The 114938-nt window shown below is 62.9% G+C and carries 98 protein-coding genes and 3 pseudogenes (2 of these 101 only partly in view); 65 read left to right on the forward strand and 36 right to left on the reverse strand.

What is annotated here, in order from left to right:
* The 3 genes from ACVWZM_RS27565 to ACVWZM_RS27575 form a co-directional block, all read left to right on the forward strand.
* A protein-coding gene (locus ACVWZM_RS27565; RefSeq protein WP_456856784.1) for an ABC transporter permease/substrate-binding protein crosses the window boundary here: on the forward strand, positions 1-792 show its 3' portion. The gene continues 753 nt to the left of window position 1, outside the view; 792 of the gene's 1545 nt are visible here — the last part of the coding sequence; its start codon lies beyond the left edge, outside the window; it ends in the stop codon at positions 790-792.
* Between the two features lie 124 nt (positions 793-916).
* Positions 917-1231 carry a hypothetical protein gene (locus ACVWZM_RS27570; protein WP_141340814.1) on the forward strand — a complete coding sequence of 105 codons (315 nt, stop codon included), beginning with the start codon at positions 917-919 and terminating at the stop codon, positions 1229-1231.
* A 1255-nt stretch (positions 1232-2486) separates the two neighbouring features.
* Entirely contained in the window at positions 2487-2702 is a 216-nt protein-coding gene (locus tag ACVWZM_RS27575) for a hypothetical protein (protein ID WP_057017370.1), read from the forward strand.
* Positions 2703-3018: 316 nt separating this feature from the next.
* On the opposite strand, the gene ACVWZM_RS27580 is transcribed toward ACVWZM_RS27575, so the two are convergent.
* The 5 genes from ACVWZM_RS27580 to dctP form a co-directional block, all read right to left on the reverse strand.
* A complete protein-coding gene (locus ACVWZM_RS27580; protein ID WP_057017476.1) occupies positions 3019-3687 on the reverse strand; it encodes an outer membrane protein in 669 nt (222 codons plus the stop codon).
* 748 nt (positions 3688-4435) lie between these two features.
* The gene (locus tag ACVWZM_RS27585) at positions 4436-5965 is read right to left on the reverse strand and encodes a class I adenylate-forming enzyme family protein (protein WP_456855345.1); all 1530 of its coding nucleotides are present in this window, start codon (positions 5963-5965) and stop codon (positions 4436-4438) included.
* A 32-nt stretch (positions 5966-5997) separates the two neighbouring features.
* Positions 5998-7281, reverse strand: coding sequence for a TRAP transporter large permease (locus tag ACVWZM_RS27590; protein ID WP_456855346.1), 1284 nt, complete (start codon positions 7279-7281; stop codon positions 5998-6000).
* A gap of 107 nt (positions 7282-7388) precedes the next feature.
* On the reverse strand, positions 7389-7892 hold the full coding sequence (locus ACVWZM_RS27595) for a TRAP transporter small permease (RefSeq protein WP_253589163.1): 504 nt from the start codon (positions 7890-7892) through the stop codon (positions 7389-7391).
* A 9-nt stretch (positions 7893-7901) separates the two neighbouring features.
* Positions 7902-8924, reverse strand: a complete 1023-nt coding sequence (dctP, locus tag ACVWZM_RS27600; protein ID WP_168855309.1) for a TRAP transporter substrate-binding protein DctP — start codon at positions 8922-8924, stop codon at positions 7902-7904.
* Between the two features lie 403 nt (positions 8925-9327).
* On the opposite strand from dctP, the gene ACVWZM_RS27605 reads away from it, so the two are divergent.
* The 18 genes and pseudogenes from ACVWZM_RS27605 to ACVWZM_RS27690 all read left to right on the forward strand — a co-directional run bounded on the left by ACVWZM_RS27605 (position 9328) and on the right by ACVWZM_RS27690 (position 26727).
* Positions 9328-10488, forward strand: coding sequence for an ABC transporter substrate-binding protein (locus ACVWZM_RS27605; protein ID WP_253625491.1), 1161 nt, complete (start codon positions 9328-9330; stop codon positions 10486-10488).
* Between the two features lie 10 nt (positions 10489-10498).
* Positions 10499-11365 (forward strand): branched-chain amino acid ABC transporter permease, encoded by an 867-nt coding sequence (locus ACVWZM_RS27610; protein WP_456855347.1) that lies wholly within the window; start codon positions 10499-10501, stop codon positions 11363-11365.
* A 4-nt stretch (positions 11366-11369) separates the two neighbouring features.
* A complete protein-coding gene (locus ACVWZM_RS27615) occupies positions 11370-12407 on the forward strand; it encodes a branched-chain amino acid ABC transporter permease (RefSeq protein WP_456855348.1) in 1038 nt (345 codons plus the stop codon).
* Entirely contained in the window at positions 12404-13162 is a 759-nt protein-coding gene (locus tag ACVWZM_RS27620; protein WP_456855349.1) for an ABC transporter ATP-binding protein, read from the forward strand. Before ACVWZM_RS27615 ends, ACVWZM_RS27620 begins: the two co-directional genes overlap by 4 nt.
* Positions 13162-13854, forward strand: coding sequence for an ABC transporter ATP-binding protein (locus ACVWZM_RS27625; protein ID WP_050387518.1), 693 nt, complete (start codon positions 13162-13164; stop codon positions 13852-13854). Before ACVWZM_RS27620 ends, ACVWZM_RS27625 begins: the two co-directional genes overlap by 1 nt.
* Positions 13854-15248, forward strand: coding sequence for an MmgE/PrpD family protein (locus ACVWZM_RS27630; protein WP_456855350.1), 1395 nt, complete (start codon positions 13854-13856; stop codon positions 15246-15248). Before ACVWZM_RS27625 ends, ACVWZM_RS27630 begins: the two co-directional genes overlap by 1 nt.
* The gene (locus tag ACVWZM_RS27635; protein ID WP_057017379.1) at positions 15245-16054 is read left to right on the forward strand and encodes an SDR family NAD(P)-dependent oxidoreductase; all 810 of its coding nucleotides are present in this window, start codon (positions 15245-15247) and stop codon (positions 16052-16054) included. Before ACVWZM_RS27630 ends, ACVWZM_RS27635 begins: the two co-directional genes overlap by 4 nt.
* Before the next feature lie 79 nt (positions 16055-16133).
* A complete protein-coding gene (locus ACVWZM_RS27640; protein ID WP_057017380.1) occupies positions 16134-17297 on the forward strand; it encodes a CaiB/BaiF CoA transferase family protein in 1164 nt (387 codons plus the stop codon).
* Positions 17287-18081, forward strand: a complete 795-nt coding sequence (locus tag ACVWZM_RS27645; protein WP_057017381.1) for an enoyl-CoA hydratase/isomerase family protein — start codon at positions 17287-17289, stop codon at positions 18079-18081. The genes ACVWZM_RS27640 and ACVWZM_RS27645 overlap by 11 nt, the downstream gene beginning before the upstream one ends.
* Before the next feature lie 13 nt (positions 18082-18094).
* Entirely contained in the window at positions 18095-19030 is a 936-nt protein-coding gene (locus ACVWZM_RS27650; RefSeq protein ID WP_057017382.1) for a hydroxymethylglutaryl-CoA lyase, read from the forward strand.
* An 11-nt stretch (positions 19031-19041) separates the two neighbouring features.
* Positions 19042-20244 (forward strand): acyl-CoA dehydrogenase family protein, encoded by a 1203-nt coding sequence (locus tag ACVWZM_RS27655; protein WP_057017383.1) that lies wholly within the window; start codon positions 19042-19044, stop codon positions 20242-20244.
* 11 nt (positions 20245-20255) lie between these two features.
* Positions 20256-21629, forward strand: coding sequence for an MmgE/PrpD family protein (locus tag ACVWZM_RS27660; protein WP_229188879.1), 1374 nt, complete (start codon positions 20256-20258; stop codon positions 21627-21629).
* An 8-nt stretch (positions 21630-21637) separates the two neighbouring features.
* Positions 21638-22450: an aspartate/glutamate racemase family protein gene (locus ACVWZM_RS27665; protein WP_253638761.1), complete on the forward strand. Its 813-nt coding sequence runs from the start codon at positions 21638-21640 to the stop codon at positions 22448-22450.
* On the forward strand, positions 22447-23334 hold the full coding sequence (locus tag ACVWZM_RS27670) for an MBL fold metallo-hydrolase (RefSeq protein WP_057017385.1): 888 nt from the start codon (positions 22447-22449) through the stop codon (positions 23332-23334). The genes ACVWZM_RS27665 and ACVWZM_RS27670 overlap by 4 nt, the downstream gene beginning before the upstream one ends.
* A gap of 184 nt (positions 23335-23518) precedes the next feature.
* Positions 23519-24563 (forward strand): annotated as a pseudogene (locus ACVWZM_RS27675) (LacI family DNA-binding transcriptional regulator).
* 55 nt (positions 24564-24618) lie between these two features.
* Positions 24619-25815, forward strand: coding sequence for an NADH:flavin oxidoreductase/NADH oxidase (locus ACVWZM_RS27680; RefSeq protein ID WP_229160849.1), 1197 nt, complete (start codon positions 24619-24621; stop codon positions 25813-25815).
* Between the two features lie 418 nt (positions 25816-26233).
* The gene (locus ACVWZM_RS27685) at positions 26234-26446 is read left to right on the forward strand and encodes a hypothetical protein (protein ID WP_028333410.1); all 213 of its coding nucleotides are present in this window, start codon (positions 26234-26236) and stop codon (positions 26444-26446) included.
* Positions 26447-26448: 2 nt separating this feature from the next.
* Positions 26449-26727, forward strand: a complete 279-nt coding sequence (locus ACVWZM_RS27690; RefSeq protein WP_057017387.1) for a hypothetical protein — start codon at positions 26449-26451, stop codon at positions 26725-26727.
* A gap of 13 nt (positions 26728-26740) precedes the next feature.
* Here ACVWZM_RS27690 and asnB read toward each other — a convergent pair whose 3' ends face one another.
* Positions 26741-28681, reverse strand: coding sequence for an asparagine synthase (glutamine-hydrolyzing) (gene asnB, locus ACVWZM_RS27695; protein ID WP_057017388.1), 1941 nt, complete (start codon positions 28679-28681; stop codon positions 26741-26743).
* Between the two features lie 270 nt (positions 28682-28951).
* Between asnB and ACVWZM_RS27700 the strand changes: the two genes are divergently transcribed.
* A complete protein-coding gene (locus ACVWZM_RS27700) occupies positions 28952-30247 on the forward strand; it encodes a glycosyltransferase family 4 protein (RefSeq protein WP_057017389.1) in 1296 nt (431 codons plus the stop codon).
* On the opposite strand, the gene ACVWZM_RS27705 is transcribed toward ACVWZM_RS27700, so the two are convergent.
* Together ACVWZM_RS27705 and ACVWZM_RS27710 are read right to left on the reverse strand one after the other, a co-directional pair.
* Entirely contained in the window at positions 30183-31460 is a 1278-nt protein-coding gene (locus ACVWZM_RS27705) for an acyltransferase family protein (RefSeq protein ID WP_456855351.1), read from the reverse strand. The genes ACVWZM_RS27700 and ACVWZM_RS27705 overlap by 65 nt on opposite strands.
* Positions 31457-32656 carry a polysaccharide biosynthesis/export family protein gene (locus ACVWZM_RS27710; protein ID WP_057017391.1) on the reverse strand — a complete coding sequence of 400 codons (1200 nt, stop codon included), beginning with the start codon at positions 32654-32656 and terminating at the stop codon, positions 31457-31459. The genes ACVWZM_RS27705 and ACVWZM_RS27710 overlap by 4 nt, the downstream gene beginning before the upstream one ends.
* Before the next feature lie 549 nt (positions 32657-33205).
* On the opposite strand from ACVWZM_RS27710, the gene ACVWZM_RS27715 reads away from it, so the two are divergent.
* The 5 genes from ACVWZM_RS27715 (at position 33206) to ACVWZM_RS27735 (ending at position 40353) form a co-directional block, all read left to right on the forward strand.
* Positions 33206-34582 carry an O-antigen ligase family protein gene (locus tag ACVWZM_RS27715; protein ID WP_456855352.1) on the forward strand — a complete coding sequence of 459 codons (1377 nt, stop codon included), beginning with the start codon at positions 33206-33208 and terminating at the stop codon, positions 34580-34582.
* Positions 34583-34626: 44 nt separating this feature from the next.
* Positions 34627-36591 carry a hypothetical protein gene (locus ACVWZM_RS27720; RefSeq protein ID WP_245311476.1) on the forward strand — a complete coding sequence of 655 codons (1965 nt, stop codon included), beginning with the start codon at positions 34627-34629 and terminating at the stop codon, positions 36589-36591.
* Between the two features lie 250 nt (positions 36592-36841).
* Complete coding sequence (locus tag ACVWZM_RS27725; RefSeq protein ID WP_245311477.1) at positions 36842-37825, forward strand: GNAT family N-acetyltransferase; 984 nt, start codon at positions 36842-36844, stop codon at positions 37823-37825.
* Between the two features lie 120 nt (positions 37826-37945).
* Positions 37946-39016 carry an NAD-dependent epimerase/dehydratase family protein gene (locus tag ACVWZM_RS27730; RefSeq protein ID WP_057017394.1) on the forward strand — a complete coding sequence of 357 codons (1071 nt, stop codon included), beginning with the start codon at positions 37946-37948 and terminating at the stop codon, positions 39014-39016.
* 17 nt (positions 39017-39033) lie between these two features.
* Positions 39034-40353: a DUF4910 domain-containing protein gene (locus tag ACVWZM_RS27735; RefSeq protein WP_057017395.1), complete on the forward strand. Its 1320-nt coding sequence runs from the start codon at positions 39034-39036 to the stop codon at positions 40351-40353.
* 4 nt (positions 40354-40357) lie between these two features.
* Here ACVWZM_RS27735 and rfbC read toward each other — a convergent pair whose 3' ends face one another.
* The gene (rfbC, locus tag ACVWZM_RS27740) at positions 40358-40888 is read right to left on the reverse strand and encodes a dTDP-4-dehydrorhamnose 3,5-epimerase (RefSeq protein ID WP_057017396.1); all 531 of its coding nucleotides are present in this window, start codon (positions 40886-40888) and stop codon (positions 40358-40360) included.
* Positions 40889-41096: 208 nt separating this feature from the next.
* Here rfbC and ACVWZM_RS27745 point away from each other — a divergent pair, with 208 nt between their 5' ends.
* From ACVWZM_RS27745 to ACVWZM_RS27770, 6 genes are all read left to right on the forward strand, one after another.
* Positions 41097-42386, forward strand: a complete 1290-nt coding sequence (locus tag ACVWZM_RS27745; protein WP_057017397.1) for a class I SAM-dependent methyltransferase — start codon at positions 41097-41099, stop codon at positions 42384-42386.
* On the forward strand, positions 42383-43177 hold the full coding sequence (locus tag ACVWZM_RS27750; RefSeq protein WP_057017398.1) for a glucose-1-phosphate cytidylyltransferase: 795 nt from the start codon (positions 42383-42385) through the stop codon (positions 43175-43177). The genes ACVWZM_RS27745 and ACVWZM_RS27750 overlap by 4 nt, the downstream gene beginning before the upstream one ends.
* 5 nt (positions 43178-43182) lie before the next feature.
* On the forward strand, positions 43183-43836 hold the full coding sequence (locus ACVWZM_RS27755; RefSeq protein ID WP_057017399.1) for a PIG-L deacetylase family protein: 654 nt from the start codon (positions 43183-43185) through the stop codon (positions 43834-43836).
* Positions 43837-43904: 68 nt separating this feature from the next.
* Entirely contained in the window at positions 43905-44960 is a 1056-nt protein-coding gene (locus tag ACVWZM_RS27760; RefSeq protein ID WP_063790096.1) for a hypothetical protein, read from the forward strand.
* A complete protein-coding gene (locus tag ACVWZM_RS27765) occupies positions 44923-46494 on the forward strand; it encodes a lipopolysaccharide biosynthesis protein (protein WP_244558775.1) in 1572 nt (523 codons plus the stop codon). Before ACVWZM_RS27760 ends, ACVWZM_RS27765 begins: the two co-directional genes overlap by 38 nt.
* Positions 46495-46509: 15 nt before the next feature.
* Positions 46510-46998: a hypothetical protein gene (locus ACVWZM_RS27770; RefSeq protein WP_057017402.1), complete on the forward strand. Its 489-nt coding sequence runs from the start codon at positions 46510-46512 to the stop codon at positions 46996-46998.
* A gap of 17 nt (positions 46999-47015) precedes the next feature.
* Here the strand turns inward: ACVWZM_RS27770 and ACVWZM_RS27775 are convergent, their stop codons facing one another.
* Both ACVWZM_RS27775 and ACVWZM_RS27780 read right to left on the reverse strand, forming a co-directional pair.
* Positions 47016-48530 carry a hypothetical protein gene (locus ACVWZM_RS27775; protein WP_156436225.1) on the reverse strand — a complete coding sequence of 505 codons (1515 nt, stop codon included), beginning with the start codon at positions 48528-48530 and terminating at the stop codon, positions 47016-47018.
* 140 nt (positions 48531-48670) lie between these two features.
* Positions 48671-49804, reverse strand: coding sequence for a glycosyltransferase family protein (locus ACVWZM_RS27780; protein WP_057017404.1), 1134 nt, complete (start codon positions 49802-49804; stop codon positions 48671-48673).
* Between the two features lie 594 nt (positions 49805-50398).
* Here ACVWZM_RS27780 and wecB point away from each other — a divergent pair.
* The 5 genes from wecB to ACVWZM_RS27805 all read left to right on the forward strand — a co-directional run bounded on the left by wecB (position 50399) and on the right by ACVWZM_RS27805 (position 56343).
* A complete protein-coding gene (gene wecB / locus ACVWZM_RS27785; protein ID WP_082653799.1) occupies positions 50399-51616 on the forward strand; it encodes a non-hydrolyzing UDP-N-acetylglucosamine 2-epimerase in 1218 nt (405 codons plus the stop codon).
* A 12-nt stretch (positions 51617-51628) separates the two neighbouring features.
* Positions 51629-53836 (forward strand): GumC family protein, encoded by a 2208-nt coding sequence (locus ACVWZM_RS27790; RefSeq protein ID WP_456855353.1) that lies wholly within the window; start codon positions 51629-51631, stop codon positions 53834-53836.
* 4 nt (positions 53837-53840) lie between these two features.
* Positions 53841-54830 carry a glycosyltransferase gene (locus ACVWZM_RS27795; protein WP_063790092.1) on the forward strand — a complete coding sequence of 330 codons (990 nt, stop codon included), beginning with the start codon at positions 53841-53843 and terminating at the stop codon, positions 54828-54830.
* A 4-nt stretch (positions 54831-54834) separates the two neighbouring features.
* Entirely contained in the window at positions 54835-55815 is a 981-nt protein-coding gene (locus ACVWZM_RS27800; protein ID WP_057017407.1) for a WecB/TagA/CpsF family glycosyltransferase, read from the forward strand.
* 84 nt (positions 55816-55899) lie between these two features.
* Positions 55900-56343 carry a hypothetical protein gene (locus ACVWZM_RS27805; protein ID WP_057017408.1) on the forward strand — a complete coding sequence of 148 codons (444 nt, stop codon included), beginning with the start codon at positions 55900-55902 and terminating at the stop codon, positions 56341-56343.
* Between the two features lie 230 nt (positions 56344-56573).
* On the opposite strand, the gene ACVWZM_RS27810 is transcribed toward ACVWZM_RS27805, so the two are convergent.
* Complete coding sequence (locus ACVWZM_RS27810) at positions 56574-58139, reverse strand: winged helix-turn-helix domain-containing tetratricopeptide repeat protein (RefSeq protein WP_057017409.1); 1566 nt, start codon at positions 58137-58139, stop codon at positions 56574-56576.
* A 237-nt stretch (positions 58140-58376) separates the two neighbouring features.
* Here ACVWZM_RS27810 and ACVWZM_RS27815 point away from each other — a divergent pair, with 237 nt between their 5' ends.
* Entirely contained in the window at positions 58377-59969 is a 1593-nt protein-coding gene (locus ACVWZM_RS27815; protein WP_057017410.1) for a gamma-glutamyltransferase family protein, read from the forward strand.
* 54 nt (positions 59970-60023) lie between these two features.
* Here the strand turns inward: ACVWZM_RS27815 and ACVWZM_RS27820 are convergent, their stop codons facing one another.
* From ACVWZM_RS27820 to ACVWZM_RS27830, 3 genes are all read right to left on the reverse strand, one after another.
* Positions 60024-60800 (reverse strand): TetR family transcriptional regulator, encoded by a 777-nt coding sequence (locus ACVWZM_RS27820; protein ID WP_233475250.1) that lies wholly within the window; start codon positions 60798-60800, stop codon positions 60024-60026.
* Positions 60801-60926: 126 nt separating this feature from the next.
* Complete coding sequence (locus ACVWZM_RS27825) at positions 60927-62132, reverse strand: amidohydrolase family protein (protein ID WP_456855354.1); 1206 nt, start codon at positions 62130-62132, stop codon at positions 60927-60929.
* A 55-nt stretch (positions 62133-62187) separates the two neighbouring features.
* Positions 62188-63186, reverse strand: a complete 999-nt coding sequence (locus tag ACVWZM_RS27830) for a polysaccharide deacetylase family protein (RefSeq protein ID WP_456855355.1) — start codon at positions 63184-63186, stop codon at positions 62188-62190.
* 148 nt (positions 63187-63334) lie between these two features.
* On the opposite strand from ACVWZM_RS27830, the gene ACVWZM_RS27835 reads away from it, so the two are divergent.
* From ACVWZM_RS27835 to ACVWZM_RS27870, 8 genes are all read left to right on the forward strand, one after another.
* A complete protein-coding gene (locus ACVWZM_RS27835; RefSeq protein ID WP_371852122.1) occupies positions 63335-64543 on the forward strand; it encodes an ABC transporter substrate-binding protein in 1209 nt (402 codons plus the stop codon).
* A gap of 40 nt (positions 64544-64583) precedes the next feature.
* Entirely contained in the window at positions 64584-65459 is an 876-nt protein-coding gene (locus tag ACVWZM_RS27840) for a branched-chain amino acid ABC transporter permease (protein WP_456855356.1), read from the forward strand.
* Complete coding sequence (locus ACVWZM_RS27845; protein ID WP_456855357.1) at positions 65456-67990, forward strand: branched-chain amino acid ABC transporter ATP-binding protein/permease; 2535 nt, start codon at positions 65456-65458, stop codon at positions 67988-67990. The genes ACVWZM_RS27840 and ACVWZM_RS27845 overlap by 4 nt, the downstream gene beginning before the upstream one ends.
* A 31-nt stretch (positions 67991-68021) precedes the next feature.
* Positions 68022-69023, forward strand: coding sequence for a DUF2877 domain-containing protein (locus tag ACVWZM_RS27850; protein WP_456855358.1), 1002 nt, complete (start codon positions 68022-68024; stop codon positions 69021-69023).
* Positions 69024-69126: 103 nt separating this feature from the next.
* Positions 69127-69318 (forward strand): hypothetical protein, encoded by a 192-nt coding sequence (locus tag ACVWZM_RS27855; protein ID WP_168855260.1) that lies wholly within the window; start codon positions 69127-69129, stop codon positions 69316-69318.
* 10 nt (positions 69319-69328) lie between these two features.
* The gene (locus ACVWZM_RS27860) at positions 69329-70579 is read left to right on the forward strand and encodes a DUF1116 domain-containing protein (RefSeq protein WP_456855359.1); all 1251 of its coding nucleotides are present in this window, start codon (positions 69329-69331) and stop codon (positions 70577-70579) included.
* Positions 70576-72117, forward strand: coding sequence for an acyl-CoA synthetase FdrA (gene fdrA, locus ACVWZM_RS27865; protein ID WP_456855360.1), 1542 nt, complete (start codon positions 70576-70578; stop codon positions 72115-72117). The genes ACVWZM_RS27860 and fdrA overlap by 4 nt, the downstream gene beginning before the upstream one ends.
* On the forward strand, positions 72101-73060 hold the full coding sequence (locus tag ACVWZM_RS27870) for a carbamate kinase (protein ID WP_456855361.1): 960 nt from the start codon (positions 72101-72103) through the stop codon (positions 73058-73060). The genes fdrA and ACVWZM_RS27870 overlap by 17 nt, the downstream gene beginning before the upstream one ends.
* Positions 73061-73187: 127 nt before the next feature.
* Here the strand turns inward: ACVWZM_RS27870 and ACVWZM_RS27875 are convergent, their stop codons facing one another.
* The 7 genes from ACVWZM_RS27875 to ACVWZM_RS27905 form a co-directional block, all read right to left on the reverse strand.
* The gene (locus ACVWZM_RS27875; RefSeq protein ID WP_225642735.1) at positions 73188-74120 is read right to left on the reverse strand and encodes a sugar-binding protein; all 933 of its coding nucleotides are present in this window, start codon (positions 74118-74120) and stop codon (positions 73188-73190) included.
* Between the two features lie 96 nt (positions 74121-74216).
* Positions 74217-75299 (reverse strand): ABC transporter permease, encoded by a 1083-nt coding sequence (locus tag ACVWZM_RS27880; protein WP_456855362.1) that lies wholly within the window; start codon positions 75297-75299, stop codon positions 74217-74219.
* Positions 75299-76063, reverse strand: a complete 765-nt coding sequence (locus ACVWZM_RS27885; protein ID WP_092081449.1) for an ATP-binding cassette domain-containing protein — start codon at positions 76061-76063, stop codon at positions 75299-75301. The genes ACVWZM_RS27880 and ACVWZM_RS27885 overlap by 1 nt, the downstream gene beginning before the upstream one ends.
* A 35-nt stretch (positions 76064-76098) precedes the next feature.
* Positions 76099-77457 (reverse strand): carbohydrate porin, encoded by a 1359-nt coding sequence (locus ACVWZM_RS27890; RefSeq protein WP_076826941.1) that lies wholly within the window; start codon positions 77455-77457, stop codon positions 76099-76101.
* A 305-nt stretch (positions 77458-77762) separates the two neighbouring features.
* Positions 77763-78824 (reverse strand): ABC transporter permease, encoded by a 1062-nt coding sequence (locus ACVWZM_RS27895; RefSeq protein ID WP_057017424.1) that lies wholly within the window; start codon positions 78822-78824, stop codon positions 77763-77765.
* Positions 78821-80347 carry a sugar ABC transporter ATP-binding protein gene (locus tag ACVWZM_RS27900; RefSeq protein ID WP_456855363.1) on the reverse strand — a complete coding sequence of 509 codons (1527 nt, stop codon included), beginning with the start codon at positions 80345-80347 and terminating at the stop codon, positions 78821-78823. The genes ACVWZM_RS27895 and ACVWZM_RS27900 overlap by 4 nt, the downstream gene beginning before the upstream one ends.
* Before the next feature lie 64 nt (positions 80348-80411).
* Positions 80412-81377 carry a sugar-binding protein gene (locus ACVWZM_RS27905; protein WP_057017426.1) on the reverse strand — a complete coding sequence of 322 codons (966 nt, stop codon included), beginning with the start codon at positions 81375-81377 and terminating at the stop codon, positions 80412-80414.
* 241 nt (positions 81378-81618) lie between these two features.
* Between ACVWZM_RS27905 and ACVWZM_RS27910 the strand changes: the two genes are divergently transcribed.
* Positions 81619-82884, forward strand: coding sequence for an ROK family protein (locus tag ACVWZM_RS27910; protein WP_057017427.1), 1266 nt, complete (start codon positions 81619-81621; stop codon positions 82882-82884).
* A gap of 80 nt (positions 82885-82964) precedes the next feature.
* Positions 82965-83723 carry an SDR family NAD(P)-dependent oxidoreductase gene (locus ACVWZM_RS27915; RefSeq protein WP_057017428.1) on the forward strand — a complete coding sequence of 253 codons (759 nt, stop codon included), beginning with the start codon at positions 82965-82967 and terminating at the stop codon, positions 83721-83723.
* Here the strand turns inward: ACVWZM_RS27915 and ACVWZM_RS27920 are convergent.
* The 3 genes from ACVWZM_RS27920 to ACVWZM_RS27930 all read right to left on the reverse strand — a co-directional run bounded on the left by ACVWZM_RS27920 (position 83720) and on the right by ACVWZM_RS27930 (position 86805).
* The gene (locus tag ACVWZM_RS27920; RefSeq protein WP_057017429.1) at positions 83720-84541 is read right to left on the reverse strand and encodes a MetQ/NlpA family ABC transporter substrate-binding protein; all 822 of its coding nucleotides are present in this window, start codon (positions 84539-84541) and stop codon (positions 83720-83722) included. The two genes, ACVWZM_RS27915 and ACVWZM_RS27920, sit on opposite strands and share 4 nt — an antisense overlap.
* A 71-nt stretch (positions 84542-84612) precedes the next feature.
* A complete protein-coding gene (locus ACVWZM_RS27925; protein ID WP_057017430.1) occupies positions 84613-85953 on the reverse strand; it encodes an LLM class flavin-dependent oxidoreductase in 1341 nt (446 codons plus the stop codon).
* Between the two features lie 27 nt (positions 85954-85980).
* The gene (locus ACVWZM_RS27930) at positions 85981-86805 is read right to left on the reverse strand and encodes a class I SAM-dependent methyltransferase (RefSeq protein WP_057017431.1); all 825 of its coding nucleotides are present in this window, start codon (positions 86803-86805) and stop codon (positions 85981-85983) included.
* A 388-nt stretch (positions 86806-87193) separates the two neighbouring features.
* Between ACVWZM_RS27930 and ACVWZM_RS27935 the strand changes: the two genes are divergently transcribed.
* The 5 genes from ACVWZM_RS27935 to ACVWZM_RS27955 all read left to right on the forward strand — a co-directional run bounded on the left by ACVWZM_RS27935 (position 87194) and on the right by ACVWZM_RS27955 (position 92463).
* Positions 87194-88630, forward strand: coding sequence for an FAD-dependent oxidoreductase (locus tag ACVWZM_RS27935; protein ID WP_456855364.1), 1437 nt, complete (start codon positions 87194-87196; stop codon positions 88628-88630).
* 97 nt (positions 88631-88727) lie between these two features.
* Complete coding sequence (locus ACVWZM_RS27940; protein WP_057017482.1) at positions 88728-89657, forward strand: TauD/TfdA dioxygenase family protein; 930 nt, start codon at positions 88728-88730, stop codon at positions 89655-89657.
* A 25-nt stretch (positions 89658-89682) separates the two neighbouring features.
* A complete protein-coding gene (locus ACVWZM_RS27945) occupies positions 89683-90738 on the forward strand; it encodes an ABC transporter substrate-binding protein (RefSeq protein WP_076826947.1) in 1056 nt (351 codons plus the stop codon).
* Positions 90735-91601 carry an ABC transporter ATP-binding protein gene (locus ACVWZM_RS27950; RefSeq protein ID WP_456855365.1) on the forward strand — a complete coding sequence of 289 codons (867 nt, stop codon included), beginning with the start codon at positions 90735-90737 and terminating at the stop codon, positions 91599-91601. The genes ACVWZM_RS27945 and ACVWZM_RS27950 overlap by 4 nt, the downstream gene beginning before the upstream one ends.
* A complete protein-coding gene (locus ACVWZM_RS27955) occupies positions 91594-92463 on the forward strand; it encodes an ABC transporter permease (RefSeq protein WP_200844439.1) in 870 nt (289 codons plus the stop codon). The genes ACVWZM_RS27950 and ACVWZM_RS27955 overlap by 8 nt, the downstream gene beginning before the upstream one ends.
* Before the next feature lie 12 nt (positions 92464-92475).
* Here the strand turns inward: ACVWZM_RS27955 and epsC are convergent, their stop codons facing one another.
* From epsC to ACVWZM_RS27985, 6 genes and pseudogenes are all read right to left on the reverse strand, one after another.
* Positions 92476-93429, reverse strand: coding sequence for a serine O-acetyltransferase EpsC (gene epsC / locus ACVWZM_RS27960; RefSeq protein WP_057017436.1), 954 nt, complete (start codon positions 93427-93429; stop codon positions 92476-92478).
* Between the two features lie 19 nt (positions 93430-93448).
* Positions 93449-94021 carry a flavin reductase family protein gene (locus ACVWZM_RS27965; protein WP_057017437.1) on the reverse strand — a complete coding sequence of 191 codons (573 nt, stop codon included), beginning with the start codon at positions 94019-94021 and terminating at the stop codon, positions 93449-93451.
* Positions 94022-94159: 138 nt separating this feature from the next.
* Positions 94160-95390, reverse strand: a pseudogene (locus ACVWZM_RS27970) (acyl-CoA dehydrogenase family protein).
* A gap of 42 nt (positions 95391-95432) precedes the next feature.
* Positions 95433-96437 carry an NrtA/SsuA/CpmA family ABC transporter substrate-binding protein gene (locus ACVWZM_RS27975; RefSeq protein ID WP_456855366.1) on the reverse strand — a complete coding sequence of 335 codons (1005 nt, stop codon included), beginning with the start codon at positions 96435-96437 and terminating at the stop codon, positions 95433-95435.
* Between the two features lie 10 nt (positions 96438-96447).
* Positions 96448-97173 carry an ABC transporter ATP-binding protein gene (locus tag ACVWZM_RS27980; protein ID WP_076826951.1) on the reverse strand — a complete coding sequence of 242 codons (726 nt, stop codon included), beginning with the start codon at positions 97171-97173 and terminating at the stop codon, positions 96448-96450.
* Entirely contained in the window at positions 97170-97925 is a 756-nt protein-coding gene (locus ACVWZM_RS27985; RefSeq protein ID WP_168855414.1) for an ABC transporter permease subunit, read from the reverse strand. Before ACVWZM_RS27985 ends, ACVWZM_RS27980 begins: the two co-directional genes overlap by 4 nt.
* Positions 97926-98344: 419 nt before the next feature.
* Here ACVWZM_RS27985 and ACVWZM_RS27990 point away from each other — a divergent pair, with 419 nt between their 5' ends.
* Positions 98345-99436, forward strand: a complete 1092-nt coding sequence (locus tag ACVWZM_RS27990) for an LLM class flavin-dependent oxidoreductase (protein ID WP_253638788.1) — start codon at positions 98345-98347, stop codon at positions 99434-99436.
* Between the two features lie 5 nt (positions 99437-99441).
* Here ACVWZM_RS27990 and ACVWZM_RS27995 read toward each other — a convergent pair whose 3' ends face one another.
* A complete protein-coding gene (locus ACVWZM_RS27995) occupies positions 99442-100782 on the reverse strand; it encodes an LLM class flavin-dependent oxidoreductase (RefSeq protein WP_168855352.1) in 1341 nt (446 codons plus the stop codon).
* A gap of 313 nt (positions 100783-101095) precedes the next feature.
* Here ACVWZM_RS27995 and ACVWZM_RS28000 point away from each other — a divergent pair, with 313 nt between their 5' ends.
* From ACVWZM_RS28000 to ACVWZM_RS28015, 4 genes are read left to right on the forward strand one after another with little or no spacing between them, the layout of a single operon-like run.
* Positions 101096-102724 (forward strand): FAD-binding protein, encoded by a 1629-nt coding sequence (locus ACVWZM_RS28000; RefSeq protein WP_316393962.1) that lies wholly within the window; start codon positions 101096-101098, stop codon positions 102722-102724.
* Positions 102721-103041: a 4Fe-4S dicluster domain-containing protein gene (locus ACVWZM_RS28005; RefSeq protein WP_456855367.1), complete on the forward strand. Its 321-nt coding sequence runs from the start codon at positions 102721-102723 to the stop codon at positions 103039-103041. The genes ACVWZM_RS28000 and ACVWZM_RS28005 overlap by 4 nt, the downstream gene beginning before the upstream one ends.
* Positions 103042-103091: 50 nt before the next feature.
* Positions 103092-104216: a methionine ABC transporter ATP-binding protein gene (locus ACVWZM_RS28010; protein WP_456855368.1), complete on the forward strand. Its 1125-nt coding sequence runs from the start codon at positions 103092-103094 to the stop codon at positions 104214-104216.
* Positions 104206-104871, forward strand: a complete 666-nt coding sequence (locus ACVWZM_RS28015) for a methionine ABC transporter permease (protein WP_141340380.1) — start codon at positions 104206-104208, stop codon at positions 104869-104871. Before ACVWZM_RS28010 ends, ACVWZM_RS28015 begins: the two co-directional genes overlap by 11 nt.
* A 13-nt stretch (positions 104872-104884) precedes the next feature.
* Here the strand turns inward: ACVWZM_RS28015 and ACVWZM_RS28020 are convergent, their stop codons facing one another.
* Positions 104885-105892 carry an aliphatic sulfonate ABC transporter substrate-binding protein gene (locus tag ACVWZM_RS28020; protein ID WP_141340381.1) on the reverse strand — a complete coding sequence of 336 codons (1008 nt, stop codon included), beginning with the start codon at positions 105890-105892 and terminating at the stop codon, positions 104885-104887.
* A gap of 315 nt (positions 105893-106207) precedes the next feature.
* On the opposite strand from ACVWZM_RS28020, the gene ACVWZM_RS28025 reads away from it, so the two are divergent.
* Together ACVWZM_RS28025 and ACVWZM_RS28030 are read left to right on the forward strand one after the other, a co-directional pair.
* On the forward strand, positions 106208-107002 hold the full coding sequence (locus ACVWZM_RS28025; protein ID WP_456855369.1) for a MetQ/NlpA family ABC transporter substrate-binding protein: 795 nt from the start codon (positions 106208-106210) through the stop codon (positions 107000-107002).
* A gap of 28 nt (positions 107003-107030) precedes the next feature.
* Positions 107031-107474: pseudogene (locus ACVWZM_RS28030) on the forward strand (MetQ/NlpA family ABC transporter substrate-binding protein); the annotation flags it as partial.
* Here ACVWZM_RS28030 and ACVWZM_RS28035 read toward each other — a convergent pair.
* Positions 107467-107604, reverse strand: a complete 138-nt coding sequence (locus tag ACVWZM_RS28035) for a hypothetical protein (protein WP_456855370.1) — start codon at positions 107602-107604, stop codon at positions 107467-107469. The pseudogene ACVWZM_RS28030 and the gene ACVWZM_RS28035 sit on opposite strands and share 8 nt — an antisense overlap.
* A gap of 30 nt (positions 107605-107634) precedes the next feature.
* Between ACVWZM_RS28035 and ACVWZM_RS28040 the strand changes: the two genes are divergently transcribed.
* From ACVWZM_RS28040 to ACVWZM_RS28050, 3 genes are all read left to right on the forward strand, one after another.
* On the forward strand, positions 107635-107892 hold the full coding sequence (locus tag ACVWZM_RS28040) for a hypothetical protein (RefSeq protein WP_438078334.1): 258 nt from the start codon (positions 107635-107637) through the stop codon (positions 107890-107892).
* A gap of 129 nt (positions 107893-108021) precedes the next feature.
* Complete coding sequence (locus ACVWZM_RS28045) at positions 108022-109347, forward strand: O-acetylhomoserine aminocarboxypropyltransferase/cysteine synthase family protein (RefSeq protein WP_456855371.1); 1326 nt, start codon at positions 108022-108024, stop codon at positions 109345-109347.
* A 33-nt stretch (positions 109348-109380) separates the two neighbouring features.
* Positions 109381-110178 (forward strand): MetQ/NlpA family ABC transporter substrate-binding protein, encoded by a 798-nt coding sequence (locus ACVWZM_RS28050; RefSeq protein ID WP_253589216.1) that lies wholly within the window; start codon positions 109381-109383, stop codon positions 110176-110178.
* A gap of 94 nt (positions 110179-110272) precedes the next feature.
* Here ACVWZM_RS28050 and ACVWZM_RS28055 read toward each other — a convergent pair whose 3' ends face one another.
* Positions 110273-111661, reverse strand: a complete 1389-nt coding sequence (locus ACVWZM_RS28055) for an FAD/NAD(P)-binding protein (RefSeq protein WP_456855372.1) — start codon at positions 111659-111661, stop codon at positions 110273-110275.
* Positions 111662-112243: 582 nt separating this feature from the next.
* Here ACVWZM_RS28055 and ACVWZM_RS28060 point away from each other — a divergent pair.
* A complete protein-coding gene (locus ACVWZM_RS28060; RefSeq protein ID WP_456855373.1) occupies positions 112244-112903 on the forward strand; it encodes a TetR family transcriptional regulator in 660 nt (219 codons plus the stop codon).
* Positions 112904-112911: 8 nt separating this feature from the next.
* Here ACVWZM_RS28060 and paaZ read toward each other — a convergent pair whose 3' ends face one another.
* Positions 112912-114938, reverse strand: the 3' portion of a protein-coding gene (paaZ, locus tag ACVWZM_RS28065; RefSeq protein WP_456855374.1) for a phenylacetic acid degradation bifunctional protein PaaZ. 1 nt of this gene lie beyond the right edge of the window; only the last 2027 of its 2028 coding nucleotides appear in the window; its start codon straddles the right edge of the window (only 2 of its three bases are visible, at positions 114937-114938); it ends in the stop codon at positions 112912-112914.

The raw sequence follows: 114938 nt of genomic DNA on the forward strand, positions 1-114938 counted from the left end.
GCGAAGAGCTTCTCCGAACAGTTCATTCTGGCGGACCTGGTGGGTGACCGGCTGAAGGCTGAAGGAGTCGGCGTAACGCGCAAGGATGGGCTCGGTTCGGCTATCGCCTTTCGCGCGCTGGCTCACAATGACATTGATGCTTACGTCGATTACTCCGGCACGCTCTGGCGCAACGTTATCGGTCGCACTGACATGCCACCGCGCGAGGAGATGCAGGCGGAGATCGTCCGCTGGATGAAAGCGGAGCAGGGCGTCACGGTACTCGGTGCGCTTGGTTTCGAAAATGCTTACGTTCTCGTGATGAAACGGGAGAGAGCGCAGGCGCTAAACGTCAGGTCGATTGCCGATCTTGCTCGTGTTGCACCTCAACTCACCATCGGCGATGACCTTGAGTTCTTGGGCCGACCGGAATGGCGCTCGCTTAAGGATGCCTATGGTCTGTCGTTCAGAACGCGACGCTCGTTCAATCCAACGATCATGTATCACGCTCTCGAGGCCGGCGAGGCCGACGTCGTCTCCGCGTTCTCCAGCGACGGGCGTATCGCGGCGCTTGATCTGCTCGTACTGGCTGACCCGAAGCATGCGATACCTTCCTATGATGCGCTGATCCTCATCTCGCCAAAGCGTGCCGCCGATGCGCGGCTGAAGCGAGCACTTGTTCCGCTTGTCGGCTCGGTGCCCGTTGAGGCGATGCGCGCCGCTAACCTCATGGTCGACGGTGATACGGACAAGGCTTCTCCGGCAGAGGCGGCGCGAGCCCTGGCAAAGGCCGTGCATTTGCAGTCGCGATAAATACGAGAACACGACCAGGGGCGTTCTCGTTCGAGGTTCGACCATCGCCGATGAGTCGTGCTCAAGGTCCCGGACGAAATTGCGCGTCACGCAATGAACGATCACTTCGGCAGCGTGATTCATAATGAAGCCACGAATCGTTGTCACGAATGTGCAACCGTATTTGGGGATGACAATGCGGGCAAAAAGAGTGGAAAGGGCGGTTGGTTCCAACCAATCGCTACTCGAGCTGCTCCAGGCAGAACTTGCAGCCTTCAATTCGCAAATCGAAGCGGTTGAAAAGACGCGGGCAGAAACGCAATCGATCGATGAGTTGAGAGAGTGTGCGATCCGCGCGTGTCGACGGATTGACGAGATTCGTTCCATCGTTGCTGCCGAACAGTCGAACGACGCGCCCAACAGCGCAACTCGTGAATCTCCGTCTACGGTTGCTCGTTGAAGCATGTTCGAGACGCTGTTTTAAGTATCGCCGGCCGCGTGGTCCGTCTCTCGGATTCCTGAGCGGTAGACGCGATCAAGGCGTTCGCCAAACGGGGGCGGCGATGCTCCGTTCGCTCGTCTGCGGCGGTCGTCCTGAAGGCGAGGACGAATCTCGACTTGCGTCATGCGCTTGGGCACCAGCCCTAACCAAAATCGTCCCTTAGATCCCGACAGCCGCGCGTGTCGCCATCAGCCAACTTCCGGGTGTAGCGCGATCAGCAAGATCGCCACCGCGACCACTGCGAGCCAGCATTCAGCGGCGATGATGGCCCATTCGGTGCCTGTTCGATTTTTCATTGGCGCCACCTTTTTCGACGGCTCCGACGTGAGTCTGAGGGGCTTCAACGTCGAAGCTGTCTTCGCCAGTGCTTCGGCCTATCCGAGTTTGATGCGCTGTGGGGCTCGGCTGATCGAATGACGATCAGATCACACTCGGCCTTGGATGGAAGTGCACTTTGTGCCAACGCAACTGGTTCCGCTGTCCTGCTTGTATCATGGTTCATGCACAACGCAGGTCGTCCTATCGTGCGGCACCCAATTGTGTTGCCGCCAGTGCATTCCAAGCCAGGCCGAAGCTCAGTCCGATGGCGACACTTGATCCGCGTTAAGCGCAAGCCTGATTTCCCATCCGCGTCCATGCTGGCGTGAGATCAAAACCGCGGACGACCCAAATCCGCGCACGTCGCGTTTCCATTCGCGCAGCATTAGAATCAATTCCTTCTCTTCCGCGCTCACTTCTATTCTCGACATCGCCATCACCGCGCATCAAGCCACCCAACCGGCAAAGCTATTGAGCGCCGCAACGCCGCGTCAACACGCGCGCGTGCATATCCGACAATGGCACTTCACGGCTGTCGCCCATCTCGCAAGCTCCGCTGACACAAGCGACGGCCCCGACGTGCTGTCTGAGGGCCGCGCCGGAGCCGTCTTTGCCAGTATTTTCGGATTGGCCGAGCCGATGCGCGTGCTCGGTCGATCCGATGTGCACAATGAGATCACAACCGCTTCGTGATGGGATGTGCAGTCCGTGCCAACAGCACCGGTTCCATGGTCACGATTGCATCATAATCAATCAACAACCAAAACACCCACGTGTGTTGCTGTTCCATCGAATGCGTTTCACTTTGCATTCTCCTCGGCGGTGGTGGGCGACTCATGATCCAGCACTGGACTCGCAAAGTGTGTCGGCTAGCACTCGCCGGGGAACGGAGGCCATGATGAAACGCTGCGACCGCAAGCGCTCCGACATGACGCCGTGCGTGATTACCGACGGCGCGGATGCCTATAGCTTCGAGAGCGATCAGGACACTCAGCCGATCTGCGTTGGCTGCGGTCGCAGTCCGCAAGTTACAGGCGTGGCGCCACCCGCCGATTGGGCTGAGCAGGTTGCCGACTATCTGAAGGCCGTGCAGATCAGGCATCGGCGCTGAAGCTTCGCAGCGCGCGGCGCCCACGCGGCAAATCCGACCGGCCTGTCCAAATAACCAGCCCCGGCCGAACCGCTCGCAACGGGCCTCCTGTTCGCAATCCATCAGCCCGATGAGCGTTAGCTGCCATCGTCCCTTGGAGGTCAGTTCCATGACGCATTGAGCGTCGTGCGTCATGTCGTCACGGATCAGCCCGTCAACGTGCGTCAATCGACCGCGCTAGAGGCTTCCAATCCGGGAGAAACCACCGTTTCAACGAAAAAGCTCCGGGCCTTTGTTTGGCCCGGAGCTCTCATGTCGCTTGGAGTTAAGCGAGCGATCAGTACCTGGCGACGGCCGGGCCGCCCAGGTTGAACCTGTAGTTCAAGCCCGCCTTGATGGTGTGCTGGTCGTTGCGGAAGCTGCCGATAAAGCCGAGAGAATCGGACACGTTGACGGTGCCGAAGTCATAGTACTGATATTCGAGCTTGCCCGACCAGTTCTGGGTAAACATGTATTCGAGACCGGCACCGACGGTGTAGCCGTCACGGCCGCCGTCGCCGCCGAAGCCGTTCGAGAAGCGCGTGTCAGCCCAGGCATAGCCGCCCTTGACGTAAAGCAGCGCCGGACCCCAAGTGTAGCCGAGGCGGCCGGTTACCGAACCGAGGCCACGATTAGCGAAGCTCGAACTGGTATCCAGAAAACTATAGTTGGCTTCAAGACCCAGCACCCAGCTCGGCGCGAACTGGTAATCATAGCCAGCCTGCACGCCGCCCATGAACACACCGTCGTTGCCACCGCCGAAGCCGGGGGCGAGGACGTTGTCGTTGCCACCGAACGCACCACCGACGTGACCACCGATGTAGAACCCGGTCCAGTTGTAGATCGGGGTCGGAGCAACATAGGGCGGAGCCTTGGTGTAGGGCTGCGGCGCGAGATCAGCCGCGGAAGCGGGCGCGACCGCGCCGAGCGCGATCATGCTGGCGGTGACAAGCAGAATTTTCTTCATCTTTTTCATTCCAACTTTCTTGTACTAGCCCAGCCCCAAGTTCTTCGCCTATCAGACACGTGCGGAATTGCTGTAACTTGGCTGCAACAGGCGGCGCCAAACGGGGGCTGCTAACGACAAAGGCGAGGGACGCTTGGCGTTAGGCGAGCTTGGAACTTTCGTGACGCGGATTATGCATTGCAGATCACGTCCCGGCGCAACGCGTCGGTGGATAGATGACTGTCTTCGCATGGAACTGGGGCGAGCTCGAAGACGACCGAGAGCGAAGCGCGGGCCTGCAGCGCTTGTCGAGCCAAAAGGAAGAGTCACTATCGGGCTTCTGTCCCTTAGCGGAACGAAGTGGGAGGCCCCGACGCATACCAGCCCCGCGCCGCGGTCCGTTTGCGTGCGCGCAACACCCCGCCCGATATCTCTGACAGATTGATCCAGCGATAATGCAGGGCAGCGTCCCGATGATGGGAGTCCTGAACCAGGCTGTGTCAATCACCGGAGAGGATGTCGCAGCAGACTCGTCCAATGAGCCACGAAATAAGGCCAAGGGCTGCGATCACGACTCCAACTATTGGGGCAAACGCCACGTAATGGCGATAGGTCGTCGATTGGGGCGCTACGTAAGCCTTCTCGTTCGCTGGACGGTGCCGTTCTCGTGAAAACGGCGTGCTGTGCGTTCGGCCGAAGTAAAGTGCCCGTAATGCGGCCACATTCTCTGCGCTTGCAACGCGAACTCGGCTTCGTCGCTCGCGCTGAACTAGGAGCGCTTTTCGAGCCGCGGCCGCGGCCCTTCGGTGATGCGGAACCGGGACAGCACGTCGGTGCGAATGGCGCCGCGGAGGATCTTGCCGATTCCGTTGCGCGGCAATTCGTCGAGGGCAATCAGCAGGCGCGGACGCTTGTAGTCGGTCATGTTCGGCACCACGCGATTGATGCGCTCCTCCCAGCCTGGTGCGGGATTTTCCACCGCTGCAAGAATGACCTCGCCCCAATAGTCCGAGGGAATGCCGACCACCGCGACTTCCGATGGCTGCAGCGCCGGCGCAAGCAACCGTTCGACCTCTTCCGGCGCTACTTTGTAGCCGCCCGACTTGATGACGTCGGCGCTACGGCCGGTGAGGTGCAGCCGACCGCGTGCATCGAGATAGCCGAGATCGCCGGTTTCGTGGAATTCATTCGGTGCCAATCGGACGAAACCCTCGGCGGTGCGATATCCGGCCATCAGATGTTGCGCGCGGATCAGGACTTCGCCGCCATCGCCCATGGCGGCCGGCCGGCCGTCCTCGCCGCGGATGACGATTTCAACACCGGGAGCGGGCCAGCCGACGCAGGCGTCCTCGCCTCCGGATGCATACCAGGACTCGGTCTCCTCGGCTTCGAGCACCGTGATCGGATTGAACACCTCGCTCTTGCCATAGGTGACCCGCACCACGGGGCCGAACATCTCCTCGACGCGCGCGTAGAGCGTGGGCTTCAGCACCGCCGTGCCGCAGAAGATCGTGCGCAGCGACGAGAACTGGCGCGTGCCCGCGGCAGCCACGATCTTTGCCAGCACGGTCGGCGGCGCAAACATGGCATCGCATGCGCCGCGTGCGAGGATATCAAGCACGCGCGGCGGGTCGACGCCGTCGAGCAGTGTCACGGCCGCACCCGACGACAGATAGGCATGCGTCATCAACGAGGAGCCGTGCGAGAATGGCGTCATCAGCAGGACGTTGCTGCCGGCACCCGGGCGGAACGGCAGGTTCGCCCGCAGCAATATGTTGGCCGTCCAGCGGCCGATCTGGCTGTGAACCGCGCCTTTCGGGCGTCCGGTGGTACCAGAGGTAAAGACGATACGCGCCGGCGCGTCGCCGTCGACCTGCGGAAAGGCGGCCGGATCCAACGCGGTCCGTTCGATGCTTTCGACCTCGATGATGATCGGACCGCCGGCGGCCTTTTCGGTCGCGAGGGCCGCGCCGGTGATCAACAGACGAACGTTGGAGACCGCGAGGCAGTAAGCGCGTTCGTCGCTGCTCAGCGCAGGGTTGATCGGGACTTCGACGGCGCCCGCCAGCATGACGCCGAAAGTGGCCGCAACGGCGTCGGCGCTGTTGCGGAACAATGTAGCCACGGCATCTGTCGGCTCGATCCCGGCCTGCATCAGGGCATCCGCAACGCCGGCGGCTTTGGCGAACAACTCCGCATAGGACGTCGTGCCGGCGGCGTCGACGACAGCCGGCCTGTTGCCGTAGCGGAGCGCGAGCGTGGAGAATTCGCCGGCCCAATGGATTGATTTCGATGACATGCTCGAGCTCTCCGTCGAGACGATCCGCGTTGCTAGCCCGCGCCATAGACCAGATTGGGCAGCCAGAGCGAAAGCTGTGGGACATAGGTGATGATTGCAAGGCACAGCAGCAGCAGGCCGAGGAACGGCAGAACGCCGCGCACCACTTCGGTGACCGGCGCAGTCGAAATCGTGGCCAGCACGTAGAGGTTCAGTCCGACCGGGGGATGAACCAGCGCGATCTCCATGTTGTGGGTGAAGACGATCGCGAAATGGACGGGATCGATTCCGAGCGGTTTCAGCGCAGGCGCAAGGATCGGCATTACCACCAGCAGCGTGGCGGCGACCTCGAGAAAGCATCCGAGCACGAGCAGCAGCACGTTGATCGCGAGCAGGAATTGCCAGGGATGAAGCTGGTTGTCGAGCGTGAACTTCACCAGCGAGGCCGGGATGCCCGAGTCCGTCATCCAGTGGCCGAACGCCAAAGCGGTCGCGACGATGATCATGATCGTCGCGGCGCTCTTGATTGCCTCGGCGATCACCTCGAGCGTCTGGCTGACCTTAAAGCCGCGATAGAAGAACAGGCTGACGAGAAGAGCCACCGTGGCCGAGACCGCGGCTGCTTCGGTGACCGTCATCAGGCCGCCGTAGATTCCGACCATCACGATGAAAGGCACGCACAGCGCGGGCAGGGCATTGAGGCTCATCCGCACCAGTTCGGCGCGAGGCACGGACGGTTCGCACGGCAGCTCGTATTTGTGCGAGTAGTAGAACACCCAGCCGAAGAACATCGCTGCCTGCAGCAGCCCGGGAAGGATGCCGGCCAGGAACAGGCGCGGCACGGACTGCTCTGCGATCAGCCCGTAAAGAATCAGCGACAGGCTGGGTGGAATCACGATGCCGATCGTGCCGGAAGCGCCGACCACGCCAAGCGCAAAATGACGCGGATAGCCGCGCTCGATCATCGCCGGCACCAGAATGGTGCCCATGGCGAGCGCAGTCGCAACTGAGGAGCCGCAGATCGCGGCAAACAAGGTACATGACACCACCGTCACGAGACCGAGTGCGCCCCGCAATCGTCCGAACCAGGCGATCGCGACATCGACCAGCGCCTTGGCGACGCCGCCGCGCCGCATGAACGCGGCGGCCATCACGAACAGCGGCAAGGCCATCAGTGTGCTGGAGTTCATTTCATCGGCGATCTTCTGCGCGATCGCCACCAGAGGCTGGTCGCTGAAGCCGAACAGGACCGCCGCGCAGAGACCCAACACCAGAAAGATCGGCATTCCCGCGCAGAGCAGCCCGAAGAACATCAGCAGGAAAAGCATCGTCCACATCGTGTCGGTCTCGTTGTTGCTGGACCTGAAGCGTCCCGATGCGGGACCACGACGGTCAGTTTGCCGATGGCAGATCGGTCATCAAGACGGCTGACGTCGTCGATCGCTCAGTGATCGTGAACGGCGATGACCATGGTGGCGGGATCGAAGCGGAATACGAGCAAATAAAGCTTGATGACGTAGCGCAACAGCATCAGCACGGCGCCGGTCAGGATGGCCGAGTAGTAGATCCACATCGGGAATTCGAGGCCCGTGATGCTGCGCTCGTCGAGGCTGCGGGCGACATCCGCAACCTGGAAGCCGCAATAGGCCAGGCCGCCACAAAACAAGATCGCGACACAGCAGTTGAATGCCTCGACCCATCTTTGCCCTTGCGGCGGCAACAGTCGCAGCACGACGTCGGGCCTGACATGGCCATCGGTCCGGACCAACTGGCTCGACGCCAGAAACACCGCCCAGACCGTCAGATAGACCACTACCTCCTCGCCATTGATGAAGGCGAAGTTCTTGTTCACGTAGCGACCGATGACCTGAGCGGTCCCGACCGTCAGCGCGGCGGCACCAAGAACTCCTATCAACAGGAGTTCAAGCCCGTTCCAGATCTTCATCATGGGTGGCAATCAATGGCCGACGGTCGTTACATCCGCCTGCACCTGCAGCAGCAAGGCGGGCGAAATCCGCAACTCCTTCGCGATGCCGTCCTGCAAAGGCAGCATCTTGGCGCGGACCGCAGCGAGCGCGCTCTCGGACGGCGAAACGAACACGATGCCGTTCTTTTCCAGCGTGTGGCGCGCCTCGGTCTGAGCTTCTTCCATACTCTTGCGGTAGGCCTGGATGTTCTCCTGCCAGAGGTCGACGACCAGCTTCTGGAGATCCGGCGGCAGCTTCTTGTAGAAGCTCTCGCTGATCATCGGCACGTAGAACCCGACGAATTCGCGATCCGCAAATCCATATTTCACGCCGGATTCCCAGAGCTTTGCGCTGGCAAGGCTTTCATCGGTCGAGCTCAGCCCGTCGAACGTGCCTTGCGAGAGCGCCAGCGGAACGTCCGGCCAGGCTGTGACGTTCGGTGTTGCATTGAAGAACTTGGCTCGCGCCGATTGTCCGGCACCGCCGGAGTTGCGGATCTTCATGCCGGCCTGATCGGCGAAGTCGCGGATCGCCTTGTTGGTGCTGTAGGTGTTTTGATATCCGAGCTGCAGCCAGGGGCCGAGCAATTTGACATCGAGCTTGCTCTCGAATTGCTTGTTGATGATCTCGCCGATCTTGCCGTCGGCAGCAGCATAGACCACCGGGTAGGGCTGCCCGAAAAATGCCGGCAGCTGGAAGACGTCTGCATCGGGGACGAAGCCGGTCAGCACCCAGGTGCCGGGGATCGCCATCTCGACGGCGCCCTGACGAAGCGCCTTCACCACGTCGCGGTCGCGAAACAACTGGCCGCTGTGGAACAGCTCGGTCGTGATCCGGCCGCCGGATTTTTCCTGCAGCTTCTTCAGGTAGTCGGCGGCAGACAATGTCCGTCCGTGTGTCGCCGACGTGTCCACCGAAGCCCGCAGCTTGAACTGAGGTTCGGCTGCTAGCGCTCCCTGGCTGCACTGAATCGCAAGCACGGAAAGCACGGCCGTCACGGCGCCCCGCATCATCGAGTTTCTCCCCTTGGCCGTCATCTTCTGTCCGCGACGGGTCACGGAAGCTAACGGGCAGGCTAGGTTGATTCAAGTGGAACGTTTCATTTCATAGGTGTGTCAGTAGCGGTGCGTCGTTTGGAGTTTCTGATGGATCATTCGATCGACAGGGTAAAGTGCTGTTATTATTCATGTTTATTGCATGTCCAGAACGGTGGCTCATCTCAAGCATAGCTGATCTGCCCTATTTTTCATGAAACGTTTCATTGACAAGGCGACCTCCGCGCGCCTAGCGTCCCGGCGCCGAGCGATATCGCGGCCCCGGGGCGAACGCTTCGGGTTTCCACGCAACAAGTGGACGGCGCATGAGCCGCAACAAATTACGGGGGGAGTGATGAGCACTACGCGGAGAAATCTGCTGTTGTCTGGCATCGCCGTCGGCGCTGCGCTGGCCAGTTCGAATGTCTCGGTGATGGCGGCGGGACAGGAATTGACGCTCGGCGTCGTCGGCGTTCTGTCGGGTCCCGCTGCGCAATGGGGCCTCGCGCTGCGCGGCGCGGTCGAACTCGTCGCCGCCGAGGCCAACCGGGACGGCCTAATCAAGGTCGACGGGGCGCCATGCAAGGTCAACGTCGTTGCCATCGACAGCAAATACACGGCCGAAGGCGCCGCCGCTGCAGCCAACACGTTGGCAGGGCAGGGCGTTAAATTCATCATCGGCCCGATCGGCTCGCCCGAGCTCACCGGCGTGAAGCCGATCGCCAAGCGCAATTCGATGCTGGTGATGGGCAACGGCTACGCCAAGGATGCGCTGTCGCCGCAGTTGCCACTGGTGTTCCACATGGGGCCGGGTCCTTCGGGCTGGGCCGAGCCGATCATCAAGATCGCCAAGCAGAAGTTCGGCATGAAGAGCGTGGTGCTGGTCGCGCCGAACGACCAGGGTGGCACGGATATCGCGAGCGTCGACGCCGACGCATACAAGAGAACCGGCATCACCGCTTCCGAAGAATATTATCAGCGTGGCACCACCAATTTCGCGCCGATCGTGACCCGGATCATGAACGCGAAGCCCGACGCCGTCGATCTCGCTTCATCGCCCCCTGGCGACGCCGGCATCATCGTGAAGCAATTGCGTCAGGCTGGCTTTGAGGGACCGATCGGACGTCTCGGCGGTCCGGGATACACCGAAATCTCCCGCGTCGCCGGTGGCGACGAGGTGCTGAAGGACTTCTATTGGTACGAGCCGGTTCTCATCGACGAGAAAGTGCAAATGATCGCCGACGAGTACAAGAAGCTGCTCGGTGCCGAGCGGCCGGAAAACAATCTGTTCTTTCAGTGGGTCTCCGCCGCCCGCATGGTAACCAAAGCCATCGCCAAGGCCGGTACCATCTCGGACACGGCCAAGGTTGCCGAGGCCCTGCGATCGTTGCCGGTTGAGGATCCCAATATCGGTCCCGGTCACTGGATCGGGCAGGATTTCTTCGGCATCAACCAGGAACTGTCGTTCCCGTTCGGTGTCGGACTCGTGGAAAAAGGCAAGCTGCAACCGACCATCAGGGTCGAAGCGGCCGGCGGCAAGTAGCGGGTACTCCGTGCAAGGTTTTGTCGCCACCTGCCTCATAGGCATCAGCCTGGGTGCGCAGTACGCGCTGCTCGCCCTCGGCTTCACCCTGATCTTCGGCATTCTGGGAGTCGTCAATTTCGCGCATGGCGGCTTCTACGTTCTCGGAGGATATCTCGCCTATTCCGCGGTGACCTATCTTGGCATGCCCTACGCGCTGGCGGTGATCTGCGCGGCGCTGGGCACCACGCTGCTCGGATTCCTGTTCGAACGCTTCGTGCTGGATCGCGTGATCGACGATCATCTGGCGACGCTGATGCTGACGCTCGGCCTCTATTTGATGATGTCGAGCGGCATATTGGTGGTGTTCGGACCGCAATCTCCGGCCTTCGCCTTTCCATTGACCGGTGTCATTCACGGCCATGGCTTCTTTGTGCCGATCGAGAATCTCGTGGTGCTGGGCGTCTGCATCGTCGGGATCCTGTCGATCTACGGCCTGATCTATTACACCGATTTCGGCCGCGCGCTGCGAGCGCTGGCCGATGACCGCGCGGTGGCGACAGCGCAGGGACTGCGTCCCGCGATTCTGTTCCCGGCTGCCTTCGCCCTGGCGACGGGGCTCGCCGGCCTCACCGGCGCGCTGGTCACACCGATCCTGTCGCTCGCGCCGCATATCGGCGATCCTGTGCTGGCGACGTCCTTCCTGATCGTCATTCTCGGCGGTCTCGGTAGCGTCGGTGGTGCGACAGTCGCGGCTTTCATCGTCGGCATGGCGGAGGCGTTCTCTGCGGTCTATCTCGGTGGCTCGAAGGGCGCACTCGCGCTGTTCGTGCTCGTCCTTGTCATGCTGGTCGTCAAGCCATCGGGTCTTTTCGGTTACCGGGTTCGGGGAGCTTGAGCACATGACAGCCCGCACCCTTTCCAAGCGCGGCGACCTGGCCGAGGCAGCAAGCGTCGTGGTCATCGCGGCCGCTTTCGTAGTTCCCTGGCTCAGCCAGAACCCGATGGTCTATTCGCTGGCCAACCAGATGCTGATCGCGATTACGGCCGCGTTCAGCGTCTACATCATGCTGCGCATGAATCTGATGACCTTCGCGGTGCCGACCTTCATGGCGATCGGCGGTTACACCGTCGCGATCCTGGGGCTTCGTCACGGCGTGACCGATGTGCTGCTGCTGGGGCTTGCGAGCTTCGTGGTGCCGGCGCTGTTTGCGCTGCCGCTCGGCGCGCTGGTGCTCCGTCTGACCGGCGTCTATTTCGTGCTGGTCACGTTCGTCCTCACCGAGATCACGCAACTGTTGCTGTTTGAAACGCCGGGGTTGACCGGCGGGTCCAATGGACTGGTCGGCATGCCGGCCGTGACGCTGTTCGGGCTGGAGCTCGCCGACAACCGCGCGGTGCTGCAGGTCACGATCGGGCTGGCGCTCGCCGGCGCTATCGTCACCGCTGCGGTGACCCGCACGCTGCGCCAGCATTTCGCGGCGATCGAGGAGAACGAACTGCTCGCCCAGAGTCTTGGTCTCGTCGTCTGGCACTACAAGGCGTTCGGCTTCGCCATCGCCGCGGGTGTATCCGGGCTCGCCGGCTTCGCCCTCGTCAACATGCTGCTCACCGCCCATCCGACCTCGTTCAGCGCGCTGTCATCGGTCAACTACATTGCCTATGCGATCATCGGTGGGAAGAGCAGCATGCTTGGCCCGGTTGTCGGTGGCGCCCTGCTGATCTGGGCGGGAGACGTCTTCGCATTGCGCGGGGAGTATTCCCAGTTCCTGTTCGGCTTCCTGATCGTGGTGGTGGTGCTGGTCGCGCGCGAGGGCGTCGTCGGGACGATCCATCGCCTCGGCGTCCGCGTGTTTTCGCCGCCGCCGCCGTCGCGATCGGCCACCGTCGCCTCGTCGCCGACGCTGAGCGTGCCCAATGCGATGGAGCCCCTGCAATGACGGCTGAATGCACCGAACGTACCGACGGCGGCGCGCTGCTCGAGGTCGCAGCGATCTCCAAGCGTTTCGGCGGGCTGCATGTCTTCGACAATGTCAGCTTCGCCATCCCGCCAGGCGACGTCCTCGGCGTGATCGGACCGAACGGCGCCGGCAAGACCACGCTCATCAACGTCATTTGCGGCATGCTGCCGCCGACCATCGGCCGGGTGCGGCTCGACGGCAAGGATATGACCGGCAAGCCGCTACATGCCGTCAGTCGCATGGGAATTATCCGCAGCTTTCAACAGACCAACACCTTCCGTACGGCATCGGTCCGCGAGAACATTTCGCGGGCCCTTCGCTTCAGCGGCAGCGGGCCCGGATGGGACAGCGTCGCGCCGCTGATCGACGAGTTCGAGCTCGAACCGCAGCTCGACGAGCAGAGCGACAAGCTGCCGTACGGGCTCCAGAAGATGCTGGGCCTTATTCTGGCTTGCGCCGCCCGGCCGAAAGTCCTCCTGCTCGACGAGCCGGCGGCCGGTCTCGAGCGGCGGGAGCGCCTGCGGGTCGATGCTTTCGTGCGCCACGTGAGGACGGAACTCGGTTGCGGGGTCCTGATCGTCGAGCATGACATGGATCTCGTGCGCCGCCTCTGTCCAAGAATACTGGTGCTCGATTCCGGTCGGGTCCTGGCCGAGGGCGCTCCGGCCGACGTCCTGGCACGCAAGGATGTCATTGACGCCTATCTCGGGACAGTGGACGAGGAGGCGGCCTGATGCTGGCGGTGAAAGACCTCGAAGTCCGCTACGGCGGCATCACGGCAATCAGCGGCGTCTCGATCGACGTCGCCGAGGGCGAGACGGTCCTGCTGATCGGCGCCAATGGCGCAGGCAAGTCGAGCCTGATCAACGCCATCATCGGTCTGGTCCAGGCCTCGCATGGCAGCGTGCGCTTCGCGGGCCGTGATCTCAGTGCCGTATCCTGCGATGGGCGCGCGCGGGCCGGAATTGGGTATTCGCCCGAAGGGCGCCGCGTGTTCCCGACCATGTCGGTCGCTGACAACGTCCTGAGCGGCGCCTGCTGGCACGGCGGAGCGAGCCAGCGCCAAGCCTGGGCCTGGCTTTGTGGCATCTTTCCGATCCTGAAGGAGCGCGCCAGCCAGCCGGCCGGACAATTGTCAGGGGGACAACAGCAGATCGTCGCCTTGGCGCGCGCCATGAGTTCGTTTCCCAAGCTGCTGCTGCTGGATGAACCCTTCCTCGGGCTCGCGCCGGTGTGGATCGCGCAGATCAGCGAGGCGATCCGCCATATGCAACAGCGCGGCACGACCATTCTCATGACCGAGCAGATGGCGCGTCCGGCGCTCAAGCTTGCCACACGCGGCTACGTGATGCGCGGTGGCGAGGTCAGGCGGAGCGGCACCGTCGCCGAAATTCGCGACGTTGCGCTTGCCGAGGAGTATTTGTGATGTCCGCTACTTTGAACGCCACTGCGCTGCTCGGGACCTTCGCCGCAACGACGTCGGCGAGCGAACTGTCCCCGGATGTCGCCACGAAGGCAGCCATTTGCCTGCTGGACTCGCTGGGGCTCGCGCTCGCGGCGCGACACGAGCCGACGGCCGCGGCCGCGCGCGCGATGTCCGCGGAGGTGCTGCCTGGACCGCGCACCGCGCGCATCTGGGCGAGCGGCAAACATGCCGCGCCGTCCGAGGCGGTTCTCGCCAACGGCATTGCCGTTCACGCCCATTTTCAGGACGACACCGACCACGATTCATGGACGCACCCGGGATCCCTGATTGCGCCGGTCGCGGTGTCGCTTGGTGAAACGCTGGATGCGCCGCTGCGCACCGTATTGACCGCTCTCACGGTCGGCTATTCCACGCTCAAATGGCTTGGTGCGGGTGAAGTCGTTGCCCGCGGCCTGATCGGCAGGGGCGTGCGGACCAGCCCGACCTTCGGCACGATCGGTGCTGCGGCGGCGGCCGCAGCCGCACTTGGGCTCGATCCACCGAGGTCCACCAGCGCAGTTGCAATCGCGGCCTGCACGACCGGCGGCACGCTGGAGCCGGTGCGCTGCGGCTCCGATGAATGGCGCGTACAGAACGGGCGCGCCGCCCAGGGCGGGCTGGTGGCCGCGGAGCTTGCGGCGCGCGGCGTCCAGGGGGCGCCCGATGCGCTGGAAGGACCGAAGGGATTGTTGCGCTCGCTTGCCGGCCTCGATCGCACGCCAGAACAATGGCAGCGAGGCCCCGATGTCGCGACGATGATCGGCATCATGGCAAAACCGTTCGCAACCCTGGGCGACAACATGTCGGCGGTGCTGGCGGCGCATATGCTTCACCGCGACGGCATCGATCTGTCGCAGGTGAAGCGGATTACCGTGACGATCTGGGAGCCCTATACGCAATATCCGGGAACGTCATTCAAGGGACCGTTCACGCGGACCGTGCAGACCCAGGCCAGCACCGCCTTTGCGGTCGCCGCCATGCTGCGCTACGGCCGCCTCGACTACGAGATGGGCGTCGAGCACCGCCAGGACCGGGAGATCATGGCACTCGTCGGAAAGACGATCGTCGAGCCGGACGCGGTCGGCACCCATCTCGACGCGACCGTCGAGTTGGAGATGGAAAATGGTGCGCGTCTTCGCCGGACCGCGCGCGAGGCGCCCAAGGTTCTGGTGTTCCAGGACGAAGCCCGCGCCACCGAGGTTTTCGATAGCCGCCTGGCCGGCACCGGAATTCCGGCCGGCGAAGGCGCCAGCCTTGCGGCCGAGATTTTCGCCTCGGCACGTAGTGGCGGATCGATGCCTGTGCGCAGGCTGCTCGACCGCCTGACCCGATCTCAAAGGGATGCGATCAAATGAAACTTGGACTTGAAGGCAAGACTGCGATCGTCACCGGCGGCAGCAAGGGCATTGGTCTCGAGACCGTACGCTTGCTGGCGGAGGAGGGTGTCAAGGTTCTGGTCTGCGCGCGCCGCGAGGACGCGCTGGCCGAATGTCGTTCTGACGTCGAGCGGAGCACCGGCGTCAAGGTCGAAACGCTGTCGCTTGATGTGACGGATCTGAAGCAGATCGAGCGGCTGCCGGCGGTCGCCCGCGACCGTCTCGGCCGCGTCGACATCCTGGTCAACAATGCCGGCACGGGCACCTACAAGCCGTTCCTCGAAGTCACCGACGAGGAACTGCAATACGGCATGGCGATCAATTTCTTCGCTCAGTTCCGTATCTGTCAGCGCATCATCCCGATCATGATCGAGCAGAACGGCGGCGGCATCGTCAACGTGTCGGGCGAAACCGGGATCATGGTGACGATGCCGCCGTTCCTGTCGTCATGCACCGGTCCGGCCAAGTCGGCCGAAATCCGCTTCTCCAAGATTCTCGCCAACGAATTCGGGCCGCACAACATTCGCGTCAACTGCGTCGTTCCCGGTTTCGTCAATACTCCGGAACGTTTTGCAAAATGGGAGCGTGAGCTCGCCAAGCGCAATCTGGGCGAAGAGGAGGCGGAAGCCGAACGCAAGCGCTGGTCGGAAAATAACTCGATGCGCAACACGCGCTGGGGCACGCCGGAGGAACTCGCCAATTTGATCGTCTTCGCGCTGTCCGACCGCGCGAGCTTCGTCAACGGCGCGGTGCTGGTTGCCGACAATGCGCAGGACAAGTCGTGAAAGCGACGCCGCTCGACATGATGAATCGATTGATGACAACAGGAACGTCGGCGGCCCTTGCGGCAGCCGGGAGGATTTGATGGACGTTGACAAGCCGCTCGCTGGTATCACCGTGATTGAACTCGGACACAGCGTGGCCGCCCCCTATGCCGGATTGATTCTGGCCGATCTCGGCGCCCGTGTGATCAAGGTCGAAAATCCCAAGAGCGGCGATTATGCGCGTGGCTGGGGGCCGCCGTTCTGGAACGGAACGGCAAGTGTGTTCCATAGTCTCAATCGCGGCAAGGAAGGCATCACCGTCGATTTCGGCGCAGCGGAGGATTGCGAGAGGCTGAAGTCGCTGATCCTGAACGAGGCCGATGCCGTCATCCAGAATCTGCGGCCCGGCATTCTGGACAAGTTTGGTCTCACCGCGGATGCGCTCAGCGCCGCGAAGCCATCGCTGATCTGGTGCGACATCGGCGCGTTCGGCGCCAAGGGGCCGCTCGCCAGCAAGCCCGGCTACGATCCGCTCGCCCAGGCGAGCACCGGCATCATGAGCGTCACCGGCGAGGGCGGCCGGCCGCCGGTGCGTGTCGGCGTCTCGCTTGTCGACATGGGCTCCGGCATGTGGGCAGTGATCGGCATGCTCGCTGCGTTGGTGGCGCGCAACAAGGGCGGTCAGGGTCGCAGCGTTGCGACCTCGCTTTACGAGACCGGGCTCGCGTGGATGACCGTTCCGCTGGCCGGCTATGCGGCGTCAGGTGAGGTGCGCAAGCCCTATGGATCGGGCACCGCGGAAATCGCGCCCTATCAGGCATTTGAGGCGTCCGACGGATGGCTGATGATTGCCGCCGGCAACGACAATCTGTTCCGCAAGCTGTGCGTGGCGTTGAGTCTCGAGGCGCTTGCGCATGATCCTGACTTCGCGACCAACGCGGCAAGGGTCGTCAACCGCGAACGACTGATCCCCCAAATCGCGGCCGCGGTGCGTAAGTATACGGCCGATGCGCTCGGCGGCATTCTCGACGGCGCCGGGGTTCCCAATGCACCGCTGCTGACCACCGACCAGGTTGCGGAGCATCCACAAACCCGCGCCCTCGACATGATGGTGCGTTGTGCTGGCGACGATATCGATCTTGTCGGCGTTCCGCTTGCCTTCGACGGTACGCGACCACGCGCGCGCACCGCTGCGCCGGCGCTCGGCCAGCACAATGCCATTCTTCGAAAGCCTGCGAGCAAGGGAGCCATCAATGCGAACTGATTTCCAGACCATCAAGGTCGAACGGCGTGATGGCGATATCCTGCTGGTGACGTTGCACCGGCCGGAAGCGTCCAATGCAATGAACACCCAGATGGGCCTTGATCTGGTGGAACTCTTCGAGGGCTTCTCGACCGACATCGAGGGGTTGCGCGCGGTGATCCTGACCGGACACGGCGACAAGGCGTTCTGCGCCGGGGGCGATCTGAAGCAGCGCAACGGCATGACGGACGAGGCCTGGCAGGCACAGCATCTGGTCTTCGAGCGCATGCTGCGCGCTCTGCTGGGCTGTCCGATTCCCGTGATCGGCGCGATCAACGGTGCGGCCTATGGCGGCGGCTGCGAGATCGCGGCGGCGCTCGACTTCGTCTACGCCTCGACCAATGCGCGCTTCGCGCTGACCGAAGTGACGCTCGGCATCATGCCAGGTGGCGGCGGCACGCAGAATCTGCCGCGCGCCGTCGGCGAGCGCCGCGCCAAGGAATTGATCCTGTCCGGCCAGCCGTTCTCGGCTGCCGAGGCCGAGCAGTGGGGGCTGGTCAATCGGGTGCTGCCGCCAGGGGAATTGCTGGAGGCGACCTTCGCCATCGCCCATCGCATCGCTGCCAATGGCCCGATCTCGGTGCGCCAGGCCAAGCAGGCGATCCATCGCGGTTTGCAGATGTCGCTCGCCGATGGCCTCGCCTTCGAGATCGAGGCCTACAACCGTCTGGTCCCGACGGCGGACCGGCGCGAAGGCGTGCTGGCGTTCAACGAGCGCCGCAAACCCAACTTTCAAGGCAAGTAGAAGGAGGCGCGAAATGCGTGAGAAAGCTCATGTTCGCGAGGTCGGACCCCGCGACGGCATTCAGATGGTCAAAACGATCTTGCCGAGCGCGCGCAAGCTGGCCTGGTGCCGTGGCGCGGTGGAGGCCGGAATCCGCGAGATCGAGGTGACCTCATTCGTGCCGGCCAAGGTGATCCCGCAATTTGCCGACGCGGAGGAGGTGGCCCGCGGCGCGCTGACAATGCCGGGCTTGCGGCCCTCGGTTCTGGTTCCGAATCTGAAGGGGGCCGAGCGCGCCTTCGCGCTCGGTGTGCCAATCGTCAACTACGTGCTGTCGGCGAGCGAGGAGCACAACCAGGCCAATGTTCGCCGCAGCACAGAAGAGTCGCTGCAGGACTTCGCGCGCATCGCCGCGGAGCGCGATCAGCGCCCCGGAGCACGAATCGGACTTGGTGCGGGCATCGCGACCGCGTTCGGCTGCACCATCTCGGGGACGGTATCGGAGGCACGAGTGGTCGAGATCGCGGTGCGACTCGCCGGGATGGGCGCCGACGAGATCATCGTCGCCGATACGGTCGGCTATGGCGATCCGGGTCAGGTCCGCCGCCTGATGGGCGCAGTGATCGCCGCGGTGCGTCCACTGCCGGTCGCCTGCCACTTCCACGACACGCGCGGTCTCGGTCTCGCCAATGTGACGGCGGCACTGGATGCGGGTGTACGCGCCTTCGACGCATCCCTCGCCGGACTCGGCGGCTGTCCGTTCGCACCCGGCGCCACCGGCAACATCGACACCGAGGATACCGTCTTCCTGCTCGAGCAACTCGGTTTCGATACCGGCGCCGATGTCGAGCGGCTGGTCGCCTTGCGACGCGAGGTCGAGAGCTGGCTGCCCGGCGAACGGTTCTCCGGCGCGATCGCCCGCGCCGGCCTGCCCAAAACGTTCCGCGTGTCGGCCAGCGCCGCCGCCTGAAAGGATATGACATGAACTATCACGACGCCGCCCAAACCGCCGACATGGAGGTCACCGTCACGTTGGGCGAGGATTTCTCCGACCTGCGCAACACGGTGCGGCAGATCTGCAAGGGCTTTCCGGGCGAATACTGGCGCAAGCTCGACGATCAAAGCGCCTATCCGACCGAATTCGTCGCGGCGTTGACGGAGGCGGGATTCCTCGGCGCGCTGATCCCGGAGGAATATGGCGGTTCGGGCCTGCCGCTGCGTGCGGCGGCAGTGATCCTCGAAGAGATCAATGCGAACGGCTGCAGCGCCAGTCCCGCGCATGCCCAGATGTACATCATGGGTACGTTGCTTCGTCACGGCAACGAGACCCAGAAGCGGACCTACCTGCCGGAAATCGCGGCGGGACGGCTGCGGCTGCAGGCCTTTGGCGTAACCGAGCCCAATACCGGCTCCGATACCACCCAGCTCAAGACCCGCGCCGAGCGTCAGGGGGACGTCTATGTCGTCAACGGCCAGAAGGTCTGGACGTCGCGGGCGCTGCACTCCGACCTGATGCTGCTGCTGGCGCGCACCAGTCCGGTCGATCAGGTGAAGCGGCGCACCGACGGACTTTCGGTGTTCCTGGTCGACTTGCGTGAGGCCAAGGGCAACGGCGTCGAAATCCGCCCGATCAAGGCGATGGTCAATCACAATACGACAGAGGTGTTCATCGAGAACCTGAAAGTGCCGGTCGCCAATCTCATCGGGGAGGAAGGCAAGGGCTTTCGCTACATCCTCGACGGCATGAACGCCGAACGAATCCTGGTCGCCTCCGAATGTGTGGGCGACGGACGCTGGCTTCTCGGCAAGGGCGTCGCTTATGCCAATGAGCGGCGCGTCTTCGGACGATCGATCGGCCAGAATCAAGGCATCCAGTTTCCGCTGGCGCGCGCCTACGCCGAACTCGAAGCCGCCGACATGATGTGCCGCCGCGCCGCCGCGCTGTTCCAGGCCGGGCAGCCCTGCGGAGCAGACGCCAACATCGCCAAGCTGCTGGCGTCGGAGGCCACCTGGAAGGCTGCCGATACGACATTCCAGACCCATGGCGGCTTCGCCTTTGCGCAGGAATACGACGTCGAGCGCAAGTGGCGTGAGGTCCGTCTTTACCAGACAGCCCCGATCTCGACCAACATGGTGCTGGCCTTTGTGGCGCAGCACGTGCTCGGTCTTCCGCGTTCCTACTGAGGAGACGACCCATGCTGGATATCACGCGTCAGACGGCCAATTTTGTAGCCGGCCTCAAGCTGTCCGATCTGTCCGGCCGCTGCCGCGAGGCGGCGCGGACCGGCATCATCGACTGCGTCGGCGTCATGATCGCTGGTGCCGCCGAGCAGCCGGTGCGGATCGTGTCGGCGATGGTGGCCGCGTCCACCCAGAACGATGGCGCGCCCGAGGTTCCGTCGGGCCGCAATCTCGCGGCGCCGGATGCTGCGCTCGTCAACGGTGTCGCAGCGCACGTGCTCGACTATGACGACGTGGCGCTCGCCGGACATCCGAGTACCGTGCTGGTGCCCGCCATCCTGGCTGAAGGCTGGTCGCTCGACTCCAGCGGTGCCGACGCACTCGCCGCCTATGCCGCAGGCTACGAAGTCTGGGCGCAGGTCATTGCGCTGGAGCCCGGTCACCTCCATGAGCGCGGCTTTCATCCGACGGCCGTGATGGGCGCGCTCGCCACCGCGGCCGCCTGTGCGCGGCTGCGCAATCTCGACTCCACGAAGACCGCGCATGCCATCGCGATCGCCGCCTCGCTCGCCTCCGGACTGGTCGCCAATTTCGGCACCATGACCAAATCGCTGCATGCCGGCCGCACCGCTCAATCCGGCGTGCTTGCCGCGCGCCTCGCCGATCAGGGATTTACCGCATCGCTGGACGTGCTCGAGCACCAAACCGGCTTCCTGCGCGCCCATTCGCCATCGGGCACGCCGGATATCGAAAACGGGACGATCGATATAGGCCGCAACTGGCGGCTGGCCGATCTCGGCATCAATGTGAAGCGCTATCCGACCTGCTATGCGACCCATCGTTCGATCGACGCGATGATTGGCCTGGTGAATGCGCACAAGCTCAAACCCGACGACGTGAAGGAAATTCGGGTCCACACCGGCGTCACCCAAAGGCTGATGTTGCGCAACACCAATCCGCAGACCGGTCTCGAGGCCAAGTTCAGCATGGAATTCGCGATGACCGCCGCGCTGATCGCCGGCCGTGTCGGGCTGTCCGAGCTCACCGATGAGTTCGTCTCGCGGCCCGACGTCGGCGCTACCTTCGCCAAGGTCCGCTGCACGACGACGGACGAGATCATGCCGGGCGACCAGCCGTTCGCGCCGGCCGACCGCGTCAGCGTCGTGTTGACGTCGGGCGAAGTGCTTGAGCACGCGCCGGTGGTTCATGCCAAGGGCAGCTGGCAGCGCCCGCTTTTGCGCGACGAACTGCAAGATAAGTTCATGGACTGCGCGACCCGGGTGTTCAAGCAAGGCCAGGCCGCAGCACTGTTCGAGCAGCTCTGGAATATCGAGGACCTCGGGTCGATCCGTTCGCTGCGCCTGACCAACGATCGGGGCGACGCATGAGCGCGGCAATGCCTGGGAAGAGATCGACGCCGCGGATCTGGCACCAGTCGGTCAACGAGCTCGATCATCTCGAAGTCTACAAGCGCGCGCTCGAGGCCCATGCGGCGGAAATCCTTGGCGACGACGCCGAGGTCGTCGTCCACGGGCTTCCGTCCGGATCATACGCCGGCGCTTCGGCCACTGCGGTGCTCGGCAATGCATTCGCCTATCACCGCATTCTCAGCCGGGTGATCGACAATGCGATCGCGGCCGAGCGGCAGGGTTATGATGCCTTCGTGATCGGCTCGTTCAGCGAGCCGTTTCTGCGCGAGATCCGCTCCGCGGTGGATATTCCCGTCGCCTCGCTGACCGAGAGTGGTCTTCTGGTCGGCTGCTCGCTCGGCAGCTATGTGGCATTGATCTCCAATGCGCCGGCGGTGCAGTGGATGACGAAGGTAGCGGTCGACAAGCACAAGCTCGCCGCGCGTGTGCTGGAGGTCGCGGCGATGGATCCGCCGCTCGACGAGCCGCAGCTGGCGCGTGCTTACGCCGACCCGGCTCCGGTCATCGCAAATTTCACCGCCGCGGCCGAGCGCCTGGTGGCGCGCGGCGCTGACGTCATCATTCCGGCGGAAGGCGTGCTGGCGGAACTCTTGGTTCGTCACGGCGTCCACCGCATCGCCGGTGCTCCTGTGATGGACGTGTTTGCCGTCACCTGGGCCTACGCGCTGATGCAGATCAGGCTCTGGTCGAAGGCGCAACTTGGCGTGGGCCGGAGCTGGCACCACAGGCGCGACGATGCAGCGATCGTTGCAAGATTTTGGCAAGGGGACGCACAATGAGCACTTCACCCTCAACGCAAGTCGCAGGAGTCTATCACCGCAGGCTTGGCGACGCGCTGGTCACCGGCCTCAGCGACGGTTACGTCGACATGGGATACACGATCTTTCGCAATATCCCCGAGGAGGAAACCAAGGCCATTCTGGCGCGCGATCATCGCACCTCGCCGCCGCGCATCTCGGTCAACGCCTTTGCCGTGCGCATGGACAACCGGACCTACCTGATCGACTGCGGATCAGCGGATCTGATGGGGCCGACCTGCGGTCGCCTGCCGGCAAATCTCGCTGCCGCCGGCATCGATCCGGCCTCGGTCGACGCGGTGCTGCTGACCCATGTCCATCCCGACCATTCCAACGGGCTGACAGATGCCGCAACCGGAACGCGGCTGTTTCCCAATGCGGAAGTCATCGTCCATGAGAACGAGATCAATCACTGGTTCAACGACGAGGCGATGGCCAAGGCGGCCGAGCGGCCCCGGCGCCGCTATTTCGAGGCCGGCCGCACCCAGCTGAAGCCCTATATGGCTGCCGATCGCGTCAAGACATTCCGGAAGGGCGAGGTGCTCCCGGGCGTCACGGCGATCCCGATCCACGGTCATACGCCGGGCCACGCCGCCTATGTCGTATCGCGCGGCCGCGAATCAATGGTGGTTTGGGGGGACACGGTCCATGTGCCGGAGATCCAGGTTGCACGTCCGGAAGTGACGATGGAATTCGACACCGACCCCGAGGCCGCCGCGGCCGCTCGTCAGATGATGTTCGACATGGTGGTCACTGACGACATGCTGGTCGGCGGCATGCATCTGCATTTCCCCGGGTTCGGACATATGCGGCGTGAGGCAGGCCGGTACAGCCTGGTGGCAGAGCAGTGGGCGTTCGAAGTATGAGCCGCAATATCGTCGAAGCCGACGCCATCTGATCGTTTCCGGAACAAGGACGGGAGGCCAGGCCGTTTGGATCACGGTGGAGAAATGCACAAATCATTTGCCTTCGGCCGGCTGATAGCACCTGCGGCCGAATTGGCTTCCGCGTATTGTGCAGGGGATTGAGATCTCAGCCCCGGTGATGGTGATGGCAGAACAGCAAACGGCAGGTCGCGGAAGCAAATTGACAATCCGCGACGTGGCGACCGCAGCGGGCGTATCGACCGGCACGGTGTCGCGGGTGCTCAATGCCAATGCCACCGTCCATCCCGACATCCGCCGGAAGGTCCAGCGCGCAATCGATGATCTGGGCTATACGCCGAACGCGGTGGCGCAGAGCATGCGCATCCGGTCGACCCACACGATCGGCTGCATCTTGCGTGAGATCAACATTCCGCAACTCGCCGGCTTCGTCAAAGCCGCGCACGACGTGCTGGACGAGGTCGGCTTCTCGCTGCTCATCTCCAACTCGGAAGGCCGCAAGGAGCGTGAGCGGGAGCTGCTCAGCCGGCTGTCGCGGCGGCAGGCCGACGGCGTGATGATGGGGCCGTACACGCCGGTCGCCGGTGAGTTCGAGGCCTTCCTGCGCGATCTCGATATTCCGATCGTGCTGATCGATCGTGATCAGCCGGATTGGACTGATGCCGTTATGGCCGATCACGCCGAAGGGATGCGTGTCGCGGTCAGTCATTTGCTCGATCTTGGTCATCGGCGGGTGGCGCTGATCACCGGCGACGCCGGGCTCTATCCGGCGCGCGAACGCGTTCGCGGCTATCAGGAGGCTTTTGCCGCGCGAAATCTCGAGCCCGATCCCTCGCTCGTTCACGCCGGGAGCTTCCTGCCCGGCGCTGGATTTCGTATCACCTCGGCATTGCTCGGGCCAGCGCAACCCACCGACCGCGATCATTTCCGGCGGCATCGACATGCTGTCTGGCGTGCTGCGCGCGGTGCGCGGGCGAGGCCTGCGGATACCGGAGGACGTGTCGCTGATCGCGTCAGGCCATTCCGAGCTCGCCGAGCTCGTCTCGCCGGCCGTCGCCATCATCGGCTGGGATCAGGCGGAGGTCGGCCGGATTGCGGCTGGCATGCTGCTCGATCGCATCCGAAACGACGGTCCGCACGAGCCGCGGCGCGTGCTCGTGCCCAACGAGTTCATCCCGCGCGCGTCGCTGGGGCCCCCAAGAAGTACCTGAAGACTTGCCGTCCATGGCACGAACGGACGGCCATAGCATGCAAGGAGACAGTTCCATGAGTGGTGAAATGATCAACGGCAAAGAAGACGAGCGGCCGATGCTGTTCAAGCCACTCACGATTCGAGGCCTTACGCTGAAGAACCGCCTCGTCGTGCCGCCGATGGTCCATTACAGCTGCGAACCGGGAAATACCTGCGGAGCGTTTCATCTCGTACACCTTGGTCGCTATGCGCTCGGTGGATTTGGGCTCGTCTTCGTCGAAGTGACGGCGGTGGAGGAAGTCGGACTCACCAACGAAAACGATCTCGGCATCTGGAATGACGAGCAGGCCGAGAGCTTCAAGCCGCTGGTCGCCTTCATGAAGCGTCAGGGGACGGCGATCGGCATTCAGATCGGCCATGGCGGCCGCAAGTCGTCGGCACAGTCCGCCATGCAAGGCATGGGGCCGCTGACCGAAGAGAATCTGAAAGCCGGCGCCAGGATCTGGCAACCGGTAGGCCCGACCGCCGAACCGGTCGCCAAGGGCTGGCTGACGCCACGGCAATTGACCACCGCCGAGTGCAAGGCCATGGTCGGCACCTGGGCAGCCGCTGCAAGGCGGGCGGTTGCCGCCGGGTTCGACACCATCGAGATCCACACCGCGCACGGCTATCTGCTGGCCTCGTTCCTGTCGCCGGTCTCCAACACACGTAATGACGAGTATGGCGGCGACCGCGCCGGGCGCATGCGTCTGCCGCTCGAGATCGTCGAGGCGGTGCGCCGCGAAATGCCGGCGGACATGCCGCTGTTCGTGCGCGTCTCGTCCGTCGACGGCACTGTCGAGGGCTGGAACATGGATGATACGGTCGCCTTCGCGCGCGAGCTGAAGGCGCGCGGCGTCGACGTCGTCGACTGTTCCTCCGGCGGAATCTCCGGCGCGGCTACGGCAGCGCAAGTGCCGCGCAGCCTCGGCTTCCAGGTTCCTTTCGCCGAGCGCGTGCGCAAGGAGGCGGATGTCACCACCATGGCCGTCGGCATCATTCTCGAGGCGCAGCAGGCCGAGGCCATCCTTCAGAAAGGCCAAGCCGACCTCATTGCCGTCGGGCGGCAATCGCAGTTCAATCCCAACATCGCACACCACTGGGCGCACGATCTCGGCATCAACAGCCGTTTCGAAGATTGGTCGCCCGAGTTCGGCTGGTGGCTCGAGAAGCGGATCAAGACTCTCCAGGGCTTTGCCACGCCGACGGGCGTCGTTACGCGTCACTCCTGACCGGCGTCACACATCGCTCGCAGCCGGTGAACGGAACGCCGTCCACGGCATCGCTGCTATCTTTGAGGATCCGCGGTGCCGCGCGACGGGTATCGCAGCGCGGGTCCAGCAGCGCGTTTCAGGTTCGCTGCTGAACCTGCGCCGAGTAGATATCGGCGAAGCGGTCGCACGACAGGTTCTTCTGCATCCTCCCCATCGTGTTGCGTGGAAGTAACTCGACAAAGACGATCGAACCGACTTCTCGTTTTCAGCCGGATCCCGACAAGCGGCGGAATCATGTCGTGGAGGTCCGGATTTTTACGGACTGAGCGTTAACGCTATCGCACGAGCACTAAGGCGGGGGTCTTGTCAGGACGCGATTTGGCCAATTTAATCGAGAGATTGCAGTACGTTATTCTTATTGTAGAGCGCATTTCCGATGAAAGCCATCGAGCAGATTGTTGCCGGCTACGTTTCGTTGAAAGATCGCCAAGCCCTGGAAAAGCTGAGGCACCATCGTCAGCAACTGCTGGATGATGTTCAGATGCACACCATTCCAGGGTTCAAGCCGTCGATCGTGAGCGATATCCTCCGCGAGGAGATCGAGGTCATCGAAGGCGCGCTAGCGCGCGTAGATGAGGATCGACCATAGTCATGAGCAAAAACTTCGACGAGATCGAGACACTGAAACCAATGGCCTGCAGTGCCATCACCGATCCCAGTCTGAGGATGATATACGAAGCTATCCGCGGCGCGCTCGAGGCCGACGATGAATTCGAGGCAAGCGGCAAAGATCCCAAATTCCGAGTCCGGTCGACGGCCGAATGGAAGCGGCATGCCCGCGATCTTGAGGCGGAGATGTTGAAGCGAGGGCTCGAGTTCGACGTTATCGATTGGACGAATGGTCAGAGTGAGCGGCGATACAGCCGGTGAAGGCACTCGCTGTTCATGCGTAAACGCCGTTGCGATGGCACCAACGGACAAACGTGTAGATGGACCAAACCCGCGACCAGTACATGCCGGGCGCTCCGTCGAGAAAGGCTCGCCAAAGTCGCTCAACCGCGTCGGGATTCAGGCCGGTAGGCGCGATCGCCTGCGGATCGCGCATGGTTCGATCCATGGCGTCCTTCAATCCGCGGCGAATCCACCGGTCAAAGGGCATGACGAAGCCAGTCTTTGGGCGCTCGAAGAGCGCAGGATCGAGACCGCGCAATCCGATCCGCCGAAGCATATCTTTGCGCCCCAAGGGCTGATATCGCGCTTGGTCCGACAGGGCGTCGACGCTTTCAAACAATACGTGGTCGACCAGCGGAACGCGCTGCTCGAGCGAGCTGGCCATGCTTGCTGCATCATTGTCGCGCAGGAGGCGTTCACCCAAAAAGAGACGTTGTTCCATCACGCTAATAGCGGAAACAGGGGTGCGGCCGGCCGTTTCGGCCGTCAGCCGCCGGCGCATCGCGTCGGGAAGGCCTTCCATGAGCGAGCCCGCGAAATCCGGTGCAAGCAATTCACCCTGAAATCCAGGCAGGAAGAGCGCGTAGGCCATCTGGTATAACGCCAAAAGATCCTCGCTACGATCGACCATATCCGGAAGCTTCGCCCAGCGCGTTTGAGGCGGCACGGGATGCGAGGATCGTCGCAGGGGCCAAGTCAACAAAGCTGCAGCCTTGGCTTGCCATTTTCTGGGAAATGCGCGGCCCCGATGACACCACTGCTGCAAGATCGGAAGATCGCGGTACGTCGGATACCCGCCGAACAGCTCGTCACCCCCGGTTCCTGACAGCGCGACGGTAAAGCCTGCTTCGCGAATGGCCCGGGAGATGAAATAGGCGTTCAGTCCATCGAAGGTTGGCTGGTCGAGACTATCGAGGGCGTCGTCCAGACTGTCGACGAACCGCTGCTCGGACAACACTACTTCATGATGCTGAGTGCCGATTGCCGCAGCGGTCTGCCTTGCGAACGGCGCTTCGTTGAACTGCTGGTCCTCGAACGCGAGCGTGAAAGTATGAACCGGGGCGTCAGCGGTCAGTTGCGCAAGATTTGCCATCGCGGAGGAATCGATGCCGCCCGACAGGAAAACCGCGAGCGGCACATCACTGGCGAGGTGAAGCTTCATCCCTTCGTCGAGGATCGAGGCAAGCGCCGCTTCGTCCATTGTCGGTTTTGGCGCCTCTCCGGGAATGCGCCAGAAATCGTGCTCGCTTATTTTGCGGCCTGTCCCGTCAAACTCGGCGTAGTGACCCGGCGCAAGAAGTTCAACACCCTGAACGGCGGTGCAGGGGCCTACAACAAACCCGTTCCATACGTTGCTCGCAACCGCCTGCGGATCAAGACGCGGCGTTCCGAGCAAGCCTGAGGCCAGCAATGCACGCAATTCGGATGCAAATATCAGCGACCACGTCGTGTTCGGATTGCTGGACTGCGCGATATAGAGCGGCTTGATGCCGAGCTGGTCGCGCGCAAGCAGAAGTCGTCGCTGTTGCGGATCCCAGCTTGCGAATGCGAACATGCCGCGCAGCCATCCGACTGCCTCCAGGCCATGCAGCCCGAGTGCCCGCAGCATGACGGCGGTGTCGCCGCTGGACCGAAAAGACTGCCCTTCGCTCTCGAGGCGTTTGCGCAGGGCGACATAGTTGTAGATTTCGCCGTTGAACGAAATCACGTGCCCGGTTGTATCGTCCACCATCGGTTGGGCGCCGGCGGATGACAGATCGAGGATCGAGAGGCGGCGGTGATCGAGCATGACACCCCAGCCGCGGGCATCCGGCGTCGAAGCCCACGAGCCATGGCCGTCCGGCCCGCGATGGATCATGGCCTTGCTCATCCGAGCGAGCGCGGCCCGGTTGTTTTCGTCAAGCCGGCCGATGATACCCGAGATACCGCACATTCAATCGTCGCCTTCGCGGCTTGAGCTTGAGCTGGCCCGCACGAGGTAACGTTGCGGAGAACCTACCAAGACTGCTTCGGCAATGCTTTTACGTCGAAAATCCAAGCGGATAAATGGACACGCCGCCTTTCTATCATTGTTTCGTTAAGAGGAACGAGGCAACTATTAACGCAAGGCTTCGGCTTAAGCATTGAGTAAGCCGAGCTATGTGAATGTGGGCCTCAGCGAGCATCTCAGTACCTGTCGACGTCGGCAGGCAGGTTTGGATCGATGCACTCAGACCGCCTAAATATTCTCTTCGTGTCACAAATGCCTGCGAGCCCGCCGCGGATCGGCGCGCAGGCACGTATGCACGGTTTGATGACGGAATTGGCTCAGCGCCATGACCTGACGGCAGTCATGCTCGTGGATGACGAGCACGACATCGAGGAATGCCGAACTGCCATGCAGGCCTACTGCCGCAAGGTGGTACTCGTGCGTAACCCGTTCGGTCGCGATGGGATGCCGAAGCGCCTGCTTCAACTCCGCTCCCTGGTATCGCCCCTCAGCTTCGAGCGTTTGCGAATCACGGCAGACGTCGTGCGTCAGACGCTGGATGACTTGCTTGGGTCGACGCGCTTCGACGTGGTTAATCTCGAGTTCACGTTCCTTGGTCACTACGAACTGCGCAAGGCGCCGGCAGGAGAGAAGCTTCCGGTATTGGTCGTGGATTCTCACAATATCGACTACGACCTTGCCCGACAGTACGCCCAAAGCGGCGACAGCTTGTTTCGTCGCCTTTATTCCGAAGTCAATTGGCGCAAGCTTCGGAAGGAGGAGCTCGGGACCTATCGTGACGCGGATGGCGTCTATCTGTGCAGCGCTGCTGACGAACGACGGCTGCTTGAAGAAGTGCCGGAAGCCAGGACTACTGTCATTCCCAATGCCGCGGATATCGAGTTCTATCGCCCGCGTGCCGACGATCCGAAGCCCGACGGGCGCACTGTCGTGTTCTTTGGCCTTTTGTCATATGCACCGAATGTCGACGGTGTCATCCACTTCATCAATGATATATGGCCGCGCATCGCGGCCAGCCATCCGGATGCGCGTTGCAAGATCATTGGCGGGTCGCCGCCCTCCGCCTTGTTGGCGCTGGCGGGTCCGCGAATCGAGTTCACCGGCTTCGTGCCGGATCTGAGGCCGCATCTTGCCGAGGCGGCGGTCGTCGTCGTCCCTCTGCGATTGGGAGGCGGGACACGGCTCAAGATTGTCGAGGCTATGGCGATGGGCAAGGCAATCGTCTCGACAACCCTGGGCGCCGAGGGGATCGAGGCCATGCCGGATCGTGACATCATGATCGCGGACGATGTCGAGAGCTTTGCCGCCCGTGTCAGCGGCTTACTGGGCTATGCCGATCGCGCTGCGGATCTCGGACGTTCCGCGAGGCATTTGGCCGAAAGCAAGTATGCCTGGAGTTCAGCAGCTCGCGCTCTCGAGGGCTTTTACCGTACGAGGCTCGCCATCAGTTGCGGTACGGATGGGAAGGCGCCAACGTTTCGCCAGCAGCAACGGCGCGCCGAGCGTTGAAGAACCGCTTCAGGTCCAGGAAACGCTTTTCGACGAATTCATAGCTCAGATAAGCGATCAGCAGCGAGACGAGTGCTCCCGCTGTCGCCTGTATTGCCACGGCTGCGCTGTGAGAGCCGAGCCATTCGCCGAGTGCCAGTTCGGTTCGGTGAGTCACGAGATAGTACGATATAAAGTGATGGTAGACGTACAGGCCGTAGCTATAGGTCCCGAGAAACATCAGCGGTCGGCTGCAGAAAAGGCGCGATACCAAGGAACGCTTTGGCGCAACAAGCACCCAGATGAGGAGACAAGCCAACAGCACGGTGATGATGGAAGACCGAACCGGAAGTACGAAAGCGTTACCTTGGTCGGTCACCAGGCGCGTCCAGATGAAAGTCAGGGACAGCAAGCCAAATGCAGTGGACGCAACGTATGGAAGGACGCCTACAAGTCGCTGAAGTCCGCCCGGTTGTCGGACCACCACGGCGAGGAAGGCGCCAAGGGCCAGACCGTCCAGGCGAAACGGTGTCAACACGTAGGTTGTCCACCAGCTAAGTCCGGCCAAGGAGCCGCCCAGGCGAGCGAGCATCGCAGCGACCGATAGGCCGAGGCTGACCGCAATCAACTTTCTCGGTTGCTTCGCGACCAGATATACGACGAGCGGCCAGAAGAAATAGAAATGTTCTTCGATGCAAAGCGACCAGAGATGCTCCAGATATGAGAATGACCAGTCACCGTTCCATGCGATGTAGACGTTGACTCCGTACAGCCAGGCCCAAGCCTGACGGTCTATCAGATAGTCGAGGGTCGGACCACGCAGCGGGCTCAAAAGCGGAGCGACGAAGAAGACAAGCGCAAGCACGCCATAATAGAGCGGAAAAATGCGCAGCGCGCGCCGTATATAGAAATTGCGAAAGAAGTTCGGCTCCTCCCTTGAATCATAGAGGATGCCGGTGATGAGAAAGCCGGACAGGACGAAGAACAACTCGACGCCATAGGAGCCGTAGTTGGTGATTCCGACGACGATTTTCTCGACAGCGTTGGTCGGCAACGTATTGCCGCCGAAGTGCAGTAGCATCACCATTGCGATGGCAAGTCCCCGCACGCCGTCGAGCGCAGGAATGTGTCCGTGAAGGCGGGGCCACCAGTCGCGGACTGTTGCCTCGGCGGATTCGGTTGCCGGCAGCATACCTGCCGCGCGAGCCGATTCCGCCAGGCCAATTGTCGTCATCGGGACGACGTAACGATGGTTGTCGCGCCAGAGATGCTGCCGTTGGCGAGTCCCTTCAGCGTGTAGGCATCGATCCCGGCGACGATTGGATCGCTCACTGTGCCGATGATCATCCGCAGGTAAGTCATGAACTTTGTCGCTTCGACAGAATTTGCGTTGGACGCGAAGATGACATCTTTATTCCGCATCTCGAATTCTGTCGCGATGAAGTAGCCGCCGGGATCTCTCAAATCGAGAATATAGATAACGGGGACAAGGGGTCCGCTATAGCGAGTGCAGTCGACGCCGAGCTGCTTGGCAACTTCGCGTGGCTCTCCTCGGTAGATAAACACGGATCCAGGGTCGGCGTGATCATCCTTGAGGCCGCCTGCCTTCGCCATGGCCTCGGCCAGTGTCAGGCGCCAGGCTCCAAACGAGAACTGCCCCTGTTGCCCGGAGGCGCCCATCGCGAGGAAGGTTTGCGGCTGCGTGAATACGTAGACCGTATCTTGGGGGCGAACGAAGATGTTGTTTGCCGGTTGGCTGAGCAGCGATCCGAACGGTGCGGTACCCTGCCGGCCGTCGCGTTCGAGGGTCACCCAGGTATCGAAGCCGGGATTCTTGGGGCCGCCCGCACGCGTGATGATGTCGAGCAGCCGCTCGCCGCTGGCGCTTGCGGGCAAGCGTGCAGGCGTTCCGACCTCGCCCAATACGCTGATGGACGTTGCCTTCTGATCCACCAGCGCAACCACTGCCTGTGGTTCGATCGCACGGTCCTGCAGGGACTTCACGATCGCATTCTGGACTTCCTCCGGCGTCCGGCCCGCAGCGCGGATCGAGCCACCATACGGAACCGTGATGTTGCCTTTGTAGTTCACGGCCTGATTGGGCAACGTGACGTAATTTCCCTGACGTGTGCCGGCTTCGGTTGGAGTAAACAGGCCACCGGCCATCGATTCGAACAGCGTCACGCTGACCGTGTCGCCGATGCCAAAACGAATCTCGGGCGGACCGCGGCGATCCGTGAAAACGCGGTCGATCCGCCTGGAGTTGCGCACGAGGACCCTCTCGGTGTCAGCCGTGAGGCGCACCAGAGCATAGTGCACGCTTTCAGGGTCGGTCTGCCCCGCGCGGACATACGAGCTTGCCGGTCCCGAGGTCGGCATGGTCGAGCAGCCAGCGAGCGCGATTGTCGCTGTGATGGCCAGGGCGCCCAATAGGCGGCCACCACCGAGACGCGAGGAATTGCCAGCCGAATGCGCCGGCGTCACTTCGCGAGTGGTCAGGCGCAGCGTTCGTTGACTACTCTTGCCTGCACTTCTCGGCACGACATTGGACCCTGGTTAACGAAGATTAACGAACGGAGTCTTGGTAAACGCCGGTCTCTTCTTCGCGATTGCTTGCGCGCCGCTTGCGGTCGTCGCCGTCCGGCATCGACCGCCGCACCGCCGGACACAGGCTCGGAAGAAATTTGCGCGAGTAAACATGTGCTTACGCGGCATCCACAATTTCCCGGAATATCAATCGACCAGGCGAAACAGCCCGCCCTGTGCGCCACGCTAGGGGACAAGCGTTAACGAAGCGTTCACTATAAAAATTCAGGAAAGATTGACTTATCGTTGGTGTTCGGAGCCGGGTCTGAGTACGTGTTGGCGCCAGCGCCATTGAGAGGCTGATCGTATCGCTGCGTGGCCCCACGATCGGGCAAGGCGGGCGAGTAACGATCAGCGTGCTGCCTTGGCGACTGGAGTTGACGGGCACCGAGCATGCACGAAGCCGTATTGCGTTCTCAGCGACCAGGCTTGGCGGCCCCGTCCGATCGGGTAATCGATAGATACGCAATCATCCCGCTGCTGGCTTGTGTCTACGCCACGATTGCTTTTCCCCTGATCCTCGTGACCTGTAGTCCGACGGACTCGGCTTGTCTTTTGGAAGCTCGACCAGAGAGCAAAATCTTTTGGCCGATCCTGTCCGCAGTCGCGCTCGTCGTTGCGCTGCGCAATCGGTCGCGACTCCGCTTTCCGCCGATCTTGATCATACTGTTTGCCTATCTTGCGCTGGCGGGGGCGAGCGTTGCCTGGGCATTCAAGCCGGAGGCTTCGGGGATCAGGTTTGCGCAGCAGGCCATGATCATTGCCTCGATCGCGCTCCCGGCGATCGTTGCAACTCGATCGACCGACCTGCTGCGCGGCTTGTTCTGGTGCTTCTTTATCGCTGCCGTGCTGAATCTGCTGTTCGTCATGGGCCGGCCGCCGATCGATGTGAAATTCGCCACATGGGGCTATCCGGGCTATTTCTCGGGCAAGAACTATCTAGGCGAATGCGCTGCCGTTGCAATCCTGCTTGCGCTACATGAACTGCTTCATCCCGGACGGCGACGGATTCTCGGCATCGTTACCGCGCTGATGTCTGTTGCGCTGCTGCTGCTGAGCAATTCAAAGACGGCACTTGCACTTGCGGTGCTTGTCCCGGCGTTCGCCTGGACCTTGCTCAAGCTTTCCAGGGCTACCCGCGTTCCGGTGTGGGTGATTGTCGTATCGATACCGATTTGCTGGATGGTCTTTTCGTTCGTCACCGGCTTCAGCATGAATCGCGTGTCGTACATGCTGTATGGCGATTCGACTTTCACAGGCCGTACCATCATTTGGGATTTTGCAAATATGCAAATCGCAAAGAAGCCGCTGCTGGGCTGGGGTTATCAGTCGTTCTGGCTGGTTGGACCCGACGCGCCGAGCATCGTGGAAGCGCCGGGCTGGGTCAAGGAGATGCCCAACGCCCACAATGGGTATGAAGACACGTTGCTCGAACTTGGCTATGCGGGATTTTTCCTGCTTGTCGCGTTCATCCTTGCGACGATACACGGCATTGGTCGCCTGGCGCGTTTTGATCTTTCGCGGGCATGGATCCTGCTGTCGATCGTTCTCTACGTTGCCATTACCAACGGTCTCGAGAGCACATGGATGCGCGGCTTCGAAATGCTGTGGGTCGTGTTCGTTATAGCCGCGGTTGAAGCTGCCAGATATTGGGGACAGGCGCGTCCCGCGGCCAGCTTGCGGATAGCCAGGCGTCCAGCAATGCGGCGCACCCACGGATCGCGGTTCAGGCCGCCGTCCACTCCCGTCAACGTCGTGAGGTCACGCTAGCAGGCGCGAAGCCGGTCGGTTCGGCGCTGCAAGTCAGAGGATGCATGTTCAACCGGAAGGTCATCGCGACGCGGCGCAACCCTGATCACGAGACGCTGCGAGCCGCCCCGCGGCGGCGACCTTGGCGATGTTTGGCTGCAACGATGATCTTCGTTGCATGCTCAAGCCATTCGTCCGCATTTGCTCTCGACTCGATGGAGATACTGCCCTCAGATCGCGCGACCACCTGGCAACCCGGCCTGATGGCCGAGGGTAGTATACCCTCTCGAAAAACCATCTGCGCGACGCTGTCGCCTCGTGGCGGCACACTCGATGACGCTGCGGTAATCCAGGGCGCAATCAACGCATGTCCGGTAGGGCAGGTCGTGCAACTGTCCGCGGGACGGTTTCTGATCAATGGCGGCAATTTCCTGCTGCTCAACAAGGCAATCACGCTGCGCGGCTCCGGTCCGGGCCGGACGACGCTCGAAAAGCAAGATGGCGCGAAACCTTTTAATGACGCAGTCGGTGCCAAGCCGTCTCCGCTGGTCGTGGTGGGACCGTCGCTTTTCTCCAGCACGAGCGATACGGTCAATGCCGTGCGATCGGCGAACCTTCGGAATGATGCAATAAAGGGCGAAAAAACCGTCGAGGTCGACGATGCTGCAGGCTTCGTGCCTGGACAGATCGTGCTGCTCGACGAGGCGTCGGCCGCTGATTGGCGTGTCGACCCGCAGGGGCGAGGGGAGATCTGGGCGTCGGAAGATTTCAGGGTTGTCTGGCAAAAGCACAAACCTGCAATTCAGTTTGTCGACGACTTTGCACCCGATGCGTTTCCGTCGACGTCACAGAGCGCTGGATCGTGGTTCGGGAGACCTGATCGGCCTGTTGCCGAGATCAAGGAGATCAGCGCCGTCTCCCGTTCCAGGATCACCTTCACGACCCCAATTCACATCAGCTATCGGAAGGCAAACGCAGCTCAACTGTCACGGTTCGCGCAGCCGCATGTGAAGCACGCGGGCGTCGAAGATCTGGCGCTCAAGGGGGGCGACGCGGGCAATCTTCGCTTCAATTGGGCTGCTTCTTCGTGGGCGAAGAATGTCGACAATTCGGTCTGGCACGGCGAAGGCTTTGCAATTCACAGCTCCTTCCGGGTCGAACTGCGCGAGTTCTACGTGCACGACGCGGCCTGGGCTCAACCCGGCGGAGGCGGATATGCCATTAGTCTTTCCGCCGGATCGTCGGAAGTTCTGATCGAGAATGGAATTGCCGTGAGGGCCAACAAGCTGGTGGTGGCGCGTTCCGCCGGGGCGGGCTCCGTGGTCGGCTATAACTACATGGACATGGGCTACATCAATACGAATGGAGCCTGGATCGAGACCGGGCTCAACGCCAGCCACATGGTGGGCGCCCATCACGTCTTGTTCGAGGGCAACTACGCTCAGAACGCCGACAGCGACGACACTCACGGCAACAGCATCTATCACACGTTTTTCCGCAACTATCTGCGCGGCGTCCGGGCAGCGTTCGACAATCAGGCTGGCGGGACGATCGATGATGTGTCGCAGCTCCGCAATGGGCCGCGTCGCGCCGCCGGTCTGATGGCGTATTCCTACTGGATGTCTTTCATAGGAAACGTGCTCGGGGTTCCCGGTCAGATGGACGGCTGGTCGTATGAAACTTGTTTTACCGACGCAAAGCCCGGCGTCTGGATGCTCGGCTGGGACGCCGTGAAGCCATATCCGACGGACGCAAAGGTTGCGACGTCCACGATTCGATATGGCAATTTTGATTACCTCACCAACAAAACGCACTGGGATTCCGGAAGCGAGGATCAGGCCTTGCCTGCTTCCATGTACCTCACAAGCCGCCCCCCGTTCTTCGATGCCGGGCGCGGATACGAGTGGCCTTGGGTGGACCCGGTCGGGATAACGAAGCTTCATGTGCTTCCGGCCAAAGCGCGCTATGACGCCGGCACGCCGTTCGTGCAACCGAATTTGGATGGATCGGCACGCAAAAGTTCGCAGTGAGCATACGCCTCGCGGGCAATGATTAAATATGTTTTGAACAGGTGCGGTATTGCGTCAATGCGTCACCTGACCGACGCCGAGCTCGGAGGCTAACTAGGCGAGCGCCCGATTTAAATGCTGCAGACGTCGTTAATTAACTACAATAGAAGCTAAGGCCTTCTGATCCGCGCGGACCTTGGGCATTTCTGCACGTTTTGGTTTAATCAGATTGCCGATTCGCTATCCGGTTAGTCTCCGGAAGAGGAATTTGATGCGCAAATCGGTCTTTCACGAGGATTGGTGGCTGGATGCGCTGGCTCCCGGTGGCTGGCGCGAAGTCACTTGTTCGCGTGGCGGGCGCGTCGTGGGTTCTCTGCGGTTCGTCACGCGTACTGAAAGCGGGATGAACATATGTGAGATGCCTCAGATCACGCGTTTTCTCGGGCCGACGGTCACGCTGCAGTCCGGCAAGACGGAAGCGCGCATGCGGTTGGCGCATGCGGTCATCACTGACCTGCTCAAGCAGGTCGCGGATTTCGATCACGTCGAGATGACGCTCGATACCGGGTTCAGCGATGTGGCCGCGTTCCTCGCGTGCGGCTACGAGGTGCGCGCGCATCCGACTTTCATGCTGAAATGCACGATCCCCCGAGACGAGCTCTGGTCGGGATTGCGCGACAAGACGAAGAACGTGATACGACGCGCGCGGGAACGGCTCGCCATTCGCGAAGTCACGTCCCCAAAATACTTCGTGAAGTATTACCAGGCCAACCTGGAGGGCGCGAAGTCGTATTTCGACCTCTCGCGATTGGAAGCTGTCTATGCCGCCGCGAACGAGCGACAGCAATGCAAGATCCTCGCGGCGGTGGACTCGAACAACAACGTCCACGCCCAGGTCTTCTTCGTCTGGGACCACAAGTTCGTGCACTATTTCCTGTCATCGCGGGACAGGAGCATTGCGCATCCAGGCGCAGTAAGTCTGCTCCTCTGGAGTGGCATCGAGCTGGCGCACGAGCGGGGCCTTCATTTCGATTTCGATGGCGGAATCGAAAACGAGGCGCGATACAAATTCGTTGTGGCGTTCGGCGGAGAACTGGCCAATCGCTTCGACGTCAGCCGCTCCACCACACGTTACCGGCTTCACCGGCAACTACGCAGAGTTCCCCAAGCGCTGCTGCGGCGTCTCTCGCCTGGCGCCGCTACCGGCGACGTCAACGATCATGGGGTACGGCTCAACCATTTTTCGTCGTCCTGAGCGGATCGTTCCCGCAATTTCAGGCGCGCCATTAACTAAGGTTTTACAAACACGTGCATCAGCGGGCGATTTTGAAATAAGTAGGCGAGATAGAAACAGAATAAATTTGGAGGCGTTTAGATGCGCGTTCTCGTGAGCGGACATCTCGGCTACATCGGAACAGTGCTCACCCCGATGCTACGGCGTGCCGGGCACGAAGTCGTGGGCCTCGACAGCGATCTGTACTCTCGCTGCACATTTGCAGAGGGCGGATCGATCGTGGATGTGCCGGCCCTTTGCAAGGACACGCGAGACATCGAACTTGCGGACCTGAAGGCTTTTGATGCGGTCCTGCATCTTGCCGCGCTGTCTAACGATCCGCTCGGCAATCTGAGACCTGGCCTTACCGACCAGATCAATCATGTAGCCAGCGTGCGCCTCGCGCAGCTGGCCAAGCAAGCCGGTGTGCGACGGTTCGTGTTTGCGTCCTCCTGCAGCAACTACGGCAAGGCGGGCGACGGGATGATCGACGAAACCGGAGCCCTCAACCCGGTGACTGCTTATGGCGAATCCAAGGTGCAGTCGGAGCGCGATATTGCCAGCCTCGCCGGTGACGGATTTTGCCCGGTCTACCTGCGACCCGCAACGGCTTACGGCGTATCTCCCCGGCTCCGATTCGATGTCGTGCTGAACAATCTCGTTGCCTGGGCGGTGACAACGCGGAAGATCCTCTTGAAGTCGGACGGCACGCCCTGGCGGCCCATCGTTCACATCGAGGACATCTCCCGCGCCTTTATCGCGGCGATGGAGGCTCCCGAGGCGGCGGTGTTCAATGAAGCTTTCAACGTCGGCCAGACGGCGCACAACTACCAGATCCGCGATCTCGCGAAGATCGTCGCCGATGTTGTCCCCGGTTGTCAGATCGAATTTGCCGATGGCGCCGGTCCCGACACGCGGTCCTATCGCGTGAGCTTCGAAAAGATTCGAACCAGGCTGCCGGAGTTCAAGCCGCAATGGGATGCGAAGATGGGCGCGGAGCAGCTCTATAAGGCCTACCGGGTCTCGGGCATCACGCTCGAAGAGTTCGAAGGTCCCCGGTATCAGCGCATCAGCCACGTCAACAAGTTGCTGGCGGACGCCGTGCTCGATGCGGATCTCCGCCATGTAAAGTCGAGGCGGAGCGTCGGGCAATCGGCTCTCGCCGCGAACTAATACACGCGCCGATCGATTTGACACACCAGGAGGACGGCGTGTCGGCGGCAGACGATGGCACGAGTTCAGGCGCAAAGATCTTTGCGCTTGCCCAAAAGATCTACCCGATCTGCCGCAGCATTACCGGTAACGGTGTGCGGCAGACCCTTCGAGAGATCGGTGCGTACATCTCCCTTGATGTCCACGAGGTACCGACCGGTACACCCGTTCTCGACTGGGTCGTGCCACGTGAGTGGAACATCCGGGACGCGTACATCAAGGACCCGCGGGGCCGGAAGGTCGTAGATTTCAACGAATCGAACCTGCACGTCATGAGCTACAGCGTGCCGGTGCGCCGCACCATGTTGTTGGACGAGCTTAAGTCCCACATCTTCACATTGCCCGATCAGCCGGACCTGGTCCCCTACCGAACGTCTTACTACCAGGAAAACTGGGCTTTCTGCATGGCCCACCGACAGCTGGAGCAACTGCGGGACGATAGCTACGAGGTCGTGATCGACTCGACCCTCGCCGACGGGCATTTGACCTATGGTGAGTATTTTCACCGGGGAGAGTCAGACGACGAGGTGCTTCTGTCGGCGCATGTTTGCCATCCCTCGCTTGCCAATGACAATTGTTCCGGTCTGGCCCTGCTTGCGGAACTCGCAAGCCGCATCTCCCAGATGCGAACGCGATACAGCTATCGGTTTCTCTTTGCGCCGGGAACGATTGGCGCGATCACCTGGCTCGCCCGCAATGAGCATCGTGTGTCTCATATCAAGCACGGCCTCGTGGTATCAATGGTCGGAGACGGCGCCGGTCCGACATACAAGAAGAGCAGGCAGGGCGATGCCGAAATCGACCGTGCAATGTTACACACGCTGCAGCATTCCAAACTGACGCCGACGATTTTGGCGTTTTCGCCCTACGGCTATGATGAGCGGCAATACTGCTCGCCCGGGTTCAACCTGCCAGTGGGATTGTTTCAGCGCAGCCATTTCGGTGCCATCCCTCAGTATCATACCTCGGCCGACGACCTGAGCTTCATTCGGCCGGAGCACCTCGGGGAATCCTTCCGCATCATTTCTGAAGTCATCGACCTGCTCGAAGGCAACCGTAGCTACTACAACACGTCGCCGAAAGGCGAACCGCAGCTGGGTAGACGCGGACTCTATGGTGCGATCGGCGGCGACAAGGACGCTGCTGCAGCCAACATGGCGATGCTGTGGATTCTAAATCTGTCCGACGGACATCATTCTCTGCTTGATATCGCCAGGCGTGCCGACCTGCCGTTCCCGGTCATTCTGACGACAGCAAAAGTGCTCGAGCGCCACGGGCTCCTCGCGCCTGTGCGGTAAGCGTTCACGCACCCCGAAGCGGCCAGTTCAGGTCCTTATCGGAGATCGTGCTGACGGCCAGAGGCCAGCTGATGCCGAACATCGGGTCGTCGTATCGGACGCCGCTAGCAGCCGAAGGCTCGTAGAACTCCGAAATCAGGTAATTGACCTGAACGTTGTCGCTCAAGGTTTGAAAGCCGTGTGCGAACCCCTCGGGGACGTAGAGCTGCGAACCGTTCTCCGCTGAAAGCTCGAAGCCGCGCCATTGACGAAAGGTCGGCGAGTTCGCACGCAGATCGATGATGACGTCCCAAATCGATCCGTTCAAGCAGCGCACGAGCTTAACTTCGCCGTGCGGCTCATTCTGAAAGTGCATTCCGCGCAATGTTGCCTTGCGCGAGGAGCTCGAGACGCTGTGCTGGGGAAATCTGGTCACGAGCCCATGTGCACGAAACTCGTCTTCGCAAAACGTGCGCGCGAAAAAGCCGCGCTCATCGTGTGCAGGCTCGACTTTGACGAGCCACGCTCCGTCAAGTCCTGTTGCTTCAAAGCGCATGGGACGTATCCACTCCCGACCGAGAGGCCAATTGTCGACGACCAGTTCTATACAATTTTACTAAAATTTTCAGCAACTGCGTGGTTTACCTTGTTGTTCGATATCGCTTCATATTGTTCGCTTTCATACGATAAAATTCAATCTAACGAGCCCGATTTAAGCGCCGGCAATCTCATATTCGGCAATCCTATATTCATGGTACGGCCCAATGAACGCTCACTCGAGATTCGAATCGATTCGGTCGAAATCCTCTCACGGTAACTGCCGTCTGTGCGGCGCGACGTTGAAATCGACGTTTGTCGACCTGGGGATGTCGCCTCTCTGCGAAAGTTTTCTCACAGCCGACCAGACCGACGCCATGGAGCCGTACTACCCGCTGCACACCGTGGTTTGCGGGTCCTGCTTCCTGGTGCAACTCCAGGAATACGTTAAACCGGAGCATATCTTCACCGAGTATGCCTACTTCTCGTCTTACTCGACGTCGTGGGTGGAACATGCGCGGCGCTACTGTGAGACGATCAAGGCCAGGCTGAGCCTTGGTGCCGAGAGCCGCGTCTACGAGATCGCGAGCAACGACGGCTACCTGTTGCAGCACTTCCTGCCGCTCGGGGTGCCGGTCACGGGAATCGAGCCGGCGGCCAACGTGGCCGAAGTTGCTAGGCAGAAGAACGTCCCGACAATGGTCGAGTTCTTCGGCCTGGAGCTGGCGCGGAAGCTGGTGTCAGATGGCAAGCGCGCCGATCTGATTATCGGTAACAACGTGCTGGCACAGGTTCCGGATCTAAACGATTTCACCGCCGGAATGGCGTGCCTGCTCACGCCGAAAGGCGTGATTACGCTCGAATTCCCGCATCTTGAGCGGCTCATCGACGAAAATCAGTTCGATACCATTTATCACGAGCATTTCTCCTATTTCTCGCTGGTCACGATCGATCGTCTGGCGCGGCGGCATGATCTGAAGGTTTTCGACGTCGAGCAGATCTCAACGCATGGCGGCTCGCTTCGCGTCTATCTCTGCCGCGCCGATGCGACTCACGCCGTCTCCGCCGCGGTGACCGCACTGCTGGCCCATGAGCGTCGGATCGGCCTGGAAGACATAGGTCAGTACGAGCAGTTTACATCGCGGGTTCATCGCACCAAGCGCGAACTGCTGTCGTTCTTGATCGCGAGCAAGAACAAGGGCGCGCGGATCTGCGGCTATGGCGCTCCCGGCAAGGGCAACACGCTGCTGAACTACTGCGGCATCGGTACGGACTTCCTCGACTTCACCGTGGACCGCAACCCCTACAAGCACGGCCGCTATACACCGGGAATGCACATTCCGATCCTCCCAGTCGAAGCCATCGACGAGGCTCGTCCCGACTACCTGTTCATCCTGCCCTGGAATTTGAAGAGGGAAATCGTCGCGCAAATGCGGCATGTCGCGGACTGGGGCTGCAAGTTCATCGTTCCGATTCCTAACGTCGAAATCATTGATCCGCGTGAGGTTGCGCCATGAAGGTTGTCCTTTTTTGCGGCGGTCTCGGTACGCGGATCCGCGAGTATTCGGAGAGTATACCAAAGCCGATGGTCCCGATCGGCCATCAGCCGATCCTCTGGCATGTGATGCAGTACTACAGCCAGTACAATCACAATGATTTCATCTTGTGCCTTGGCTACAAGGCGAACGTGATCAAGGATTACTTCCTGAATTATCGCGCGACTGCGAACAGCGACTGCGTGATTTCAGAGTACGGCAAAAAGGTCGAGTTGATCGGCGAACATCAGCCGGACTGGCGGGTTTCGCTGGTGGATACGGGGACATGGCGCAACATCGGGCAGCGCTTGCTGGCCGTCCGCCATCTCGTCCAGGACGAGGAGATTTTCCTTGCGAACTACAGCGACGGGCTGACCGATGCGCCGCTGCCGGACATGATCCAGAAGTTCAAGGAAAGCGGAAAGATCGGCTGCTTCGTGGCGATCCATCCACCGATCAGCTTCCACCTTGCCGAGTTTGACGCCGAGGGGTCGGTGCAGCGGATTCGCTCCAGCCAGGAGTCCGAGATCTGGATCAACGGCGGCTACTTCATCTTCCGCAACGAAATCTTCGACTACATCAAGGAGGGAGAAGAACTCGTCCAGGAACCGTTCAACCGTTTGATCGAGGGCGGTCATCTCATGGCCTATCGCTATGAGGGTTTTTGGCGCGCCATGGATACCCTGCGCGATAGACAAGTGTTGGAGGACATGGTGGAGCGCGGCGACACGCCGTGGCGGCTGAATCACTCGTCGGTCGCCAGCGCGGCATAACCGGAATGAGAGCATTGCAGCTTGCCAAGCCCGGAGACCGTCTGTCGATCCTGTGCCTTGGCGCCCATTCGGATGATATCGAAATCGGCGCGGGAGCGACGCTGCTGGATCTGATCGAGCGGGGTATCAAGCTGGACGTGCATTGGTGCGTTCTAAGCGGTGGCGCCATACGGGAGGCTGAGGCGAGAGCGTCGGCGGCTGACTTCTTGTGCGAGGCGGCATCCGCGAATGTCGAGGTGCTGTCATTTCCCGACGGATTTTTCCCGGAAAGGGGAGAAGCCATCAAGGAATGGTTTGAATCGCTGAGGCGGCGGGTCGAGCCCGACGTCATTCTGACGCATCGCAGGGATGATGCTCATCAGGACCATCGTCAGGTCTGTCGCCTGACCTGGAACACGTTTCGTGATCATCAGATTCTGGAATATGAGATCCCGAAGTGGGATGGCGACTTCGGTCAACCCAACGTTTACATGCCGGTGTCGGCGGCGGCGCTCGATCGTAAGATTGAACTCCTGCTCAAGCATTTCGGGACGCAGCGATCCAAGCAGTGGTTCGATGCGGACACCTTTCGCGGCCTCGCACGGATTCGGGGCATGGAGTGCAGGGCTACGGAACGCTTCGCCGAGGCATTTTTTGGGCGAAAGTTGACACTGATCTGACGATGGTTGCGCGGATGTCACGCAGCCGGTGAATTTCTGATTGCAGGGTGTATCTCAAGGCGCACGATATGAGCACGCTATTTTCAAGCATCTTTCGCGCTGGTGACCTGGTGGAGGTCAGAAGCAAGGAGGAGATCCTCGCGACGCTGGATGCCAACGGTCGCCTGGAGGAAATGCCCTTCATGCCCGAGATGCTGAAGTATTGCGGCAAGAGGCTTCGCGTCGGCAAGCGAGCTCACAAGACCTGCGATCCCGCGCTCGGTATCGGCGGGCGCAAGATGCTGAACACGGTCCATCTCGAGAACATTCGCTGCAACGGCGCGGCTCATGACGGCTGTGAGGCGGCCTGTCTGATATTCTGGAAGGACGCCTGGTTGAAGCCGGCGGGCGAGAAAACGCCGTCGCCAGATGGCGCTGACAAGCCGTTCAGGTCAGGCGGCTGCAGCGAGGATACGCTGTGGAGCACGATCAAGCATCCGCCGAAGGTCGGCGAAACCGAGCCGACCTACGTTTGCCAGAACACACAGGTCAAATTCGCCACGCAACCCCTGAAGTGGTGGGATCCGCGTCAGTATCTCGAGGACTACACTTCGGGTAACGTTCGGTTGCAGGACCTCGTCGCCGGATTGACGTTCTCGGTCTGGCGCACGGTCACTGAAGCAGGGCTCGGCATTGGCACCGCGATGCGCTGGATCTACGACACATTCCAGCGCATGAGAGGTGGCGGCGTGCCTTATCCGATCAGGCCCTTCGGTGTGCCGGAGGGTAGCAAGGTCCCGCAGTCCCGGCTTGATCTGCAGGTGGGCGACGTCGTGCGCGTCAAGCCGTACAAGGACATCCTCGAGACACTGGACTGCAATTACCGCAATCGCGGCCTGTATTTCGATCCGGAGATGGTACCGTTCACGGAACGCGAGTACGAGGTCGAGAGGCGTCAAAAGCAAATCATCGACGAAGGCTCATGCAAGATGGTCCGTTTCAAGACGGACGCGATCATCCTGAAGGATGTCGTGTGTGAGGCGCGCTATGCGATCTGCCGCCGCTTCTGCCCGCGCGCCATCTATCCCTATTGGCGAGAAATCTGGCTTGAGCGGGTACCTCAAGGCCAGAATCCAGCGAATTGAACGGGAACGGCGCGTGCATCGGAACGAACGTACCGATCAGTATTTTGCGGACAACAAGCCATATTCTGGCCTTGGCCGCAGGTCGCTGCACAGCGGCGTAGCGTTCATTGCTGCGCGTGGACTGAATATCTTCGTTCAATTGGCCTCGACGATCGTGCTGGCGCGACTGCTCGGACCGCACGATTTCGGGTTGGTGGCCATGATGCTGGCCCTGATCGGCTTCGCGCCCCTTTTCGTCGATCTCGGGATGAGCGAGGCCTCCGCCCAGCGGCGCAGCATCTCACGAGCCGAGGTCAGCACGTTGTTCTGGCTGAACGTTCTGATCGGCGTCGTGCTGGCTGTCGTGCTGGCTGCGTCCGGTCGGTGGATAGCGCGTGCCTTCGGCGAGCCATCGCTCGCGGGCATGGCATTGGCATTGTCGGTGACCTTCCTGATGATGGCCTTGTCGACGCAACACTATGCGCTGATGCGTCGGGCAATGCAGTTTCGCCGCATCGCGATGATCGACATATCGGCGAACATCATCGGAAGCGCTGCAAGCGTTGGATTGGCGCTTTCGGGCTGGAGCTACTGGGCGCTGATCGCCAAGCCGATCATAACATCGGCCTTGACCGTCGTGGGAGCCTGGACCGCCTGTCGATGGATCCCAGGCAGGCCCAGGCTCACGCCAATGGTCAAGGAACTGCTGCGCTTCGGGCTGGGAGTCACCGGCTTCACCATGACGGATTACTTCGCTCGTTCGGCGGACAGAATCGCGATGGGGTATTTCCTCGGGGCGGGGCCGCTTGGCTATTTTCAGAACGCCTTCACGATCTACAACAACCTGCTGTCGATTCTCAGTGAGCCGCTGCATAACATCGCGGTTTCGGGACTGAGCAAGCTCCAGCACAGTGCGGCCGAATTGAAACGCTCCTGGGAAGGCGCGCTTTCATTGCTTTGCTACTTTTCGGGGCCTGCCTTCGCGGCCCTGGCCGTGAGCGCTCATGACATCGTGATCGTGCTTCTCGGAGAAAAATGGTCTCCCGCGGGCTCCTTGCTCTGCATCCTGGCCATTCGCGGCATTGCAGACTGCATCGAGCGAACTCTCGGTTGGGTGCATGTCGCGGTCGGGCGTCCCGATCGGTGGATGCGATGGGGCATCTTCAGTGCAATCTGCCAATTGGTTGCGCTTGCAGCCGGACTGCCGTTCGGCGTGGTCGGAGTGACGATCGCCTACACGGTCACCATGTTTGTGCTGTTCGTTCCTGCGCTCGTCTATGCCGGCAGGCCTGTCGGGATCACAATCGGGGACGTCCTGCGCGCGACAGCGCCGCAGACCATTGCTGCGCTGGTCGCGGTAGCGATCGCTTTCTCGATACAGGGCGCATTCCTGCAGGAATTGCCGCGGTTGCTGCGAATTCCCGTCGCGAGCGTGATCTGTGTGACGGCCTACCTGGCCGTCGTGGTCGGGGTCTTCAGGATCACGCGGCCACTGCAACTCGCGTGGTCCTTGCTACGCGACTTCGGCATTGTACGACTGCAAGTCAACTCCTGATCCTGGATCACGCCCATGACCTCCGTTGAGCGCTTCCTGATTAACTTGGACACGTGGCCCGCCGGGGCATTCCTGAGGATCGGCCTCGGCCTTTGCATTCTGCCGGTGTTCCGACTGCTGTCTGGCGGCGACGATCGTATCGTGGTCGCGTTGACGATGTTTCTTGCCTTGCTGCTCGCGCTTCGCCTTGTGCCGGCCGTGTGCCGACGTGTCCTTCCGTTTTCGCGCGAAGCGAAAGATCTGTGGTTCAAGCGTCGCAATCTTGGCAAGAGGTACGACTCCTACCAGTGGCAAAAGCTCTTCTGGATGGGTCTGGGCATGCTGCCCTACGCACTGATCTCTGGTGGATTGGGGCGCGGTGAAATCGTGCTGCTTGCGATCTGTACGATCGGCGGCGGAGCGGGGTTGCTGCTTTGGCGCAAGACCGGCCAGCTCAGCATCGGTGCCGCCACTGCGAAAGCGACAAAGTTGCCGCCGGCCGCGGTCGCGTCGACGCCGCCCTAGGACCGGGCCGCCCTACATTACGGGAGCCTGCGGCACTCGGTGAACCTGTCGCCGTCCGGCGTTTCCGCCCTCTCGAGGCAATGAGCCTTATCGGTAACCTTGCCGGCTACGACAAAGTCGTAGGCCTGGTTTTTGAAGACCAGCACGTAACGGCCGGGTGAGAGGACGAGATCTGGGTTCACTGGCTGCAGCTCGACCATCTCGCGGCTTTCAGGGACCGGCGCTACGGTCAGGTCGATGGAAACGGACCGGATAGCCCAGGCATCGTTGGCCATAGCGACTGCCGGTGACGACGGTGTTCGTGCCACCTGGGCGAGAATGCGCAATTGTGCGTTGTCGGGCGCGCTTGTCATAAGCTCGCGCTGATACGCGACAAACGAAAGCGGGCCGTGCGGCACCACAACCGTGCCCGGCTTCGTGGTCAATACCGACACGGCGATCCGGCTGTCGGGAAGGCGGATGTTCATCGGCTCGAGCCGGATCATCCGCCCGATGCTTGACGCAAAAATCCCATATGTCGTCGGCAGTGAACGTGCGGTTGGTGCGGGCGCGGCTGCTTCGATCGGAGCACGATGTACGAACGTGGCAATTGCCGGTTTCAGCTTGCGTCTGCTTTGCGGTGGCGACTGAACGGGCGTCGCGTTCGAATGGCTGACAACCTGGGGTGTTGTATTGAACACGGATGCAACATTGCCTCGCATGAGCATTCCGGTGCCAATCGCCAGCAGAGCCGCTGTCGGAGCAAGGAACCACACAAAGTTGCGCACTTTCCATTCGCTGGTGATGGAACGTCGGTCTCGCGGCGAGCTCTGAAGTTCTTCCGCGATCAGCTTGTCGATCAGTATGATCTGCGGTTCCTGCACCGCGACGCTCGCCTCGGCAATGCTGGTGTGCACGGGCGGTTGCACTGCTAGACGGATTGACGCCGGCGGCACCGAGTTCGGACCTGGGTCCGCGGCCGGACTGAATCCCTCTCCTTCATCTGCTTCAGGCGTGTACGAGGCAACGGCTGAGCCGGCATGCGAGTCCGGTGGCGCTGGCTGCGTGTCGTTGTCGGATTCCTCCGCTGAAGCATCGTTTGGATCGGCCGCAGAGGAGACGGACCCGTCGTCTGGTCCGGCATCAGGCGGAGCCACATTTGTCCAGCGGCCGATGTTCTCCGCGGCCTCATTCAGGCGCAGACTGACCTCATCCTGCGGGAGCACGATCGGCTGCAGGTGTTCCAAGTCGGGGACCGGGTGGGCTTCATTCGTCGGCCCACCGCCTGGCAAGCTCGGATTGTCGCCGAGGATCGTCGGTTGCTTGTCGGTCGGACTGTCTGGCGGCGGCTCGGCGGGATTTCGTTCCGGATTTACGGGCTCGCGCAGGCGGGCTTCGACGAATTGCGTCCAGGCGCCACGCCGTCGCAGAGGTGCAGCAAGCCTGTCTGCCTGACGTGGCAAGGGCGGCGCATTGAGGATGGCCGCCTGAGCCGAGGGGAGCTGACTGGAGCGTTTCATGCCTGGATACGCAGCTTGACGTTTGTCCGCCATTGCGGACGTTCGCGACACCCTGGCGATCATATGAAAAGGATCGCCTACCTGCCGGGATGTAGCAGCCGCCGCTTAACAGGCCGTTAACCATAAACCGGCGGAAACGCCGCATTGCTCCGCACTGCGCGAGGGCGACGATTTCAGGCGGCCGCTGGCAGCTCAAAGGATTCGGCGATCTGGCGCAGACGGTTGGCTCGTGCGCGCATCTGATCGGTATGAGCAATACCGAGGATGTCGAATACCGTCTGTATGCGGTAGAGCCAATCGTGCCTCAGCGCGGCTTCCCGGACGTTTGCGTTCTGAACCGCTCGCAGTCGCGCCGGGTCTGCGTCCAACGCTTCGAGGATCTGGCAAATGTCGGACGAATCGAAGGGTACATGAATGACGGCGTCGGGCCAGTCGAACTGCCGTGCAAACTCTTCGGTGCGCGGCGCTTCTCCAACCATCACCGCCCCGGCTGCAGCGCCTTCATAGTAGCGAGCGGAAATCTCATCACGGCCGGCCGTGAATTCCGGGTTGTTGACGTGACTGCGATTGGCAATGAAATAGCGGCTGCGCTGCAGGATATTCGCAATCATGATGCGGTGTTCTTCCGGATTGTCGACCCGGAACGTCCTTTCTTTTCGGTTCGAACCGCTCGCCGCCACAGTGTCGTAGTAGTAGAAGAAGCGCTCTCTCTCGGCGCCGGCCAGCAACGCGGCGTGGGTCGTCGCCGAACGACGCCCGATGTTGCACACGGCGATCGATCGCTGCTGCTCGGGCCTCGGCGCGAACCGCTCCACGTCGACCGCCAGCGGCAGATAGCTGCACGGTCGACCTGCTATTCGCGCAATCTGCGGTGCGCAGTGATGCAGGCCGACGAATATATGATCAAATCCGGACAGGAGCTCGACCAGATACTCCGGGATGTCGTCTGCCCAGACTTCAGTGATGAAGCATGCGGCCTTGCGACACCGTTTGCGCCAGTCGGGAATCGCAGCGAGCGAGTGAAGTTGATACGCATTGCTGAAGATCGGGAAGAACAGTTCGTAATCACGTTGCAGCCGCAGTTGCGGCGGGGAGGGTGCCAGCACACCTGCCAGTTTGGTCGATCCTGATGCAAGGCGCGTCCACTTGTAGACCCGTCGCGAGAACTCCAGCGCAGCGCGATTTTGAACATCGAACTGATCGGCGCGCGCCATCGCCGCCAAATTGTCCTCGAACTCATAGCTGAGGCAAAATGCAACAAGATCGGAAATCCGACGCTGCGAGAGGAGTAAAACCTTGCCTTCCACGAGGCGCTGCCTCCGACCTATCAAATGCCGGAAAGTGCCGGCCGCACGACTTCCGGAATCTCTCGACCAGGAGCGAGTTGCGCGTTGATCGTCGTCACGATGCGCGCAATGGCGCCAATCAACGCTAGTCCAGATACGCTATTTAATCTTGTTTTGTACAAGTTTTCCCGAAATTGGATAATGGCGAGCCTGTGGAGTTCATTGCACGCGCATTGGCATTCCCGCCGTGCCGTTGCGAATGCAAGCACGAGGATGCATCGGCGAAGATTTGCGAACGGTACAGCGAATCCGCGTTAACCTGGAGAAGTTAAATCTGGAACTCGCTGGCAGTAGCGAAGAACGTCAGCGGACAATGAGTGAGTGCGCGTTAACCCGAAAAGGTTAAATCTGGAACCGCCTGACAACAGCCGGCTTCGATGATGCGCAACGCGCTCTGCGGCAACTCCGAGAATTAGCTATAAATTTCATTTAACATGTGCCGAGCCAACGTTGGCGATGAACGCGTCGGGAAAATCCGGTAGCGTGCCGCATCATTTCGAAACGACAAAAATATTCAACACGGCAAATCATTGAACACAGGCGGCGTCGGGGTTCATGCGTATTCTTAGCGTATTTGGTACTCGTCCAGAGGCGATCAAAATGGCACCGCTTGTGCTTGCGCTGGGCGAAGCAGAAGGAATTGATACGCGCGTCTGCGTGACGGGCCAGCATCGTCAGATGCTCGATGATGTGATGTCGGCCTTCTCGTTGAAGGCTGACTACGACCTGAACATCATGCGACCGAACCAGTCGTTGAGCGAAGTGTTCAGTGCGGTCATGACCGGAATCGATCCGATCATCGCCGACTACAATCCGGACTACGTTCTTGTACAGGGCGACACCGCAACCAGTACGGCGGCTGCACTTGCCGCGTTCTTCCGGTCGGTCAGTGTCGGGCATGTCGAAGCGGGATTGCGAACCGGCAATCTCATGAGTCCATGGCCGGAGGAGGCCAATCGGCGGGTCACTGCCGTCGTTACGACGAGGCATTATGCACCGACGTCGCGGGCGCGTTCTGCCCTGCTGAAGGAGGGGTATCCGCCAGACGCCGTCATTGTCACCGGCAATACCGTGATCGACGGACTGCTTCGTATGGCTTCAAATATCTCTCAACCGGGCGAGCTTCGTCGGTCGCTTGAAGCGAAATACTCATGGCTCGATACCTCGAAGCGGCTCATCCTCGTGACTGGACATCGGCGCGAGAGCTTTGGATCCGGGTTCCGGCAAATCTGCGAGGCATTGAAGACGATCAGTCGGCGGGACGATATTCAGATCGTCTATCCCGTCCATTTGAATCCGAACGTGCGCGGGCCGGTGTTCGACCATCTGCGCGATGCGTCGAATATCTTCCTGATCGAACCCCTTAACTATCCCGAGTTCGTCTACCTCATGACGCGTTCGTATCTCATCCTCACGGATTCCGGTGGAATTCAGGAGGAGGCGCCGGCGCTTCGGAAGCCCGTGCTTGTCATGCGAGATACCAGCGAGCGCATGGAGGCCGTTGACGCCGGCGTCGCTCGCCTGGTCACCACCGACCCGGTTCGCATTGTTGCAGGCGTCGAGCGCCTGCTCGATGTGCCAGCGGAGCACGAAGCCATGTCTCTCGGTGCCAATCCGTTCGGTGAGGGACGCGCCAGCAAACTGATCGTGCATGATCTTCTGAATGTCCGTCGGCCGAAACATCCAGCTGATGGCATAGCGAGCGTCAATCTTTTGTCGAATGCCGAGATGCATACGAAACCGCCGTCGCCGGTTCCCCAACCGGCCCACTGATCAAACGAAGCCATGGACACCAGAACCAATCAATTGGTTATTCAGGAATACGGCCAGCCGCTTGCGGAAGACTATGGTCCGCCTGCGGCGGGCCGTCCCGCTTTCGGCTTATGGGACATTGTCGACGTTCTGCGCCGCGAATGGCGGTTGCCCGTTATCGGGCTGTTGATTGGGCTGGCGGTTGCCGTGGCTTCCGTTGTGGTCATGAAGGCGCCCTACAAGAGCAGTGCACGCATCCTCATCGATCGAAGTCTCAATCGTTATCTGCAGACGAACAAGATCGTAGATCAGCCGACGATGGATGAAGTGGAGGTCGGCAGTCAGCTCTACGTACTGTCATCAGACGGGGTCCTGCTTCCGGTTATTCGCTCGCTGGGTCTGGCCAGTGATGGCGAGTTTGCCGGGCGATCTGCACTTGGCAGCGCCACAGACGGGAACTCCAGCACGGCGGAAGCCACTGCAGCCGCTGAACGAGCGGCGCTCGAATCTCTGCTGAAGCGGGTGACTGTTGCACGTGAGGATGTCGCGAACGTTATCAACGTAACGGTCGAGTCGCAGAGCGCGGAGAAGGCCGCGAAGATCGCCAACGGAATCGTGGATAGCTATCTCGCGTCCCTGCAGGACGCAAAGCTGAAATCAACGCAGAAGGTGAGTAAGTGGCTGCAGGAGCGGCTGATCGAGCTGAAGAAGCAGGTGGCCGATGCTGACAAGGCGCTGCAGGACTTCAAGACGGCTAACAATCTCAGCAGCACTGGCGCTCAGGATACCGAGCTCCTGGCAAGTCTGAATACCCAGCTGATGAATGCCAAGTTCGCGGCAGTTGAAGCAAAGGAGCGTCTCGACCGGATCAAGCGGACAGAGGCAAACGGGATTCCGTCGGCCGTGTCGACGGACGCGCTATTCAACGACAAGCGAGCGGCGGTCATCAACTTCGCACTCAACAACAGCGAACTTGCACGTCTCCGCACGCAAAAGCGCGATCTTGCGTCTCGGCTTGCGGAGATGGAAGCTCGCGTCGGTCGCAAGCACGCGGCTGTCGTCAAGCTTCGTGCGCAGCTCAACGGCGTTGACGCCGCCATTCGGTCCGACGAGGGGCGCATTACCGATTCCTACGCCAGCGAATACGAAGTCGCTAGGGCACGACAGACTGAACTCGAAGACACCGCCGCGAAGCTTTCCGCGGAAACCGGAAGCCAGCTGCGCGAACTCGAGAGCGCTGCCGAGGCGCTGCGCAATCTCTATAGCGGATTCCTGCAAAAGCATAAGGAGATCGAGGCGGCGCAGGCGGAGACGCTTCCGGCCCAAAGTGCGCAGATCATCACGAGAGCGGTTCCGCCGCTGACAAAGAGTTCCAAGAAAACCCTCGTCGTGGCGGCAGGCAGCATTGTTCTCGGTCTGTTTCTCGGCATAGGCTCTGCCTTCGGACGTGAATGGATGGCGGATGTGTTCCGTACGCCCAAGGCCGTCGAACAGGTGACCGAAATGCGGTGCATCGGACTGCCCTTCGTCTATGCTGGTCAATTACCAATCGAGGAGCATGTCCTTGCTGCCCCCTTCTCGCGCTTCGCGGAAGGTCTTCGCAATGTGAAGGCGATGCTCGACCGTTCGTCCGCCTCGACCGGGGGCAAAGTCATCGGCGTCGTGTCGGCGGTTTCGAAAGAGGGAAAGACTGTCGTTGCCGCCAATCTTGCCGCGCTCATATTGTCGTCCTCTGGATCGCGCACGCTGTTGATCGATGCCGACCTTCATCTCCGGAATCTCACGACTGCACTGTCCCCGGATGCGAAGGTCGGGCTTTTCGAAGCGCTGGAAGATCCCTCCCGTCTTGGCGAGTTTGTTTGCAAGCGACCGCATTCGGGGCTGGATGTCCTGCCGAATGCCTGCGCGCTTCGGATTCCCAACGCTGCTGAACTCCTGGGCTCGCGGGAAATGGAAAACCTGCTCGCCGTCGCACGGAAGTCCTATGACTACATTGTGGTGGAGGTGGCGCCGATCATGTCGGTCGTCGATGCAAGGCTGATCGAGCGCTTCATCGATGAGTTCGTCTTCGTTGTGGAATCCGGTCAGACCAAGCGCACGAGCGTGCTCGAAGCGTTGTCGGTAACGCAGCTCATCCGTGAGCGCGTGTCGACCATTGTGCTCAACCAGATCGATCCCGTCGAGCTTAGAACCATCGAGGCAAGAAATGGCGTCAGGTCCGAAGGATATTACCGGGAGTAGACCTGTGGACGAGCTTGACAGGCGCGCTTCAGGTGTTCCGCACAACGCCACGCCGCGCAGGTATGTGCTGATTTCGCCCTGCCGCGATGAGGGAGCCTATCTCTGCCGTACGCTGGACAGCGTGGCTGAACAGTCGGTGCCGCCTGCGCTGTGGATCGTCGTTGACGACGGATCCACCGACGAGACGCCACGGATTCTGGAAGAGTATGCGGCGCGGTTGCCTTATCTGCGCGTCGTGCGCCGCCATGACCGAGGCCATCGGCGGGTAGGGCCCGGCGTGATTGAGGCGTTTTATGATGGTCTCGATCAAGTGTCGCTCGGCGACTTCGGCTATTTGTGCAAGCTTGATATGGATCTCGACCTGCCGCCTCGCTACTTCGAGCTGCTGATGCAGCGAATGGAGGATAATCCACGTATCGGGACGACCTCAGGCAAACCCTGGTTCGTTCATCCCCAAACCGGTGATCTCGTGCCCGAGGTCTGCGGCGACGAAATGTCGGTTGGGATGACGAAATTCTATCGGGTTGAGTGCTTCGAGCAGATCGGAGGATTCGTGCGACAAGTCATGTGGGATGGCATCGATTGCCACCGCGCCAGAATGCTGGGCTGGATCGCGGAGAGCGTCGATTCAGAGCCAATCCGGTTCGTCCACCTTCGTCCGCAAGGGGCCAGCCAGAAGAGCATCTGGGCAGGCAGAATTCGTGCTGGCTTCGGTCAGTATTTCATGGGCACTTCGCCGTTTTACTATCTGGCGGTGGCGGCTTCCCGTCTTCGCGCGCACCCAATGTTCATCGGAAGCATCGCGATGCTTTGGGGTTACTTCAGCAGCTGGGCAAAGGGGTTGCCGCGCTATAATGACCCCGAGTTCAGACGTTTTCTTCGTACGTATCAGCACGCGTGCCTGAGACTGGGTAAACGAGCTGCCACGGCTCGCCTGGACGCCGAGCAAGTGGCTCGGTGGCAAGCCAGCCGGCAATCGCCGCAGGGGAGTTGAGCAGATGAAGCAACACGCGAGCCTATTGGGCGTCGAATTTGATGCGGTTACGCTCGATCAGGCGGCGCAGCGCTGTGTCGATATCTGTCTCCGCTCGAACAGTTCTCACGTCGTGATGACGATCAATGCGTCGCATCTCTGCATGATGCGGCGAGACGTGGAGTTGGCGCACGCATGTTCCGCGGCCGATATGACGGTGGCGGACGGTATGCCGGTGGTTTGGGCAATACGAGCGTCAGGTCAACACATGCCGGAACGCGTGGCCGGCATCGATCTGATGGAAGGACTTTTAAGGGGGGCCGCGTCCAACGGACTTTGTGTCTATTTTCTAGGGGCGCACCAGCAAGTCGTCGAAAAGCTCGTGCGGGTCTGCGAGGCGCGCTTTCCGCAGCTGAAGATCGCTGGTTTTCGGAACGGCTACTTCGGTCCGGACGAGCACGAAATTATCGTCGATGAGATACGAGCCAGCGGCGCCCACATTCTCTTTATCGGCTTGCCGTCCCCGTTCAAGGAGGTATGGAGTGAACGCTATCGGGATCGGCTGCAAGTTCCCGTCATTCTGGGGGTCGGCGGCAGCTTCGACGTCTTGGCCGGCTTTATCAGGCGCGCTCCTCGGCTATTCCAATCGCTCGGTCTCGAGTGGTTCTGGCGCCTGATGATGGAGCCGCGCAAGTTATGGCGGCGATATCTTTCCACCAACAGCGAGTTCATCTGGCTGGCGCTCCGCGAAGTGGTGGCGCGCAGGGCTTACGCCGTCCGTCCGGGAAGAGCGATCGCCGGATCGGCAAGCGTGGTGCGGAGAGACGACCGAAAAGTGGGTACGGAACGCAGGGTAGCTGATCGGCGAATTCTTGTCCGGCGAAGGAGCAACGTGCGGGATTCGCAGGTTCCGATACCCGATCGCCGGCGCGGCATAGAGCGACGTATCTCAGAGCGTCGGGCACGGACGGCTAATGCTCTCAAGGGTATCGAGGTGAGCGCCTGATGTATCGGCTGACCGACCAGGATCACTGATCCAAGCAGGCGGCTAAGCGATTCGCTTCATGGCGCAAGCGCGGGAAGCATCAAAGTGATTAAACCGCCAAGCAGTACCGATTCCTTCGGGTACGATAACGCAGACCAACCCATAGTCGTTAAGCTAAAGCCTGATGTGTACGTATTTGGGTATGAGTTCTGCCACGTTCTGCAAACGCTGATCAAACACGGCTGCGTGCCCGCCGAGCTCATCTATGAGGACGGAGGGGCGCTCATCCTTATTTTTGATCCCAATGAGAAGAAAGCGGAACTATGGTCAGGATGGTGGAGGTGCGACAAACCCGACATTTACTCCATCATTGAACCAGAGCATCGCGGGCTCGTGAATCAAATATTCGAAACCTCAGACGCCTTCATGGAGTTTTCCAATGCTCGATCTCCTCAGATTGAGCTGATCCCAGGCCAGATCCAAAAGATTCAAAGATCGGGGGCTGCGGTTTTCCGCGGAGACGCTCCCCTTCGTCCTCGACCTCTATGAAGAGCTGCTTCCGCACAGCGCGCATTGGAGGCGTTTTTCTGAGTGTTGGGAATGGCGGCAGCGCTCCCCCGCTACCACGGGCTATGAATCTCGCCACGCCAAGCGTCGATCCTCCACCATTGCACAATCCAGACAGCAGCGGCGGCTCAGAAGTTTGAGGTTGAAGCAAGCCGAGGCGGAGCACCGCTGTCGGTCAATTTCGAACAGCCTGTTGTGACCCTCGCTACGGCTCAGCCGGATAAGCCGGCTTTGCGCAAGCCGTCGAGGAAGTGCTCGCGTTCGGCAGAAATTCTGTACCTTTCGGCCCGTGCTCGAACGAGATCGAGGGTGTTCGCTGGCGGCGTTGCGCCGTTCGCGCTCATTTCTCGACAACGTTCCGTGACGAACGCTTCGGCTTCGGATCGCGCTTCGCTGTGCCGACCCATCTGCGCATAACAGGCGGCAAGCAGACTGTGCGACCAGCGGTCGGGGGATCGCGCCTCCATCAGCGTCTTGACTGCTTCATCGTACTGGCGCCCCGAATAGAGGGCGAGCGCGTGGTACCAGTGGTACAGATTGGGCGGGAAGGGATTCAGTCGTTTGGCCGCACCGATCCATGTGAGGGCCTCTCGCCACCGTCCCCAGTAGACCAGAATGTTCGCGAAAACGGCGGCGACGTCGGCGTCGTTTGGATTGAGCGCGAGAGCCCGGCTGAAATGGATTTCGGCCTTGGCGTCCTCGCGACGCAGGAACAGCAATTGCGCGAAGACGCCATGGGCCCAGGCGTCGCCGCCGTCGATGTCGAGCGCGGTCTCGATCTCGCTCAGCGCGTCGTCGAGCTTCGCCATGCCGGGCGATTCGAGAAACACGTCGCAGACGATAGTCCAGGCAATGTTGATGTGAGCGCGGGCATATTGCGGATCGAGCGCGACGGCGTCCCGGAAAAACTGCCTGGCTTCCGCCATGCCCTTCACCGTCAATTGACGCCACCGCTCGTTGCCCAGCAGAACCAGGTCATAGGCGGTGATGCTCGGGGTCGGCTTGCGTCTGGCGATCTCGCGGCCGGCGTCCTCGAGCCGGCCCGGAAGGGCTGCGACGATTGCGCGGACGATCTCGTCCTGCAGGGCGAAGATGTCCTCGAGTTCGCGGTCGTAGCGCTCGGTCCAGAGATTGTAACCGCTGGCGCCATCGAGAAGCTGGACGGTCACCCGCATCCGGCTGCCGATCTTGCGCACGCTTCCTTCGGCCACGTACCTGACGCCGAGTTCGCGGCCGACCTGCTTGATCTCGGGCGTCTTGCCCTTGTAGGCGAAGCTGGAGTGGCGGGCGACAACGAACAGCGAGCGGAAGCGCGACAGTTCGGCGATGATGTCTGCCGTGATTCCGTCGGAAAAATATTCCTGCGCGGCATCGCCGCTGAGATTCGAGAACGGTAGCACCGCAAGCGACGGCCCATCCGGCACCGTCGGTGCCGGCGAGGTGGGCAGGCCGGCGCCGGATTCGGCAGCGACCAGTGGCCCGACGTAACGGTAGCCGCGGCGCGGCAGGGTCTCGATCCAGGTCGCGCCGCCCTCTACGTCGGCAAATACCCGCCGCAGAGCGGCGATCTGCACAGTCAGGTTGCTCTCCTCGATCGCAAGCCCCGGCCACGCCGCCTGCATCAATGCGTCCTTGGAAACCGGCGTTCCGGCCTGCTCGACAAGCAGGCGCAGCAGCGTCACCGCGCGCCGCCCGAGCGCGACCGGTTCGGACTCTCGAAACAGCATCACGGCTTCCGCGTCGAGGCGGTAGGGGCCGAATTCGTGGATCGTCGCCATGGTTCGGGAGACTACATTTTTTGCATCTTTTTCGGAACAGATTCAGGGCCTCCGGGAATTCGGCGACCCGCCCCGCTGCCGCTGACGCGCAGCTTTGCGCGGCCGATTTCCGCTTCGCCTTGATCCACCTCGCGCGGCACCTCCGCCAGCCGTTCGCGCAGCCGCGGCGAGGCGACGGCTGCTTGACAATGTAAGTAAGAATATTATTACAAGCTGCTGCTTTCGGAGAACGCGTTGATGCTGCAGACCAAGCGAAGCTATAGCGGAATGGTGACCGCGCCGCATCACCTTGCGGCGCAGGCCGGGCTCGCCGTCCTCTCCGAAGGCGGCAATGCGGTCGAGGCGATGATTGCGTCCGCCGCCACGATCGCGGTGGTCTATCCCCATATGAACGGCCTCGGCGGCGACAGCTTCTGGCTGGTCGGCCGGGCGGGCTCCGCACCGGTCGGAATCCAGGCGTGCGGACGGTCGGCGAAGGCCGCCAGCCGCGCCTGGTATCGCGAGCATGGCTGCAGCACCATCCCAAGCCGCGGACCGCTCGCGGCACTCACCGCCGCCGGGACCGTCGATGGCTGGCAGAAGGCCTATGAGCTCAGCCGCGATCGCCATGGGGGGCGCATGCCGCTGTCGCGGCTGCTCGAACCTGCGATCGGCTACGCCGCCGATGGCGTCGCCGTGACCCAGACCCTGCACGACAACACCTCGAAGAAGCGCGCTGAGCTGCAGGATGTGCCGGGCTTTGCCGATGTCTATCTGCCGCAGGGCGTTCCGCTTGCAGTCGGCGCGCGGTTGCGGCAGCCGCGCGTGGCAGACACGTTGCGGCAGCTGGCGCAAGCCGGCCTTTCCGATTTCTATCGCGGCGACCTGGCGCGTTCGATGGCCGCTGATCTCGAACGGCTCGGCAGCCCGCTCCGCCTATTCGATCTGGAGCAGCATCAAGCCACGCTGGTGACACCGCTGTCGGTCGATGTGGCCGGGCACAAGGTGTTCAACATGCCGCCGCCGACGCAGGGCCTGGCCTCGCTGTTGATTCTTGCGCTCTATGCCCGGCGCATGGCGAAGGAGGCGGACGGGGTCGATCATCTGCACCGGCTGGTCGAGAGCACGAAGGCGTCGTTCCGCATCCGCAATCGCTACGTGACCGATCCCGACTACATGGCGCGGTCGGCGGCCGAGTTTCTCACCGACGAGTCCATTGCGACGCTCGAAAAGACGGTCGCCGTCGATCATGCAGCGCGCTGGCCTGACCCGCCGGCCCAGGGCGATACGGTCTGGCTCGCTGCGACCGACCGGAACGGCCTTAGCGTCAGCTTCATTCAGAGCATCTATTGGGAGTTCGGCTCGGGCGTCATCCTGCCCCAAAGCGGGGTCACCTGGCAGAACCGTGGGACGAGCTTCGGTCTCGCCGAGACCGATATCAACCGCCTGGAACCTGGGCGGCTGCCGTTCCACACCATTCAGCCCGCAATGGCTGAACTCAGCGACGGCCGGCTGTTGTCCTACGGCACGATGGGCGGCGAAGGGCAGCCGCAAACCCAGGCGGCGATCTTCACCCGCTACGCGTTGCACGGTCAGGACCTTCAGTCGACAGTGACCGCGCCGCGCTGGCTGCTCGGTCGCACATGGGGCGAGGAGAACAACAATCTCAAGATCGAATCGCGTTTCGATCCTGCCGTCGTCGACGCGCTGCGGGCGCTCGGCCACGACATCCAGGTGGTCGGTGCGTTCGAGGAATTCATGGGCCACGCCGGCGCAATCGTCTGGCACCCGGATGGACTGCTCGAGGGCGCCAGCGATCCCCGCAGCGACGGCGTCGTCGCTGCCCGGTGAAGCGAGCACCCTTAGCGCTCACCCGCAGACTGTTCGGAATTTGCCGCGCGCGAGCTAGCGTGCGGCGCCGGCCGGTGTTCTGGCTGCGGACGGTTTCCGTTTTCCCTCGCTTGCGGCCGCCGTCGCCGTCAACCAGGTCATGATCACGTCCAGCGCGTGGTGGCGACGTTTCTCCAGCCAGTCCGGCTCTCCCAGATCCTTGTCGAACATCGCCGACAGCGTGTAGCGGTTGGAGACATGAAAATAGCTCATGGCCGTGATCGTGACGTAGAGCTGAACCGGATCGACGTCGCTGCGGAACGGCCCGACCGCAAGGCCCCGGCGAAGGATATTTTCGATGCTCGCGACCAAGGGTAGCGTGAGGTCGGCGATCTTGCGCGATTTGCGCAGGTTACGCCCACGCTGCAGGTTCTCATTGTTGATCAGGGCGATATAGTTCTGGTGCGCTCCGAAAAAGGTGAACGTGAAGTTGATCAGCTCGCGCATGGCCGCGACCGGATCGAGGTCGTCGAGCTTGAGTTGCTGTTCGGCCGCGCGGATCTCGGTGTAGACGTGCTCGAGCACGGCGAGATAAAGGCCGTTCTTGTCGCCGAAATAGGCGTACAGCAACCGCATGTTGGCTTTGGCGCGTTTCGCGATGGCTTCAACCCGAGCTCCGCCAATGCCGTTGCGGCAGAATTCGAACGTCGCCGCGTGCAGGATCGCTTCCTTGGTCAACGCGGAATCGCGTGCCCGTCTGCCGCGTGTGGCGCTGCGGGCCGGGCTGGTCGATGCTGTCGTTTCAGTCACGGGACAAGCTTTTCTCAGGTTGTACGAGCCCAGCGCGGACAATATGCCCCCGCCCATCATGTTCAACGGGATGCGGGGCCCTGCCGTGCAGGCTCGCGGGATTGAGATCGCTATTGCGGTGGCTCGTCAAGGGGTAACCTTCCCGATGTTCCGGTCTCCACATCCACATCAACGCGCCAACGTCACGACCGTGCCGCCATGCGCGACGAGGCGCCCATTCTTGTAGACGTCGCGCGGCCTGGGCCGGGCCACCACGGCCTCTTGCACGTGCTGCGCGTCGATCACGACGAAGTCCGCCGCCGCGCCCTCGGCCACCCCATAGTCCGGGAGGCCGAGTGCCTGCGCGGCGTTGGTGGTCACCATGTCGAAGGCCGCCGCCAGGTCGGCATCGGTGCTGAAGCCGGAGCGGTAGCCGACGATCATGGCGCGCTCCAGGAGGTCGCCGTCGCCGTAGGGCCACCAGGAATCGCGGATGTTGTCATTGCCGGCGAATATATTGACGCCGGCATCGCGCAGCAGCAACACCGGCGGAAACGCATGCGCTCCGGGCGCGTTGGTCAAAATCGCGACCCCGGCCTCGGCGAGCAGCTGCGCGGTGCGCTGAACCACGTCTCGCGGCACCTCGCCGAGAGCATAGGCATGGCTGATCGTGACCTTGCCGCCGAGCCCGAGGGCCTTGGTCCGACGTGCAATGTTCTCGATCTCGAAAATACCGAGCAAGCCGCCGTCATGCAGGTGAATGTCGATGCCGACCCCGCGCCGATCGGCAATGCCGAAGATGACGTCGAGATGCCCGTCGATGTCGGCATCGTAACCCGCCGGATCGAGGCCGCCGACCAGGTCCGCGCCGGCGCGAACCGCCTCGTCGAGCAATCCGGCCACGCCCGGCGACGTCACGATGCCGCTTTGCGGAAAGGCGACGATCTGGACCGACACCTTGTCGCGGTGCGCGTCACGCGCCGCCATGACCTGCTCGAGATTGCGCAACCCGACCTGAAGGTCGATATCGACGTGGCTGCGCATCCAGGTCGTGCCCTGCGCGACGGAGAGGTCGATCAGCGCGGCCGCCCGCACCGCAATCGGCCTCGCGCCGGCAAGCGCCTCCTTCTCGAACTTGACGCGCTCGCGCACGCTGAAACCGGCGGTGCAGGGGCGGTGGGACTTCCAATCGTCGCCGACGAAGCCCTTGTCGAGGTGGATATGACCATCGACCAGCCCCGGCAACACCAGGCGTCCGGCCAGATCAAGGGTTTCGCCGGCCGCGACCGGCGATTGCGACGCGATCGAGGTGATGCGGCCATCGCGCACGGCGATATCGACGGTGCGCCCATCGACCAATCGGGCGTTTCGAAACAGCGTGTCGGCAGTGCTCACTGGTCGTCTCCGGTTCGTCGCAATGGCGAGGCGATCGGGGCCCGATTCGTTTTCATCATGTTGGGACGATGCCATCGGGCAGCGCGCGCGAGAATGCGGCTATACCTCCGGCGGTGGTGATCCAGATCTCGTCACGCCGCGCCAGGATTGTCTGCAGGGCGCGCCGCAGCGGACGCAGGCGGTGCGGCTGGCCGACCAGATAGGGGTGCAACGCAATTCCCATGACGAGCGATTGCCTTTTCGACTGTGCCAGCATCTCCTCGAACGCCTCGGTGATCATGGCGGCGAACTGCTCGCCGGAGTCCTTGCGACCGACGATCGAAGGGATATCGTTCAACTCCTGCGGATAAGGCACTGAAAGGATGCGGCCGCCGTTCCGCGTCGAGAACCACACCGGCTGATCGTCCATGCACCAGTCGAGCAGGTACTCGTAGCCTGCTTCGGCCAGCAGATCGGGCGTGACCTGTGATTGCGAAATCCAGGGCCCCAGCCAGCCGCGCGGCGGCCGCCCTTCGGCTCGCGCGATGACATCGGTCGCTTCCGCGATCAATTGCCGCTCCTCGTCGGGCGCAAGCACACCCTGGCGCTCGGAATTGGTGCGGCCGTGACCGACAATTTCGTCGCCGCGGGCGCGAAATGCCTCCATGACTTCAGGGCAGTAGTGATAGATGCTGCTGTTTGCGAGCACCGACAGCGGCAGCTTCAGCTCGTCGAACAGCTCGATCAGGCGCCACACGCCGACACGGTTGCCATAGTCGCGCCAGGCATAGTTGAGGACGTCCGGATGCGGACCGCCGGGGCAGAGCTCGGCACCGAGCCCGTCGCCGAATGCGAAATGCTCGAGGTTGAGACCGACGTAGACGGCAAGCCGCCGCCCTTGCGGCCAATTGAAATCCGGGCGTTGCCCGATCGCGCTGTAGCGATAGCGTCCGTGAGTGGCGAGGACCGGTCCGACAGAATCCGAGCGCAGCACGGCTTCCCTGCGCGACAGGCGGTCGCCATCTTCCGCGATCGAGATCAACACGTCGCCGGCCTCGACATTCCTTGGGTCCATCGGAATTTTCCCCGCGCGGTTGATCGCTCGCTTGACATCGGAATATTTTTGAAGAAAGTTTTTACTTCCGTCAAGTCCGCGCATAAGCGGCAGCGGAGGAACTGGCGGCTTCGATGCCGAGGCCGCCATCAGCGGAGGAACACCGAACATGAACTTCAGGAGCATAGTTTCGTCCGGACCTGCGCGTCGTTGGCCGGCTTGGCACGCCGCTGCGACGATCCTGCTGGCCGCGTTGCCGTTCGCGTTCGGCGCGCGCGCGGCCGAACCGATCAAGATCGGCCTGGTGACCGCCCTGTCGGGACAGTCGGCGCGCGCCGGCGAGGCGCTCACCCGCGGAGCGACGATCGCCATCGAGGAAATCAATGCGAAGGGCGGCGTGCTCGGACGTCCGCTCGAGCTCGTCCGCCGCGACGACGAGAGCAATCCGGCCAAAGGACTGATCGCGGCGCGCGAGTTGATTCAGCGCGAGAAGGTCGCGGTCCTGGTCGGCGGCCTCGACACGCCGGTCGAGCTCGCCATCGTGCCGTTCGTCAACAACGTCAAGGTGCCGTTCGTGGTGCCATGGGCCGCCGGGACCAACATCACGCGGAACGGCGCCCCGTCCAACTACGTGTTCCGCGTCTCGGCCATGGACGATGAGGTCGATAAGGCGATCGTCCAGTTCTCGCGCAAGACGTACAATGCGAAGAAGCCCGGGCTCATCCTGGTCAACAATCCCTGGGGCGAGTCGAACGAGCATGGCCTGAAGGCGGCATTGAAGGCCGCAGGAATCGAGCCTGCCGGCGTCGAGAAGTTTGAAGGCAACGACGTCGATGTCGTTTCCCAGCTGTCGCGGCTGAAGCAGGCGGGCGCCGATACGCTCTACCTGGTCGGCAACGTCGGACCGTCCTCCCAGGTGGTGAAATCGCTCGACCGTATGGGCTGGGCGCCGCCGATCGTCTCGCATTGGGGGCCGGCCGGCGGCCGCTTCACCGAGCTCGCCGGGCCGAGCGCGGAGAACGTGATCTTCGTCCAGACCTACAGCTTCTTCGGGAACTTGTCGCCCGTCGGCAAGCGGGTGATGTCGGCCCTTCAGGCGAAGTATTCGGACATCAAGGGGCCTGCGGACGTGACGCCGGCGGTTGGCGTGGCCAACGCCTACGACTCCATCCTGGTCATTGCGCGAGCGATCGAAAAGGCCGGTGGCACCGAACCGACCGCCGTCCGTGACGGCTTCTACGCCATCGATCGCGTGGATGGCTTGATCAAGACCTACGAGAAGCCGTTCGCGCAGGACAAGCACGATGCGCTGACGGCGGGCGACTACATCTGGGCGCGGTTCGAGGACAACCACATCATGCCGTTCGCACGGAACTGACCGCGCGAGATCGTCCGACAAACGAGCAGGGTGGTCATCGATGTCATTTCTTCCCGCGGTGATAACAGGACTGGCGCTTGGGAGCATGTACGGGCTGCTTGCGCTTGGCTTCCACGTTACCTACGCCGTCTCCGGCACGGTCAATTTCTCCCAGGGCAGCTCGATGACCCTGGGAGCCGTTGCCGGATACTTCTTCCTCGTGCTGTGGGGATGGCCGGCCGCGGCCGGCATTCCCGCCGTTCTGCTCGTCTGCGCGGTCTATGGCCTGCTGATTGAGCGCTTTGCCGTCCGGCCGTTCGTGCAGCGCGGCTCCGACAACTGGCTGATGGCAACCGTTGCGGTTGGCATCATCGTCGACAACCTGATGATGTTCGTCTTCGGCAAGGAGCCGCGCAGCTTTCCGTCCGTCCTGGCGGCCAAGCCGATCCAGATCGTCGAGGGCGCGGGGGTCTATCCGTTGCAGCTCCTGATCCCCGTGCTCGGATTGCTGCTCGCGCTGGCACTTCATCTGCTCAGTCGCCGGACGCGCCACGGCGTCGCCATGCTCGCGGTGGTCCAGAACCCGAACGCAGCGCGGCTGATGGGCATCAACGTCAGCGGCGCCATCGCGGCAAGCTACGCGGTCTCGGCGATGCTGGCCGGGGTTGCGGCGCTGCTGATCGCTCCCCTGTTCAACGTGTCCTCCGAAATGGGCACGCTGTTCGGCATCAAGGCCTTCGCGGCGGCGATCATCGGCGGCCTCGGCAGCGCCTGGGGCGTGATGCTGGCCGGGCTCTGTCTCGGCCTGATCGAGGTGTTCGCGACCAATTACCTGGGATCAGTCTACACCCAGATCATCACATTCGCCTCGGTGATCGCGATCCTTGTCGTCCTCCCCCATGGGCTGCTCGGCCGAGCCGGAGTGAAAAAGGTATGACCTCTCGCGTCTCTATTCTCGCCGCCGTCGCGGCACTCGCGGCCGCTATCCTCTATGCTGCCGTCGCCGACAGCTACGGCGTGTTCCTGGCCGCGACCATCTCGCTGACGGCGATCGCCTGTATCGGCCTCAACGTGCTGCTCGGTCTGGCGGGGCAGATCTCGCTCGGCCACATCGGCTTCATGGCGATCGGGGCCTATACGACCGTGCTCCTGATGGAGAAGGCGGGGTGGCCTTATCTGGCGGCGACGGCTGCCGCGATTGCTCTTGTCAGCGTCGTCGGTGGTCTGCTCGCCATGCCGGCCTTGCGCGTGCGAGGTCCATATCTCGCGATGGTGACGATCGCCTTCGGCTTCATCGTCGAGCACGGCACGATCGAGTGGCGCGACCTCACGGGCGGCGGCAACGGCCTGATCCTGACCGCGCCGCCGGAAGTGTTCGGCTTTCCGCTGTCGGAGCGGCATTTGGCGATCGCGGGCATCGTGCTGGTGTTCGCCGGCCTCATCCTGTTCGAGCGCCTGAAGCGGAGCGGCTGGGGCTACGCCATGCGTGCCGCCCGCGACACCGAGGTTGCGACGCGCTCGATCGGCATTGATCTCGTGCGGGTCCGCACCGTGGCGTTCATCATCTCGGCCGCAGCGATGGCTTTGGCGGGGGCGCTGTTTGCGCCCCTGCAGGGCTATATCAGCCCGAGTTCGTTCCCCTTTCTGCAGTCGATCCTGCTGCTGTTCGGCGTCATGGTCGGCGGCGCCGGCTCGGCGCTGGGGCCGGTGATCGGGGCGACGCTCGTCGTGCTGCTGCCAGAAATGCTGTCCGATCTCGCGGAGTATCGTCTGCTTGCCTTTGGCGTGCTGCTTTTCGCCGTGCTGCGGCTCGCGCCCTCAGGCATCATGGGGCTGCTCGAGCAATTCGCGGCAAGGTTCCTGCCGACGGGATCGAAGGCCGATACGGGCGCAATGGGCGCCGAGCCGGTCGCCGACCTCGGCATCGGGACCAGCAGCGCGTCGCGTCTTGACGTCGCAAACCTCTCGATCTCGTTCGGCGGTGTCCGCGCCGTGCAGGACGTCTCGTTCACCGCCGAACCCGGCACGGTGACCAGCGTCATCGGCCCCAATGGTGCGGGCAAAACCAGCGCGCTGAATCTGCTTTGCGGCTTCTACCGTCCGAAATCCGGCACCGTGAAGCTTGGCGACCGCGACGTCACCGGCTTGCCGTCGCACCAGCTTGCGCGTGTCGGAGTGGCGCGAACGTTCCAGACGACGCAGCTCTTCGGCTCGCTCTCGATCATCGAGAATGTCCTGCTGGCGGCGACGGCCGGCAAGCTCGGTAACATCGTGTCGGCGCTGCACAATGACGCGCAGGAGCGCCTTGCACGGTCGCTGTTGCGCTTTGCGGGTGTCGACGGCGATTTGAGCAGACGCGCGGACGCGCTGCCCCATGGTGAGAAGCGACTGGTCGAGATCGCGAGGGCGCTCGCCTTGCGTCCGAAGGTCCTGTTGCTCGACGAGCCGGCCGCGGGTCTTTCGAAGGGCGACAAGCAGCGGCTGACGGTTCTGCTCCGTCGCATCGCGGAGACCGGGATCGCGGTCATCATCGTCGAGCACGACATGCCGATGATCATGTCGCTAAGCGACCTCATCGTCGTTCTCGATGGCGGCAAGCGCATCGCGATCGGCGATGCGGCGGCGATCCGCAACGATCCGCTGGTCCGCAAGGCCTATCTCGGCGATGCGCCGTCGGGTGAGCGGCGCCGTGCGCCGCGCCCGGCAAAACAAGGCACGGCGCTCGAAGTCCGCACGCTCGATGCCTTCTATGGCCTGTCGCGGGCGCTCGGTGGGATCGACCTTGCCGTCGCGCCCGGCGAGGCCATCGCCGTACTCGGCGCCAATGGAGCGGGCAAAACCACCCTGATGCGCTCGATTGCCGGTCTCGAACCACCGCGGTCGGTCGGCGAGATCCGGCTGTCCGGCGCCCGCGTCGACAAGATGCCGGCGCATATCCGCGCCAGGGCCGGCATCGTGCTGGTACCCGAAGGACGGCAGGTGTTTCCCGAGCTGACGGTGCGGCAGAACTTGCAGCTCGGCGCTTTCGCACGCAAGGGTCTCGAACTCGACGCGGAGATCGACGCGATGTTTGCCCGCTTTCCGCGCCTGAAGGAGCGTATCAACCATCGCGCGGGCCTTTTGTCGGGCGGCGAGCAGCAGATGCTCGCAGTCGCGCGTGGGCTCCTGACCGCGCCCAAGGTCTTCATGCTTGACGAGCCGTCGCTTGGACTGGCGCCGCTTGTCGTCGACGAGTTGTTCGCCTCGTTCGAGCAGCTTCGCGTCGAGGGGATGACCCTGATCGTGGTCGACCAGATGGCCGGGCAAGCCCTTGCGCTTGCCGACAGGGCCTACCTGCTTGAGACCGGCACCATCCTGAAGAGCGGTGCGGCCGAAATCATCGCGGAGGATCCCTCGCTTGAAGCCGCCTATCTCGGCGGAGAGGCCCACGGGAGTAGCGTGCCGCGAACCGCCGTGCTCACGTCCTGACGCCATGGTTGCGCAGCAGGAGATCGGTGTGATGCGGCTAGGCAATACGTTTCGCGACCTGCCCGGCGCGCCCGTGTCTGAACGATTCGACGGCGGTGCCGTAATCGAGGTCGGCGTGCTTGCGCGCCGCGCGCTGCGCAGCGGACGGCGCGGCCGTATTGCGGCGGTGTTCGAGCGCAGCCTTTATGCGGTGCTCGACGATTGCTGGATCTGCATCGGTGTCAAAGACCTCGGCTCCGGCCCGCTGCATCTTCGGTGCACCGGGATCGAGCCGCGGCTGCTCGTTCCCGGACAAGAGGTTGCGATCGTCGACACGATGCTGCTCGTCGACGGTATGCGGTTTGCCGGTTTCGAGACGGCCTCCGTATGGGCGCCGCCGCCTTCGCCGGAATGGACGCTCGACAGTTTGCGGGTAGGGCTTGCGATGGTCGATCAGGTCTGGCGTCGCTTGCCGGTCGAGCAGGGGCTGGCCGCCTCGGGTGGCGCGGAGCCGCCCACAAGGCCGTCGCGGGTGCTCGCTGCCGCGGCGCCGGCGCTCGCCGCGCTCAAGCAATTGATCGAGGCCGGGCTTCGCGGAGAGCGATGCGTACCGCGTGACTACCCGGAGATCGTCGAATTGATCGGACTTGGTCCCGGGCTCACGCCATCCGGCGACGACTTGATCGGCGGCGCGCTGGTCGCGCTCGCCAGCCTCGGCCGTCTCGCGACGCGCGACGCGCTGTGGAAGACCTGTCGCGCGCATCTCGGCCGGACCAATCAGATCAGTGCCGCCCACCTGCACAGTGCCGTGCTTGGCTTCGCGGCGGCGGCGCTCCATGAAGCCATCGACGCGACGATTGGCGGACGGGTCGATCGTATCAAGTCCGCGGTCGCGGCGCTGTCGCGGATCGGGCAAAGCTCTGGACTGGATGCGTTTGCAGGTGCGCTGATGGTGTTGCGCGCGATCGAGTGCCGGCTGCTCAACGACAGCGCGCTGCATCATGCCGGCCTCACCGGCAACGGCCCGCCGACGCGATCAATCGCAGGGGCCTAAACGATCATGCGCCGCGACGGGAATTGGACGACTGGTCGCGCGTGTTTGACAAAGTAAAAACTTTCTTACTAAGGTAGATGCATCGGATCTCGGGAGGCCGCAAGTGGTGACCAAGCAGGAAGGGACGCCGAGCGGGCGTTTGTTGATGAGCAAGCCGAGCGTGGTGAACGTCGGGCTGGCAGGCTTTGTGAAGGACTTGCGGGACTGCGATGTCGAGGTCGTACAGGTCGACTGGACGCCTCCTGCCGACGGCGATCCCAAAATGGCGGCACTGCTCGCCAAGCTCGGTACGTGAGAGCGCGGCCATGAAGCTGATCGAAGACGCCAACAAGCAGGCGCTGGCCCGCATCCTCGAGGGTGAGCCCAGGCTGATCGATATCGTTCCGGCACGCGACGTGCTGGAAGGGTTGAAGGAACGCATGATCCTTCATGCCGGGCCGCCGATCACCTGGGACCGAATGTGCGGTCCGATGCGTGGCGCGGTGGCAGGCGCCATCGTGTTCGAAGGCTGGGCTCCGGATCTTGAAGCCGCCTTCGAACTCGCGGCCGGCGGCGGCGTCGCCTTCCACCCCAATCATCATTTCGGCGCGGTTGGTCCGATGACCGGCATGACCACGGTCTCCATGCCGGTGTTCGTCGTCGAGAACGTCAAATACGGCAACCGCGCCTACTGCGCCATCAACGAGGGCCTTGGCAAGGTCATGCGCTTCGGCGGCAATGACGATAGCGTGCTGGCCCGCCTCGGCTGGCTGCGTGATGTATTTGGGCCGGTGCTGGCCAGGGCGATCCGCGCGCATGGCGGGATCGACCTGAAGGCGATCATCGCGCGCGGACTCTCGATGGGCGATGAAATGCACCAGCGCAACCTGGCCTGCTCCAGCGTGTTCCTGCGCGAGATCGGGTCGGCGCTGGCGCGCACCTCGACGGACAACGAGGTTCTCGCAAGCTGCATTGGCTTCATCGCGCAGAACGATCAGTTCTTTCTCAACATCGCGATGGCGATGGGCAAAGCGCTGACCGATCCCGCCAGCGGGATTCGCGGTTCGACGGTGGTGACCGCGATGTGCCGCAACGGAACCGACTTCGGGGTCCGTGTCAGCGGATTGGGCGATCGCTGGTTCACGGCGCCGGTGGAAATGCCGGAAGGACTCTATTTCCCGAGCTATTCGCGCAAGGATGCCAATCCCGACATGGGCGACTCCGCGATCGTCGAGACGGTCGGGCTTGGTGGCTTCGCGATGGCAGCAGCTCCGGCAGTTGCCGGATTCATCGGCGCCGGGGCGCCGTCGTCGGCGGGCAATTTCACGCGGGCAATGAGTGAAATCACCGTCGGGCAGAATCCGGAATGGACGATCCCCGCGCTCGACTTTGCTGGCGTGCCGACCGGCATCGACGTTCGCCTGGTGGTGGAGACCGGCCTTGCACCGGTCATCAACACCGGCATCGCGCATCGCGAGCCCGGCATCGGCCAGGTCGGCGCCGGCGTGGTGCGGGCGCCGATGGCCTGCTTCCGGCAGGCCGTTCTCGCCATTGCGGAAGATCTGGGGGTGTCATGAGCGCGTTTGTCCTGAACGAAATTCGCAAGGGCTTCTATCTCGACTCGGTGGCGTTGATGCGGTTGTCGCGCGAGATCGCGTCGGCGGCGGGCGTCATCGAAGCCGCGCTGATGATGGGCACGCCGTCCAACCAGGCGATCCTGCGCAACGCCGGATTGCTTGATGGCGAGGTGATCGCGCAGGGCAATGATCTGATCCTCGCGATCAGGGCCGAGAGCGAAGCGGCGGCACGCGTCGCGCTTGCCGAAGCACAAAAGGCGCTCGATCGCCCCAAGACGAGCAGCACGGGCGAAGCGGCGTGGCGGCCGCGCAGCATTGCCGCGGCCGTCAAGGCCGCACCCGCCGCCAACCTCGCCCTGATCTCCGTTCCCGGCGAGTTCGCCGCGGCAGAAGCGCGCAAGGCGCTGAACCGCGGACTTCATGTCCTGATGTTCAGCGACAATGTCTCGATTGCGGATGAATTGTCGCTGAAGCAGCAGGCGCGCGAAGCGGGCCTCTTGATGATGGGACCGGACTGCGGCACGGCGATCATCGGCGGCGCGCCGCTCGCCTTCGCCAACCGGCTGAAGCGTGGGAGGATCGGGATCATCGGCGCATCCGGGACCGGGACGCAGGAGGTGTCGTGCCTGCTGTCCGAGGCGGGCGAAGGCATTTCCCACGCTATCGGCGTCGGCGGACGGGATTTGAAGAAGGAGATCGGCGGCATCACGACATTGATGGCGATCGACGCCCTTGATGCCGATCCCGAGACCGATCGCGTCGTGCTCATCTCCAAGCCGCCGCATCCGGACGTCGCCCGGGCCGTGCTCGGCCGGATCGGAAACAGCTCGAAGCCCTACACGGTGTGCTTCATCGGCGCCGCCTCGGCGGATCTGCCGTCAAATGCACGCTTTGCCGGTACGTTGAGGGAAGCGGCCGAGAAAACCCTCGGCAACGGCCGGAGCATTGGCGGCAAGTTCGACGCTGCCGCCGTGGCTGCGCGTTTGCCGCCGCGACGCAAGGCGGCGCAGCGCATCGAAGGGCTGTTCGCCGGCGGCACGCTCTGTGCCGAGGCTCAGGTGATCCTTGCCGCGGGCGGTCGCAAGGTGGCATCGAATGCCGCCATTCCCGGCGTCCCGCATTTCAGCGACCCGGAAGCGCAGGGGAGGGACTGCATCGTCGACCTCGGGGCCGACGAATATACCCAGGGCCGGCCGCATCCGATGATCGATCCCTCGGTGCGCGACGATGCCTTGCGGGCGGCGCTGGTCGATCCCGCGGTCGCGGTCATCCTGCTCGATCTCGTGATCGGATACGGCGCACATGACAATCCGGCAGCGCATCTTGCGGCTGTCGTGGCGGGCCGCGCGGATGACGCGCCGGTCCTGGTTGCGTCGGTGACGGGGACCGAGCTCGATCGCCAGTTGCGTTCGGCGCAGATCAGGCTGCTCGAGGACGCCGGCATCGTGGTGGCGCCGTCGAATGCCCAGGCCTGCGACCTTGCTCTCGCTTTTTCCGTCAACGACGTCAGGATGCCGCGCTATGCGAACACTCAATGAGGTCCCGCGCCGTCTCGTGATCGCGATCGGCGGCAATGCCGTCCACCCCGAAGACATCAGCGGCACCTCGGACGAGCAGAAGGCGGTCGCCCAGCATACGGCCGAGGCGCTGCTGCCGCTCGCTGCGCTCGACAACGAACTGGTGATCACCCACGGCAACGGGCCGGTGGTGGGCAAGATCATGATGCGCCAGATGCTGACGATGAGCCGGATCCCGCCGATGTCGATGGACATCTGCGTCGCGCACAGCCAAGGTGGCATCGGCTATCTTCTGATGCAGGCGATTGAGAACGTCTTGCGCGCGCATGGCAAAGGCCGGCACGTCGCCAGCCTGCTGACCCAGGTCGAGGTCGACGCCAACGATCCCGCCTTCGCCAATCCGACCAAGTTCGTCGGACCGTTTTTCACGGAGCAGGAAGCCCAGCGCATCAGCGCCGAGTTGAACTGGAAAATGCGCGAGGACTCCGGACGTGGCTGGCGCCATGTCGTGCCGTCTCCGAAACCGAAACATGTCTGCGACATTTCGCTGGTCGACGCGCTGGTCAAGCGCGGCACCATCGTCATCGCAGGCGGCGGCGGCGGTATGCCCGTGATCCGCGACGAACGGGGCGTGCGCACCGGCGTGCCGGCAGTGATCGACAAGGATCTGACCTCGGCCCATATCGCCAACGTGCTTGGTATCGAGGAACTGCTGATCCTGACCGCGGTGCCCCGCGTCGCGATCAATTTTGGCAAGCTCGACAAGAGGGAGCTGGATCAGGTCAGCCTAGCGCAGATTAAGGCCTATCATCGCGAGGGCCATTTTCCGCCGGGAAGCATGGGGCCCAAGGTCGATGCCGCCATCCGCTTTCTCGAAGGTGGTGGCAAGCGCGCGATCATCAGCCATCTTAATTGCGCAATGGGCGCGCTGACCGGCGAGACCGGGACCCACATAGTTCCCTAGCGTTCGTCAAATGCGATGGCGGCACCATTGATGATGGCCGCCGGGATCTGCCCGGCGGGATACCGATGTCGGTCGGCCGCGAGCACAGGCCCGGAACCATGCCGTTCCGCTCGGGCTGCCTGCGCGCCTATTTCAGCATCGCCGCGACGTTGTCCTTTGTCACAACGTCGAGACCGGTGTGGATGATCGGCGGCGCCTTCTGGCCTTTCTTGATGGCAAGCAGCGTGTCCATCGCTTTCTCGCCCATTTCGAACGGGCGCTGGCCGATCAGCGCATTGGCGTAACCCTCGTTCAGGAGTTCAAGCTGCATCTTGAGGGTATCGGCCACGACGAGCGTGAACTTGCCGGCGTCCATGTCCTTCTTGCTCTTGCTGGCGAACGCCTTGAAGCCTTCGGGCGCGAACATCGGCCAGCCACCGACCGGGATGATGGCTGCAAGGTCGGGAGCAGCGGTGCGCAGATCGGTCATCTGCTGAACGCCGAGCGCGGGATCGTCGTTGCAGAAGGTCGGCGAGCCCCCGACCTCGGTCCACTTCGAGCCCTTGAGTGCCTCACGCACGCCGTCGACCCGCTCGGCCAGGTTCTCCGCACCCGGCCCGCCGGAGATCATCGCGTATCTGCCGCCATCAGGCCGCAGCTTCAGCAATTGCTTGCCGAGCGCGAGGCCGAACTCCTTGTTGTCGGTGCCGATATAGGCAATCCGCTTCGAGCCCGGCGCGTCCGAGTCGAAGGTGATGACGGGAATGCCGGCTGCACTTGCCGCCTCGATCGACTTGGTCATCGCGGCAACGTCGGCAACCGAGATGGCCAGGCCATCCACCTTTTGAGTGACGAAATCCTGGATGATCTGCGCTTGCGTCGCCGGCTCGTGCTCGACAGGACCCTTGTAGATGCATTCGATGTTGCCGAGCTCCTTGGCGCGTTTCTGGCAGCCGTCGCGCGCGAAATCGAAGAACGGGTTGTTCATGGCCTTGGGCACGATCACGAATCTGTAGCTCTGGGCCAGGCCAGGCGTTGCCATCATGGCGAGGACCGCAGCGGCAAGAAGTGCCTTTCTCATTGTTTCCCTCCACATTTCTTATCGTGCCTATCCGCTCAAATCTGCGGCTCCGGGAGGCGGATAGGCGGACATCCATGATCCTCCAGGACGAACTCTTCAGGCCATGCGCAAGCGGAGACGATCGACCAGCACCGCGGCGATGATGATCACGCCCACCAGGGTCTGCTGCCAGTACGAGTTGACCTGCGCGAGCACGAGGCCGTTGCGGATCACCTCGAGCAGCACGCAGCCGACAATGGCCCCGAGCGGGCCGCCGGCGCCGCCCGCGAGATTGGCGCCGCCGATGACAGCTGCCGCAATCACGTTGAGCTCATAGGATGTCGCCATGTTCGCCGGCGCCGATCCCAGCCAGCCCGAGACGATGATGCCCTGCAGACCCGCCGCGAGCGCACAGATCACGTAGATCTCGATCTTCACCCGGACGACCGAGATGCCGGTCAGCGCGGCCGCCTTCTCGTTGCCGCCGACGGCAAAGACGTGGCGGCCGAAACCAGTGTGATGCAGCACGACCGCCATCGCCAGCGCGAGAACCACGAGATAGATGAACGGCGCCGGCATGCCGAACACAACGCCGGATGTCAGCGTGTAGAAATATTCGGCGTCGGGGCCGCCGGGAAAACTGCCGCGGCCGTTGGAGACGACGTAGCCGAGGCCGCGCACGATCGAGAGCATGCCGAGCGTCGTGACGAACGGCGACAGTCCAAGCACCGCGATGCAGAAGCCATTGACGAGGCCGACAATCAGCGCGACGCCGAGCCCCGCCAGAACCGAGACGAGCAGAATCAAGCCCGGCATATTGGCAATCACGGTCTTGCCGTCAGGGGCTAAATGCACGAACCACTCCGCGCCGGGCATGCCCGGTGTCGAGACGTGCGTCATCACCATTGAGGTGGTCATCGCTGAAAAGCACATCACGGAGCCGACCGAGAGATCGATGCCGCCCGTGATGATGACGAAGGTCATGCCGAGCGTGGCGATGGCGATGAAGGAAAAGTTCTTCGCCACATTCTGTATGTTGCCTGCGGTCAGGAAATAGGGGCTGGCGAAGTTCATCAGCACGAACAGCGCCGCCAGCGCCAGCAGGACGTAGCCGGTCTGCGAGGCGAACAGGCCGCTGCGCCACCATCTGGCCTTGCCGACATTGGTGAAGGTGAGGGGAGATTCCAGGGGCGTGGCCATCACGCAGCCTCCTTCGCTCCCGTGATGAGGGAGGTGACTTCCTCGGGGCTGGTGTCGCCGATCGCCTTGTCGGCGCGCTTCTCGCCGCGCCGCATGACGACGACGCGGTCGCAGACAGCGAACACGTCGGGCATGCGGTGCGAGATCAGCATGACCGCGACGCCCTGTTCCTTCAGGCGATGGATCAGGCCGAGGACCTGCTCGACCTGGCGAACCGAAATCGCGGCAGTCGGCTCGTCCATCATCACCAGCCTGGCGTTGGAGAGCCGCGTCCGCGCGATCGCGACCGCTTGGCGCTGGCCGCCCGACATCTGCTTGACGAGATCGTGCGGGCGGGTCTCCGAGCGCAGCTCGCCGAACAGCTGCAGCGCGCGCGCTGCCATCGCCTTGTGGTCGAGCAAGGCGAATGGACCAAGCTTGCGCTTGAGCTCGCGGCCGAGGAAGACATTGGCCGCCGCAGTGAGATTGTCGGCGAGTGCGAGGTCCTGGTAGACCACTTCTATGCCGACCGCACGGGCATCGATCGGACGGGCGAAATGAACCGCCTTGCCGTCAAAGCGGATCTCGCCGTGACTTGGCGGAAAGTTGCCGGCAATGATCTTGACGAGCGTCGACTTGCCGGCGCCGTTGTCGCCCATCAGGCCGACCACCTCGCCGGGCGACACGCGGAGGTCGACGCCATGCAACGCGCGAATGGCGCCGAACTCCTTGCCGATGCCCTTCAACTCCAGGACCGCTAGCCCGGCGTCGTGAGGGGTTACCATGGCTGGCTTTGCTCAAGCATGCTGGCCACCTCCGCTCAGAAGTGCACCAGCGTGCGCAGACCGAGAATCCAGGCGTTGTCGGTCTTCACGCCGGCGGCATTGTACCCGCGCCCGCCAGGATGCATCACATACTGGGCGTCGAACTTCAGGTTCATCCAGCCCGTCGCCTGCCACCCGTACCAGGCTTCGATCGGAACTTCGTTTCCTCCGGCGTTGGGCGTGAGCGCAGCGGTATTCACATGGGTCGTACCGACCGCAAAGCCGACTTCGTCCTCCGGGCGCGAGGCGAACGTTCCGGTGTGCCTGAAGCCGAATGCAATCTGGTAATCCTGGTACGACGTGCGGTGGTCGGCGACGGTCGTATTGAGGAAGGTGTACCAGCCCTGTGCCTTGGGACCTTCAACCGTCAGCCGCTGCAGGATCGATTCATAGACGCCATAACGACCGCGCGAATCTCCGAGATTCTGGTCCGAGACGCCGCCGGTGCCCGGAGAGATCGCAATGATCCCCGGCAGGCCGCCATCAATTGTCGATGCGCTGTCATACCAGCCGCCAAATCTCCAGGTCCCGTTCAACGGACCGCTCGGCGCCCAGACCACCTCGACCGGCACCAGAACGCCCGAGGCGGGGCTAGAGCCGGGGACACCCGGCAGGAAGTAAGTCGCGGAGTCCGACGTCGTCAGGTAGTTCGGGTTGGCGTCGTAGACGCCGACCGAGAGCTGCCATTCCTTGGCGAAGTTGTAGTGCACCACACCGGCCCATTGGCTCACCGGCCAATTGTAGATGTAGCCACCCTGGATGTTGCCGGGCTGGCCGCCGCAGAAGGTCAGGTTGATGAACTCGCAGAGACCAAAGAAGAAGTCGGAGCCGACCGGAAGACGGCCGCCCTTGAGCTCAAGGCGATCATCGAACAGCTTCTGCGAGTAGTAGAGTTCGGTCAGGCGAAGAATGCTGCCGCGGCCGAACACTTCGTTGGTCAGCTGCAGCGCCGGAATTCCCGCCTCGTCATTCAGGTTGCGGCCGAAGCGGTCGACCAGCGTGAGGCCAACCGTGCCGCCATGGATGCCGGCAAGTTTTGCCATGTCGAACTTGGCCTGAAAGAAAAGCTGTCCGGCTTGGGTCGCGGTGTTCCTGTTGCCGCCCGACAAATTGCCGACGGCTTCGTCGCCCAGTGTCAGGGCCAGCGAGATCCCTCGCTCCTTTAGTTGCGTCCTGCCGAGATCGCCGAACAGATATGGTCTTGTCCAGAAGTCATCGGTCTCGGTGTAAGGCACCGGCGGAGCCTTCGACATGAGATCGGCCGCATGCGCGCCGCCGCCGCTGAACAGAGATAACAACGCCAACGCCATCCCCACGCCGCACGCCCGCGCGGTGTTTACAGACCTAAGTGACATTTTCTGCACTCCCAGCGTCCCCGGCTTTGTCTATTTTTGTGCCACGTTCCCGCCCAAAGACCTTGCGGGGAACGCGATAGTTTCAATTCATCGCTCTATCAATCAGAGATAGAATGCGCGCACGCAAAGCCCTCCGAGACGGTCGCGAGGGTCTGCCTGCGGCTCACTGGGCCAGGCTTGCTGCGCCAAATTGGATACGAGCGCCGCGAGCTTGATCGATCTTGCGCCTCGAACTCCTTCCCCTCGTTCCTCTACTCAAGCCGCCGCGACCATATTCCCGGTCCGGGTTCTTCCTTTTCGAGTTGTCATGCCTGATCGCCCGTCGTCGTCGGCAACGCAGCTGCGCTATGCTGAGCTGCGCCCTGCAGAATTGTGCTTTCCTTCGATCTTGGCGCAGTGCGGGCGAGGCCTGCCAGCGCGGCTTTGCGCCGTCGACGGGCCTGCAATTGCTGATCCGCCAGCACACCGATCAGGATCACGGTCCCCATCACCGCGAAGTTCAGCGAATTGGGAATGCCGAGGATGTTCACAAGGTTCTGCAGCACCTGCAGCAACGCCGTCCCCAGCACGATGCCCAGAATGGAGCCCTCGCCGCCGCGCAGGCTACAGCCGCCGAGGACGGCCGCCGCGATCGCATAGAGTTCGTAGAAGTTGCCGAAGGAACTCGGAGAAACCGAGTTGGTGTAGAACACAAACATCACGGTCGAGACGCCGGCGAGCGCGCCGCTGATGACATAGGCGGTCGCAATCACGAGATTGGTGTTGATGCCGGAGAAGCGCGCCGCTTCCTCGTTCTTGCCCACGGCATAAAGCCAGCGCCCGTAGACCGAGCGGTGCAGCAGTACGCCGAGGATCAGCGCAAGGATGATCAGGAAGATGAAGGTGTTCGGGATGCCCGCAATATTACCGGAGGCGATGTTGCTCAGCGTGCTCGCCTCGTCACCGTAGCCGAAGCCGCGTGTCGAATCGCTGGTGTAATAGCGCGCGGCGCCGCGATAGATCAGCAGGCCGCACAGCGTTACGATGAAGGGCTGCATTTTCAGCCGTGTAATCAGGAAGCCCTGGATGCCGCCCAGCGCAAGCCCGCCCATCAGGACCAGCACCAGCGCGAACGGCCAGGGCACCTGATAGGTCGTCAGCAGGTCGACGAAGATGACGCCGAGTAGCGCGAACATCGAGCCGAGCGAAAGATCGATTCCTCCGGTGATGATGACGAGGCCTTCACCGAGCGCGAACACGCCGAACAGGCCGATCAGATTGGCCATGTTCAGCAGATTCACGACCGACAGGAAGGCCGGATTGATCGCGGCGGTGATGGCGGAGATCACCGCCAGCAGCAAGAATAGGCCGAGTTCCTTCTTCATCATGGCGCAGCGGCCTCCATGGTTTCGAGCGCCTGGCCGACCGCCAGCCTCAACACGTTGTATTCGCTGAACTGGTCGCGCTCGATCACGCCGCTGACACTGCCTTCATGCATCACCGCCACCCGGTCGGAGACGCCGATCACTTCCTCCATGTCCGAGGAGATCATCACGATCGCGACGCCCTGGTCGGCGAGGCTGCGCATCAGCGCGTAGATCTCGCTCTTGGCGCCGACATCGATGCCGCGGGTCGGCTCGTCGAAGAACATCACGCGCGGCTGCATGGAGAGCCACTTGCCCAGCACCACCTTCTGCTGGTTGCCGCCGGAGAGCGTCACGGCTTCGATGTCGATGCTCGGCGCCTTGATGGACAGCCGCCTGGCCTGGTCTTTGGCGATTCTGAGCTCGGCCGCGCCGTTGACCAGCCACATCCGCGCATGATCCAGCAGGCTCGCGAGCGTAATGTTCTCTCGGATCGGCAGTTCCAGCACCAGGCCGGATTTCTTGCGATCCTCCGGCACCAGGTAGATCCCTTGCCTGATCGCGTCACGCGGCGAGGCGACGCCGACCGGGGCGTTGTCGATCCGGATCTCGCCGCCCAGCATCGGATCGACGCCGAACACCGCGCGGGCAAGCGAGGTGCGGCCGGCGCCGACGAGCCCGGCGAGGCCGAGGATCTCGCCGCGCCGCACCGACAGATTGATCTGCCGGTCGGGAAAGGCAGTGGTCACGACGCCGGCGATATCGCAGCCGCCCGGCTGCGGCGTGCAGGACGGCGGTGTATATAGCGCCTTCAGGTCGCGGCCGATCATCAGCCGGATCATGGCGGCGTGGCTGAGCTCGTCGCGCGCCAATTCCCCCACCGTGCGCCCGTCGCGCAGCACCACGACGCGATCGGCGCAGCTCATGATCTCGCCGAGCCGGTGAGAGATGTAGATCACCGAGATGCCGTGCGTCTTCAGGTCGGCGATCACCTCGAGCAGCCGTTCCGTCTCCGAAATCGTCAGGCTGGAGGTCGGTTCGTCCATGATGATGACGCGGGCGTCGATCGAGAGCGCCTTGGCGATCTCCACCATCTGGCGCTCCGCGATCGACAAATTCTCGACCAGCGTGCCCGGCGTGAAATCGGCGCCCAGCCGTTCCAGCAGCGGCATCACGCGGGCGTGCATCTGCACATTGTCCACCAGCTTCAGCGGGCCGCCGGCCAGCTTCTCGCGTCCGATGAAGACATTGGCCGCGACGTCGAGATTCTCGAACAGGTTCAGTTCCTGGTGCACGAAGGCGATGCCACATCGCGTCGCCTCGGTCACCGTCATCCGGGCGTGCTCGGTGCCGCCGATGCGGATCACGCCGGTGCTCGGCGCGATCACGCCGGCCAGCACGCGCATCAGCGTCGATTTGCCGGCGCCGTTCTCGCCGATCAGGCCCAGCACCTCGCCGCGATTGACGCGCAAATTGACGTCGTCGAGCGCCCTGACGCCGGGATAGGTCTTGCTGATTCCGCTGAGTTCCAGCAGCGTTTCCGCCATTCGGCATGTCCTCCTGCACAACGCCCGGCGGCCTGTGGCGGCCGGGCGTTGAAGCCGACTGAAGTTACTTCTTGAGTAGTTCCTTCAGATGTGCGGCGAACTCCGCGACGTTGGTCTTGCTGATCACCTTGGTCGGCACGATCAACTTGCTGTCCTTCGGAATCCAGGACTTGTCACCGTTCAGCGTCCTGATGATGTTGGTGGCGGAGAAATAGCCGAACTCGTAGGGCTGCTGCACGACCGTGGATTCGATCGTGCCGTCGGAAATGCCGCGCAGCGTCCGCTGGTCCTCGTCGAAGCCGACGATCTTGACCTTGCCGGCCTTGCCTGCGGCCTTCACCGCGTCATAGATCAGCGGCGTCTCGTAGCTCCATAGGCCGGACAGCAGCGCGATGTCGGGATATTTGACGAGCACGTTCTCCATGTTCGCCTTGGCCTTGGCGAAGTCCACCTGGTCGGTGAACACGTCGACCAGTTCGACCTTGGTGCCGGCGATCGCTTCCTTGATGCCCTGCACCCGCTCGCGGGCGTTGTCGGCGTCCATCGTTCCGACGAACAGTGCGATCTTGCCGCCGTTCGGCAGCGCCTTCTTGATCTCCTCACCGGCCTGTCGCCCCGCCGCGACGTTGTCGGTGCCGATATAGGCGAGGCGATTGCTCTGCGGCGCGTCGCTGTCCGTGGTGATCAGCACGGTCTTGGCGGCAACCTTGTTAAGTTCTTCGGTTGCATGCGGTGCATCGTCGACCGAGATCGAGATGCCGGCGACGCCGCGCACCAGCAGATCGTCCAGTTCGCGCCGCTGGCCGGCCGCCGTCCCTTCATTGGTGACGATCAATTCGATATTGTAGTCCGGGTGCTCCTTCTGCGCCTTCTCAAGCCCACGGCCCGCGATGGTCCAGAAGTCGGCCGCGACATTGGTCACCAGCGCGATGGTCTTTTTCTGCTGTGCCTGTGCTACCCCCGTCGCCATGGCGAGTGCGGCAGCGCCCGCCATGAGCGGCACGATCAATTTTCTGGTTGAGACATTCATATGCACCTCCCTGTCGACACCCCCGGTGAGGGGATTTCACGCCCGGCGCTTTTTACGCCTTATTTTATTCACGTAACTAATAAATTAGCGCGACAAAATGTCCAGTCAAGGATGATCATGATCACGCCTTCGGCCAATAATAGTATGGAAGTGATGTTTTTCAGTCGCTATCCGCGCTTTTTGACCCACAAACGAGTAGCCTGCGTTGAATAATTTCATCAAGCGAATTAAAAAGCGCAATATGAACGAACAGCCCGAGCCGTTGAGACGTGCTTCGAGCCTGGCCCGCGGATCGAACCCCGGCCGTCTCGTCGAGGTACTGCGACGCCAGGGGCCGTTGCCGCGGGTCGAGCTCGCACGCAGCACGGGCCTGAGCTTCCCCGCCATTTCGGCCATCACGTCGAAGCTGATGGCGGAGGACCTGCTGTGCGAAGCCGAGACAGATGCGGCGACGCTGTGGCCCGACGACGCCGACGAAGAGGACGCGGATGGTGGCCGTCGCCGCGGCCGGCCGGCAGTCCTGCTGACCCTGAATCCCGAATTTGGCCGCATCATCGCGGTCTCGCTGCGCATGAATCTGGTCGAGACACTGATCGCCGATTTCAGCGGCTCCGCCCTGGCGCAATCGCGACTTGAACTCGCGACGCGCGCGCTCGATGCAAGCGCATTATGCGAGCTCGTGATCGCACAGATCGACGCCATGCTTGAGGCGACCGCCACGCCGCGACATCGCTTGCTCGGAATCGGAATGGCGCTGCAGGGCATCGTCGACGGCGATACCGGCCGGCATCTGTGGAGCCCGGCGCTGTCGATCACCGACGTCGATCTTGCCAACCCGATCCGCCAGGCGTTCGGTGTCGAGGTCGTGATGGCGAACGACGCGGTCGCGGTCGCGCTGTCCCTCGCTGCCGCCGAACCCGCACTGGCGCAGGGCCTCACGGCCACGATCATGGTGGGCCACGGCGTCGGCATGGGCATCATTGTCGACGGTGAAGCGCGCTGGGGTGCCGGCGCGGGCAGTGAGATCGGTCATGTCAAATTGGCGCTGAACGGCCCGCAATGCCGCTGCGGTCAGCGCGGCTGCATCGAGGCCCATCTTGCCGACTATGCGCTTTACCGCGATGCCCGCACCTTTCTCGACTTGCCGCCCGCGGCGTCGCAGCAACCGTCCGAGGCGCAGATGGCTCTGTTGCGCGATCGGGCACGGAGCGGCGATTCCCGTCTCGAGCACTTGTTCCAGCAGGCGGGTCACGCGCTTGCCGAAGCGGTCGCCACGACGATATCGGTGCTGCGCCCGCATCATGTCATCCTCGCAGGTCCCGGCCTGCAGGCATTCGACATGATGCGCAGTGTCTATGAGGAGAGGCTCGACCAGGCGGTGCTGCCGTGGCTGCTCAAGTCCACGGCAATATACGTGCGTCCAAGCGAGTCGGCGACCATCGTCGACGGCATGGTGCGGCGGACGCTGCGGGTCGTGGACCGCAGCCTCATGGAGACTACCGAGTGACCTCGGAATCTGTGGCCCCTTTGCCTGAGCCGCAGCAACGCAATCGACGCCCTTCAGGCGCCAAAATCGAGAGGATGCCAATGCAGGGCGCCATCTATCCAAGTCTCAAGGACCGGACCGTACTGGTCACCGGCGGCGGTTCCGGCATCGGCGAGGCGATCGTCCGCCGGTTCATCGGCCAGGGCGCGCGGGTCGGATTCATCGATATCGATCTGACGTCGTCGGAGCAGCTACTGTCCGATCTCGGGGCACAAGCCCGCGTGCACTTCGAACATGCCGATCTGCGCGACATCGGCGCGCTGCGGCGCGCGGTCGCCGGCATCCGCGAGGCGCTCGGGCCGGTCACCATCCTGGTCAACAATGCGGCCCGCGATGATCGTCACGCGATCGAGGACGTCACACCGGAATTCTGGGACGAGCGGATCGCCGTCAACCTGAAGCACCAGTTCTTCAGCGCTCAGGCGGTCGCGCCGGACATGAAGCAGGCAGGGGGCGGTTCGATCGTCAACATCGGCTCGGTGAGCTGGGTGATCGGCCAGGGCAACATGCCCTGCTACACAACGGCCAAATCAGCCGTTCAGGGCCTCACCCGGGCGCTAGCCCGCGATCTCGGGCCGCACAACATACGGGTCAATTCCATCCTGCCCGGATGGATCATGACCCAGCGGCAGCAGGATCTGTGGTTGACGTCTGAAGGCGTGGCCGAGCTGATGCAGCGCCAATGCCTCAAGCGCAAGCTCGTGCCTGATGATATCGCCCGCGTCGTGCTGTTCTTCGCCGCCGATGACAGCGGTGCTTGCACCAACCAGAGCCACATCGTCGATGGTGGCTGGGTCTAGCGCTTCAGGTAATCCGGCAAGGTAAACCCGTCATAGAAGCGGTCGGACAGGATCGTGGTCTTGAACGTCTGTGATTTGTAGCCGGCGACGATGTCCTGCGCCCACGGCGAGCCCGCATTGGCCTGCTTCACCGCGACCACATTGATATAGGGCGTCGTCATCTTCTCCAGGGCGAATGCATTGGTCAGCTTCAAGCCGCTGTAGATCGCGAAGTTGCCCTGGATGGCGGCGAAATCAACGTCATCGAGCGCGCGCGGCGCCTGTGCCGCTTCCAGCGGCACGATCTTGATGCCGCCGGGGTTCTTGATCACGTCGAGTTCGCTGACATCGACCGGCTTGGAGTCGCGAATCTCGACGAGGCCGAGATCGCGCAGGATCCAGAGCGCACGCTGCAGATTGACGGGATCGTTGGGTACGGCCACGGTCGAGCCGGGCTTGATCGGCGAGCCGACCGGGTGCTTCTTCGAGTAAAGCCCCATCGGGGGTGTCGGGACGTGGACGATGCCGACGAGGTCGGTTTGCTGCCGTTCGTTGTACGAGTTCAGGAAGATCGTGTGCTGCATGACGTTGGCGTCGATCTCGCCCTTGAACACCGCGTTATTGGCTTCCAGCCCGGTCGAAAACTCGACATAGCGGACACGGTAGCCCTTCTTCTCGAGTTCCGGCGCGACGCCAACCTTGAATTCGTCGATGTAGGGGCCCGGCACGAAGCCGACTTTCAGATCGGATTTGGCTGATGTCTCCGCGTGCAGGGCGGCGCCGGTAAGGGCACCGACAATGAGCAGGGTCGAAACGAGCAGGACGCGCGCAGTGGTCATTGAACTCTCAAATCCTTAGGCTGTGGGCAAATAGCGATCCGGCCGACGCGGGGTCGGCGGTTTCGATCACGTCAGGCGATCGCCTTGATCGATCCGGAAAACACGCTTTGCGGCCGGCTCAGTCCGAAATGGTCGCGCAGCGTCGTGCCGCTGTACTCGCCGCGGAACAGGCCGCGCTTGCGCAGGATCGGCACGACCTGCTCGGCGAAGATATCGAACCCGCCGGGTAGCCAGGGCGGCATCACGTTGAAGCCGTCGGCCGCGCCATTGTCGAACCAAGTCTGGATGTTGTCGGCGATCTTCTCCGGCGGGCCCGCGATCACCCAGTGGCCGCGCGCCCCGGCGAGACGCTGCACGAGCTGGCGGATGGTCGGCTGCTCGCGATCGACGATGTCGACCACGAGCTTGAAACGGCTGGCGACCCCGCGGGCGCTGCCGGTGTCGATCAGGTGGCGCGGAAAGGGACCGTCGAGGTCGAAGCCGGAGAGGTCGAGCCCGATCATCTGGCGAAGTTGGGTCAACGAGTATTCCGGCTGGATCAGCTCGTTAAACTCGTCCTGCAACAGGTCGGCTTCGGCCTGCGTGCTAGCGATGAACGGACTGATGCCCGGCAGGATCCTGACCTGATCGGGGCTGCGGTCGAACGCGCGTGCCTGCCGCTTGATGTCCGCATAAAACTCCTGGGCGCTCGCCAGCGTCTGATGCGCGGTGAAGATCGCTTCGGCATAGCGCGCGGCAAAGGCGCGTCCGTCATCAGACGAACCCGCCTGGACATAGACCGGCCGTCCCTGCGGCGTCCGCGAGATGTTGAGCGGGCCGCGTACCCGGAAGTGCTTTCCGACGTGATCGATCGGATGGATCTTTCCCGTATCGGCGAAAATGCCGGACGCGGGGTCGTTCACCACGGCGTCGTCTTCCCAGCTGTCCCACAGCCGCGTGATGACATCGATATATTCCCGCGCCCGCTCGTAGCGTTCGTGGTGAGGTGGATGCTCGGGCAAGCCAAAGTTCTGCGCCGCCTGTGCCGTGCTGGTCGTGACGATGTTCCAGCCGGCCCGGCCGCCGCTGAGGTGATCGAGTGACGCGAACAGGCGGGCCAGATTATAAGGCTCGGTATAGGTCGTCGACGCGGTCGCGATCAGGCCGATCCGTTTCGTGGCGACGGCGATCGCGGCCAGCCAGGTGATCGGCTCGAACCGGAAGCGTTGTGCGTAGCGAACATTGTCGGCGAGCGCGGGGCCGTCGGCGAAGAAGATCGCGTCGAATTTCTGCGCCTCGGCACGCTGCGCCAGCTCCTGGTAATAGCTGACGTCAAGGATGCGATCCGCCGCAGACCCCTGGTAGCGCCACGCCGCCTCGTGATGGCCGCCGGGATAAATAAAGAGGTTAAGGGAAAGCTGTCGTTTGCTCATCTCGGATCTCGTGAGTTTTGCTGATTATTATTGGTGGGACGGCGCCTTGTGCGCAAACGCGAAGCGCAGGTAGCGCTCCAGCTTCAAACCTTCGGGCGTGCGCTGTTCTTCGACAAGGCGCGCGAAGGTGCGGCGCACCAGTTCGCGCTCGTGAGGGGTGAACGCTTCGAGGAAATTTCCGAATGCGCTCGCTTCCGACCACTGCAGCAGCGATGCCGCATCGTCGTGGATATCGATCAGCGCGCGCAGCTCGCTGCGGTAGCCGGCGAAGCCGTGTGCCGCGAACAGCGATTTGAGCTCCTCGTCGGTCGATCCGAGCACCGGGTTCGAGTCCTGGCGATCGCCGGCAAGACCCGCCTCGATGATGGCGCGACGAAGCAGCAGGCGCGACTGGTGCGGCCTGGACGGATCCTGCACATTCAATCCGAGGCGGCCGCCGGGCTTGAGCACGCGCCGGACCTCCCGCAGCGCGCGATCCTTGTCGGAGATCCAATGGAAGACGCTATTGAGATAGACCGCGTCGAACTGCGCGTCGTCGAAGCGCGACAGTTCTTCGGCGCGCCCGGTGGCGAACTGGAGGTTATCCCCCTGCCGAAGGCGCGCAATTTCGATGCGGCCGGCAAGTGGATCGATACCGATCACGCGGCCGTCCGGACCGACCAGTCCGGCGACGAATTCCGCAAGCCGGCCGGTTCCCGTCCCGATGTCGAGCACGTGCTCGCCGGTCTTGATGGCGAGCGGCCCGATCAGGAACTTGCCGTGGCGAAATTGAACGAGTCCCGCTTCATCATAGGAGCGGGCGAGCTCCGGGGTATCGTGTTCAAGGCTGATGTTGCCGGCAGTTCGCGGCATTTCGAGAGATCCATCGTTGCTCGCCGCGCGTCGACGTCAGGCGCGTGCGCTGCGTCAGACTCTATGTCGGCGGCGGTGAAATGAATTTGCGTTGTTGCACGGCAAGCGAGCATGAACGTGACGAGTTCGTCGTTCACCGGAGATGACTGCGATCGCGCCGATCCCGGCGACGTATGATTTGGGAAGTTCTCCCGATCGATCGCGCCGATCCCGCACGTCGCAATGCACATGAGATGATCGGTCAGGCGGCGATCATCGCAAATATTTCAATGCCCGCGTTGTCCACGACGCGAACATTGCCTGCTATCAAAAACAAAGCTGGTTTCGTTTCATTGACTGAATGTCGATCGCTTTTACGATTTGTAACGTCAAAGCGAGGTGGTCATTCATGCCGCAATCCGATCCCGACAGCGTCGCCCGCGAGGCCCTCCGGCTGATCGGGGTCGACCCACAGAACTGGGTGCCTGATCGCGACGGAATCGATCACAACGTCGTCGTGGTCGGCGGTGGCCAGTCCGGCGCGGCCTTCGCGTTTGCGTTTCGGCGCGCCGGGATCGGCAAGGTCTCGGTGATCGACGCCGCCGCCGACGCCAGCAAGGCCGGCGTGTGGCTGACGAGCGCGCGAATGCACAAGCTTCGCACTCCGAAGACGCTTCCAGGTCCGGAGCTCGGTCTGCCCGGTCTCGGTTTCCAAGCATGGTATGAAACGCGCCATGGCGCGGCGGCCTTCGACGCGCTCGATCGGATTCCGCGGCTCGACTGGGCGGCCTATCTCGACTGGTATCGCCGCGTGACCGGCGCCGGCATTCGTTACGGTACGCGGCTGCTCCGCATCGAGCCCGCAGCCGATCATTTGCGGTTACATCTGGAGCGGAGCGGGGTCACGACCATCGAGACCACGCGCAAGCTGGTGCTCGCAACCGGCTTTGCGGGTAGCGGGGGCGCTTATGTCCCCAACGCGCTGCGGGTCCTGCCGAAACGATTCCGTGCGCATACTTCGGAGAAGATCGATTTCAGGATGCTGCGTGGTCTCTCCGTTGCGGTGGTCGGGAGTGCTGCGTCGGCCTTCGATGCGGCGGCTGCAGCCCTTGAGGCCGGAGCGCGCGATGTTCATCTGTTTGCGCGCCGGGAAACCTTGGCCGCGTTGCCGGTCATTCGGATCCGCGGTTATCCGGGAGCCTATGACAATTATGGCAGCCTGCCCGACGGGGTGCGCTGGCATCAGGCGGTCCGGTTCAGGCAGGCTGGGTGGACCCCGCCGCCGGATGCGATTTCGCGCGCGGTAGCCTTCCCCAATTTTCATCTGCACCTGGGCGCGTCGTGGACCTCGGCGCAATTGAAGGGGTTGCGGCCGGTCGCCATCACTCCGCAGGGCGAGTTCGCGTTCGATTTCGCGATTGCGGGAACTGGCTATTCCGTCGATCTGGGCGCGCAGTCAGAGCTCGGCGATTTCGCCGACGAAATCCTGCTGTGGCGAGATCGCTTCGTGCCGCCTGACGACGAAAAGGACGATCGCCTGGCGGCCTATCCTTATCTCGGGTCCGGGCACGAGTATCTGGAGAAAGTTCCGGGCCGCGCGCCGTATCTGAAGGACATTCACGTCTTCAACCCGGCAGCATTTGTCAGCTTCGGCCTGCCGATCGGCGACGTTCCAAGCTTCAAGCGCGACATTCCGGGGATCACGGCCAGGGTCAGCCGCGATCTGTTCCTGGCCGACCTTGCATCTCACGAGGCGCGCATCAACGGAGAGATCGCGGAGGATTTCACCGCCGAACTCTATGCACCGGCTGTCTGGCGACCGCCGCAGCCCGTCGCGGCGGAATAGCGAGGATCGCGACCACATCATTGATCTCCGCCGTCGTTTCCGCGACCGGCGCATGGCGGAACTTTGTCCAGGGGATCGCGGCGACGAGACCAACATCATGAGCAACACGACCACTATCGACAACGTCATTCCGCGCGCCGACATCGTCAAGCGTGCCGCCCGGCTTGGTGCCGAGATCAAGAATGTGAAGTTGTCGGGCGACCTTCCCGACGCGGTCATCCGTGCCGTCAACCAGGTGCTGCTCGAGCACAAGGTGATCTTCTTTCGTGACCAGGGGCACCTCGACGACGCCGAGCAGGAGCGCTTCGCGGTCAGGCTCGGCAAACTGGTGCCGCATCCGACCATCGGCCCGAGCAAAGGCACGTCGTCGATCCTCGAACTGGATTCGGGGCGTGGTGGCGGCCGCGCGGACCAATGGCATACCGACGTCACCTTCGTCGACGCCTATCCGAAGATCTCGGTGCTGCGCGGCGTGGTAATCCCGCCCTATGGCGGTGACACCGTCTGGTCGAACACGGCGGCCGCCTATCTCGATCTGCCTGTGCCGTTGCGCAAGCTCGCCGACGAGCTCTGGACGGTTCATAGCAATGCCTATGATTACGCGGTGAAGTCTCGCGCCACCGACGCCGACAGAAAGCATTTTGACGAGGTATTCACCGGGACGATCTATGAGACCGAGCATCCGGTCGTGCGCGTCCATCCCGAAACGGGCGAGCACACGCTGGTGCTCGGCAATTTCGTCCAGCGCTTTGTCGGCCTGCCGAAATATGACGGCCAGAAGCTGTTCGATCTGTTCCAGTCCCACATCACGGCTCCGGAGAATACCGTGCGCTGGAGCTGGCGGGCCGGAGACGTCGCGATCTGGGACAATCGCGCGACCCAGCACTACGCCGTCAATGACTACGGCGATCAGCATCGTGTGGTGCGCCGCGCCACCATCGACGGCGAGGTTCCGGTCAGCGTCGACGGCCGCCACAGCGTGACGCGGATCAAATCGCCGAAGCCGCAAGCGGCGAAGGCAGCCTGAGCATGTCGCCTATTGGAGCAACACAATGAATGCCATCATTCGAATTCTGCGCGCGCGGCGAGCCGCTGCGCGCCGGGCGGCGCGATTGCTGCTGGCCGGCGTCTTTGCGTTGGGCCTGATCGCTTCGGCCTTCGCCGAGCCACCGCTCGATAAGACCGAGATCCGTTATCAAGGCTGGGCCGGGCAGGTGACGTTCACCGAGCTCGCCGAGGACCTCGGCTACCTCGCGCCGCTCAAGCTCAAATGGGTCGGCAACACCATCAGCGGGCCGCAGGACATTCAGACCGTCGTCACCGGCGACATCGACGTCGGCGGCGCTTTCTATGGTGCGATCATCAAGCTGATCGCGGCCAAGGCGCCGATCAAGGCGGTGGTCGGCTACTACGGTTCCGACTCCAATACCTACTACGGCTACTTTGTGAAGGACGACAGTCCGATCAAGACGGCCCGCGACCTGATCGGCAAGAAGGTCGCGGTCAATACGCTTGGCGCTCATCTGGAGTTCGTGCTGCGTGAGTATCTGGCGCGCAACGGCCTTAGCGCCGGCGAGGCCAAGCAGGTGACATTGGTGGCGGTCCCACCCGTCACCGGCGAGCAGGCGCTGCGGCAAGGGCAGGTCGAGGTGAGCGCGCTCAGCGGCGTGTTGCGCGACAAGGCGCTGGAGCGTGGCGGGATCCGCTCGCTCTTCAACGATACCGATCTGTTCGGACAGTTCACCGGCGGTGCCTATGTGCTGCGGGAGAAGTTCATCAAGGACAATCCGAACACCGCCCGCAAGCTGGTTGAGGGGATCTCGCGCGCCATCCAGTGGGCGCAGACGACGCCGCCCGATGAAGTGCGGGCCCGCTTCGACCGGATCATTGCCGAGCGCAAGCGCAACGAGGATGCCTCCTCGATCAAGTACTGGAAGAGCACCGGCGTCGCGTCCAAGGGCGGCGTGATCTCGGATGCCGAGCTGCAGGTCTGGGTCGACTGGCTGGTCAAGGATGGCCTGCTCAAACCGGGCCAGATCAAGGCCTCGGACACCTACACCAACGAGTTCAACTATTTCCGTCCCGGAAAGACGGCGGAGGCGCGATGACGTCGGTCAAGATCAGCTTTGACAAGGTCCGCAAGGAGTTCGTCACGCGAGGCGAAGGGGGCCGGCCGGCGGGCTATTTCACCGCGCTCGAGGACATCACGTTTGACGTCCGCGCCGGCGAATTCCTCGCCCTGGTCGGTCCAAGCGGTTGCGGCAAGTCGACATTGCTCGATCTGCTCGGCGGGCTCGCGACGCCGACCAGCGGCCGCATTCTGCTCGACGGCCGGCCGATCGTCGGACCCGGACGCGACCGCGGCGTCGTGTTCCAGCAGTACGCGCTGTTTCCGTGGCGCACGGCCGCGCAGAATGTGGAGTTCGGGCTCGATATCGCCGGCCTCAAGCCGAAACAACGCGGTGAGATCGCGCGGCACTTCCTCGACTTGGTCGGGTTATCGGGTTTTGCTGACCGTTATCCGCATGAACTCTCCGGCGGCATGAAGCAGCGCGTCGCGATCGCGCGCAGCCTTGCCTATGATCCGGAGGTGCTGCTGATGGACGAGCCGTTCGCTGCGCTCGATGCCCAGACGCGCGAAGCGTTGCAGGGCGAGCTGCTGCGGATCTGGCGGGCCACCGACAAGACCATCATCTTCATCACCCACGGCATCGACGAGGCGGTCGTGCTCGGTCAGCGCGTGGCGGTCATGACGTCCCGTCCGGGGCGGATCAAGGAGATTGTCGACATCCCCGCGGCCTTGCGCAGCGAAGCCGAGGATGTGCGCTCGCTGCCGGAATTCGGCCGCGTGCGCCATGAGATCTGGAGCCTGCTCCGCGAGGAAGTGCAGAAAGCGCAGCTGGGGCAATCGGCGGGCAGGGTCAGCGCAGGCCGTGTCGAGCGTGAAGTAAAGGAAGTCGCTCATGTCTAGCCTGGAGATGCTGACATTGCTGGAGCTCGCGCATGGACGGCGAGACGAGCAAGCGGTGGCGGCGCGGTCACCGCTAGTGAGCGCGGTCCGCGCCGCGACCCGCGGTCTGGTAGCTTTCGGACGCCGCTCCCTGCTGCTGATCGCCCTTCTGGCGATCTGGGAGGCCGCGCCGAGGCTCGGCTTGATCGACGCGGTGTTTCTGCCGCCATTCTTTGATGTCATCGCCGCAGGCTGGCAGCTCGCGCAAACCGGCGAGCTCTATGACGACGCCTCCGCGAGCCTGCTCCGCGCCCTGAGCGGGTTTCTGGTGTCGGTCGTGTTGTTCGTCCCGCTCGGGCTGGCCGTCGGCTGGTACACAAGGCTCGGCGATCTGCTGAACCAGTTCATCGAGATTTGCCGCAATACCGCGCCGCTCGCGCTGTTGCCGGCGTTCATCCTGCTGCTTGGCATCGGCGAGCTCTCGAAGGTCACGATGGTGGTCTATAGCTGCGCATGGCCGCTCCTGCTCAACACCATCGCCGCGGTGAAGCAGGTCGATCCGCTCTTGATCAAGTCGGCGCGGACCATGGGCGCGACCCCGCAGCAGCTGTTCCGCAAGGTGATCCTTCCGGCGGCGCTTCCGACGATCTTTGTCGGCATTCGCCTCGCCAGTGCGTCAGCCATGCTGGTGCTGGTCGCATCCGAGATGGTCGGCGCCAAGGCCGGTCTCGGCTATCTCATCATCAACAGCCAGTACAGCTTCCTGATCCCGCAGATGTATTTCGGCATAATCGGGATCACCGTGATCGGGTTGGCATTCAATGCGGTCCTGGAGGCGTTGGAACGGCGCTTGATGCGATGGAAGGCACAGGTTGCGGCGTGATGAGATCGTGGTTCAGGCGCCGCTCGGGCTGTTTCGTGCGGTGGCCTGCGTCACAATGCTGTTCGGCGGCACGTCCTTGGTCAGCCAGACGTTGCCGCCGATGGTCGACCCGCGGCCGATCGTGATCCGGCCGAGTATGGTTGCGCCGGCGTAGATCACGACGTCATCCTCGACGATCGGATGGCGGGCGTCGCCCTTGATCACATGGCCCTCGTCGTCGGTCGGGAAATGCCGCGCGCCGAGCGTGACCGCCTGATAGATCCGGACGTTGTTGCCGATGATGGCGGTTTCGCCGATCACGACGCCGGTTCCGTGATCGATGAAGAATCCGGAGCCGATCCGGGCGCCGGGATGGATATCGATGCCGGTCCTTGTGTGGGCGATCTCCGACATCAGGCGAGCCACCAGCCGCGCGCCGATCTGGTAGAGCAGATGCGCAAGGCGATGGTGGATGATGGCGGTCATCCCCGGATAGCCGATCAGGATCTCGGGAAAATTCTGCGCCGCCGGATCTCCAACGAATGCCGCCCGCAGATCGTTGATCAGAAGTCCGCGGACCGACGGCAGTTGGGTCGCGAATGCGCGTGTCAGCTCGATCGCCTCTTCGTGCCCAAAGCCCGGCTCCAGCTCGTCGCCAACGAACAGCGCGCTGCGATGGATCTGCGCGCTGAGCGAATCCAATGCTGTGCTCAGCGTATTGCCGACGAAATAGTCGATGTTCTCGCCGTCGAGGTCCGATTGGCCGTAGTGGCGCGGAAACAGCGCCTCGGTGAGGCCGTCGAGGATCGCCTCCAGCGCGTCCCGCGAGGGCGCGCGGCGTGCCTCGCCGTCGCGCCGGATGCTATGGGTCTCCTCGCGGGAGGTGCGCAGCTCGGCCACGATCCGGTCGAGCTGCCAGCGGCCCGGTGGTCTGCTGACCGCGCCGGCCGTTGACGGAGGCGATGCTGGCGGCAATTCGCGTTTCATGCTGCACCCTTTCTCTGTTCTAACGGACATGCGCCAGAGGAATGCTGACTTCGGCCAATAGGTCGAGATCGGCCTCGTGATCGATCTGGACATACTGTCCATTCCAGTAAGTGAGGCCGGACAGCCGATGCGACAATTCCATGCTGGCGAGGCGGCCCACGATGATGCCATGGGAATGCCGCTCGATGATCTCCTCGACCTGGCATTCGATCATCGCAAGCGACCGCTGCAGCAACGGCACGCCCGAGGCTCCATGGGTCCAATCGGTGCCCTCGAAGCGTTCCCTGCCTTTCAGCCGGCCATTGCTGAAGCGCTCGGCCAGGGCCTGCTGGTCGGAGCCGAGGATGTTGACGCCGAACAGCCGATGGCGGGCGATCGGTGCGAAGGACGATGCCTGCCGGTTGATGCTGACCAGCAGCCGGGGTGGGCTGGCGCTGAGCGACGTCAGCGAGGTCACCGTCATGCCGGTGATGTCCTCACCCTGTCCTGCGGTGATGATGCAAACGCCGCCCGGGAGGCGGCGCATGACAAGGCGAAATTGACGCTCGATCTCGTGGTCGGCGTCCACAAGATGAATATCCGGCTTGCTCATCGGGATTCTCCCTTGCTTTGCCTCGCCGGATTGGACCTCGCCAGAGCGTTTTCGAGCGAAGTGGATACCGGTTCGCGTGAAGAAAACGCATCAAAACAACAATCCAGAGCTCCGTTCCGATTCGATCGGAGTGGGGCTCTAGAAGAAGCCCTTGGCGGGTAGCGGCGTGCCGCTGATCTCGTATTGTCCGATCGAGCGCGCCTTGAAGGTGTTTGGATTGTGCGACGCCAGGGTGCGCGCGTTGCGCCAGTGGCGGTCGAAATTGGTCGCCTTCTTGGTGGCCGATGCACCGCCGACGTCGAACAGCAGGCTGCCGCTCCGGATCGCGAAATCGTCCGCAACGATCTTGGCCTTGGCCGACAGCAGCGCGGCCTTGTGCGCGGCCTCGACGGCGTTTTCGTCGCCTGCATCGAAAGCGTCGGTGGCGGCATGGAGCGCCTCCGCGGCCGCAAGCACCACGGTCTCGGCGGCGAATGCGCCGCTGGCGATCTGGCCGACGGTCTGTTGCAGCAGCGGGTCGTCCACTGGCACCTCACTCGGCGCGTAATAGAACGTCCGCTTGCGGGTCCGCACCAGGGCGCTGGCGTCGCGCAGCACGGCGCGCGCGATGCCGGCATTGATCGCAGTCAGGAACAGCTGGGCAAATGTGTTGGAGTAGGGAATGCCGTAGCCGGTATCCGGTGCATCGAACACGACCTCCTGGCGCTTGACGCGCACGTTGCGAGAAGTGGGTGGTGCCGGTCGCCGTCAGCCGCTGCCCGAGACCGTCCCAGTCGTCGATCAGCTCAATGCCCTCGCGGTTCACCGGAATCAGCACGGCAGCATTGGCGGCGGATGTGTCGGCGGTGCGAACGAGGACGTAGTCCGAATACAGTGTGCCGGTGCTATAGTATTTCGTGCCGTTGAGCAGGTAGTCGTCGCCGTCGGCAGTGAGTGTCGTGTTCGGCGTGACATTGCCGACCTTCGGCGTGTCGAGCTCGGTCGCCGCGAGCCCGATGATCGCGCCGTCGGCAACTGCCTTCTGCCACTGCCTGTGCTGATCGTCCTTCGGCCGGCGCACCAGGCGTTCGACGACGCTGAAATGGTTGCGCAGGATATGCGCGACATTGGCGTCGGCCTCACCGAGACCGATGACGATCTCGAACAATGCGCGAATCGACAGGCCGGCGCCGCCGGCTTCGATCGGAAGCCGCAACGCGCCGAGGCGGGCCTTGCGAATGAGATCGACTTGCGCGAACGGCAGGACGCGCTCGCGTTCGCGGTCGGCGGCGCCTTCCGCGATGCGGCCGAGCAGCGCGTCGATATCGGGTGCGCGGCTGTGAAGGCGGTCGGAAGGCTCCAGCGAGGTGGCGGACAGAGGCTTGTTCATTGGTATCACCCAAATGGCGTTGATTGATATGACTGCTACTGATCAGAGCTGGGCCAGGTGGTCGGTGACTTTGATCGGCTCCGGGAGCACCTTGCGCGCGACCAGCCAGTCGGCGGCCCTTTGCAGCTCGGCGAGGAAGTTTTCGTCGTTGGCGGCGAAGTAGCGATACTGCCGGTTCAGCGCGATGAACTGGTCGCGGACCTGGTCGCTGTACTTGCCGGCCTTCTGCGCGATGTATTCGGCATCCTTGCTGTTCGCGGAGATCCACTTGCCTTCGGCGCGGAAGGCATCGTTGACGGCCCGGACCAGCGCAGGATTGTCGGTCGCAAATTTTCGGGTGGTCAGGTAGGACGTGTAGTCGATCTGGAACTCGAGATCGCGACCTTCCAGGAAGATGTCGTGCGCCTTGTATTCGAGCCGCGCGATATCGACGCCCGGGCTCCACATCGACCAGGCGTCGACCTTCCCGGAGGCCAGCGCCGGCGCTGCGTCCGGCGGATTGAGATAGACGAACGTCACCTTGGAGCGGTCGACCTTGTGCTTCTCGAGCGCGGCAACCAGCAGGAATTCGCCGAGACCCGAACGGTTCACCGCCACCGACTTGCCGACGAGATCCTCGACCTTGTTTATGCCAGAGTCATCCCGCGCGATGATCGCCGTGGTGCGCGGCTCGTAGACCACGAATTGGTTGAATACCAGCGGCGAGCCGGCGATGATCGCGGCGAGTGCCGGCGTCGTGCTGCCGCCGAAGCTGAAATCGGCGCTACCGCCGGTCACAGCCTGCAGCGTCGGCGCATGATTGGGGAACGGCCCGAGCCACTCGACCTTGATGCCGTCCCTGGCCAGCAGCTTCTCGAACTCGCCGCGCTCCTTGGCGATCAGATTGAGGCCGCTCAAACCCCAGGTCAGACGCACCGTGTCGGTGACGCGGCCGGTCGCCGCATGCGCCGGCTCGGACAGGTCAAAGCCGGCAAGCGCGCCGATGCCGAAGGCGGCGCCGCCAAGGAAGCTGCGACGGGTGGGGTTGGTGAACCGGGGGATAGACATTGAGTGGTCCTCAGGCAGGAATGGGGTGAGAGGTGTCGACGCCGAGCTCCGCCAGCAGGTCGGTGCGGGCGATCGGCGCTGCGCCGTTACGTTTCATGGGATGCTCGAACGCGATCCGGCCCTCGCGCATCACCAGGATGCGGTCGGCGAGCGCGATCGCCTCGTCGACGTCGTGGGTGACCAGGAGCACGCCGGGTCGATGGACGGCGACCAGCTCGCGCACCAGATCGTGCATGCGAATGCGAGTCAGCGCATCGAGCGCTGCGAACGGCTCGTCGAGCAAGAGCAACTCGGGCTCCTGCACCAGCGCGCGCGCCAGCGCCACGCGCTGCGCCTGTCCGCCCGAGAGGTTGCGCGGCCAGTCATCGAGACGGCCGCCGAGTCCGACCTCGGTGAGCGCGGTGGCGGCGCGCTGACGGGCGTCGCTCGCATTGAGGCCGAGCGAGACGTTGCGCCACAGACTGTCCCACGGCAGCAGCCGGTGCTCCTGGAAAACGACGGCCGGCCGCCGTGGTGCCGTGATGCGCCCGCCGTCGATCGCATCGAGGCCGGCCAGCGCCCGCAGCAGCGTGGTCTTGCCGCAGCCGCTTTCGCCGAGCAGGACGACGAACTCGCCGCGCTCGATGCGCAGGTTGAGGTTCTCGATCACCACGCGACTGCCATAGGCGCGATGCAGTCCGGTCACCACGACGGCCGGCGCAATCGCGGCCGGTGAGGGCACGGCGTGCAGCGTCATCGCGCGCTTCCATAGTTCGGATGCCAGGCCAATAGCCGCCGCTCCAGGGCGCGCGCGATGCCGTCGGCGGCGACGCCGATCAGCGCATAGATCACGATCGTCAGCACGATCACGTCGGTGCGCAGGAACTCGCGCGCATCCATGGCGAGAAAGCCGATGCCGGACTGGGCGCCGATGGTCTCCGCGACCACCAGTGCCAGCCACGCGGTCGCCAGCGCATAGCGCACACCGGTCAGGATCGAGGGCAGGGCGCCGGGCAGGATGACGCGCCGGATCAGCTCGAGTGTCCCGAGGCCCTGGACGCGGCCGAGCTCGAGCAGCTTCGGGTCGACCTGCCGGATACCCAGCGTGGTGTTGATGTAGATCGGGAAGGCGACGCCGAGCGCGACCAGGAAGACCTTCTGGGCTTCGCCGACGCCGAGCCAGACGATCACCAGCGGCAGCGCGGCGAGAAACGGGATCGCGCGGATCATCTGGATGCTGCGGTCGATGGCAGCCTCCGCGATCCGCGAGAAGCCCACGAGGATGCCGAGCGCGAATCCGACGCTGCCGCCGATCGCAAAACCGGCCGTTGCGCGCAGCAGGCTGACGCCGAGATCGTTCAGCAGGCTTCCGGACGTCGCCAGCTTGAATGCCGTCCGGACGACCTTGCTCGGTGCCGGCAGCACCTGCGGCGAGAGCCAGCCGGCCTGCGCCAGCAATTCCCAGACGATCAGAAGCACGACCGGGGCGAGCCACGACAGCAGCAGCATGCCGCGCCGGCCGATCTCTACTCGTGGCTTCCGGGACGGCGATGCCGTTTGAACGCTGCGCGGCGTTGAATCAAACGCGATCGATGACGCAGCCTGTTCGAGGTTGCTCAAGTCTGTTCTGTCCTCGTCTAACATTGCGCGCGAGCATCATTGATCGCGCGCGGCATGGTTCGCCGTTCTCTCGATGAACGGCGCGTCGCCGCACGAAAGAAGGCGTTGTTCATGTCGCGCAAACTGTCCCACGAATTTTCTCGAACAGAAATAGAGCCGTATTCCAATTGTCGCTGCGTCCGGAGTTTTCTGGTTTATCGGCGCGCGCGGCGCGGCAAGGAAAATCTTTTGATGCGCCGCTGCTTGATCTGTCGCCGAGCTTCTTTGAAAACACGCCGACGTAACGTCAGGGAAATCGGAGAGACGGCATGTCGACACGACCGCTTCGCTTTGGCATCTGGGCGCTGGTCCATGGTTCGCGCGCGGCCTATCAGGATCCGGAGGAGCCGTATGACGCATCGTGGGAGCGCAATCGCGACCTCGTGCTTGCCGCCGAGGCACTGGGCTACGATTCCACGCTGATCGCGCAGCACACCATCAATCCGCATCGGGAGGATTTCGATCAGCTCGAGGCCTGGAGCGCGGCGGCGGCCGTTGCGGCATTGACCAGCCGGATCGAGATCATCGCGGCCATCAAGCCCTATCTCTATCATCCGGTGGTTCTCGCCAAGCTCGCGCTCGGGATCGAGAACATCAGCCGCGGACGCTTCGCGATCAACCTGGTCAATGCCTGGAACCGGCCCGAACTCGACAAGGCCGGCATCGGCTTTGCCGAGCACGATGCCCGTTACGCCTATGGCCGCGAGTGGATCACGATTGTCTCGCGCCTGATGCAGGGCGAGCGGTTGACCTACAAGGGCGAGCATTTCGACGTCCGCGATTATCTGTTGCGGCCGACGAGCCTCTACCGACCGCGACCCTTGATCTATGTCGGCGGCGAATCCGAGCCGGCGCGCGCTTTGGTCGCCGACCACGGCGACGTCTGGTTCATCAATGGTCAGCCGCTCGAGGATGTCGCGGGCCTCATTGCCGACGTGGCGGCGCGGCCGCGGACGTCGGTGCCGCTTCGCTTCGGGCTGTCCGCCTTCGTCATCGCGCGCCAGACGCAGGCCGAGGCCCAGGCCGCCTATGAGCGGCTGCTTGAGCTGTCGCGGAAGGACGCCTCGATAAAGGTGATCCAGCGACAGAACACCGACCCGAAGGTCGTGATGATGCAGACCATGCAGAAGTCGGAGCGGATCGGCAGCAACGGCGGCACCGCTGCCGGGCTGGTCGGCAGCTATGATGACGTGGCCGCCCGAGTCGGGGCGTTCCATGCCGCAGGCATCGAGTTGTTCATGCTGCAGTTCCAGCCTTTCGAGGCCGAGATGGAGCGCTTTGCGAAGGAGATCATCCCGCGCGTCCGCGCAGCGTCATCTGCTGCGAATGACACCCCACCACTGCTGGCGAGCTCGCGGTAACTGCGTCACGCGGTTGCGGCGGCTTCCGTCCGACGCGCAAAGCGGCTGATCGGCCGAGGCAGGCCAAAATGCTCACGCAAGGTGGTGCCGGCGTAATCGGTTCGGAACAGATCGCGGCGCTGCAGGATCGGCACCACGTTGTCGACGAAGACCTCGAGCCCGGTCGGCAGCACGTCCGGCATCAGATTGAATCCGTCGGCCGCGCCGGCCTTGAACCAGGCCTCGATGTCGTTGGCGATCTGCTCGGGCGTGCCGACGATGATGCGGTGTCCGACCCCGCCGCCGAGCGCGCGCAACAACTGCCGGACGGTGAGGTTGCCGCGGCGCGCAAGGTTCACCGTGCCCTGGAACATGGTGTGGTTGGCGTTGGCCGGCAGCGGCAGCGGATCGGGTAGCGGCTTGTCGAGCTCAAGGATCGCAGGATCGACCTGCAATGTGCCCGCGAGACGCGCCAGGCTGTACTCGATCGGAACCAGCTCCCACAGCTCATCCTGCCGCCGTCTCGCCTCGGCTTCGGTGCTGCCGATCACTGTGGCAAGGCCCGGCAGGATGACGATGGAGTCGCCGGCGCGGCCGTAGGTCGCGGCGCGGGCGCGCAGATCGCGCGCATAGGCGACGCCTTCCTCGATCGTCTGCGCCAGCGTGAACACGGCCTCGGCCTGCGCGGCAGCGAGATCACGGCCGTCGTGCGAGCCGCCGGCCTGCACGGTGACCGGGCGGCCCTGCGGCGAACGCGGCACGTTGAGCGGACCGGCCACAGCGTAATGGGCGCCACGATGCGCGATCGGATGAACCTTCGACGTATCGACAAATCGCGCCGAGGACTTGTCACCGACAAAGGCGTCGTCCTCCCAACTGTCCCACAGCGCATGGACGACCTCGGCGAACTCTTTGGCGCGCTCGTAGCGGGCCTTGTGCTCCAGCACGTTGCTGAGGCCGAAATTGCGGCTGGCCGACGCGTCGGCCGTGGTCACCGCATTCCAGCCGGCGCGGCCGCCGCTCGCGAGATCCAGGGTCGCGAAGCGGCGCGCGATGTTGTACGGCTCGTTGTAGGTGGTGGAGGCGGTCGCGATCAGCCCGATATGGCTGGTCGCCGCGGCCACCGACGCCAGCACGATCGTCGGTTCCATCGACATGAAGGAGCGGTAGTCGATGCGGTCAGTGATCGCCGGTGTGTCGGCAAGGAAGATCGCATCGAGCTTGCCGCGCTCGGCGATCTTAGCCACGCGCACATAATGGCCGACGTCGAAGCAGGCGCGAGGATCGCTTTCGGGCAGCCGCCACGCCGACGCATAGACGCCGGAGTGCAGCAGGTTGACATTGAGGTGAAGCTGACGATCGGACATGGCTGCCACGCATTGAGGTGAGACGACTCACGAAGTACCGCCTGTCAGGCCACATGAAAACGAACGGCCGGCGCGTGCATGCAAAAAGAAATTTCCGTCTCCGCTGCGCGATCTGCGAACAAATCCGGTGTCGATCTTCTGCGATGAGCGGAACATCCCCTCCGCCGCCGCATGAATATTCTGCCACGTGCCGCGGCAGGGGAAGCTTCGTCCAAGTCTGCGCAAATATCTGAAATTGCCAGGGCAGCCTGCGCGCGTAACGATGCTGTTGCGGCGCGTTGCAAGCAATCGGTGCCGCCCGGAGAACTGAACGATGACAGTCCACGAGCGACGCGCCGAACAGCGAACCGCGCCAGGCGGTTCGGTCGAATTCGACGCCGACGTGCTGGTGATCGGCGGCGGACCGGCAGGCACGTGGGCTGCGGTGAGCGCAGCCGAGTGCGGCGCACGCGTCGTGCTCGCCGACAAGGGATTTTGCGGCACGTCGGGTGCCACCGCGGCTGCCGGCACCGGCGTCTGGTATGTCGATCCCAATCCGGCGCTGCGTAAGGCCGCGATGGCCAATCGCGAAAAGATGGGCGGGCACCTGCAGGATCGCCGCTGGATGGCGCGCGTGCTCGACCAGACCTACGAGGACAGCAATCGTCTGGCCGCCTGGGGTTACCCTTACCCGGTCGACGACAGCGGCACATCGCAGCGCAACTCGCTGCAGGGGCCGGAATACATGCGCCTGATGCGCAAGCGCACCAAGCAGGCCGGCGTCACCATTCTCGATCACAGTCCGGCGCTCGAACTGCTGGTGGATGACGACGGCTCGGTTGCGGGAGCCAGCGGCGTGCGCCGCCAGAAGCACGATCGCTGGATCGTGCGCGCCAAGGCTGTCGTCATGGCGACCGGCGGCTGCGCGTTCCTGAGCAAGACGCTGGGATCGAATGTGCTGACCGGAGACGGCTATCTGATGGCCGCGGAGGTCGGGGCCGAATTCAGCAGCATGGAATTCTCGAATCCCTATGCGATCTCGCCGGCGTTCGGCTCCGTGACCAAGACGCTGTTTTATGGCTGGGCGACCTTCAGCTACGAGGACGGCAGCGTCGTTCCCGGTGCGGCATCCAAGGGCGGGCGATCGGCGATTGCGCGCGCGCTGCTTCAGGGACCGGTCTATGCCCGCCTCGACAAGGCCGACGACGACGTGCAGCGTCACATGCGCGCATCGCAGCCGAATTTCTTCCTGCCGTTCGATCGCACCGGCATCGATCCCTTCAGGGAGCGTTTCCCCGTCACCTTGCGGCTCGAAGGCACCGTGCGCGGCACCGGCGGCCTTCGCATTGTCGACGGTAGCTGCGCCACCAGCGTGCCGGGACTCTATGCCGCCGGTGATGCAGCGACGCGCGAATTGATCTGCGGCGGCTTCACCGGCGGCGGCAGCCACAATGCCGCCTGGGCGATGTCATCGGGGACCTGGGCCGGATGGGGCGCTGCCGGCTATGCAAGGCAGCTGGGCCCGGCACGTCAACGACGACTGGCGTCCGCCGGTACCGTCGCGTTCCGAAGCAAGGCGGGTCGCGCGTTTGAGCCCGCCACGCTGACAAAGGCGGTCCAGGACGAGGTCTATCCGTTTGAGCTGAACTACTTCCGGCATGCCTCGCGTCTCGAAGGCGCCCTCGAGCGGCTGGATGCGGCGTGGGTCAATGCATCATCGGCCGATGCGGCGAGCAAGGACGATCTGCTGCGCGCCCGCGAGAGCGCGGCCATGCTGGCGACGTCGCGCTGGATGTACCGCAGCGCGCTGGCGCGGAACGAAAGCCGCGGCATGCATCGCCGCGACGACTATCCCGATCAAGACGACCGCCAACGCCATTACGTGACGAGCGGCGGTTTGGACGAGGTCTGGACCACGGTGCGGCCGCATGCCGAGGCCAGCTATGCAGAGGCCGCGGAATGATCGAGGTGATCGACGCCGAGCGCTGCACGTCCTGCGGCATCTGCGTGAATGTCTGCCCCACCAATGTCTTCGACAAGACGGAGGGGATTCCGGTGATCGCCCGTCAGGGCGATTGCCAGACCTGTTTCCTCTGCGAACTGTATTGTCCCGAGGACGCGCTTTACGTGTCGCCTTATGCGGAGGAGCCTCGCCCGACCGACGTGGTCGCGTTGCGGCAGACTGCCGCGTTGGGCAGCTACCGCCGCGCGGTCGGCTGGACCGACGAGACGCGCGATCTCCGCGGCATCGACCGCAGCTATCTGCTCTTTGGTCATTGAGCCCGGGCTGCGCCCGGCGACCGAAGCCATTTCCCAATTGGACCGACTGAATGAATGTACATCAATCCCTGACGACGGCGCAGCCTGTTGCGCCGCTGCCGCCCATTCCGCTCGCATCAGGCGCGAGCGATGCCATGATCCGCTTCGAGGCCGTCTCGAAGGTCTATCCGGCCTATCGCGACAAGCCGAGCGTCCATGCCTTGCAGGCGATCGACTTCGCGATCCCGCGCGGCTCGATCACCGGCGTGATCGGCCGCTCCGGCGCCGGCAAATCGAGCCTCGTCCGCCTCATCAACGGGCTTGAGAAGCCGTCGAGCGGCCGCGTCGTCGTCGATAACAGCGAGATCTCGGCGCTTGCCGGTCGCGAGCTGCGCCTGGCGCAGCGCTCGATCGGCATGATCTTCCAGCATTTCAACCTGCTGTCGTCGCGGACGGCGGCGGACAATATCGCCTTGCCGCTCGAGATCGCCGGCTGGTCCACGGCCGACATCGCCGTCCGTGTAGCCGAGCTGCTCGAGCTCGTCGGCATTGCCGACAAATACGATCGTTATCCCTCGGAATTGTCCGGCGGCCAGAAGCAGCGCATCGGCATCGCCCGCGCGCTGGCGACTCGGCCGAATGTGCTGCTGTCCGACGAGGCGACGTCGGCGCTCGATCCGCAGACCACGCGCGCGATTCTGGACCTGCTGGCCAACATCAATCGTGAACTCGGGGTGACGATCGTGTTGATCACCCACGAGATGTCGGTGGTCCGCCAACTCGCCAAGGAAGTCGCGGTGATCGACGGCGGCCAGGTCGTCGAACGCGGCCATGTCGCGGAAATCTTCACGCATCCCCAGCATCCGGTCACGCAGGCGTTCCTTTCCGAGGTGATCGGGGACAGTGTTCCGGTCTCGCTGGCGAGCCGCCTTTCGCCACAGCCGGTTGCCGGCGGGCAGACGGTCCTTCGCGTGCAGGTGCGCGGTACTGAAGCCGGCGACACCGTCGTGGCGCGGCTTTCGCGCGAACTGTCCCATGACGTGGCGCTGCTATCGGCCCGCATCGATGAGATCGGCGGCCAGCACGTGGGCTCGCTAATCCTTGCCATTCCCGGCGGTGAAGCCACGGCCAGGCAGGCCCTGGCCTATCTTTCTCAGCATGACATTCTGGTGGAGCGTCTCGGCTATGTCGCGTGAACTCATCAACCTGATCGTTCAGGCCACGGGCGAGAGCCTTTTCATGGTCTCGGTGGCTGCGCTGGTTGCGACCGCGCTGGGCCTTCCGCTTGGCGTCTTCCTGGCGACCAGCCGGAAAGGGGAGCTGTTCGCCGCGCCGCCAGCCAATGGCGTGCTCGGCGTCATCGTCAATGCGGCCCGCTCGACGCCGTTCATCATCCTGGTGGTTGCGATCATTCCTTTCACGCGGCTGATTGCCGGCACCTCGATCGGATCGGGCGCGGCAATCGTGCCGCTCACCATCGCGGCAACGCCGTTCATTGCCCGTCTGGTCGAGGCGGCGATCCGCGAGGTCGATGCCGGTCTGATCGAGACGGCGTCCTCGTTCGGTGCAAGCCCGTTGCAGATCGTGTTCAAGGTCTTGATCCCGGAGGCGTTGCCGGGCCTGGTGCTGGCCTTGACACTCGCGGTGGTCAGCCTGCTCGGCTACTCCGCAATGGTCGGGGCCGTCGGAGGCGGCGGCCTCGGCGACCTCGGCATTCGCTATGGCTATCAGCGCTTCATGCCCGAAATGATGCTGGCGGTCGTCGTCGTTTTGATCGCGCTGGTTCAGACCGTGCAGACCGCCGGCGACTATCTGGCGCGCCGCGTCAACCGCCGCCTGCGTCATCGCTAAAGGCGCGGTGGCGTCACGATCCCTTCGGTGCCCAGATCTTGACGTCGCCGGTATCGACCTTGCGTGGCAGCAGACCTTCCGCCGTGAAGGTATCGGCGATCTTCTGCTGCTCGGAAAGGCCGGCCGCGGTGACCACGCCGACCTTGTAGGAGCGATGGCTGTTGGCCTCCTCCACCGTGGCGGCGTCGATGCCCCACAGGCCGGCGAGCAGCGCCGCGGCCTCGTTCGGATTGGCTTTGATCCAGGTGCCGGTTTCCACCAACCTGGCAAAGATGACATTCAGTGCATCGGCCCGCTTTTCGGCGATCGCGGCCGAGGCAAGATAGTAACGCTTGTAGTTGGCGAGCCCGCCGCTGCCGTCGGTCAGGATGCGCGCGCTGGACTGGCGTTGCGCGCTGCTGAGGAACGGATCCCAGGCGACCCAGGCGTCGACATTGCCGCTGACGAATGCCGCGCGGCCATCGGCCGGCGTCAGATAGGCCGGCGTGATGTCCTTGAAGGACAGTCCGGCCTTGGCAAGTACCGCTAGCAGCAGGAAGTGGCTGCCCGCGCCCTTGGTGACCGCGACCTTCTTGCCCTTGAGATCGGCCGGCGCTTTGATCGCGGAATCCTTCGGCACCAGGATCGCCTGCGCCGATGGAGAAGCGGCTTCCTCGGCGACGTAAGCGAGCTTGGCGCCGGCGGCCTGGGCGAAGATCGGCACGGTGTCGGCGACGTCGGCTCCGAAATCGATGCTGCCGACATTGATGGCCTCGAGCAGCGGCAGGCCGCTGGTGAACTCGTGCCACGACACGGTGATGCCGAGCGGCGCCAACGCCTTCTCCAGCGCGCCGTTGGTCTTCAGGATAGCGGTCAGCGTCGACGATTTCTGGTAGCCGATCCGGATTTCCTCGGCGGCCGCAGGCCGAACGAGCGAGGTCATCGCAAGCAGCCCGATGGCGGCGACAGCAAGACGGCGCGACATCGCAGTCGCCGATGATGCGGCCTGCGCTTGCGGGATGGGGCGGGCAAAGATGGGCATGGCAAGTTGTCCTTAGCCGGTTCGATCTGTGGCCATTTGTGTGCAATCGGTGCGCCGGAGGCAATCGCGGAGAAGCCGTCCGAACGAGTGCAATTTTCTCTGCAAGCGAAGTCAGCGAGAAAAGTATTTTTGGCCTACGCGTTGCCGCCGGCATCGGCAGATAAGTCGCTCGCTGCGCCAAGATGCCCGGCCGGCTCCATTCTCTTTTCATCGCGGCCACAGCAGCGGCGACTCGTCATCGGGAAAAATTTGGATTCTCATTTCATTGATTTCGTCCCCGGCGCGAGCGATGAGCTTGATAGCGAGTTCAGTTCCATGGAGACCAAGATGTTGCTTCGATCAATTTTCGCTCTTGCAGGCGCTGTTGCGATCTGGTCGACCGCCGCCGCGGCAGAAACGATCAAGATCGGCGTGACGCCCGGGCCGCATGCACAAATCCTTGAGGCCGTGAAACCGATCGCGGCGAAGAGCGGGCTCGAGCTTCAGCTTATCGAGTTCTCCGACTATGTCGTTCCGAACGCGGCGCTCGACGCCGGCGACATCCAGGCCAACTCGTTTCAGAACCAGCCTTATCTGGACAACCAGAAAGCCGATCGCGGCTACAAGATCGAGCAGGTGGGGCTGACGGTCAATTTTCCGATCGGCGTCTATTCGCGCAAGCACAAGAACTGGGCCGACGTTCCTGACGGAGCCAAGGTCTCAATTCCCAATGATCCGACCAATGGCGGCCGGGCGCTGCTTCTGCTGCGCGACAAGGGCGCAATCAAGCTGAAGAGCGACGTCGGCTTCAAGCCGACCGTTATCGACATCGCCGACAATCCCAAAAACCTGAAATTCGTCGAGGTCGACGCAGCCCAGGCGCCCCGGGCGCTCGACGATGTCGATGCGGCGGTCATCAACACCAACTATGCGACACAGGCCGGTCTCGATCCGGTCAAGGATCCGATCCTGCGCGAGGATCCGAAAGGGCCATACGTCAATCTGATTGCGGTTCGCGCCGCCGACAAGGACAAGCCGTGGGTCAAGATCCTGGTCGACAGCTACCACACGCCCGAGATCAAGGAATTCGTCCAGACCAAGTTCAAGGGCGCGGTGCTGCCCGGCTGGTAGTTGCCGCTCCAATTGCTGAGGGATGATGATGCGTATTCTGATGACGGCGGTTGCCGCGGTAACGCTCCTGGTCGGCACCGCGAGGGCCGAGACGGTCCGCGTTGGCGTCACGGCCGGACCACACGCCGAGATCCTCGAAGTCGTCAAGAAGGTGGCTGCGGGCCATGGGTTCGACATCAGGGTGGTCGAATTCACGGACTACGTGATCCCGAACCAGGCGCTCGCGCTCGGGGATCTCGCGGCCAATTCGTTCCAGCACGAGCCTTATTTGAAGAACCAGATATCGAAGACCGGCTGGAAGATCGTCAAGGTCGCCAACACGATTGCGTCGCCGCAGGGTGTCTACTCGTTGAAATACAAGAAGCTGGCCGATCTTCCGGATGGCGGGCGGGTGGCGATCGCCAACGATCCTTCCAATGGCGCGCGCGGCCTGATGATCCTTGCGCTGCACGGCGTGATCAAGCTCAAGGATAGTCGACCCAATAGTCGAGCGAGTTGTAGTTGAGTGAAGTGTCGCGCGGATGCGACCAGAGACCGGCCCAGTTGTGGCTCGGCGCCATCATGTTGAACGCGTTGAAGCGAAGTTCCTTTGGTCTGGTCATTGCGCAATTCCGCTAATTGAGGACTGAGAGGTGATTTATCACGTCAGCTGCGCGGCTTTATTTTCTATATGGAAAGACAGGATCAAAATCGTGCTTTGTCTTCGATCCGGCGCAGCAGAGATTCGTTTGTTCGACGTCGTCGTGCTGTTCGAAATGACGGTATGCACGACATTGCGTACTGATTTGCAGGCGCGATCGGCAGATGACTCATCAGCTCCACTGAGCCGTTCAAACCGGCGGAGCAGTGAAACAAATGTTACGCGACAGGCGCCGCGGCTGAAAAATTAGCGACGCCATCAGACGCGCCGCCAGCACGCTCATCGCTATTTTCTCCGATGTCTCGACAGTCGCGGACGCTGCTGCGCATCATTCTTTGCCTTTTGATGCTGGGTCCACGGATTTCAGGAGAATTTCGAGATGCCGATCGAAACCAAGAATGTCGAGACGCTCGCCTTGCATGGCGGATCGTACCGGTCCGACCCGGCGACCGGCGCCGTCGCCGTTCCGATCTACCAAACGACGTCCTTTCAATTCGAGAATACCGATCACGCATCGCGGCTGTTCGCCCTGGAGGCGATCGGACAGATCTACACCAGGATCAAGAATCCGACGGCTGACGCGTTCGAGGAGCGCCTGGCCGCGCTGGAAGGCGGCGTTGGCGCGCTGGCCGTGGCGTCGGGCCAGTCGGCGACGGCCTACGCGATCTTCAACATCGCGCAAGCCGGCGACAATATCGTCTCATCGACCGATCTGTACGGCGGCACCTGGACGCTGCTGTCGCAGACGCTGAAGCAGTTCGGCATCGAGGTTCGCTTCGTCGATCCGGCCGATCCGGAAAACTTCCGCCGGGCGACCGATGCGAAGACCCGGGCCTATTTCGCCGAGACGCTGCCGAACCCCAAGCTCAACGTCTTCCCGATCAGGGAAGTCGCGGATATCGGCCGTTCGCTCGGCGTGCCGCTGATTCTCGACAACACCGCCGTCCCGCTCATTGCGCGCCCGTTCGAGCACGGCGCAGCGATCGTCGTCTATTCCGCGACAAAGTATATCGGCGGCCACGGCACGTCGATTGGCGGAGCGATCATCGACGGCGGCAACTTCGACTGGGCGGCGCACGCCGAGCGCTTCCCGCTGCTGACGCAGCCGGACGATGCCTATCACGGCGCGATCTGGACCGAGGCAGCCAAGCCGCTCGGTCCGATCGCCTACATCCTGCGCGCGCGCGTGAAGCTGCTGCGCGATCTCGGTGCCGCGGTCGCTCCCCAGAACGCATTTCAGTTCATCCAGGGGCTCGAGACCTTGCCCCTGCGGCTGCGTCAGCACAACGAGAACGCGATCAAGGTCGCGAATTTCCTGGCACGACATCCCGCCGTTTCGCACGTGATCTTCCCCGGACTGCAGAGCGGAGAGGACCGGCGCCGCGCCGATCTCTATCTGAAGGGCGGCTATGGCGGGCTGGTCGGCTTCGAGCTGAAGGGGGGCGTCGAGACCGGCCGTCGTTTCATCGATGCGCTGAAACTGTTCTATCACGTCGCCAATATCGGCGATGCGCGCTCGCTGGCGATCCACCCGGCGTCGACCACCCATCAGCAGCTGAGCGCCGCGGAACAGCTCGCGGCAGGCGTGACGCCCGGCTACATCAGGCTTTCGGTCGGCATCGAACATCCCGACGACATCCTCGCCGACCTCACCCAGGCATTGACTGATGCTGAGGCGGGAAGCAGCGGCCGCAAGGCGGCCTGATCGATCCCTGAAGACGGAGTTGAAACCGAGACCATGAAGACATTGTTGCGCCTGGCGCAGGCGGCTGGCGTGCTGCTTGCCATGACTGCGGCCGCCGTTGCGGACGAACCTCTCAAGATCGCGACCAGCGCCGGCCCGGTCGGTCAGCTGGCTGGCTTTGCCGCCAAGCTCGCCAAGGACAAGGGGCAGGACGTCAAGATCGTCGAGCTGTCGGACTGGGTCGCGTTGAACGAGGTGGTGAACAGCGGCGACGTCGACGCCAACCTGTTCCAGCACGCCACCTATCTCGCGATCCAGAACAAGCAGCGCGGCTTCGACCTGGTCCAGGTCGACAAGGTCGGCGTGATCGCGCCCGTCGGGCTGTTCTCGAAGAAGATCAAGTCGCTTGAGGAGATCAAGTCCGGCGACAGCGTTGCGATCCCGAACGAGCCGCTCAACGGCGCGCGTGGCTTGATCCTGCTCGAACGCGCCGGACTGATCAAGCTGGCGCCGGGCAAGGGTTTTTCGGTCAATCGGTTTGATATCATCGAAAATCCCAAGAACCTGAAGATCGTCGAGCTCGATCCGGCGCAGACCTACCGGTCGCTCGATGACGTCACGCTTGCGCTCGTCAACATCACCTATCTGATACCGGCCGGCGGTGATCCAAAATCGGCGCTGGTGATCGACCGCACGGTCGATGACGGTCTCGTGCTGCGCTTTACCGCGCGGCCGGACAAGAAGGACGATCCGCGCCTGAAGGCCTTCATCCAGGTCTTCAATTCGCCCGAGGTCAAGCACTTCATCGAGGAGAAGCTGCCGGCGTTCATTCCGGCCGGCTTCGGCAGCTAGAGCTTTCCCGAGCGAAGTGGACGCCGGTTCGCGGCAGGAAAGCGCGTCAAAACTGGAATCTGGAGCTCCGTTCCGATTCCATCGGAACGGGGTTCTAGACGCGCGCGAGGGATGCGAGCCGCCGTTCCTCGTCGGAGTGAACCAGCAGAGCGGCAAGCTCGGCGCATTGGTTGCGGATGTCGGGAATTGCGCTGATTTCCCAGAACGCGGCGCGCGTGAGCGGGCCGACGGCATACAGGCGGCGCGATGGGACGCCGTCGTGACCGATGATCGCGCAATTGCGATCGGTTTCGATGCCGATGCGGAGCGGATCGACGCGCGCCAGGCCAAGCTCGAGCAGGCTGCGCACCGCGGGATTGGCGGTTGCGCGCGGATCCTTGACAATGCCGGTGCAGTCGACGATGGCGCCGACATGCATGCGACGGAGCCTGCTCTCGCCGCGCCGCCGGTAACTGACGATCGCGCCTGTCCGGTCGGGCTCGGCCGAGATCAGCTTTGCGGCCATCGGGGTGAGCCGGCCTCCATAGATCGCTTCAGTGATCCGGACCTCCACTTGCGGCGCCATCCGATGCCGATGCACGTCCCACCAGGCGCGTGCGTGCTCGAGGAACCGGCGCTTGGACGAAAGCGGGAGCTCACGCCACAGTCGCTGGGTATGGGGGCGAAGCCCATCGATCACGCTGCGCCAATCGCCGCCCGCTGCGATGTGCCGGTCGATGCGGCCGCGAAGCCAGCGAAGCAGGCTGCCGATTCCGGAGCCGAAGGGGACCTCCGCCTCCTCGATGTGCACGGCGTCGACCCGGCGGTGCGGTTTCGCGAGAAGGCCTCGGCGCGACATCGCAACGATCGGCCCGCGATGTCCGTCGCGCAGCAACGACAGCACGTAATCGACCATCGTCAGGCCCGTGCCGAGGATCAGGACGGTCGCGTCGTCGGCGATCGCAGCGGCAGACGGTGCTGCCCAGGGATCGGCATGTCCCGGACTGTTCGCGCGTGGATCGTGTCCGGTTGCGAGAACGACGATGTCGCCGATCAGCTGCCGGCCGTCGTCGAGGCTGGCGGTGACGTCGCCTCGCCGTTCGCGGATCGCGATGCATCTGCCGTGCACGATCGACAGGCGTTGGATGTTGGCCTGATCGGACGCCTGTTGCTCGAGCAGACTGGCAATGTAGTCACCAAAGATGCGCCGCGGCACGAAGCAATAGGGATCAGGGCAGAGCGGCGCGTTCGCCCCGCGCGAGATCAGCCAGTGCCAGAAATGGTCCGGCTGGTCGGGCAGCGCACTCATATTCGCGACCCGTACATTGAGCAGATGATCCGGATTGCCGGTATGATAGGCGATGCCGCGCCCGATGTCGGGACGCTGCTCGATCAGGCTGACACGGACATCGTCCGTCGGTTGACGCAGTAGCTGGTGCGCCAGCAGGACGCCGCTTGCGCCGCCGCCGACGATGATGACGTGACGCGCTCGAGGAGCTGTCATGCTATCGCTCTGTGCGTGATCCTGCCGCACGACATGTGCGGCGTGGGCAGACTGACGTCGGCGTGGCGATGGATCACATCTGCTGCGGTCTCGACTGGGCATGCGTCGCGCCAACGAGCGATCAGCCGTGAGGACCAAACAGAAAGAGTTCGTACATGTCCTTGCCGTCGGGGTTGGCAGCGCGGGCCAGCCGCCGCTGCCATCTCTTCAGCCGACGGGCCGCGCGACGAAGGACGTGGGGCCAAGAGGATGTCCGCACCCAGAGCCTCCTTCGCATTCCGAGCCGTTCGATGAACGATAACACGCTCCTGTTCGGGACGCGCGCGAAACTCGGCGGCGCCGCGAACTTTGCAATTAGACGCGCATGGCGAGGCGATTTGCAGCAGAGAGATGCTCTCGCGACGCGGCGCCAGGAAAATTCATTCCGGGCAATGTTGCCCGATCGCCGGGCTTATGGAATTGTCCGACCGGATGGTCAATAAATAGCGGTTCGGAGGCGGGGCTGTGGTCCCGGAACCTTGCGACTATTGACTGACATCTCTGGACGATGGCCGAACGGCCGCCTGGTGAAACGGACAAGACATGGCCCGATCGCGCGCCAAGGACTATGACGACAAGCGCCTCTTGATGCTGCATCGCTCGGCCGAGCTGTTTGCCGCATCGGGATATGTCGGCACGTCGATGAACACCATCGCCGATGCCTGCGGGGTTTCGAAGGCGCTGCTCTATCACTATTATCCCGACAAGGAAGCGATCCTGTTCGATATCCTGTCGTCGCACCTCGCGAAGCTGGTGGCGGCGGTCCGCAAGGCGAGCGCACAGGCCGGCGATCCGGTCGCGCGCTTCAGGACGATCGTTGCGACCCTGCTCGAGCTCTACCGGCATGCCGACGCCGAACATCAGGTCCAGATCTCAAGTCTCAAGCTGTTGCCGAAGGACAAGCAGCAGCCGCTGCTCGCAAGCGAGCGGATCCTGGTCGGGATCATGTCGGACGCACTCGCCGCCGCCGTGCCGGCGGCGAAGCACAAGCGCCTGCTCAAGCCGCTGACGATGAGCGTCTTCGGCATGCTGAACTGGCATTACATGTGGTTTCGCGAGGGCGGGCCGATGACCCGCGCCGAATATGCCGGTTTCGTCGCGCAGCTCGTGCTGGCCGGCGCCGACGATGCCGCGGCCGGCGCCACCCGGCCGCGCGGCAGGGCGAAATCGGCCGGCCGCGGCCGGCAGGCCGAGTTGCTCTGACGCGCCTGTTAACCCCGCATCGCGTTCATGGTCAGCAGCTCGTAGGTCGCCGCGGTTTCGCCGGTGCCGGTCGTGATCTCGACGTCCCAGCGTACCTCGCCATATTGCTTGTTGCGCGGCATCTTCTCCTTCACGGTCAGCCGCACCTGGATCTGTTCGCCGGGCTGGACGGGTTTGACGAAGCGCAGCGAGTCGAGGCCGTAATTCGCCAGCACCGGCCCGTAGTCGGGATCGACGAACAGGCCGGCCGCAAACGACAGCAGCAGATAGCCATGCGCGACGCGGCCTGGGAAGAAAGGATGCCCCTTGGTCGCTTCCTCGTCCATATGGGCGTAGAAGGTGTCGCCCGTGAAATGCGCGAAGTGCTCGATGTCGTCGAGCGTGATCTGCCGCGACTTCGAGACCAGCGTGCGGCCGATCTCGAGATCGTCATAGTGATAGCGGAACGGATGCAGGTCGCCTTCGAGCATCGGGCTGCCCTTGAACCAGCGGCCGGTGACGCCGCTCAGCATCGCCGGCGATCCCTGCAATGCGGTGCGCTGCATGTAGTGCTGGAGGCTGCGGACGCCGCCCAGTTCCTCGCCGCCGCCGGCCCGGCCGGGGCCGCCGTGAACCATCTGCGGCATCGGCGAACCGTGTCCGGTGTGCTCGCTCGCGCAGTCGCGGTCGATGATCGCGACGCGGCCGTGAAAACTGCCGATGCCAAATGCCAGTTCGGTCGCAGCCGGGATGTCGTGCGTGTAGATGGATGCGACGAGGCTCCCGCCGCCGCGATTGGTCAGCGCGATCGCTTGCTCCAGACCGTCGTAACCCATAACGGTGCTGACAGGGCCGAACGCCTCGATCGCGTGGACTGCGGATGCGGCGAGCGGCTTGGCGCAATGCAGCAGCAGCGGCGGAACGAAGGCGCCGCGCTTCGCATCGGCATCGAGCAGCGCGAAGTTGCCGGGATCGCCGGCCACCAGTTCGGCTTCGGCGCGAAGCTTCGCGACATGGGCAAGCACATCGCTGCGCTGGCCGAGCCCGACAAGCGGCCCCATCCTGACCTTGTCGTTTTCGGGATTGCCGATCGTGACCTTGGCCAGACGGTCGCGCAGCGCCGTGATCACGGCATCGAGCTGTGCCGACGGCACCAGCGCGCGACGGATCGCGGTGCATTTCTGGCCGGCCTTGACCGTCATCTCCTTCGCCACTTCCTTGACGAAGAGGTCGAACTCCGGACTTCCCGGCACGGCGTCCGGAGCGAGGATTGCGGCGTTCAGCGAATCCCGTTCGGCGATGAACCTGACCGCCTCGCGCGCGATGACCGGATGCCGCTGCAGTTTTTGCGACGTGTCGGCCGAGCCTGTGAAGGACACCACGTCCTGGCAGGTCAGATGGTCGAACAAGTCGCCGGTCGATCCGACGATGAATTGCAGCACGCCTTCGGGCAGCGCGCCGGATTCGGTGATGATCCGAACCAGCTCGTGGGCGACATAGGAGGTGACCGTCGCGGGCTTGGTCACGACGGGCACGCCGGCCAGCAGCGCCGGCGCCAGCTTCTCCAGCATGCCCCAGCACGGGAAGTTGAATGCGTTGATGTGCACTGCGACGCCGTGCAGCGGCGTCACGATATGCTGACCGGCGAATGCGCCAGCCTTGGAGAGCCCTTCGACGTTGCCATCGAGCAGGAATTTGCTGTTCGGGAGCTCGCGGCGGCCCTTGCCGGCATAGGCGAACAACGTGCCGATGCCGCCGTCGACGTCGATCATTGCGTCGGTGCGGGTTGCGCCTGCGTGGAATGACAGTTTGTAGAGCCGGTCCTTGTGCTGGGTCAGATAGTCGGCCAGCGCCTTCAGTAGGCCCGCGCGCTGATGGAACGTCAGCTTTCTGAGATGTTTGCCGCCGATCGCGCGGCCATAGGCGAGGATCTCGCGCATGTCGAGATCGCTCCTGGTGGTGACCGCCACCACATCGCCGGTGACGGCACTGTGAATCTCGGCTGCCGGTTCGCCCGGGCCGGACCATTTTCCGCGCACGAAGCTGTCGAGCTTCA

The sequence above is a fragment of the Bradyrhizobium sp. USDA 4501 genome, assembly GCF_054062115.1.

What these genes read in the sequence shown, in the direction of transcription:
- ACVWZM_RS27570 (WP_141340814.1), top strand. Translation starts at nt 917, where the DNA reads ATGAAGCCACGAATCGTTGTCACGAATGTGCAACCGTATTTGGGGATG.
- ACVWZM_RS27575 (WP_057017370.1), top strand. Translation starts at nt 2,487, where the DNA reads ATGATGAAACGCTGCGACCGCAAGCGCTCCGACATGACGCCGTGCGTG.
- ACVWZM_RS27580 (WP_057017476.1), bottom strand. Translation starts at nt 3,687, where the DNA reads ATGAAGAAAATTCTGCTTGTCACCGCCAGCATGATCGCGCTCGGCGCG.
- ACVWZM_RS27585 (WP_456855345.1), bottom strand. Translation starts at nt 5,965, where the DNA reads ATGTCATCGAAATCAATCCATTGGGCCGGCGAATTCTCCACGCTCGCG.
- ACVWZM_RS27590 (WP_456855346.1), bottom strand. Translation starts at nt 7,281, where the DNA reads ATGTGGACGATGCTTTTCCTGCTGATGTTCTTCGGGCTGCTCTGCGCG.
- ACVWZM_RS27595 (WP_253589163.1), bottom strand. Translation starts at nt 7,892, where the DNA reads ATGATGAAGATCTGGAACGGGCTTGAACTCCTGTTGATAGGAGTTCTT.
- dctP (WP_168855309.1), bottom strand. Translation starts at nt 8,924, where the DNA reads ATGATGCGGGGCGCCGTGACGGCCGTGCTTTCCGTGCTTGCGATTCAG.
- ACVWZM_RS27615 (WP_456855348.1), top strand. Translation starts at nt 11,370, where the DNA reads ATGACAGCCCGCACCCTTTCCAAGCGCGGCGACCTGGCCGAGGCAGCA.
- ACVWZM_RS27620 (WP_456855349.1), top strand. Translation starts at nt 12,404, where the DNA reads ATGACGGCTGAATGCACCGAACGTACCGACGGCGGCGCGCTGCTCGAG.
- ACVWZM_RS27625 (WP_050387518.1), top strand. Translation starts at nt 13,162, where the DNA reads ATGCTGGCGGTGAAAGACCTCGAAGTCCGCTACGGCGGCATCACGGCA.
- ACVWZM_RS27630 (WP_456855350.1), top strand. Translation starts at nt 13,854, where the DNA reads ATGTCCGCTACTTTGAACGCCACTGCGCTGCTCGGGACCTTCGCCGCA.
- ACVWZM_RS27635 (WP_057017379.1), top strand. Translation starts at nt 15,245, where the DNA reads ATGAAACTTGGACTTGAAGGCAAGACTGCGATCGTCACCGGCGGCAGC.
- ACVWZM_RS27640 (WP_057017380.1), top strand. Translation starts at nt 16,134, where the DNA reads ATGGACGTTGACAAGCCGCTCGCTGGTATCACCGTGATTGAACTCGGA.
- ACVWZM_RS27645 (WP_057017381.1), top strand. Translation starts at nt 17,287, where the DNA reads ATGCGAACTGATTTCCAGACCATCAAGGTCGAACGGCGTGATGGCGAT.
- ACVWZM_RS27650 (WP_057017382.1), top strand. Translation starts at nt 18,095, where the DNA reads ATGCGTGAGAAAGCTCATGTTCGCGAGGTCGGACCCCGCGACGGCATT.
- ACVWZM_RS27655 (WP_057017383.1), top strand. Translation starts at nt 19,042, where the DNA reads ATGAACTATCACGACGCCGCCCAAACCGCCGACATGGAGGTCACCGTC.
- ACVWZM_RS27660 (WP_229188879.1), top strand. Translation starts at nt 20,256, where the DNA reads ATGCTGGATATCACGCGTCAGACGGCCAATTTTGTAGCCGGCCTCAAG.
- ACVWZM_RS27665 (WP_253638761.1), top strand. Translation starts at nt 21,638, where the DNA reads ATGCCTGGGAAGAGATCGACGCCGCGGATCTGGCACCAGTCGGTCAAC.
- ACVWZM_RS27670 (WP_057017385.1), top strand. Translation starts at nt 22,447, where the DNA reads ATGAGCACTTCACCCTCAACGCAAGTCGCAGGAGTCTATCACCGCAGG.
- ACVWZM_RS27680 (WP_229160849.1), top strand. Translation starts at nt 24,619, where the DNA reads ATGAGTGGTGAAATGATCAACGGCAAAGAAGACGAGCGGCCGATGCTG.
- ACVWZM_RS27685 (WP_028333410.1), top strand. Translation starts at nt 26,234, where the DNA reads ATGAAAGCCATCGAGCAGATTGTTGCCGGCTACGTTTCGTTGAAAGAT.
- ACVWZM_RS27690 (WP_057017387.1), top strand. Translation starts at nt 26,449, where the DNA reads ATGAGCAAAAACTTCGACGAGATCGAGACACTGAAACCAATGGCCTGC.
- asnB (WP_057017388.1), bottom strand. Translation starts at nt 28,681, where the DNA reads ATGTGCGGTATCTCGGGTATCATCGGCCGGCTTGACGAAAACAACCGG.
- ACVWZM_RS27700 (WP_057017389.1), top strand. Translation starts at nt 28,952, where the DNA reads ATGCACTCAGACCGCCTAAATATTCTCTTCGTGTCACAAATGCCTGCG.
- ACVWZM_RS27705 (WP_456855351.1), bottom strand. Translation starts at nt 31,460, where the DNA reads ATGACGACAATTGGCCTGGCGGAATCGGCTCGCGCGGCAGGTATGCTG.
- ACVWZM_RS27715 (WP_456855352.1), top strand. Translation starts at nt 33,206, where the DNA reads ATGCACGAAGCCGTATTGCGTTCTCAGCGACCAGGCTTGGCGGCCCCG.
- ACVWZM_RS27720 (WP_245311476.1), top strand. Translation starts at nt 34,627, where the DNA reads ATGTTCAACCGGAAGGTCATCGCGACGCGGCGCAACCCTGATCACGAG.
- ACVWZM_RS27725 (WP_245311477.1), top strand. Translation starts at nt 36,842, where the DNA reads ATGCGCAAATCGGTCTTTCACGAGGATTGGTGGCTGGATGCGCTGGCT.
- ACVWZM_RS27730 (WP_057017394.1), top strand. Translation starts at nt 37,946, where the DNA reads ATGCGCGTTCTCGTGAGCGGACATCTCGGCTACATCGGAACAGTGCTC.
- rfbC (WP_057017396.1), bottom strand. Translation starts at nt 40,888, where the DNA reads ATGCGCTTTGAAGCAACAGGACTTGACGGAGCGTGGCTCGTCAAAGTC.
- ACVWZM_RS27745 (WP_057017397.1), top strand. Translation starts at nt 41,097, where the DNA reads ATGAACGCTCACTCGAGATTCGAATCGATTCGGTCGAAATCCTCTCAC.
- ACVWZM_RS27750 (WP_057017398.1), top strand. Translation starts at nt 42,383, where the DNA reads ATGAAGGTTGTCCTTTTTTGCGGCGGTCTCGGTACGCGGATCCGCGAG.
- ACVWZM_RS27755 (WP_057017399.1), top strand. Translation starts at nt 43,183, where the DNA reads ATGAGAGCATTGCAGCTTGCCAAGCCCGGAGACCGTCTGTCGATCCTG.
- ACVWZM_RS27760 (WP_063790096.1), top strand. Translation starts at nt 43,905, where the DNA reads ATGAGCACGCTATTTTCAAGCATCTTTCGCGCTGGTGACCTGGTGGAG.
- ACVWZM_RS27770 (WP_057017402.1), top strand. Translation starts at nt 46,510, where the DNA reads ATGACCTCCGTTGAGCGCTTCCTGATTAACTTGGACACGTGGCCCGCC.
- ACVWZM_RS27775 (WP_156436225.1), bottom strand. Translation starts at nt 48,530, where the DNA reads ATGGCGGACAAACGTCAAGCTGCGTATCCAGGCATGAAACGCTCCAGT.
- wecB (WP_082653799.1), top strand. Translation starts at nt 50,399, where the DNA reads ATGCGTATTCTTAGCGTATTTGGTACTCGTCCAGAGGCGATCAAAATG.
- ACVWZM_RS27790 (WP_456855353.1), top strand. Translation starts at nt 51,629, where the DNA reads ATGGACACCAGAACCAATCAATTGGTTATTCAGGAATACGGCCAGCCG.
- ACVWZM_RS27800 (WP_057017407.1), top strand. Translation starts at nt 54,835, where the DNA reads ATGAAGCAACACGCGAGCCTATTGGGCGTCGAATTTGATGCGGTTACG.
- ACVWZM_RS27810 (WP_057017409.1), bottom strand. Translation starts at nt 58,139, where the DNA reads ATGGCGACGATCCACGAATTCGGCCCCTACCGCCTCGACGCGGAAGCC.
- ACVWZM_RS27815 (WP_057017410.1), top strand. Translation starts at nt 58,377, where the DNA reads ATGCTGCAGACCAAGCGAAGCTATAGCGGAATGGTGACCGCGCCGCAT.
- ACVWZM_RS27830 (WP_456855355.1), bottom strand. Translation starts at nt 63,186, where the DNA reads ATGGACCCAAGGAATGTCGAGGCCGGCGACGTGTTGATCTCGATCGCG.
- ACVWZM_RS27835 (WP_371852122.1), top strand. Translation starts at nt 63,335, where the DNA reads ATGAACTTCAGGAGCATAGTTTCGTCCGGACCTGCGCGTCGTTGGCCG.
- ACVWZM_RS27840 (WP_456855356.1), top strand. Translation starts at nt 64,584, where the DNA reads ATGTCATTTCTTCCCGCGGTGATAACAGGACTGGCGCTTGGGAGCATG.
- ACVWZM_RS27845 (WP_456855357.1), top strand. Translation starts at nt 65,456, where the DNA reads ATGACCTCTCGCGTCTCTATTCTCGCCGCCGTCGCGGCACTCGCGGCC.
- ACVWZM_RS27850 (WP_456855358.1), top strand. Translation starts at nt 68,022, where the DNA reads ATGCGGCTAGGCAATACGTTTCGCGACCTGCCCGGCGCGCCCGTGTCT.
- ACVWZM_RS27860 (WP_456855359.1), top strand. Translation starts at nt 69,329, where the DNA reads ATGAAGCTGATCGAAGACGCCAACAAGCAGGCGCTGGCCCGCATCCTC.
- fdrA (WP_456855360.1), top strand. Translation starts at nt 70,576, where the DNA reads ATGAGCGCGTTTGTCCTGAACGAAATTCGCAAGGGCTTCTATCTCGAC.
- ACVWZM_RS27870 (WP_456855361.1), top strand. Translation starts at nt 72,101, where the DNA reads ATGCGAACACTCAATGAGGTCCCGCGCCGTCTCGTGATCGCGATCGGC.
- ACVWZM_RS27875 (WP_225642735.1), bottom strand. Translation starts at nt 74,120, where the DNA reads ATGAGAAAGGCACTTCTTGCCGCTGCGGTCCTCGCCATGATGGCAACG.
- ACVWZM_RS27880 (WP_456855362.1), bottom strand. Translation starts at nt 75,299, where the DNA reads ATGGCCACGCCCCTGGAATCTCCCCTCACCTTCACCAATGTCGGCAAG.
- ACVWZM_RS27885 (WP_092081449.1), bottom strand. Translation starts at nt 76,063, where the DNA reads ATGGTAACCCCTCACGACGCCGGGCTAGCGGTCCTGGAGTTGAAGGGC.
- ACVWZM_RS27890 (WP_076826941.1), bottom strand. Translation starts at nt 77,457, where the DNA reads ATGTCACTTAGGTCTGTAAACACCGCGCGGGCGTGCGGCGTGGGGATG.
- ACVWZM_RS27895 (WP_057017424.1), bottom strand. Translation starts at nt 78,824, where the DNA reads ATGATGAAGAAGGAACTCGGCCTATTCTTGCTGCTGGCGGTGATCTCC.
- ACVWZM_RS27900 (WP_456855363.1), bottom strand. Translation starts at nt 80,347, where the DNA reads ATGGCGGAAACGCTGCTGGAACTCAGCGGAATCAGCAAGACCTATCCC.
- ACVWZM_RS27905 (WP_057017426.1), bottom strand. Translation starts at nt 81,377, where the DNA reads ATGAATGTCTCAACCAGAAAATTGATCGTGCCGCTCATGGCGGGCGCT.
- ACVWZM_RS27910 (WP_057017427.1), top strand. Translation starts at nt 81,619, where the DNA reads ATGAACGAACAGCCCGAGCCGTTGAGACGTGCTTCGAGCCTGGCCCGC.
- ACVWZM_RS27915 (WP_057017428.1), top strand. Translation starts at nt 82,965, where the DNA reads ATGCAGGGCGCCATCTATCCAAGTCTCAAGGACCGGACCGTACTGGTC.
- ACVWZM_RS27920 (WP_057017429.1), bottom strand. Translation starts at nt 84,541, where the DNA reads ATGACCACTGCGCGCGTCCTGCTCGTTTCGACCCTGCTCATTGTCGGT.
- ACVWZM_RS27925 (WP_057017430.1), bottom strand. Translation starts at nt 85,953, where the DNA reads ATGAGCAAACGACAGCTTTCCCTTAACCTCTTTATTTATCCCGGCGGC.
- ACVWZM_RS27930 (WP_057017431.1), bottom strand. Translation starts at nt 86,805, where the DNA reads ATGCCGCGAACTGCCGGCAACATCAGCCTTGAACACGATACCCCGGAG.
- ACVWZM_RS27935 (WP_456855364.1), top strand. Translation starts at nt 87,194, where the DNA reads ATGCCGCAATCCGATCCCGACAGCGTCGCCCGCGAGGCCCTCCGGCTG.
- ACVWZM_RS27940 (WP_057017482.1), top strand. Translation starts at nt 88,728, where the DNA reads ATGAGCAACACGACCACTATCGACAACGTCATTCCGCGCGCCGACATC.
- ACVWZM_RS27945 (WP_076826947.1), top strand. Translation starts at nt 89,683, where the DNA reads ATGAATGCCATCATTCGAATTCTGCGCGCGCGGCGAGCCGCTGCGCGC.
- ACVWZM_RS27950 (WP_456855365.1), top strand. Translation starts at nt 90,735, where the DNA reads ATGACGTCGGTCAAGATCAGCTTTGACAAGGTCCGCAAGGAGTTCGTC.
- ACVWZM_RS27955 (WP_200844439.1), top strand. Translation starts at nt 91,594, where the DNA reads ATGTCTAGCCTGGAGATGCTGACATTGCTGGAGCTCGCGCATGGACGG.
- epsC (WP_057017436.1), bottom strand. Translation starts at nt 93,429, where the DNA reads ATGAAACGCGAATTGCCGCCAGCATCGCCTCCGTCAACGGCCGGCGCG.
- ACVWZM_RS27965 (WP_057017437.1), bottom strand. Translation starts at nt 94,021, where the DNA reads ATGAGCAAGCCGGATATTCATCTTGTGGACGCCGACCACGAGATCGAG.
- ACVWZM_RS27975 (WP_456855366.1), bottom strand. Translation starts at nt 96,437, where the DNA reads ATGTCTATCCCCCGGTTCACCAACCCCACCCGTCGCAGCTTCCTTGGC.
- ACVWZM_RS27980 (WP_076826951.1), bottom strand. Translation starts at nt 97,173, where the DNA reads ATGACGCTGCACGCCGTGCCCTCACCGGCCGCGATTGCGCCGGCCGTC.
- ACVWZM_RS27985 (WP_168855414.1), bottom strand. Translation starts at nt 97,925, where the DNA reads ATGCTGCTGCTGTCGTGGCTCGCCCCGGTCGTGCTTCTGATCGTCTGG.
- ACVWZM_RS27990 (WP_253638788.1), top strand. Translation starts at nt 98,345, where the DNA reads ATGTCGACACGACCGCTTCGCTTTGGCATCTGGGCGCTGGTCCATGGT.
- ACVWZM_RS27995 (WP_168855352.1), bottom strand. Translation starts at nt 100,782, where the DNA reads ATGTCCGATCGTCAGCTTCACCTCAATGTCAACCTGCTGCACTCCGGC.
- ACVWZM_RS28000 (WP_316393962.1), top strand. Translation starts at nt 101,096, where the DNA reads ATGACAGTCCACGAGCGACGCGCCGAACAGCGAACCGCGCCAGGCGGT.
- ACVWZM_RS28005 (WP_456855367.1), top strand. Translation starts at nt 102,721, where the DNA reads ATGATCGAGGTGATCGACGCCGAGCGCTGCACGTCCTGCGGCATCTGC.
- ACVWZM_RS28010 (WP_456855368.1), top strand. Translation starts at nt 103,092, where the DNA reads ATGAATGTACATCAATCCCTGACGACGGCGCAGCCTGTTGCGCCGCTG.
- ACVWZM_RS28015 (WP_141340380.1), top strand. Translation starts at nt 104,206, where the DNA reads ATGTCGCGTGAACTCATCAACCTGATCGTTCAGGCCACGGGCGAGAGC.
- ACVWZM_RS28020 (WP_141340381.1), bottom strand. Translation starts at nt 105,892, where the DNA reads ATGCCCATCTTTGCCCGCCCCATCCCGCAAGCGCAGGCCGCATCATCG.
- ACVWZM_RS28025 (WP_456855369.1), top strand. Translation starts at nt 106,208, where the DNA reads ATGGAGACCAAGATGTTGCTTCGATCAATTTTCGCTCTTGCAGGCGCT.
- ACVWZM_RS28035 (WP_456855370.1), bottom strand. Translation starts at nt 107,604, where the DNA reads ATGACCAGACCAAAGGAACTTCGCTTCAACGCGTTCAACATGATGGCG.
- ACVWZM_RS28045 (WP_456855371.1), top strand. Translation starts at nt 108,022, where the DNA reads ATGCCGATCGAAACCAAGAATGTCGAGACGCTCGCCTTGCATGGCGGA.
- ACVWZM_RS28050 (WP_253589216.1), top strand. Translation starts at nt 109,381, where the DNA reads ATGAAGACATTGTTGCGCCTGGCGCAGGCGGCTGGCGTGCTGCTTGCC.
- ACVWZM_RS28055 (WP_456855372.1), bottom strand. Translation starts at nt 111,661, where the DNA reads ATGACAGCTCCTCGAGCGCGTCACGTCATCATCGTCGGCGGCGGCGCA.
- ACVWZM_RS28060 (WP_456855373.1), top strand. Translation starts at nt 112,244, where the DNA reads ATGGCCCGATCGCGCGCCAAGGACTATGACGACAAGCGCCTCTTGATG.